100 protein-coding genes, 2 tRNA genes, 2 pseudogenes and 2 riboswitches (1 of these 106 cut by a window edge) are annotated in these 113,830 nt (G+C 70.5%); of the genes and pseudogenes, 46 read left to right on the top strand and 58 right to left on the bottom strand.

Translation table 11 applies throughout. The annotated features are described in order from the left end of the window. From AC1DWP_RS00520 to AC1DWP_RS00510, 3 genes are all read right to left on the bottom strand, one after another. On the bottom strand, positions 1-146 hold the start of the coding sequence (locus AC1DWP_RS00520) for an ion channel (protein ID WP_477612501.1). The gene continues 517 nt to the left of window position 1, outside the view; only the first 146 of its 663 coding nucleotides appear in the window; its start codon is at positions 144-146; the stop codon falls past the left edge of the window. Between the two features lie 81 nt (positions 147-227). Further along, complete coding sequence (locus AC1DWP_RS00515; RefSeq protein WP_477612500.1) at positions 228-1,556, bottom strand: multidrug effflux MFS transporter; 1,329 nt, start codon at positions 1,554-1,556, stop codon at positions 228-230. Between the two features lie 61 nt (positions 1,557-1,617). Next, positions 1,618-4,356, bottom strand: a complete 2,739-nt coding sequence (locus tag AC1DWP_RS00510; RefSeq protein WP_477612499.1) for an FtsK/SpoIIIE family DNA translocase — start codon at positions 4,354-4,356, stop codon at positions 1,618-1,620. 390 nt (positions 4,357-4,746) lie between these two features. After that, a riboswitch (SAM riboswitch) is annotated at positions 4,747-4,859 on the top strand. 40 nt (positions 4,860-4,899) lie between these two features. Here AC1DWP_RS00510 and AC1DWP_RS00505 point away from each other — a divergent pair. After that, positions 4,900-6,309: an aminotransferase class V-fold PLP-dependent enzyme gene (locus tag AC1DWP_RS00505; protein ID WP_477612498.1), complete on the top strand. Its 1,410-nt coding sequence runs from the start codon at positions 4,900-4,902 to the stop codon at positions 6,307-6,309. Positions 6,310-6,433: 124 nt separating this feature from the next. Here AC1DWP_RS00505 and AC1DWP_RS00500 read toward each other — a convergent pair whose 3' ends face one another. Together AC1DWP_RS00500 and dapA are read right to left on the bottom strand one after the other, a co-directional pair. Further along, entirely contained in the window at positions 6,434-8,119 is a 1,686-nt protein-coding gene (locus tag AC1DWP_RS00500; protein ID WP_477612497.1) for a ribonuclease J, read from the bottom strand. Continuing rightward, on the bottom strand, positions 8,116-9,006 hold the full coding sequence (gene dapA / locus AC1DWP_RS00495) for a 4-hydroxy-tetrahydrodipicolinate synthase (RefSeq protein ID WP_477612496.1): 891 nt from the start codon (positions 9,004-9,006) through the stop codon (positions 8,116-8,118). Before dapA ends, AC1DWP_RS00500 begins: the two co-directional genes overlap by 4 nt. Positions 9,007-9,200: 194 nt before the next feature. Between dapA and AC1DWP_RS00490 the strand changes: the two genes are divergently transcribed. From AC1DWP_RS00490 to AC1DWP_RS00470, 5 genes are read left to right on the top strand one after another with little or no spacing between them, the layout of a single operon-like run. Beyond that, complete coding sequence (locus AC1DWP_RS00490; protein ID WP_477612495.1) at positions 9,201-10,010, top strand: thymidylate synthase; 810 nt, start codon at positions 9,201-9,203, stop codon at positions 10,008-10,010. 60 nt (positions 10,011-10,070) lie between these two features. Beyond that, positions 10,071-10,538 (top strand): dihydrofolate reductase, encoded by a 468-nt coding sequence (locus AC1DWP_RS00485; protein WP_477612494.1) that lies wholly within the window; start codon positions 10,071-10,073, stop codon positions 10,536-10,538. A 34-nt stretch (positions 10,539-10,572) separates the two neighbouring features. Beyond that, positions 10,573-11,169: an N-acetyltransferase family protein gene (locus AC1DWP_RS00480; RefSeq protein ID WP_477612493.1), complete on the top strand. Its 597-nt coding sequence runs from the start codon at positions 10,573-10,575 to the stop codon at positions 11,167-11,169. After that, on the top strand, positions 11,166-11,972 hold the full coding sequence (locus AC1DWP_RS00475) for an AzlC family ABC transporter permease (RefSeq protein WP_477612492.1): 807 nt from the start codon (positions 11,166-11,168) through the stop codon (positions 11,970-11,972). Before AC1DWP_RS00480 ends, AC1DWP_RS00475 begins: the two co-directional genes overlap by 4 nt. After that, positions 11,969-12,283, top strand: a complete 315-nt coding sequence (locus AC1DWP_RS00470; RefSeq protein WP_477612491.1) for an AzlD domain-containing protein — start codon at positions 11,969-11,971, stop codon at positions 12,281-12,283. The genes AC1DWP_RS00475 and AC1DWP_RS00470 overlap by 4 nt, the downstream gene beginning before the upstream one ends. A gap of 9 nt (positions 12,284-12,292) precedes the next feature. On the opposite strand, the gene AC1DWP_RS00465 is transcribed toward AC1DWP_RS00470, so the two are convergent. The 5 genes from AC1DWP_RS00465 to AC1DWP_RS00445 all read right to left on the bottom strand — a co-directional run bounded on the left by AC1DWP_RS00465 (position 12,293) and on the right by AC1DWP_RS00445 (position 17,845). Beyond that, on the bottom strand, positions 12,293-12,661 hold the full coding sequence (locus AC1DWP_RS00465) for a VOC family protein (protein ID WP_477612490.1): 369 nt from the start codon (positions 12,659-12,661) through the stop codon (positions 12,293-12,295). 23 nt (positions 12,662-12,684) lie between these two features. After that, the gene (locus AC1DWP_RS00460; protein WP_477612489.1) at positions 12,685-13,032 is read right to left on the bottom strand and encodes a hypothetical protein; all 348 of its coding nucleotides are present in this window, start codon (positions 13,030-13,032) and stop codon (positions 12,685-12,687) included. Next, positions 13,033-13,785, bottom strand: coding sequence for a 4-hydroxy-tetrahydrodipicolinate reductase (gene dapB, locus AC1DWP_RS00455; RefSeq protein ID WP_477612488.1), 753 nt, complete (start codon positions 13,783-13,785; stop codon positions 13,033-13,035). Positions 13,786-13,871: 86 nt separating this feature from the next. Further along, on the bottom strand, positions 13,872-16,415 hold the full coding sequence (locus tag AC1DWP_RS00450) for an ExeM/NucH family extracellular endonuclease (protein WP_477612487.1): 2,544 nt from the start codon (positions 16,413-16,415) through the stop codon (positions 13,872-13,874). Positions 16,416-16,615: 200 nt separating this feature from the next. Continuing rightward, on the bottom strand, positions 16,616-17,845 hold the full coding sequence (locus AC1DWP_RS00445; protein ID WP_477612486.1) for an NAD(P)/FAD-dependent oxidoreductase: 1,230 nt from the start codon (positions 17,843-17,845) through the stop codon (positions 16,616-16,618). Between the two features lie 135 nt (positions 17,846-17,980). On the opposite strand from AC1DWP_RS00445, the gene AC1DWP_RS00440 reads away from it, so the two are divergent. Next, entirely contained in the window at positions 17,981-18,685 is a 705-nt protein-coding gene (locus tag AC1DWP_RS00440) for a helix-turn-helix transcriptional regulator (protein WP_477612485.1), read from the top strand. 100 nt (positions 18,686-18,785) lie between these two features. On the opposite strand, the gene AC1DWP_RS00435 is transcribed toward AC1DWP_RS00440, so the two are convergent. Then, positions 18,786-21,203, bottom strand: coding sequence for a polyribonucleotide nucleotidyltransferase (locus AC1DWP_RS00435; protein WP_477612484.1), 2,418 nt, complete (start codon positions 21,201-21,203; stop codon positions 18,786-18,788). A gap of 131 nt (positions 21,204-21,334) precedes the next feature. Next, positions 21,335-21,604, bottom strand: a complete 270-nt coding sequence (rpsO, locus tag AC1DWP_RS00430) for a 30S ribosomal protein S15 (RefSeq protein WP_140737145.1) — start codon at positions 21,602-21,604, stop codon at positions 21,335-21,337. Positions 21,605-21,822: 218 nt separating this feature from the next. On the opposite strand from rpsO, the gene AC1DWP_RS00425 reads away from it, so the two are divergent. Next, positions 21,823-22,212, top strand: coding sequence for a TfoX/Sxy family protein (locus tag AC1DWP_RS00425; protein ID WP_477612483.1), 390 nt, complete (start codon positions 21,823-21,825; stop codon positions 22,210-22,212). A gap of 5 nt (positions 22,213-22,217) precedes the next feature. On the opposite strand, the gene AC1DWP_RS00420 is transcribed toward AC1DWP_RS00425, so the two are convergent. From AC1DWP_RS00420 to AC1DWP_RS00385, 8 genes are all read right to left on the bottom strand, one after another. Then, complete coding sequence (locus tag AC1DWP_RS00420; protein ID WP_477612482.1) at positions 22,218-23,414, bottom strand: acyltransferase family protein; 1,197 nt, start codon at positions 23,412-23,414, stop codon at positions 22,218-22,220. Continuing rightward, positions 23,372-23,959: a GNAT family N-acetyltransferase gene (locus tag AC1DWP_RS00415; RefSeq protein ID WP_477612481.1), complete on the bottom strand. Its 588-nt coding sequence runs from the start codon at positions 23,957-23,959 to the stop codon at positions 23,372-23,374. The genes AC1DWP_RS00420 and AC1DWP_RS00415 overlap by 43 nt, the downstream gene beginning before the upstream one ends. 62 nt (positions 23,960-24,021) lie before the next feature. Continuing rightward, a complete protein-coding gene (gene lpdA / locus AC1DWP_RS00410) occupies positions 24,022-25,416 on the bottom strand; it encodes a dihydrolipoyl dehydrogenase (protein ID WP_477612480.1) in 1,395 nt (464 codons plus the stop codon). A gap of 48 nt (positions 25,417-25,464) precedes the next feature. Beyond that, positions 25,465-27,483: a penicillin-binding protein 2 gene (gene mrdA / locus AC1DWP_RS00405; protein ID WP_477612479.1), complete on the bottom strand. Its 2,019-nt coding sequence runs from the start codon at positions 27,481-27,483 to the stop codon at positions 25,465-25,467. Between the two features lie 16 nt (positions 27,484-27,499). Next, positions 27,500-27,991, bottom strand: a complete 492-nt coding sequence (locus tag AC1DWP_RS00400; protein ID WP_477612478.1) for a rod shape-determining protein MreD — start codon at positions 27,989-27,991, stop codon at positions 27,500-27,502. Between the two features lie 2 nt (positions 27,992-27,993). Then, on the bottom strand, positions 27,994-28,815 hold the full coding sequence (gene mreC / locus AC1DWP_RS00395; RefSeq protein WP_477612477.1) for a rod shape-determining protein MreC: 822 nt from the start codon (positions 28,813-28,815) through the stop codon (positions 27,994-27,996). A gap of 36 nt (positions 28,816-28,851) precedes the next feature. After that, positions 28,852-29,865, bottom strand: coding sequence for a rod shape-determining protein MreB (gene mreB / locus AC1DWP_RS00390; protein ID WP_477613404.1), 1,014 nt, complete (start codon positions 29,863-29,865; stop codon positions 28,852-28,854). A 250-nt stretch (positions 29,866-30,115) separates the two neighbouring features. Then, positions 30,116-31,375 (bottom strand): MFS transporter, encoded by a 1,260-nt coding sequence (locus tag AC1DWP_RS00385; protein WP_477612476.1) that lies wholly within the window; start codon positions 31,373-31,375, stop codon positions 30,116-30,118. Positions 31,376-31,443: 68 nt separating this feature from the next. On the opposite strand from AC1DWP_RS00385, the gene AC1DWP_RS00380 reads away from it, so the two are divergent. Then, complete coding sequence (locus AC1DWP_RS00380) at positions 31,444-31,971, top strand: MarR family winged helix-turn-helix transcriptional regulator (RefSeq protein ID WP_477612475.1); 528 nt, start codon at positions 31,444-31,446, stop codon at positions 31,969-31,971. A 45-nt stretch (positions 31,972-32,016) separates the two neighbouring features. Here AC1DWP_RS00380 and ndk read toward each other — a convergent pair whose 3' ends face one another. Beyond that, positions 32,017-32,445, bottom strand: coding sequence for a nucleoside-diphosphate kinase (gene ndk, locus AC1DWP_RS00375; RefSeq protein ID WP_477612474.1), 429 nt, complete (start codon positions 32,443-32,445; stop codon positions 32,017-32,019). Positions 32,446-32,488: 43 nt separating this feature from the next. Between ndk and AC1DWP_RS00370 the strand changes: the two genes are divergently transcribed. Next, complete coding sequence (locus tag AC1DWP_RS00370) at positions 32,489-33,208, top strand: DUF998 domain-containing protein (RefSeq protein WP_477612473.1); 720 nt, start codon at positions 32,489-32,491, stop codon at positions 33,206-33,208. Here the strand turns inward: AC1DWP_RS00370 and AC1DWP_RS00365 are convergent. Beyond that, the gene (locus AC1DWP_RS00365; RefSeq protein ID WP_477612472.1) at positions 33,108-33,506 is read right to left on the bottom strand and encodes a DUF4233 domain-containing protein; all 399 of its coding nucleotides are present in this window, start codon (positions 33,504-33,506) and stop codon (positions 33,108-33,110) included. The two genes, AC1DWP_RS00370 and AC1DWP_RS00365, sit on opposite strands and share 101 nt — an antisense overlap. A gap of 188 nt (positions 33,507-33,694) precedes the next feature. On the opposite strand from AC1DWP_RS00365, the gene AC1DWP_RS00360 reads away from it, so the two are divergent. Beyond that, complete coding sequence (locus AC1DWP_RS00360; protein ID WP_255358323.1) at positions 33,695-33,826, top strand: hypothetical protein; 132 nt, start codon at positions 33,695-33,697, stop codon at positions 33,824-33,826. A 30-nt stretch (positions 33,827-33,856) separates the two neighbouring features. On the opposite strand, the gene AC1DWP_RS00355 is transcribed toward AC1DWP_RS00360, so the two are convergent. Together AC1DWP_RS00355 and ileS are read right to left on the bottom strand one after the other, a co-directional pair. After that, positions 33,857-35,242, bottom strand: coding sequence for a bifunctional folylpolyglutamate synthase/dihydrofolate synthase (locus AC1DWP_RS00355; protein ID WP_477612471.1), 1,386 nt, complete (start codon positions 35,240-35,242; stop codon positions 33,857-33,859). Between the two features lie 20 nt (positions 35,243-35,262). Beyond that, positions 35,263-38,571, bottom strand: coding sequence for an isoleucine--tRNA ligase (gene ileS / locus AC1DWP_RS00350; protein ID WP_477612470.1), 3,309 nt, complete (start codon positions 38,569-38,571; stop codon positions 35,263-35,265). 369 nt (positions 38,572-38,940) lie between these two features. After that, positions 38,941-39,067, top strand: a riboswitch (cobalamin riboswitch). Between the two features lie 103 nt (positions 39,068-39,170). Here ileS and AC1DWP_RS00345 point away from each other — a divergent pair. From AC1DWP_RS00345 to AC1DWP_RS00310, 8 genes are all read left to right on the top strand, one after another. Continuing rightward, entirely contained in the window at positions 39,171-40,820 is a 1,650-nt protein-coding gene (locus AC1DWP_RS00345; RefSeq protein WP_477612469.1) for a prenyltransferase/squalene oxidase repeat-containing protein, read from the top strand. Then, positions 40,820-41,692 (top strand): hypothetical protein, encoded by an 873-nt coding sequence (locus tag AC1DWP_RS00340; protein ID WP_477612468.1) that lies wholly within the window; start codon positions 40,820-40,822, stop codon positions 41,690-41,692. Before AC1DWP_RS00345 ends, AC1DWP_RS00340 begins: the two co-directional genes overlap by 1 nt. A gap of 6 nt (positions 41,693-41,698) precedes the next feature. Beyond that, positions 41,699-42,790 (top strand): energy-coupling factor transporter transmembrane component T, encoded by a 1,092-nt coding sequence (locus tag AC1DWP_RS00335; RefSeq protein ID WP_477612467.1) that lies wholly within the window; start codon positions 41,699-41,701, stop codon positions 42,788-42,790. Next, positions 42,787-44,475, top strand: coding sequence for an ABC transporter ATP-binding protein (locus AC1DWP_RS00330; RefSeq protein WP_477612466.1), 1,689 nt, complete (start codon positions 42,787-42,789; stop codon positions 44,473-44,475). Before AC1DWP_RS00335 ends, AC1DWP_RS00330 begins: the two co-directional genes overlap by 4 nt. Continuing rightward, entirely contained in the window at positions 44,475-45,317 is an 843-nt protein-coding gene (locus AC1DWP_RS00325) for an ECF transporter S component (protein WP_477612465.1), read from the top strand. Before AC1DWP_RS00330 ends, AC1DWP_RS00325 begins: the two co-directional genes overlap by 1 nt. Further along, a complete protein-coding gene (locus AC1DWP_RS00320) occupies positions 45,314-46,669 on the top strand; it encodes an FAD-binding oxidoreductase (RefSeq protein ID WP_477612464.1) in 1,356 nt (451 codons plus the stop codon). The genes AC1DWP_RS00325 and AC1DWP_RS00320 overlap by 4 nt, the downstream gene beginning before the upstream one ends. Before the next feature lie 89 nt (positions 46,670-46,758). Beyond that, a complete protein-coding gene (locus AC1DWP_RS00315; protein ID WP_477612463.1) occupies positions 46,759-47,295 on the top strand; it encodes an NUDIX hydrolase family protein in 537 nt (178 codons plus the stop codon). Between the two features lie 185 nt (positions 47,296-47,480). Continuing rightward, positions 47,481-49,022: a hypothetical protein gene (locus tag AC1DWP_RS00310; RefSeq protein ID WP_477612462.1), complete on the top strand. Its 1,542-nt coding sequence runs from the start codon at positions 47,481-47,483 to the stop codon at positions 49,020-49,022. A gap of 38 nt (positions 49,023-49,060) precedes the next feature. Here AC1DWP_RS00310 and AC1DWP_RS00305 read toward each other — a convergent pair whose 3' ends face one another. Then, positions 49,061-49,804 carry a lysophospholipid acyltransferase family protein gene (locus tag AC1DWP_RS00305; RefSeq protein ID WP_477612461.1) on the bottom strand — a complete coding sequence of 248 codons (744 nt, stop codon included), beginning with the start codon at positions 49,802-49,804 and terminating at the stop codon, positions 49,061-49,063. 142 nt (positions 49,805-49,946) lie between these two features. On the opposite strand from AC1DWP_RS00305, the gene valS reads away from it, so the two are divergent. Continuing rightward, complete coding sequence (gene valS, locus AC1DWP_RS00300; protein WP_477612460.1) at positions 49,947-52,568, top strand: valine--tRNA ligase; 2,622 nt, start codon at positions 49,947-49,949, stop codon at positions 52,566-52,568. Here the strand turns inward: valS and AC1DWP_RS00295 are convergent. The 3 genes from AC1DWP_RS00295 to AC1DWP_RS00285 form a co-directional block, all read right to left on the bottom strand. Next, entirely contained in the window at positions 52,499-53,200 is a 702-nt protein-coding gene (locus tag AC1DWP_RS00295) for a hypothetical protein (RefSeq protein ID WP_477612459.1), read from the bottom strand. The two genes, valS and AC1DWP_RS00295, sit on opposite strands and share 70 nt — an antisense overlap. A gap of 120 nt (positions 53,201-53,320) precedes the next feature. Then, a complete protein-coding gene (locus tag AC1DWP_RS00290; protein WP_477612458.1) occupies positions 53,321-53,944 on the bottom strand; it encodes a TIGR03086 family metal-binding protein in 624 nt (207 codons plus the stop codon). After that, complete coding sequence (locus tag AC1DWP_RS00285) at positions 53,941-54,948, bottom strand: sigma-70 family RNA polymerase sigma factor (protein ID WP_477612457.1); 1,008 nt, start codon at positions 54,946-54,948, stop codon at positions 53,941-53,943. Before AC1DWP_RS00285 ends, AC1DWP_RS00290 begins: the two co-directional genes overlap by 4 nt. A gap of 212 nt (positions 54,949-55,160) precedes the next feature. Here AC1DWP_RS00285 and AC1DWP_RS00280 point away from each other — a divergent pair, with 212 nt between their 5' ends. Genes AC1DWP_RS00280 through AC1DWP_RS00260 form a run of 5 tightly spaced genes read left to right on the top strand, consistent with a single transcriptional unit; the run spans position 55,161 to position 59,291 of the window. Beyond that, positions 55,161-55,889, top strand: coding sequence for a DUF4129 domain-containing protein (locus AC1DWP_RS00280; protein ID WP_477612456.1), 729 nt, complete (start codon positions 55,161-55,163; stop codon positions 55,887-55,889). 17 nt (positions 55,890-55,906) lie between these two features. Continuing rightward, positions 55,907-56,404: a hypothetical protein gene (locus AC1DWP_RS00275; RefSeq protein ID WP_477612455.1), complete on the top strand. Its 498-nt coding sequence runs from the start codon at positions 55,907-55,909 to the stop codon at positions 56,402-56,404. 6 nt (positions 56,405-56,410) lie between these two features. Next, positions 56,411-57,394, top strand: coding sequence for an AAA family ATPase (locus AC1DWP_RS00270; RefSeq protein ID WP_477613403.1), 984 nt, complete (start codon positions 56,411-56,413; stop codon positions 57,392-57,394). Between the two features lie 38 nt (positions 57,395-57,432). Further along, positions 57,433-58,770, top strand: a complete 1,338-nt coding sequence (locus AC1DWP_RS00265; protein ID WP_477612454.1) for a DUF58 domain-containing protein — start codon at positions 57,433-57,435, stop codon at positions 58,768-58,770. After that, positions 58,770-59,291: a hypothetical protein gene (locus AC1DWP_RS00260; protein ID WP_477612453.1), complete on the top strand. Its 522-nt coding sequence runs from the start codon at positions 58,770-58,772 to the stop codon at positions 59,289-59,291. The genes AC1DWP_RS00265 and AC1DWP_RS00260 overlap by 1 nt, the downstream gene beginning before the upstream one ends. Positions 59,292-59,399: 108 nt before the next feature. Here AC1DWP_RS00260 and clpX read toward each other — a convergent pair whose 3' ends face one another. From clpX to AC1DWP_RS00235, 5 genes are all read right to left on the bottom strand, one after another. After that, positions 59,400-60,674, bottom strand: a complete 1,275-nt coding sequence (gene clpX / locus AC1DWP_RS00255) for an ATP-dependent Clp protease ATP-binding subunit ClpX (protein WP_477612452.1) — start codon at positions 60,672-60,674, stop codon at positions 59,400-59,402. A gap of 196 nt (positions 60,675-60,870) precedes the next feature. Beyond that, positions 60,871-61,557, bottom strand: a complete 687-nt coding sequence (locus AC1DWP_RS00250; protein ID WP_477612451.1) for a hypothetical protein — start codon at positions 61,555-61,557, stop codon at positions 60,871-60,873. 42 nt (positions 61,558-61,599) lie between these two features. Next, entirely contained in the window at positions 61,600-62,277 is a 678-nt protein-coding gene (locus AC1DWP_RS00245; RefSeq protein WP_477612450.1) for an ATP-dependent Clp protease proteolytic subunit, read from the bottom strand. 11 nt (positions 62,278-62,288) lie between these two features. After that, positions 62,289-62,924, bottom strand: a complete 636-nt coding sequence (locus AC1DWP_RS00240) for an ATP-dependent Clp protease proteolytic subunit (protein ID WP_477612449.1) — start codon at positions 62,922-62,924, stop codon at positions 62,289-62,291. A 100-nt stretch (positions 62,925-63,024) separates the two neighbouring features. Further along, positions 63,025-64,323 carry an MFS transporter gene (locus AC1DWP_RS00235; RefSeq protein ID WP_477612448.1) on the bottom strand — a complete coding sequence of 433 codons (1,299 nt, stop codon included), beginning with the start codon at positions 64,321-64,323 and terminating at the stop codon, positions 63,025-63,027. 72 nt (positions 64,324-64,395) lie between these two features. Here AC1DWP_RS00235 and AC1DWP_RS00230 point away from each other — a divergent pair, with 72 nt between their 5' ends. Next, positions 64,396-65,490: a LacI family DNA-binding transcriptional regulator gene (locus tag AC1DWP_RS00230; protein ID WP_477612447.1), complete on the top strand. Its 1,095-nt coding sequence runs from the start codon at positions 64,396-64,398 to the stop codon at positions 65,488-65,490. A 96-nt stretch (positions 65,491-65,586) separates the two neighbouring features. On the opposite strand, the gene AC1DWP_RS00225 is transcribed toward AC1DWP_RS00230, so the two are convergent. Together AC1DWP_RS00225 and tig are read right to left on the bottom strand one after the other, a co-directional pair. Continuing rightward, positions 65,587-66,051 carry a hypothetical protein gene (locus AC1DWP_RS00225; RefSeq protein WP_477612446.1) on the bottom strand — a complete coding sequence of 155 codons (465 nt, stop codon included), beginning with the start codon at positions 66,049-66,051 and terminating at the stop codon, positions 65,587-65,589. Positions 66,052-66,168: 117 nt separating this feature from the next. Beyond that, a complete protein-coding gene (gene tig / locus AC1DWP_RS00220; RefSeq protein ID WP_477612445.1) occupies positions 66,169-67,515 on the bottom strand; it encodes a trigger factor in 1,347 nt (448 codons plus the stop codon). A gap of 459 nt (positions 67,516-67,974) precedes the next feature. On the opposite strand from tig, the gene AC1DWP_RS00215 reads away from it, so the two are divergent. The 3 genes from AC1DWP_RS00215 (at position 67,975) to AC1DWP_RS00205 (ending at position 71,846) form a co-directional block, all read left to right on the top strand. After that, entirely contained in the window at positions 67,975-69,171 is a 1,197-nt protein-coding gene (locus tag AC1DWP_RS00215) for a S53 family peptidase (RefSeq protein WP_477612444.1), read from the top strand. A gap of 111 nt (positions 69,172-69,282) precedes the next feature. After that, positions 69,283-70,731, top strand: a complete 1,449-nt coding sequence (locus AC1DWP_RS00210) for a dihydrolipoyl dehydrogenase family protein (protein ID WP_477612443.1) — start codon at positions 69,283-69,285, stop codon at positions 70,729-70,731. A gap of 140 nt (positions 70,732-70,871) precedes the next feature. Beyond that, positions 70,872-71,846 (top strand): zinc metalloprotease, encoded by a 975-nt coding sequence (locus tag AC1DWP_RS00205; protein ID WP_477612442.1) that lies wholly within the window; start codon positions 70,872-70,874, stop codon positions 71,844-71,846. An 83-nt stretch (positions 71,847-71,929) separates the two neighbouring features. Here AC1DWP_RS00205 and AC1DWP_RS00200 read toward each other — a convergent pair. Further along, a tRNA-Pro gene (locus AC1DWP_RS00200) sits at positions 71,930-72,003 on the bottom strand. A gap of 85 nt (positions 72,004-72,088) precedes the next feature. On the opposite strand from AC1DWP_RS00200, the gene AC1DWP_RS00195 reads away from it, so the two are divergent. Beyond that, positions 72,089-72,159 (top strand) — tRNA-Gly (locus AC1DWP_RS00195). Positions 72,160-72,253: 94 nt separating this feature from the next. Here AC1DWP_RS00195 and trmB read toward each other — a convergent pair. Continuing rightward, on the bottom strand, positions 72,254-72,937 hold the full coding sequence (gene trmB, locus AC1DWP_RS00190) for a tRNA (guanine(46)-N(7))-methyltransferase TrmB (protein ID WP_477612441.1): 684 nt from the start codon (positions 72,935-72,937) through the stop codon (positions 72,254-72,256). A gap of 99 nt (positions 72,938-73,036) precedes the next feature. On the opposite strand from trmB, the gene AC1DWP_RS00185 reads away from it, so the two are divergent. After that, the gene (locus AC1DWP_RS00185) at positions 73,037-73,543 is read left to right on the top strand and encodes a DUF4395 domain-containing protein (protein ID WP_477612440.1); all 507 of its coding nucleotides are present in this window, start codon (positions 73,037-73,039) and stop codon (positions 73,541-73,543) included. A gap of 27 nt (positions 73,544-73,570) precedes the next feature. On the opposite strand, the gene AC1DWP_RS00180 is transcribed toward AC1DWP_RS00185, so the two are convergent. From AC1DWP_RS00180 to AC1DWP_RS00170, 3 genes are all read right to left on the bottom strand, one after another. After that, positions 73,571-74,668, bottom strand: coding sequence for a PP2C family protein-serine/threonine phosphatase (locus AC1DWP_RS00180; RefSeq protein ID WP_477612439.1), 1,098 nt, complete (start codon positions 74,666-74,668; stop codon positions 73,571-73,573). A 126-nt stretch (positions 74,669-74,794) separates the two neighbouring features. Continuing rightward, positions 74,795-75,262 (bottom strand): ribose-5-phosphate isomerase, encoded by a 468-nt coding sequence (locus AC1DWP_RS00175; protein ID WP_477612438.1) that lies wholly within the window; start codon positions 75,260-75,262, stop codon positions 74,795-74,797. A gap of 10 nt (positions 75,263-75,272) precedes the next feature. Beyond that, positions 75,273-75,824 carry a mycothiol-dependent nitroreductase Rv2466c family protein gene (locus AC1DWP_RS00170; protein WP_477613402.1) on the bottom strand — a complete coding sequence of 184 codons (552 nt, stop codon included), beginning with the start codon at positions 75,822-75,824 and terminating at the stop codon, positions 75,273-75,275. Between the two features lie 231 nt (positions 75,825-76,055). Between AC1DWP_RS00170 and pepN the strand changes: the two genes are divergently transcribed. The 5 genes from pepN to AC1DWP_RS00145 all read left to right on the top strand — a co-directional run bounded on the left by pepN (position 76,056) and on the right by AC1DWP_RS00145 (position 82,729). Then, on the top strand, positions 76,056-78,605 hold the full coding sequence (gene pepN / locus AC1DWP_RS00165) for an aminopeptidase N (protein WP_477612437.1): 2,550 nt from the start codon (positions 76,056-76,058) through the stop codon (positions 78,603-78,605). After that, entirely contained in the window at positions 78,598-79,533 is a 936-nt protein-coding gene (locus tag AC1DWP_RS00160; protein ID WP_477612436.1) for a mechanosensitive ion channel family protein, read from the top strand. Before pepN ends, AC1DWP_RS00160 begins: the two co-directional genes overlap by 8 nt. After that, positions 79,530-79,946 carry a globin gene (locus AC1DWP_RS00155; RefSeq protein WP_477612435.1) on the top strand — a complete coding sequence of 139 codons (417 nt, stop codon included), beginning with the start codon at positions 79,530-79,532 and terminating at the stop codon, positions 79,944-79,946. Before AC1DWP_RS00160 ends, AC1DWP_RS00155 begins: the two co-directional genes overlap by 4 nt. Positions 79,947-80,343: 397 nt before the next feature. Beyond that, on the top strand, positions 80,344-82,059 hold the full coding sequence (locus AC1DWP_RS00150) for a glycoside hydrolase family 13 protein (RefSeq protein WP_477612434.1): 1,716 nt from the start codon (positions 80,344-80,346) through the stop codon (positions 82,057-82,059). A gap of 286 nt (positions 82,060-82,345) precedes the next feature. Then, entirely contained in the window at positions 82,346-82,729 is a 384-nt protein-coding gene (locus AC1DWP_RS00145) for a hypothetical protein (protein ID WP_477612433.1), read from the top strand. 37 nt (positions 82,730-82,766) lie between these two features. Here the strand turns inward: AC1DWP_RS00145 and AC1DWP_RS00140 are convergent, their stop codons facing one another. Further along, positions 82,767-83,468 (bottom strand): GAF and ANTAR domain-containing protein, encoded by a 702-nt coding sequence (locus AC1DWP_RS00140; RefSeq protein WP_477612432.1) that lies wholly within the window; start codon positions 83,466-83,468, stop codon positions 82,767-82,769. A gap of 178 nt (positions 83,469-83,646) precedes the next feature. On the opposite strand from AC1DWP_RS00140, the gene AC1DWP_RS00135 reads away from it, so the two are divergent. Both AC1DWP_RS00135 and AC1DWP_RS00130 read left to right on the top strand, forming a co-directional pair. Beyond that, positions 83,647-84,441, top strand: a complete 795-nt coding sequence (locus tag AC1DWP_RS00135; RefSeq protein ID WP_477612431.1) for a glycerophosphodiester phosphodiesterase family protein — start codon at positions 83,647-83,649, stop codon at positions 84,439-84,441. Beyond that, positions 84,438-85,895 carry an MFS transporter gene (locus AC1DWP_RS00130; protein WP_477612430.1) on the top strand — a complete coding sequence of 486 codons (1,458 nt, stop codon included), beginning with the start codon at positions 84,438-84,440 and terminating at the stop codon, positions 85,893-85,895. The genes AC1DWP_RS00135 and AC1DWP_RS00130 overlap by 4 nt, the downstream gene beginning before the upstream one ends. Here the strand turns inward: AC1DWP_RS00130 and AC1DWP_RS00125 are convergent. Continuing rightward, on the bottom strand, positions 85,877-86,536 hold the full coding sequence (locus tag AC1DWP_RS00125; RefSeq protein WP_477612429.1) for a DUF8185 domain-containing protein: 660 nt from the start codon (positions 86,534-86,536) through the stop codon (positions 85,877-85,879). The two genes, AC1DWP_RS00130 and AC1DWP_RS00125, sit on opposite strands and share 19 nt — an antisense overlap. Then, a complete protein-coding gene (locus tag AC1DWP_RS00120; protein WP_477612428.1) occupies positions 86,536-87,069 on the bottom strand; it encodes an acyl-CoA thioesterase in 534 nt (177 codons plus the stop codon). Before AC1DWP_RS00120 ends, AC1DWP_RS00125 begins: the two co-directional genes overlap by 1 nt. A 48-nt stretch (positions 87,070-87,117) precedes the next feature. Between AC1DWP_RS00120 and AC1DWP_RS00115 the strand changes: the two genes are divergently transcribed. Beyond that, positions 87,118-89,271 (top strand): RecQ family ATP-dependent DNA helicase, encoded by a 2,154-nt coding sequence (locus tag AC1DWP_RS00115; protein WP_477612427.1) that lies wholly within the window; start codon positions 87,118-87,120, stop codon positions 89,269-89,271. Positions 89,272-89,391: 120 nt separating this feature from the next. Here the strand turns inward: AC1DWP_RS00115 and yczE are convergent. Beyond that, a pseudogene (gene yczE, locus AC1DWP_RS00110) lies at positions 89,392-89,919 on the bottom strand (membrane protein YczE); the annotation flags it as partial. Between the two features lie 86 nt (positions 89,920-90,005). On the opposite strand from yczE, the gene yczR reads away from it, so the two are divergent. Together yczR and AC1DWP_RS00100 are read left to right on the top strand one after the other, a co-directional pair. Next, on the top strand, positions 90,006-91,457 hold the full coding sequence (yczR, locus tag AC1DWP_RS00105; protein ID WP_477612426.1) for a MocR-like transcription factor YczR: 1,452 nt from the start codon (positions 90,006-90,008) through the stop codon (positions 91,455-91,457). A gap of 166 nt (positions 91,458-91,623) precedes the next feature. Further along, on the top strand, positions 91,624-92,577 hold the full coding sequence (locus AC1DWP_RS00100) for an acyl-CoA thioesterase (RefSeq protein ID WP_477612425.1): 954 nt from the start codon (positions 91,624-91,626) through the stop codon (positions 92,575-92,577). 31 nt (positions 92,578-92,608) lie between these two features. Here the strand turns inward: AC1DWP_RS00100 and treZ are convergent, their stop codons facing one another. Genes treZ through glgX form a run of 3 tightly spaced genes read right to left on the bottom strand, consistent with a single transcriptional unit; the run spans position 92,609 to position 99,179 of the window. Next, the gene (gene treZ, locus AC1DWP_RS00095; protein ID WP_477612424.1) at positions 92,609-94,513 is read right to left on the bottom strand and encodes a malto-oligosyltrehalose trehalohydrolase; all 1,905 of its coding nucleotides are present in this window, start codon (positions 94,511-94,513) and stop codon (positions 92,609-92,611) included. Beyond that, the gene (gene treY / locus AC1DWP_RS00090; protein ID WP_477612423.1) at positions 94,510-96,996 is read right to left on the bottom strand and encodes a malto-oligosyltrehalose synthase; all 2,487 of its coding nucleotides are present in this window, start codon (positions 96,994-96,996) and stop codon (positions 94,510-94,512) included. Before treY ends, treZ begins: the two co-directional genes overlap by 4 nt. Before the next feature lie 17 nt (positions 96,997-97,013). Next, positions 97,014-99,179 carry a glycogen debranching protein GlgX gene (gene glgX, locus AC1DWP_RS00085; RefSeq protein ID WP_477612422.1) on the bottom strand — a complete coding sequence of 722 codons (2,166 nt, stop codon included), beginning with the start codon at positions 99,177-99,179 and terminating at the stop codon, positions 97,014-97,016. 187 nt (positions 99,180-99,366) lie between these two features. Here glgX and fabG point away from each other — a divergent pair, with 187 nt between their 5' ends. After that, a complete protein-coding gene (fabG, locus tag AC1DWP_RS00080) occupies positions 99,367-100,122 on the top strand; it encodes a 3-oxoacyl-ACP reductase FabG (RefSeq protein WP_477612421.1) in 756 nt (251 codons plus the stop codon). Here the strand turns inward: fabG and AC1DWP_RS00075 are convergent. Next, a complete protein-coding gene (locus tag AC1DWP_RS00075) occupies positions 100,095-100,619 on the bottom strand; it encodes a nitroreductase family deazaflavin-dependent oxidoreductase (RefSeq protein WP_477612420.1) in 525 nt (174 codons plus the stop codon). The two genes, fabG and AC1DWP_RS00075, sit on opposite strands and share 28 nt — an antisense overlap. A gap of 100 nt (positions 100,620-100,719) precedes the next feature. Between AC1DWP_RS00075 and AC1DWP_RS00070 the strand changes: the two genes are divergently transcribed. Both AC1DWP_RS00070 and AC1DWP_RS00065 read left to right on the top strand, forming a co-directional pair. Next, complete coding sequence (locus AC1DWP_RS00070; protein ID WP_477612419.1) at positions 100,720-101,103, top strand: ArsR/SmtB family transcription factor; 384 nt, start codon at positions 100,720-100,722, stop codon at positions 101,101-101,103. Next, positions 101,100-101,594, top strand: a complete 495-nt coding sequence (locus AC1DWP_RS00065; RefSeq protein ID WP_477612418.1) for an SRPBCC family protein — start codon at positions 101,100-101,102, stop codon at positions 101,592-101,594. The genes AC1DWP_RS00070 and AC1DWP_RS00065 overlap by 4 nt, the downstream gene beginning before the upstream one ends. Positions 101,595-101,618: 24 nt before the next feature. Here the strand turns inward: AC1DWP_RS00065 and AC1DWP_RS00060 are convergent, their stop codons facing one another. The 4 genes from AC1DWP_RS00060 to AC1DWP_RS00045 form a co-directional block, all read right to left on the bottom strand. Further along, positions 101,619-102,605: an NADPH:quinone oxidoreductase family protein gene (locus tag AC1DWP_RS00060; RefSeq protein WP_477612417.1), complete on the bottom strand. Its 987-nt coding sequence runs from the start codon at positions 102,603-102,605 to the stop codon at positions 101,619-101,621. A gap of 75 nt (positions 102,606-102,680) precedes the next feature. Then, positions 102,681-103,472 carry an SDR family oxidoreductase gene (locus tag AC1DWP_RS00055; RefSeq protein WP_477612416.1) on the bottom strand — a complete coding sequence of 264 codons (792 nt, stop codon included), beginning with the start codon at positions 103,470-103,472 and terminating at the stop codon, positions 102,681-102,683. Then, positions 103,469-104,257 (bottom strand): SDR family oxidoreductase, encoded by a 789-nt coding sequence (locus tag AC1DWP_RS00050; RefSeq protein WP_477612415.1) that lies wholly within the window; start codon positions 104,255-104,257, stop codon positions 103,469-103,471. Before AC1DWP_RS00050 ends, AC1DWP_RS00055 begins: the two co-directional genes overlap by 4 nt. Further along, positions 104,241-105,386 carry an acyl-CoA dehydrogenase family protein gene (locus AC1DWP_RS00045; protein ID WP_477612414.1) on the bottom strand — a complete coding sequence of 382 codons (1,146 nt, stop codon included), beginning with the start codon at positions 105,384-105,386 and terminating at the stop codon, positions 104,241-104,243. Before AC1DWP_RS00045 ends, AC1DWP_RS00050 begins: the two co-directional genes overlap by 17 nt. Before the next feature lie 63 nt (positions 105,387-105,449). Here AC1DWP_RS00045 and AC1DWP_RS00040 point away from each other — a divergent pair, with 63 nt between their 5' ends. Further along, entirely contained in the window at positions 105,450-106,049 is a 600-nt protein-coding gene (locus tag AC1DWP_RS00040) for a TetR/AcrR family transcriptional regulator (RefSeq protein ID WP_477612413.1), read from the top strand. A gap of 22 nt (positions 106,050-106,071) precedes the next feature. Here AC1DWP_RS00040 and ettA read toward each other — a convergent pair whose 3' ends face one another. The 5 genes from ettA to AC1DWP_RS00015 all read right to left on the bottom strand — a co-directional run bounded on the left by ettA (position 106,072) and on the right by AC1DWP_RS00015 (position 112,932). Further along, the gene (ettA, locus tag AC1DWP_RS00035; RefSeq protein WP_477612412.1) at positions 106,072-107,754 is read right to left on the bottom strand and encodes an energy-dependent translational throttle protein EttA; all 1,683 of its coding nucleotides are present in this window, start codon (positions 107,752-107,754) and stop codon (positions 106,072-106,074) included. 43 nt (positions 107,755-107,797) lie between these two features. Beyond that, a complete protein-coding gene (locus AC1DWP_RS00030; RefSeq protein WP_477613401.1) occupies positions 107,798-108,409 on the bottom strand; it encodes a single-stranded DNA-binding protein in 612 nt (203 codons plus the stop codon). Between the two features lie 170 nt (positions 108,410-108,579). Further along, a complete protein-coding gene (locus AC1DWP_RS00025) occupies positions 108,580-110,292 on the bottom strand; it encodes a GTPase (protein ID WP_477612411.1) in 1,713 nt (570 codons plus the stop codon). Continuing rightward, the gene (locus AC1DWP_RS00020; protein WP_477612410.1) at positions 110,289-111,992 is read right to left on the bottom strand and encodes a dynamin family protein; all 1,704 of its coding nucleotides are present in this window, start codon (positions 111,990-111,992) and stop codon (positions 110,289-110,291) included. The genes AC1DWP_RS00025 and AC1DWP_RS00020 overlap by 4 nt, the downstream gene beginning before the upstream one ends. Positions 111,993-112,167: 175 nt before the next feature. After that, positions 112,168-112,932, bottom strand: a complete 765-nt coding sequence (locus AC1DWP_RS00015; RefSeq protein ID WP_477612409.1) for a hypothetical protein — start codon at positions 112,930-112,932, stop codon at positions 112,168-112,170. 60 nt (positions 112,933-112,992) lie between these two features. Between AC1DWP_RS00015 and thpR the strand changes: the two genes are divergently transcribed. Continuing rightward, on the top strand, positions 112,993-113,559 hold the full coding sequence (gene thpR, locus AC1DWP_RS00010; protein ID WP_477612408.1) for an RNA 2',3'-cyclic phosphodiesterase: 567 nt from the start codon (positions 112,993-112,995) through the stop codon (positions 113,557-113,559). Positions 113,560-113,641: 82 nt separating this feature from the next. On the opposite strand, the pseudogene AC1DWP_RS00005 reads toward thpR, so the two are convergent. Further along, positions 113,642-113,830: pseudogene (locus tag AC1DWP_RS00005) on the bottom strand (hypothetical protein); the annotation flags it as partial.

Here is a 113,830-nt window from a genome sequence, read left to right as displayed (position 1 = left end):
GAGAGCACCAGAACGCCGAACACCCCGATGAGCGTGCGCCCCAGCGGCGTGTCCCCCGCAAAGGGGTACGCCAGCACCTCGAGCAGCTGCGCCGCGAGGAGCACCCCACTGGGGTGCCCCTTGACGGCGTTGAACCATTCACGCATGGCGACACCCTAAGGGTGTGCGCCGAGTCCCAAGGGTCTCCGAGTCCCCAGGGTGGGCGCCGAGTCGTCAGGTGGCGTGCTTCAGTTCGTGACGACCCTCACGCGCAGCGTCCGGGCGGCCACCACGGCCGCGAGGCAGGCAGTGACCGCCATGACCAGCGCCATCGGGACGGCTGAGCCCGAACCCATCGCGCCGATGAGGGGGGCGGACACACCACCGATGACGAACTGCGACGCGCCGAGCAGGGCAGCAGCGGTCCCCGCGGCCTCACCGTGCCGGGTCAGGGCCAGTGCGGGGGTGTTCGGCAGGGTGAGACCGCACGCGAACAGGAGGAACCAGAGCGGCACGAGGACCGTGGTCAGCCCACCGACACCCGTGATCGCCGACGCCAGGAGCACCAGTGCGGCGACCGCACCGATCGAGACGCCCGCCCGGACCAGCTGGCGCGGCTGGAACCGCTTGAGCAGGAAGGGGTTCGCCTGCGACCCGGTGAGGAAGCCCAGCGAGTTGAGGCCGAAGGCCAGCCCGAACTGGGTCACGCTCAGTCCGTAGATGTCCTGCAGCACGAACGAGGAGCCGCCGATGTAGGAGAACAGCGTCGCGAACATCAGGCCGCTGATGAGGACGAGCCCGACGAAGGTGCGGTCGCGCAGGAGCATGCCGTAGGTGTTGAGCACCGGGCGGAGGGCCAGCGGCCTGCGTCGCTCCGCAGGAAGCGTCTCGCGCAGGGCGAGACTGGCCAGTGTCACCAGGAGCACACCCGCCACGGCGAGGATGACGAACACCCCGCGCCACGAGGTGAGCCGGAGGATGAAGCCGCCCAAGGTCGGGGCGAGCACCGGCGCGAGACCCATGACGAGCATCAGGCGGGACAGCATCGTCGCGGCAGCCGACCCCGCGAAGAGGTCGCGCACCATCGCCATGGCAACCACGGACACGGCCGCGTTGCCCAGGCCCTGGATCGCCCGGCCGACGGTGAGCAGCTCGATGGTCGGGGCGAACGCACAGAACACCGAGGCCGCGATGTGCAACGCCAGCCCGGCGATGAGTGGTCGGCGGCGTCCGATGGCGTCCGCGAGCGGCCCGACGAGGAGCTGCCCGAGCCCCATGCCCAGCAGGATGCCGGTCAGCGTGCCCTGCACGGCCGACTCCGACGCCGCGAGGTCGCGGGTGATCGAGGGCAGCGCCGGCAGGTAGGTGTCGATGGTCAGCGGACCGATCGCGATCAACGCGCCGAGCACGAGGACGAAGCGGAGGTACGAACGGCCCGTCGGGGCCGCCTGGACACCGGTGCTGGCATGCGGTGACGGCGTGCGCGTGGGGGTCGCGGTCGAAGTCGGGGCGATCGAAGTCGGGGCTGTCGGAGTCGGGGCGGTGGCGTCAGTCAGGGTCTCGGGAGCGGCAGTCACCTCTGCGCAACGACGAAGGGCACGGGTCTATTTCATCCCGCGCCCTTCATCTCGGGTCTGGTCAGTCCCTGCCGGTGAGCTCCCAGGCGTCGAGGGACTCCTCGACTTCCTCGCGACCGGCGAGCCCTCTCGCCACCGGGTCGTTGTCGTAGCGTGAGTCCGGCGCGTAACCGGGCGTGTAGCCGGAACCCGCAAGGGCGACCTCGTCCGTCCGCTCGACACCCGTGTCGTCAGGATCCGCCGCCTGTCCGTCGAACACCGGCTCCATCTCGGGCACCTCGTCCCCACGCATGAGCGCCAAGGTCATGGGCAGGTCGTCGAGCTTGATCAGCACGTCGCGCGCCTTGGAACCCTCGGACGGACCCACCACCCCGCGGGACTCGAGCAGGTCCATGAGCCGACCTGCCTTGGCGAACCCGACGCGCAGCTTGCGCTGGAGCATCGACGTCGAGCCGAACTGGGTCGTCACGACGAGCTCGGTGGCCTGGAGCAGCAGCTCGAGGTCGTCGCCGATGTCGTCGTCCACCTGCTTCTTGGCCGCCACCACCGTGACGTCGTCGCGGTAGCTGGGCTTGAGCTGGCCGGTCACGTGCTTGACGACCTGCTGGATCTCGGACTCGGTGACCCACGCACCCTGGACGCGCATCGTCTTGGAGGAGCCCATCGGCAGGAACAGCGCATCGCCCTGACCGATCAGCTTCTCGGCACCGGGCTGGTCGAGCACGACCCGGCTGTCTGCCAGCGACGAGGTCGCGAACGCCATCCGCGACGGCACGTTGGCCTTGATGAGGCCGGTGACGACGTCGACGGACGGGCGCTGGGTCGCCAGCACTAGGTGGATGCCCGCGGCCCGTGCCAGCTGCGTGATCCGGACTATCGACTCCTCGACGTCCCGGGGCGCGACCATCATCAGGTCGGCGAGCTCGTCGACGATGACCAGCAGGTACGGGTACGGGTGGATGACCCGCTCCGAGCCCGCCAGCGGCTTGACCTTGCCCGCCTTGACCGCCTTGTTGAAGTCGTCGATGTGCTTGAAACCGAACTGCGCGAGGTCGTCGTAGCGCGTGTCCATCTCACGCACCACCCAGGCAAGCGCCTCGGCGGCCTTCTTGGGGTTCGTGATGATCGGCGTGATGAGGTGCGGGATCCCCTCGTATGCCGTGAGCTCCACCCGCTTGGGGTCGACCAGGACCATGCGCACCTCGTCGGGCGTGGCCCGCATGAGGATCGAGGTGATCATCGAGTTGACGAAGCTGGACTTGCCCGCGCCGGTGGCGCCCGCGACGAGCAGGTGCGGCATCTTGGCGAGGTTGGCGATGACGTAGCCGCCCTCGACGTCCTTGCCGACGCCCATCACCATCGGGTGCTCGTTGCCCCGCGCTGCCTGGCTGCGGAGCACGTCGCCGAGGCTGACCTTCTCGCGGTCGGCGTTGGGGATCTCGATGCCGATCGCGGACTTGCCCGGGATCGGCGACAGGATGCGGACGTCGGCCGAGGCCACGGCATACGCGATGTTCTTGGAGAGCGCGGTGACGCGCTCGACCTTGGTGCCACGGCCGAGCTCGACCTCGTAGCGGGTGACCGTCGGTCCACGGCTGAAGCCGGTGACCTGGGCATCGATGTCGAACTGCTCGAGCACCTGGCTCAGCGACTCGACCACGCGGTCGTTCGCGGCACTGCGGGTCTTGTGCGGGGAACCCGGCTCAAGGATGGCGTTGTCGGGCAACGTGTAGGTGATGTCGCCGGCGAGCGCGAGCTGCTCGACTCGCTGTGGCAGCGGGGTCGTCGGGGGCGCCTCAAGGGCGGCCTTGACCTCGATGGCCGGGCCCTTGGCGGGCGAGGTGGTTTCGGCAGTCGCCGAAGGGGCCAGAACGCCGGGCGAGGTGGGGCGCTTCTCGCCGGGGCGGAACCGCCGACCGTCGGGTGCCACGAGAGCGGCCTGCTCGAACGCCTCGTCCCCCTCGAGCGGACCCTCCGGGTCGATCACGCGGCGACGACGCCTGGGCTTGTCCTCGACCGCGTCGGCGAGCGGGTCCTTCCCGGCGTCGACCGTCCCACGGTGGAGGAGGTGGTCGCGCAGCTCGGCGAGGCGGGTGGGGACCATGTGCACGGGCGTCGCGGTCATCACCAGGAGGCCGAAGAAGCCCAGCATCAACAGGATCGGCACGGTGCCGTAGACCGACACCGCGGCCTCGAGCGGGCTGGATGCCAGGAACCCGATGATGCCGCCACCGTCACGCATCCCGTCGGCGCCCTGGGGTGGGGTGGGGATGTCGGCGGCGACGTGGGCCAACCCCGAGGCGGCGAAGGCGAGGGCGCCCAGGCCGACACCGAGGCGGGAGTTGGCCGAGTCCTCTTGCGGCGCGCGCAGGAAGCGGATGCCCAGGAAGAGCAGGGCGAGCGGCACGGCATAGGCGACGCGTCCGAAGGTGCCTGCGACGACGGCGTGCACGACGTCGCCGAGGGCGCCCTCGAAGGCCCACCACTCCCGGGCGGCGACGAGGATCGACACTCCGATGAGGAAGAAGCCGAGCCCGTCACGTCGGTGCTCGGGCTCGAGCTCACGGGCGCTGGTGCCGACCCGGCGCACCGCGCCGCCGGCCACGTGTGCCATGCCCATCCAGGTGCCGCGGACCGCGCGCAGGGGCAGCGGCAGTCCGCCACCGCTGGCCTTGCCACGCGCGGGGGACTTGCGGGGTGTGCTGCTCTTGCGGTTGGCGGGGCGTGTTGCGGTGCCCCGGCTCCCCGACGAGCGCGACCCTGCATTTGATCGTGCTGGTGTGGACGGACGTGTCGCCATGCTCCGCAGGCTACGCGAAGGTCACACGGGACACACGCGTCACACGCGTTCCACCCGCAGGCAATGTGTCCGGATCGCCCTGGCCCGAACGGCCGAGTTGCCCTCCCCGATCGGGTACGAAGGGCAGGTAGCCCTTACCAGGGCGCACGCCCGGTGGGACGCTGGGCCTTGCGTCTGGCGGGGCCTGTGCCGACGACCAGCAGTGGTCGTCGGCACAGGCGCGCACAGGGGGAAGGGTCGCGTGGGGACGGCGATGCCGACCCGCCCCGCCAGATCGCTCGGCCCTGCCTCCGGCCACCTGGCGGTCACGGACTTCCGCCATCTCAGATCGCGGGAACCCACGCCCACGTGCTGGATCCCGCTTGACCCGTGCCGCTACCCTCGACGACAGGTCATGAGTGTCAGCGCACAGCCCCGGCTTGCTGACCAGCAACCCTCCTCCGCGGTGGGGTGCTCCGGGTGACGACCGGGCCGACTGCACCCGCAGCCGGCAAGCGCGGACTCGGGAGCTCTCGGGTCCCACCCGGACCAGGAGCTCTACCCATGTCGATCGCGAGCACCCCGCCACCAGCCTTCCGTCGCAGCGCCCCCCTCGCGCACGCCCGCACCCAGAGCCACCTCCGCCCTGTTCCCGATGCCCGGTCACTGGGCGAGGTCGGCCCGCTGCCCGCGGTCGTGTCGGAGTCGCTGCTCGTGCCGACGCTGGACGGGGCCGTGGACTACGCCAACTTCGACCACGCGGCGTCCACGCCGGCGCTGGTCAGCGTCAAGAAGGCCGTCGACACGGCGGTGCGCACCTACTCCTCGGTCCACCGCGGCAATGGCTGGGCCTCCCGGGTGACCTCGTCCTGGTACGAGCAGGCGCGGGCCGAGGTGCGGTCGTTCGTCGGGGCACGCGAGGGCGACGAGGTCGTCTTCACCCGCAACAGCACCGACTCGTTCAATCTCCTGGCGCGATGTCTGCCGCGCCACACGCAGGTCTTCGTCTTCGAGTCCGAGCACCACGCCGCGCTTCTGCCGTGGCCCCACCAGCGCACCCACCGGCTTCCGGTCCCCGGCAGCATCAGCGACGCGAGGGCGCTCCTGCGGACTGCGCTTCGCGACCACCCCGGCCGCCACCGGTTGGTCGTGCTCGCCGGCGCCTCCAACGTCACGGGAGAGATCTGGCCGGTCCGCGAGCTGGCGGCGATCGCCCGCCAGGCGGGCGCGAGGGTGGTCCTCGACGCCGCGCAGTACGCCCCCCACCGCCGCGTGGACCTGGACGACCTCGGTGTCGACTACGCCGTGCTGTCCGGCCACAAGCTGTACGCACCGTTCGGCACGGGAGTCCTGGCAGGCCGGGCGGACTGGCTGGACGCTGCGGCGCCCTACCTCGCCGGCGGCGGCGCCACCAAGTCCGTGACCGAGCGCGCAGTCGTGTGGCAGAAGGGGGCCGCACGCCACGAGGGCGGCAGTCCCAACGTCATCGGCGCGATCGCCCTCGCTGCCGCGTGCCATGCCCTGCGGGCGCACGCGGACGCGGTGGAGGAGCACGAGCGCACGCTGGGCCAGCGTCTGCTCGACGGTCTGGCCGCCATCGACGGCGTGCAGACCTACTCCCTCTTCAGCCCGGACCACGAGCGCGTTGCCGTGGCGACCTTCACCATCGACGGGGTCGACTCGTCACTGGTGTCCGCGGCCCTGTCGGCCGAGCACGGCATCGGGGTCCGGGACGGCAAGTTCTGTGCGCACCTGTGCGTCGACGCCCTGCTCGACGACCCCCACGCCGTCGGGTCCACGACCGCCGTCCGCGCCAGTGTCGGGCTGGCCACGACCGCTGAGCACGTCGAGCGGTTGCTGTCAGCCGTGGCCGAGCTCGCCGAGCACGGACCCCGCGCCGACTACGTCAACGGACCGCAGGGGTGGTTGCCGGTCGGCGACCCGCGCGCGCTCGACCTCGCGCGCCCCTGGTAGCCGCCCCCGCGGCATACCCGAGCCCCACCTGCCGCACCTTTATCGGGTGACCCGATAAAGGTGCGCTTCACCCGGAAACGGTTCTCGGGTGAAGCGCGCCCTTCTCGGGTGGAGCAGGCGCAGGCTAGGCCTGGATGACGACCGGGATGATCATCGGGCGCCGGCGGATCTTGCCGCCGACCCAGCCACCGATCGCCCGGCGCATGACCTGCTCGAGCTGGTGGGAGTCGGTGACGCCGTTGCCGGTGGCCTCGGCGAGCGCCTGTTCGATCTTGGGCCGCACCTGGCTGAAGATCTCGTCGTCCTCGGCGAAACCCCGGGCCTGGATCTCCGGCCCCGCGGCGATCTTGCCCGTGGCGGAGTCGATCACGACGATGACCGAGATGAACCCCTCGTCACGCAGGATCCGGCGGTCCTTGAGCAGCGCCTCGTCGAACTCACCCACCGAGGACCCGTCGACGTAGACGTAGCCGCACGGGACCGCCCCGACGATGCGCGCGACGCCGTCGACGAGGTCGACGACCACGCCGTCCTCGGCCAGCACGACCTGTTCGCGCGGCACACCGGTCTGGACCGCCAGCTCGGCGTTGGCGACGAGGTGTCGCCACTCGCCGTGCACCGGCATCACGTTGCGGGGCTTGACGATGTTGTAGCAGTAGAGCAGCTCACCGGCGCTGGCGTGGCCGGAGACGTGCACCTTGGCGTTGCCCTTGTGCACGACGTTGACACCGAGCCGCATGAGGCCGTTGATGATGCGGTAGACGGCGTTCTCGTTGCCGGGGATGAGCGACGAGGCCATCAGGACCGTGTCGCCCTCTCCCACGTCGATGCGGTGGTCACGGTTGGCCATCCGCGACAGGGCCGCCATCGGCTCGCCCTGCGACCCCGTGCAGATCAGGACGACCTTGTCGTCGGGGAAGTTGTCGAGCTTCTTGACGTCGACGAGCACGCCGTCGGGCACGTGGAGGTACCCCAGCTCGGCGGCGATCCCCATGTTGCGCACCATCGACCGGCCCACCATGGCGACCTTGCGCCCGGCCGACTCGGCGGCGTTGAGCACCTGCTGGACCCGGTGCACGTGCGAGGAGAAGCAGGCGACGATGATCCGGCGCTCCGCGTCGCGGAAGACCTTGTCGATGGCCGGCGCGATGTCCTTCTCCGGCGTCGTGAAGCCGGGGACCTCGGCGTTGGTCGAGTCCGTCATGAACAGGTCGACGCCCTCCTCCCCCAGCCGCGCGAACGCGCGCAGGTCGGTGAGCCGGTTGTCGAGCGGCAGCTGGTCCATCTTGAAGTCACCGGTGTGCAGGATCGTGCCGCCGGGTGTCCGGACGAACACCGCGAGCGCGTCGGGGATCGAGTGGTTGACCGCCACGAACTCGCAGTCGAAGACGCCGAGCTTCTCGCGCATCCCCTCCTTGACCCCGAGGGTGTACGGCGTGATCCGGTGTTCCTTGAGCTTGGCCTCGATGAGCGCCAGTGTCAGCATCGAACCCACGATCGGGATGTCGCGCTTCAGCTTGAGCAGGTAGGGCACCGCGCCGATGTGGTCCTCGTGGCCATGGGTCAGCACGATCGCCTGGATGTCGTCGAGCCGGTCCTCGAGGTACTCGAAGTCGGGGAGGATCAGGTCGACGCCGGGGTGGTGGTCCTCAGGGAACAACACGCCGCAGTCGATGACGAGCAGCTGGCCGTCGTGCTCGATGACCGCCATGTTGCGGCCGACCTCGCCGAGACCGCCGAGCGCGATGATGCGCACGCCGTTCTTCGCGAGCGGCCGGGGCAGGTTCAGCTCGGGGTGGGGATGACTCACAGCAGGCCAGACTCCTTGAGACCGGCGCGCAGGATGTCCAGGTGCTCCGGTGGTGACTCGACGAGCGGCAAGCGCACCGTCGCGTGGTCGATGACGCCGAGCTCGACGAGCGCGGCCTTGGCCATGATCGCACCCTGGGAGGTGCTCATGATGGCGTCGACGGCGGGGACCAGCCGTCGGTGGATGTCTCGGGCGCCGTCGAGGTCGCCGCCGTCGACGGCTGCGACCATCGCGGCATAGTCCTTGCCTGCGACGTGGCCGACGACGCTGACCACCCCTATGGCACCGAGGGCGAGCCAGGGCAGGTTCGCGGCGTCGTCGCCGGAGAAGTAGAGCAGGTCGGTCGCGGCCATGACCTTGGTCGAGGCCCACCCGTCGCCCTTGGCGTCCTTGACCGCGACGACCCGGTCGTGGGCGGCGAGCTCGAGGAGCGTGGCGGTGTCGAACGGGATGCCGGTGCGGCCCGGGATGTCGTAGAGCATGACCGGCAGGTCGGTCACGTCGGCCACCGCGTGGCAGTGCGCGACGAGCCCGCGCTGGGTCGGCTTGTTGTAGTAGGGCGAGACGAGCAGGAGCCCGGTGGCGCCGGCCTCCGCCGCACGACCGGCCATCTCGACGCTGTGTGCGGTGGCGTTGGAGCCGACCCCGGCGACGACCGCCGCGCGACCGTCGACGGCCTCGGCGACGAGGCGCACCATCTCGATGGACTCGTCGTCGCTCAGGGTGGCGGACTCACCGGTGGTGCCGTTGACGACGATGCCGTCGTGGCCGCTGTCGAGCAGGTGGGCGACCAGTCGGCGGGCGCCCTCGAGGTCGAGGCTTCCGTCGGGCTTCATCGGGCTGACCATGGCGGTCAGGACGCGGCCGAACGGGGACGAGGTGCTCATGCCTGCAGGCTATCGCCCCGCAGAGCACGCCCCGCGCGGCGGACACCGACCGGGACGCAATTTGGCGGGAAGGTGACGCCGAGCTGGCGGCATCGACGCGACACCGAGGTATGCCGCGGTGCCGGCCACGCGGCATACGCTGCGGTTTTGGTCTGCTTCGGTGCCCTGTCGCCGCCCGGCGTTACGCTGCGTCCGTGCAGCAGTATCTCGACCTCCTCGACCACGTCATGACGACCGGGACGGACAAGTCCGACCGCACCGGCACCGGCACCCGCTCCGTGTTCGGCTACCAGATGCGGTTCGACCTGTCCGAGGGCTTCCCGGTGCTCACGACCAAGAAGCTCCACCTCAAGTCGATCATCGGCGAGCTGCTCTGGTTCCTGCGCGGCGACTCCAACGTGCGGTGGCTCCAGGAACGCGGCATCACCATCTGGGACGAGTGGGCGGACGAGAACGGCGACCTGGGGCCGGTCTACGGCTACCAGTGGCGGTCCTGGCCGACCCCAGACGGCGGCCACGTCGACCAGATCGCCAAGGTCATCGAGTCGATCCGCACCAACCCTGACAGCCGTCGGCACATCGTGTCGGCCTGGAACGTCGCGGACGTCGACTCGATGGCGCTCCCGCCGTGCCACACGATGTTCCAGTTCTACGTGTCCCCCGCGGTGGACGGGCACCGGCCCAAGCTCTCCTGCCAGCTCTACCAGCGTTCGGCCGACATCTTCCTCGGCGTCCCGTTCAACATCGCCTCCTACGCGCTGCTCACCATGATGGTGGCGCAGGTCTGCGACCTCGAGCCCGGTGACTTCGTGCACACCCTCGGCGACGCCCACCTGTACTCCAACCACGTCGAACAGGCCACCCTCCAGCTGACCCGAGAGCCCCTCCCCCTGCCGCAGATGAAGATCGCGTCCGGCAAGGAGATCGACCAGTTCGACCTCGGCGACTTCGAGCTGGTCGGCTACCAGGCGCACCCCTCGATCAAGGCGCCCATCGCGGTCTGAGTCAGGCCGCGGACCGTGCGGGCCCGGCGGTGACCTCCGCGTGGTCGCTACCCTGTGCCCATGACCAACGTGACGCTCATTGCCGCGGTCGGCCGCAACGGCGTCATCGGGGCCGACAACGACATGCCGTGGCACCTGCCCGAGGACTTCGCCTACTTCAAGCGGACGACCATGGGCCATCCGATGGTCATGGGACGCAAGACCTTCGACTCGATCGGCCGGGTGCTGCCGGGTCGCCGGACCATCGTCGTGACCCGCCAGCCCGACTGGAGCCACCCCGACGTGGAGACGGCCCACTCGCTCAGCGAGGCGTTGTCGCTGGCCGGTCCCGCGGCCGAGGTGTTCGTCTGCGGCGGTGGGCAGGTCTACACCGAGGCGATGCCGTGGGCGCACCGGTTGCTGATCACCGAGGTGGACCAGTCGCCCCAGGGTGATGTGCGCTTTCCCGACATCGACGCGAGCCACTGGCACGAGGTCCGGCGCGAGCGGCGCGACGGCTTCAGCTGGGTGACGTACGAGCGCGCCTGACGAGGTTCGAAACACCGATGGCAGGATGCAGGCCATGGCTCACCAGCACGACCACGTCGGTCACACCTCCTCCCCCGGACCACTCGCCGACGCCAGCGTCAGGGTGGCGCGCGAGACCGACACCCCCGCCGTCGGGCTCGTCCAGGCCACCGTGTGGCGCGAGGCGTATGCCGCGGTGCTGCCGGCGGAGGTGCTGGAGACCTTCGAGCCACAAGCCTTCGCGGCCGTCTGGCGCCAGTCCCTTGCCGCGCCTCCCCCAGGGGTCTACCGGCTGCTCGCGGCCTGTGCGGGCGACCAGGTCGTGGGGTTCGCGGCCATCGGCCCGAGCCAGGACCCCGATGCGTCCCCGGGCACCGGTGAGCTGTCTGCGCTCGCGGTCCACCCGCAGGCGCGTCGGGTCGGCCACGGGTCACGGCTGCTGAACGCGGCCGTCGACACCCTGCGCGGCGCCGGCGCCGACCGGTTGCACACCTGGGTGCTGGCCGGCGACGAAGCCACTCGGGCGTTCCTCCTCGATGCAGGGCTGAACCCGGACGGCGCGTTCCGCGACCGGGTGGTCTCTCCCGACGGTGGGACCGCGCGCGAGGTCCGCCTGGTCGCCGACATCACGCCGGAACCTCCGGGCCCGTGAGCTCGACCCTGACCCCGGAGCGACGTTCCCAGGTCGTGCGCCAAGCCCTGTCGGTAGCGGTGGCAACAGGAACCTACGGCGTCAGCTTCGGCGCCCTGTCGGTGGCTGCGGGTCTGTCGATCCTCCAGACGCAGGTGCTGTCGCTGCTGCTGTTCTCGGGGGGTTCGCAGTTCGCGTTCGTGGGGGTCATGGCCGCCGGGGCGGCCGGGGGGCCCGCCGCCATCGCCACCTCCACGCTCCTCGGCGTCCGCAACGGCCTGTACGGGCTGCAGGTCGCGCGGATGCTGGACGTCCGGGGACTCCGGAAGGTCTTCGCAGCCCAGTTGACGATCGACGAGTCGACAGCGGTCAGTGTCGCGCAGCCCGAGACGGTCGCCGCGCGACTCGGCTTCTGGGTGACGGGCGCAGGGGTCTTCGTGCTCTGGAACGCGACGACGCTGGTCGGCTCGCTCGTGGGCGATGCCATGGGCGACCCCCGCCGCTATGGACTCGACGCCGCCGCGGCCGCAGCCTTCTGCGCCCTGCTGTGGCCGCGGCTGAAGTCGAGGGATGCCGTCGCCATCGCAGTGCTGGCCGCACTGATCGCCGTGCTCGTCGCGCCGCATGCTCCCGCCGGTGTCCCCGTCCTGGTCGCCGCCTGCACCGCACTCCTGGCGGGCGTGTGGCGACGCGCCCACCACGACCCACCGCCGCCGCACCAGTGGCCCGACGAGGTGTCGCCGCGGACTGGCAACTCCGGGCCGGGGACCGCCAGGCCGGGGGGCGCGAGGCCGGGGGCCGCGAGGCCGGGGGGCACGCCATGAGCACGTGGACCGCGCTGCTCATCGCGTGCGGGCTGGCCTTCCTGCTCAAGTACCTCGGCTACGTCGTGCCGACGTCGTGGCTCGAGGGCGAACGCACGACACGGATCACCTCGGCGTTGCCCATCGCCTTGTTGGCCGCCCTCGTCGGCGTGCAGACGTTGACCTCGAGCTCGGGCGCGATCACCCTCGACTCCCGCGCTGCCGCCGTCGGTGTCGCCATGCTGGCGCTGCTGCTGCGGGCGCCCTTCATCGTCGTGGTGGTGCTGGCCGCCGCGGTCGCGGCTGGGCTGAGGCTGCTCGGTCTGCCCTGACCGCAGCGGTCAGGGCCACTCCCGCGCATCCTCGAGGAACCGGTCGCCGGTCTGGATCCCGACCACACAGAAGATCACCCCACCCGGATCGGCCATGATCACGTAGCGTTCCCGGTCGTCCACGGTGGTCGCGCCCAACGCCGTCAGTCGCGCGACCTCGGCGCGGACGTTGTCCGTCTCGATGTCCAGGTGGACGCGCGGCGGTCCGTCCTCCAATCGCTGGACCTCGAGGTTCAGCGACCCGATCTCGCCGACGCTGGCATAGGGACCGTCCTCGACCGGACGCACACCCTGGGCACCGGCCCAGAAGGCGAGGCCCGCGTCGTAGTGCTCGCCCGGGTGGTCGATGAGGACGATGCCGATGCGCGAACGGTGCATGCCACCACGGTATGCCGGGTGCGTCAGGGACGCGAGGTCCGCCAGGCCCTGACGGCGGCGCGGTAGTGCGCCTGCTCGCCCTTGCGATCCCGGGCGACCCGGCAGGCCTCGGCCTGGTGGAGCTCGTCAGCCCACGCGCCGTGCGCGCCGGACTCCCGGGCTTGGGTCATCATCCGCGATCCGTCGCGGGCGAGCCTGACCAGCGGCACCATCGCCAGCAGGGCGACCACGGGGATGAGGATCACCGCGACGCCGAACAGCACAGCGACCGGACGCCCGTCCCGGACCAGCTCGACCCCTCGCCAGCCGATCGTCGCGGAGTAGAAGCCCAGCACCACGAGCAGGACGACAGCGGTGACCTTCTCGCGCACTCAGGCGTCCAGGCCGAGGTAGTGCTCCAGCCCGACGGTCAGCCCGGGGTGGGCGCCGACCTCCCGCACCCCCGCGAGGACACCGGGCATGAAGGAGGTCCGGTCGAACGAGTCGTGGCGCAGGGTCAGCAGCTCGCCCTCAGCACCGAGCAGCACCTCCTGGTGGGCGACCAGCCCGCGCAGTCGGATCGAGTGCACCGGTATGCCGTCGACCCGCCCTCCGCGTGCCCCGTCGGGGTCCTGGGTGGTGGCGTCCGGGACTGCACCGAGGCCGGCGTCGGCGCGGGCCGCGGCGATGAGGCCGGCCGTGCGGGCTGCGGTGCCCGACGGCGCATCGACCTTGTCGGGGTGGTGCAGCTCGATGACCTCGACCGACTCGTAGAAACGCGCGGCCTGCTGGGCGAAGCGCATCATCAAGATGGCGCCGATCGCGAAGTTCGGGGCGATGAGCACGCCCACTGACGGGTGCTGGGCGAGCTGGTCGCGCACCGTCGCGAGGCGCCCCTCGTCCCATCCCGTCGTGCCCACGACGACGTGCACGCCGCGGTCGACGCAGTGCGCCACGTTCGCCGGGGAAGCGGACGGGACCGAGAACTCCACGACGACACCGGCACCGCCGAGGTCGCCGAGGTCGTCGCCCTGGTCGAACCGCCCCACCAGCTCCAGGTCGGGCGCGTCGGTGACCGCCCGGCACACCTGGCCGCCCATGCGTCCTGCCGCACCGATCACGGCCACCTTGATCGTGTCACTCACGGTGGTCAGCGTAACCACCCGTCCACGACGACGGGCCCGGTCCCCCACTCGGGAGACCGGACCCGTCGCTCGCGGCGCTGGTTCGACTACTTCACGAAGGCCGTGAGGCCGAGGACCACCGGGTCGTGGTCGGACGACCGGTACGGGCCCGGGTCGTGGAAGTCGGTCGAGTGGTAGTTGTACCGGCTGTACTCCATGGCCACCGACTCACCGGAGTTGATGTTCCAGTGGTCGGCCCCGGTCGACATCCGCAGCGCGAAGTCGTTGACGAGGATGTGGTCCAGCGAACCGGAGAGCCCGCTGAAGGAGTACGAGTAGCTGTTCGGGTCGAAGCGGCTGCCCACGTCGGTGTAGCCGGCCTTGTAGAGGACGTCCAGCGGGTCCTCCATGGTGTAGGAGTTGTAGTCACCCGCCATGACGATCCCCTTGGCGCCGTACTCGGCCGCGACGCCGGGCACCCAGTCGCGCAGGGCCTGCGCCTGCAGGATGCGGCTGGTGACCGACGCACCCTGGCCGTCACCGCTGTCAGCGTCACCCGGGAACGGACCAGCCGAACCCTTGGACTTGAAGTGGTTGACGACGAAGAGGAACTTGTCGCCCTTGCCGGTCTTCTTCCTGAACGTCTGGGCGATCGGCTCACGGGCATTGCCGAAGGCCTGGCCGTCCTGGCTCTGGTCGCCCAGGGCGCGCGACCGGTCGACGCGCATGACGTTGGCCGCCTTGTAGATGATGGCGCTGGTGATGAAGTCCTGCTCGTCCGGTGAGGGCAGGTCGGTCGAGGACGGGACGAAGGCCCAGGTGCCCGCTCCCGCCTTCTCGTTCAGCGCGGCGACCAGCGCTGCCAGGGCAGCGTCACGGTCGTGACCGAAACGTGCGGAGTTCTCGATCTCCATCAGCCCGACGACGTCGGCGTCGAGGGCGGTGATCGCCGACACCTCCTTCTCGGTCTGGCGCGCGAGGTCAGCCGCATCCCAGGCACCACGGCGGGTGCAGGGGCTGCCGTCGACGCCGCGGACCGTGTCGCCGTTGTCGTCGCGGTCGTAGAACGCCACGCAGGTCGGGTCGGCGTCACCGAGATCGGTGAAGTAGTTGAGGACGTTGAACGACGCGACCTTGAGGTCGGGTGTGCCGAGCTGGTTGATGTCGGCAGTGTCGGGCGCAGCCGTTCGGGTGTTCTCGAACGCCACCGGCGACGTCGCGTTGTCGGGCCCGACCACCTGGGCCGTCGGCTGGAAGCGCCACAGGTTGAACCGGTAGTCCACGACGACAGGAGCGCTGAAGGTGGCCGCCTCGCCGACCCTGACCGGCTTGGTGTTCGAGACGTACGCAGGCGTCAGGTCGCCGTTGAGCAGGCACGGGATCGGGCGGCCGGCGCACGTCGCCGGGCTGAAGCTGCTCGCCGTGAAGTTGCTGGAGGCACCGTCGTCGAGGGTGACCGCACGCCTGGCGTTGTCGGCCACCACGGCGGCGGCCTCGGGGCTGCCGGGGGCGCCCACCTCGGTGTTCTGCAGCAGCGGGTGGTCACCCACGGCCAGGCCGACCTCGCCGAACTGGTTGGTGCCGAAGGTGTTGGTGACGGTGTAGTCGCCGAGGGGCTGGAAGAGCATTCCCTCGATCGACTCACGCCCTGCATCGGTGGTCGGCCACGGCACGGTCAGCGCCTGGACAGGGCTGAACTCATCGCCGGCGTCGCTGATGTTCGAGGCCGACGCGGTGATCTCGGTCAGGGTCCCCGGGTCGGAGGACGAGCTGCGGAACTCGCTGACGGCACCGGTCACCTGGATGTAGTTGCCGACCTCGACGTCGGGGTCGAGGGGGCTGCCGGAGCCACCCGTCTGGAAGACGAAGAGGCCGTCCGAGGCGCCCGAGGAGCTCGGCTCGGGACCGGTCCCCTGGGTCTGGAGGTAGAAGCCGTGGAACCCACCCGTGGGGTAGGCCGCCGTGACGACGCCCTTGGTGGTCACCGTCTGCCCAGACAGCTGGGTGCTCGGACCCGTGCCCTGGATCTCGGCGATCGTCTTCTCGGCCGGGGCGGGCGGGGTGGTGCAGGTGGTGCCGCAGGCCGTCGGGCTCGGCGCCCCGGCCACGAAGTCGGCAGCATTGTCGGCGGTGTTCTGCGGACCGGCCTTGCGGCTCACCGACACCGTGTTGCTGGGCGCGGCCGTCGGTCCGGTGCCCGCGTAGTCGTTCGCCGTGCCGAAGCCGACGAAGTCGACGACCGAGGGCTGGGCCGAGCACGGGTTGGTGCCGGACTTGGCGGTGCAGGGGTTGGCCGTCCCGCCGAGCGCTGTGACGTTGTTGACCAGCGCCACCTTGCCTGCGCCGCCGGCCATGGCGATGGTTCCCGAAGCGTCGAAGGGGACCTCGGTGGAGCCGCCGGTCCCAGCAGCCTCCCGGACGACGTAGCTGCCGCCCGCCGGCAGGAACCCGGCGAGCCCGGTGACCTGCCACGAGACCCCGGTCGAGCCGGCGTACTGCACCGACCAGCCGTTGAGGTTGACCGTGGACGCGCTGGTGTTGACCAGCTCGATGAAGTCGTTCCGGTACGTCGCGCCGGTGTTGCCGCCGCCTCCGTAGACCTCGTTGATCACTACCGGCGCACCGACCGAGGGCGCTGCCAGCGCACTCATCGGGGCGACGGCAACAACTCCAGCGGTGAGGGCTATGGCGCCCACCGCTCCCAACACGTGCTTGCGGGGTACGCGCACAGCAGTCCTCCACGAACTCAGGATTGACAGCCCTGGGACGGTGGTCCGGGCCGATGGAGCATCACACCACGCCGACGGCGAATGCGAAACGGCTGGGACAGGTCCGGAAGGTAAAGGTCAGGTCAGGGTTTCGCGCCCAGCTCGTCCAGCGGGACCCCAGGGTCTGCCAGCCGGTCAGGCGCGACGACGGCCTTCGACCGGATCAGGCCCTTCACCGCATCACCGACGTCCCACACGTTGACGTTCATCCCGGCGGTCACCCGCCCGTCGCGCAGCCAGAAGGCCACGAACTCCCGCGCCGACAGGTCGCCGCGCACGACGACCTCGTCGTCCGGGCTCCCGAGACCGTGGTACTCCATCCCGAGGTCGTACTGGTCGGTGTAGAAGTAGGGCAGCTCCGCCTCCGGCCCCTCCTGGTCGAGCATGGCCGCTGCCACCAGCGAGGGCTGGTTGAGGGCGTTGGCCCAGTGCTCGACGCGAATCCGCTGCCCGAGGAACGGGTGCTCGACGTTCGCGACGTCACCCACCGCGAAGATGTCCGCGTCGCTCGTGCGCCCCACCGCGTCCGCCGTCACGCCGTTGTCGACGTCCAGGTCCGCAGCCTGCGCGAGCGCGACGTTGGGCGTTGCCCCGATCCCCACGACGACGGCGTCCGCCGGCACGACCGAACCGTCCGCGAGCCGCACCCCCGTCACGGCAGACTCGCCCTCCACGGCCTCGACGGTGACCCCGGTACGCAGGTCCACCCCGTGCGCTCGGTGCAGGTCCGCGAACACCTCGGCGATCGTCGGGCCGAGCACCCGCACCAGGGGCAGGTCGAGCGCCTCCAGCACCGTGACGTCGGCACCGGCCTCGCGCGCCGCAGCCGCCACCTCCAGTCCGATCCAGCCGCCACCGATGAACACGATCCGCCGTCCCGGCACGAGCACCGCACGGATCGCCTGGCTGTCCTCGATGGTGCGCAGCGAGTACACCCCGTCGAGGTCGGCACCGGGGATGGTGAGCCGTCGCGGAGCGCACCCGGTCGCCAGCACCACGCGGTCGTATGCCGTGCGCTCACCTGTGTCGGCCACCACCTCGTGGTCGTCGCGGTCGATGCTGGCCACCGTGGTGCCGGTGCGCACGTCGATGTCGTGACCGGCATACCAGTCCTCGTCGTGGACGAACACGTCCTCGAGCTTCTCCCCCGTCTTGAGGTAGTCCTTCGACAGCGGCGGTCGCTCATAGGGCAGGTGCGGCTCGCCCGCGAAGAGCACCACCCGCCCTTCGAAGCCCCGCCCTCGCAGGGCCTCGGCGGTCTTGGCGCCCGCCAGCCCGCCACCGATCACGACGAAGGTCCGGTCGTCAGTCATGCGTCATCCTCTGGCTCGGCTCTCTGCTCGGCTGTCTGCTGGACTACCCGACTACCTGCTGTACTTTCTAAAACAGTGTTAGATTGACTTTAGGAGCGGCGTCCCCGTTAGTCAACGAGTCGCTCGAGGAGCCTGATGTCGCCGGAAGCGCACGACGTGCACGACAGCATCGGGTCCGTGGGCGCCCTCGCGGAGCCGTCACGACGGGCGTTGTACGACCACGTGTCGCGGCAACGCACGGCGGTCAGTCGTGAGCAGGCGGCCGAGGCCGTGGGGCTGCCACTGCACTCCGTGAAGTTCCACCTCGACCGGCTCGTCGACGAGGGCCTGCTGGAGGTCGAGTTCCGCCGCCTGAGTGGTCGAGCGGGCCCCGGCGCCGGCCGGCCGTCCAAGCTCTACCGGCGCGCCCGTGCCGAGGTGTCGGTGTCGCTCCCGGCTCGGCACTACGACCTGGCCGCCGCGGTCCTCGCCGATGCCGTCGAGCGGGTCGGGCGCGACCGGGTGTCGCTCGACCGGGCGATCGACGACGCGGCCACTGACGCGGGTCGAGCCCTGGCAGCGGGCAGCCCGCTCCCACGCGGCCCGCGCGCTGAGCTGCGCGCCGTGTCAGAGCTGCTCGCCCGGCACGGCTACGAGCCCTCTCCCACGGACGACGAGCGTGAGCTCGAGCTGGCCAACTGTCCGTTCGACCGGCTCGCGCGGGACCACACCGACCTCGTCTGCGGGATCAACCTCGCCCTGGTCACCGGCGCCGTCGAAGCCCTCGGGTGCCGACACGTGCAGACCCGCCTCGAACCTGCCGCAGACCTCTGCTGCGTGCGCGCCCGCCAGGTGCCCTGACGCGCGTGGCGCATCGCCTCCTCGCCCACCGGGGGCAAAGCCAACGGGCCGACACACCCTGAGGTGTGCCGGCCCGCTCGTCAGGCTGGTGTGCGTCGGCTCAGCCGGCCGCGTCCTCCGAGGTGGCCGGAGCCGCGCTCTCGGGCGCGTCGCCGCCACGGTCCTCGCCACCGCGCTCGCCACGGCCGCCACGACGGCGGTTGCGACTGCGACCACCCTCACGACGCTCGCCACGGTCGTCGGTGGACTCGCCGGCCTCGGCCTCGGGGGCGTCGCCCTCGGTGCTGCTGGCCTCAGGCGCGTCACCCTCGGCGGCGGGAGCGTCGCCGCCCTCGCCCTCCGCGAGCACCGCCGCCAGCGACAGCTTGCCGCGCGGGTCGATCTCCTTGAGCTCGACCTGGACCTTCTGGCCCACGGCCAGGACGTCCTCGACGGCTTCGATCCGCTTGCCACCGACGAGCTTGCGCACCTCGGAGATGTGCAGCAGGCCGTCCTTGCCCGGCAGCAGGGAGATGAACGCACCGAAGGTCGTGGTCTTGACCACGGTGCCCAGGAAGCGCTCGCCGATCTCCGGCATCTGCGGGTTCGCGATGGCGTTGATCTGCGCCCGGGCGGCCTCGGCCGAGGGGCCGTCGGTCGCACCGATGTAGATCGTGCCGTCGTCCTCGATCGAGATCTGCGCGCCGGTCTCGTCCTGGATCTGGTTGATCATCTTGCCCTTCGGCCCGATGACCTCGCCGATCTTGTCGATCGGGACCTGCACCGAGATGACGCGAGGAGCGAAGGGGCTCATCTCGTCGGGTGCGTCGATCGCCTCGTTCATGACGTCGAGGATGTGCAGGCGCGCGTCGCGAGCCTGGGTCAGCGCGCCGCCGAGCACCGAGGCGGGGATGCCGTCGAGCTTGGTGTCGAGCTGGATGGCCGTGACGAACTCGCGGGTTCCGGCGACCTTGAAGTCCATGTCACCGAAGGCGTCCTCCGCACCGAGGATGTCGGTCAGCGCGGCGTACTGCGTCTCACCGTCGACCTCCTCGGAGATGAGGCCCATCGCGATGCCGGCGACCGGGGCGCGCAGCGGCACACCGGCGTTGAGCATCGACAGGGTGGACGCGCAGACCGAGCCCATCGACGTCGAGCCGTTGGAGCCGAGAGCCTCGGACACCTGGCGGATCGCGTAGGGGAACTCCTCGCGGGTCGGCAGCACTGGCATCAGGGCACGCTCGGCGAGCGCTCCGTGACCGATCTCGCGACGCTTCGGCGAACCCACCCGACCGGTCTCACCGGTGGAGTAGGGCGGGAAGTTGTAGTTGTGCATGTAGCGCTTGCGCGTCACCGGCGACAAGGTGTCGAGCTGCTGCTCCATGCGGAGCATGTTCAGCGTGGTGACGCCCATGATCTGGGTCTCGCCACGCTCGAAGATGGCCGAGCCGTGCACGCGCGGCAGCACCTCGACCTCGGCGCCCAGGGCGCGGATGTCGGCGAGGCCACGGCCGTCGATGCGGACCTTGTCGCGCAGGATGCGCTGACGGATCAGCTTCTTCTGCACGGACTTGTAGGCCGCGGACAGCTCCTTCTCGCGGCCCTCGAACTCACCGGCGAGCTTCTCCTTCATGGAGTCCTTGAGCTCGTCGATGCGGTCCTCGCGCTCCTGCTTGCCGGCGATGGTGAGCGCCTGCGCCAGGTCGTCCGAGGTCGCAGCCTCGACGGCGGCATACGCGTCGCCCTCGTAGTCGAGGAAGATCGGGAACTCCTGGACCGGCTTGGCGGCCTTGCTCGCCAGGTCGGCCTGGGCCTCGCACAGGACCTTGATGAACTTCTTCGAGGCCTCGAGGCCCTCGGCGACGACCTCTTCGGTCGGAGCCTGCTTGCCCTCGTTCTTGACGAGGTTCCAGGTCGACTCGGTGGACTCGGCCTCGACCATCATGATCGCGACGTCATCGCCCGCGATGCGGCCGGCGACGACCATGTCGAAGGTCGAGCGCTCGATGTCCGAGAAGTTGGGGAAGGCAACCCACTGGCCGTCGATCAGGGAGACGCGGACGCCACCGATCGGACCGGAGAACGGCAGACCCGAGATCTGCGTGGAGGCGCTGGCCGCGTTGATGGCGAGCACGTCGTACTGGTGGTCGGGGTTGAGCGCGAGCACCGTGATGACGACCTGGACCTCGTTGCGCAGACCCTTGGTGAAGGTCGGGCGCAGGGGGCGGTCGATCAGCCGGCAGGTGAGGATCGCGTCGGTGGACGGGCGACCCTCGCGGCGGAAGAACGAGCCGGGGATCTTGCCCGCGGCATACATCCGCTCCTCGACGTCGACCGTCAGGGGGAAGAAGTCGAAACCTTCGCGGGGGTGCTTCCCGGCGGTGGTGGTGGAGAGGAGCATCGTGTCCTCATCCAGGTAGGCGGCAACTGCGCCACCGGCCTGCTTGGCCAGGCGTCCGGTCTCGAACCGGACCGTGCGGGTGCCGAACGAACCATTGTCGATGGTCGCTTCGGCGAAGTGGATCTCTGGACCCTCCATTGGGCCCTCCTTTTTTATCTGTAGTCCCGGTGCATCGTCGTTGTGCACTGGTTTCTGTCGTGCTGGGCGGCATCAGTGCCGGCCCCATGCGAGAGGGACGGCCCTCATGGAGGACCGTCCCTGTCGAATGCTTAGCGGCGCAGACCGAGGCGCTTGATCAGCGAGCGGTAACGCTCGACGTCGACGCTCTCGAGGTAGCGCAGGAGCCGGCGACGCTGGCCGACCAGGAGGAGCAGGCCGCGGCGGCTGTGGTGGTCGTGCTTGTGCTGGCGCGAGTGCTCGGTGAGGTCGAGGATGCGCTGCGTCAGCATCGCCACCTGAACCTCGGGGGAACCGGTGTCGCCCTCGTGCGTGGCGTACTCGGACATGATCTTCTTCTTGACGTCGAGGCTCAACGGCATGAGTCGGCACTGCTCCTTTGTGTGATCGTTGCGCGGTGCGCCAGGGCTGGTTCACCTGGGCTCTCTGGATCCGCGGCCGGTCTACGGCGGTTGCAAGGTTACCAGCGGGCGGGTTGGGCCCCTAATCGCCGCCGATGCACCGCCGATGCACCGCCGGTGCACCGCGCGTGCGCCGCTGCAGGCTCCCCCAGCCGGCGCAAGCAGTGTTGGATGGGGACATGCAGATGCCCAAGCACAGTGACGAGGCCAAGACCCGCTTCCGCAGCCTGATCAGCGACGCGCCGGGCGTTGAGGTCAAGCCGATGTTCGGCAGTGTCGGCGCGTTCGTCAACGGCAACATGTACGCCGGGTTGTTCGGTGAGGACGTCGGGGTCAAGCTCGACCCCGCGGGGCTGGAGGAGCTGCAGGCCCTCCCCGGCAGCGGCCCGTTCGGACCCGCCGAGCGCCCCATGAACGGATGGCTGTCGCTGCCCTCCGACCTGTCCGACGAGGAGACGTCCACCTGGACGGACCGGGCGCGGGACCACATCGCCACCCTGCCGCCCAAGGCCAAGAAGGCAACCGCCAAGAAGGCAACCGCCAAGCGGGCAACCGAGCCCACGACGTAGGCCGCTCAGCCGCGGGCGCCCACGAGTTCGGGCTCACGTTCGGTCTGGGCTTCGGGCGCCGGGCGGGTCGCGGACAGCGAACGCGCGTGCAAGAGCGTGCGCGCCGGGCGTTCGACCACGACGTGCATCAGCCAGGCGGCGCCCCCGAGGACGAGCACCACGGCCACAACTGCCAGACCCGCCGTCCACCACGCGTCGTCGCCCCACTCGCGCAGCCCAGTGACGACAGGACGCATCAGGTAGTGCGTCATGTAGAGGCAGTACGACACCTCCCCCGCGGCCACCATGAGCGGCGTGGACAGCCAGCGCCCGACCGAGCCGCCGGCCGTCGCCACGACCGCCACGACCAGCCCCATCACCGGGGCCATCCAGTAGTCCCCTGAGGCGACCGCCGGGACCAGGGCCACCACGAGCACGACGGACGGCAGCAGCGGAGCCAGTCGTCCGAGGGCCACACCGCCACGCACCCAGGCGAGGCAGAGGAAGATCCCTGCGACGAACTCCCCCATGATGCGGACGTAGAACATGTGCTCGAGGTTGCCGTTGGGCAGGGCGAACGCCGCGAAGACGGTGAGCATCACGGCATACGACAGGGCGGCGAGCAGCAGGGAGCTGCGCGCCCTGACCACGCGCGCCGCGAGCACGAAGAGCGCCGGTGCCACGAGGTAGGCGAACCACTCGGAGCCGATCGACCACGCCGGACCGTTGAAGCTCGGGCGGTCGTTGAACCAGTTCTGCACCATGAGCACGTTCTGCCCGTATGCCGCGGGCGTGCGCCGCTGCCCGCCCTCGCCGATCCCGAGGGTGCCCATGGCGACAGCCATGCCCAGGTCGATGTTGAGCGCCACGAAGTGCACCGGCCAGACGCGCGCGAACCGGCTGCGGATGAACGACACGGTCGACTGCCCGGAGAAGGCCCGCATGGAGTCGGCGTAGTTGTAGGCCAAGATGAAACCGCTCAAGGGGAAGAACAAGTCCACGCCGAGGTACCCCGCACGCATCAGGGTGTCGGCAGGCACCGTCCACGGAGCGAGCGCCTCGAGGTCGGGCCGGTAGTGGAACAGCACGACCCACGCCGCGGCCAGGACGCGCAGTCCGGTCAGCGCGGGCAGCGGCGAGCGGCGCTCCGAGCTCGGCGTCGGAGTCGCCCTCGGGGAAGTCAGGAGCCGGCCCCAGCACCCTCTGTCGCCCGGCCCGACCACTCGTCGGCGCGGAGCGCATAGATCGCCAGGTCGGTCCACTGCTCCTTGAACCAGGAGGCCCTCTCGAACAGTGCCTCGCGTCGCATGCCCAGCCGTTCGCAGATGCGCGACGACGCGGTGTTGACAGGCTCGAGCTGGGCCCACACGCGGTGGACCCCGACCTCTCGGAACGCGGCCTCGGTGATGGCACGGGCCGCCTCGGTGGCGTACCCCTGACCCGCCACGTCGGGGGCGAACACCCAGCCGATCTCGGCCTGCCGTCCGTCGTGGCCGTCGAGTCCGTCGAGGTGGATGAGCACGTCGCCGATGACGCGCCCGTGCAGCTCCACCGCGAGGGTGAGGATCGGCGACTTCTCGTCGAGCCGGCCGGCCGTGGCCCGCTCGGCCACCAGGTCCGCCACCTGCTCGCGGGTCTTGGGCTCGCCCGGGATGTACCTCACGACCGACGCCACCGACCGGTAGGTGAAGACGTCGTCCTCGTCACCGGGACGGAAGCTGCGCAGGACGAGCCTCTCGGTCGTGATCGGCAGGCTCACGCGCGGCATACCGGGAACTCCGAACTGTCCGTGAGCGGACGGCGAGACGACAAGGATCGGCGAGGTGGCGATCAGAGGTTGATCATGTGGCCGGCGATGCCCTCGACTGCTTCCTTGACCGCCTCGGAGAGCGTCGGGTGGGCGAAGACGTTGCGGGCGACCTCGTCTGCGGTGAGGTCCCACTTCTGGGCCAGGGTCAGCGCGGGCAACAGCTCGGTCACCTCGGGGCCGATGAGGTGGGCGCCGATGATCTCGTTGTGCTTCGCGTCGGCCACGACCTTGACGAAGCCGACGGCGTCGCCGAGTCCCATCGCCTTGCCGTTGGCCGAGAAGGGGAACTTCGCGACCTTGACGTCGAAGCCCTTGCCCCGGGCCTGCTCCTCGGTGTAGCCGAACGAGGCGATCTGCGGCTGGCAGAACGTCGCCCGGGGGATGAAGTCGTACTCGACCGGCATGGTCTCGGCCCCGGCCATGGTCTCGGCCGCGACGACACCCTGCGCCTCGGCCGTGTGGGCCAGCATGAGCTTGCCGGTCACGTCGCCGATCGCATAGACGTTGTCGACGTTGGTGCGGCAGTGGTCGTCGATGACGATGGCTCCGCGTTCCGTGGCCACGCCGAGGGACTCGAGGCCGTAACCCTCGAGGCGCGGGGCGAAGCCGATGGCCTGCAGCACCTTGTCCGTCTCGATGACCGTCGACTCACCACCTGCGGCGGGCGACACCGTGACCTTGACCTTCTCGCCGCTGTCGTCGATCGACTCGACCTTGGTCGACAGCAGGACCGTGACCCCGAGCTTCTTGTAGTGCCTGAGCAGCTCCTTGGACACCTCGGCGTCCTCGGTCGGCACCATCCGGTCGAGGAACTCCACGATGGTCACGTCGACCCCGAAGTTCTTCATGACGTAGGCGAACTCGACGCCGATCGCACCGGACCCGGCGATGACGATCGACTGGGGCAGCTGGTCGGTGAGGATCTGCTCCTCGTAGGTCACGACCCGGTCCGAGAGGGACGTACCGGGGATGAGCCGGGTCGTGGCACCGGTGGCGATGATGAGCTTGTCGAAGGTGACCGTCTGCTTCTCGCCGGAGCTGAGTGCGACGTCCATCGAGGTCGGGCTGGTCAGCGTGCCCCAGCCGTCGATCTCGGTGATCTTGTTCTTCTTCATCAGGAAGTGGACGCCCTTGACGATGCCGGCGGACACCGCGCGCGAGCGGGCGTGGGCCGGGCCGAACGCCATCGTTGCGTCGCCCTCGATCCCGAACTTGTCCTTCTCGTGCGTCAGGATGTGGGACAGCTCGGCGTTGCGCAGGAGCGCCTTGGACGGGATGCACCCGACATTGAGGCAGACCCCGCCCCAGTACTTGGACTCGACCACCGCGGCCTTGAGACCGAGCTGGGAGGCGCGGATCGCCGCGACGTACCCGCCAGGACCAGCACCGAGAACTACGACATCGAAGTCAGCCATGGCGGTCAGCCTACTGACTGTCCTGCCATCGCCCCACTTCGCCCATCCCTACCTCAGGGTGCGCAGGACCTCGTGGATCCGCCGGGCAACGGGTGCGGCCCCCTCGCCTCCGGTGCCCCCCTGCGAGACCACCACCGCCACGGCATACCGAGGTCTGGTGGCCGGTGCGTAGGACACGAACCAGGCGGTGTCCTGCTTGCCGAACGCCTCTGCGGTCCCGGTTTTCCCCGCCACTGGCCACTGGTCGAGCGGGAAGCCGGCGAACGCTCCCCTGGCGGTGCCCGAGGTCACGACCCCCACGAGCGCGCCCCGGAGGAAGGACAGCGTGCCGGCGGGGAAGGGCACGGTCCCCGTCCTGACGGGAGCGACCCGCTCGGTGGCCCCGCCCGTTGACCCCCCAGGAGCGACGAAGGCGCGCGCGACCTCCGGCTTCCAGAGCGTTCCACCGTTGGCGATGGCTGCATAGACCTGAGCCATCTGCAGGGGCGTGACCGTGATGTCACCCTGCCCGATCGCGAAGTTGGCCGCGTCCCCGGCACGGAACTGGAAGCCGCTCTGGCAGTTCTCGACGGCAAGCCCCTTGAGGTATGCCGCGCGGCTCGGGTCGGTGGCCAGCAGTTCCGGGTAACCGGACTTGGCGTGCCTGCAGGTCTCGGTGCGGGTCTGGTCCCACTGCCGCTGCTTCCACGTACGGCCGGGGATCCGCCCGGCCTGTTCGCCGGGCAGGTCGATGCCCGTGGCCCGTCCGAGGCCGAACGCGTCGGCCATCGCGACGAAAGGGTCCCTGGCATCGGACTTCGCCGCGAGCCCGCCCTGCGCCAACCAGGACCGGTAGGCGAAGTCGTAGAAGATCGTGTCGCAGGAGACCTCCACCGCCTTGCGCAGGGAGATCCGCCCATAGGCGCGGGACTCGAAGTTGGCGAACCTGCGGTTCCCGATCGTGTAGCCGGACGTGCAATTGTAGGTCCCGTCGAGCGAGTTCCCGGCCCTGACAGCGGCAGGCAGGCTGACCACCTTGAAGGTCGAGGCGGGCGAGAACGCCGCCGAGGTCACGCGGGAGACGAGCGGGGTCCCGGCTGACGCGTCGGTGAGTCGCGCGAGCTCGGCCGGGGTCACGCCCCCCGTCCAGACATCCGGGTCGTAGGACGGGTAGCTCGCTGCCGCGACGACACCACCATTGGTGACGTCCAGGACCACCGCCGCCGCGGAGTCAGCCCGGTGACCGTGCTTGCGCGCCGAGGCGACGGCCGACGCCAGGGCAGCCTCCGCGGCGGCCTGCACCCTGGCGTCGAGGTTGGTGACGACGTCCCGACCGGGAACGGGGTCGGTCTGCCCGAGCGTCCGGGTGACGATGCCGCGGGGGTCGACTGCGACCGTGCTGGTCCCAGGGGTGCCGCGGAGCTGGGTGTCGTACTGCTGCTCCAGCCCGGACCGACCCACCAGGTCGAGGTCGCCGATCGCGCCCCTCGACGCCGCCACGTCCTCGGCGTCCGATCGAGCGAGGTAGCCGAGCACGTGAGCCGCGTTGACGGTCCGCTGGGCGGGGTAGTCCCGCACTGGCTGAGCCGAGACCCCCACTCCCGGAAAGAGATCCGGACGTTCGAGGAGACTCAGTGCCCTGCGGGGATCGACGCCGCTTGCCAACGGGATCGGCACGTAGGCGGATCCGGCCCAGCAGACCGGCGCCGGTGGCGCGCCCTGCACCCCGCAGAGCTGGGTGCGCCCCCACAGCTGGTCGAAGTCCGCCCCCAGCACACGGGCCACGCGATGGACGAGGTCGCGCCCACCGTCCTCTGACTCGACGAGCTGTCCCCGGTCGACGGTGACCACGGTCTCGGTCGTGTTGTCCACGAGGGGCAGACCGGTGCGGTCGAGGATGCGGCCCCTGACGGCAGGTTCGGTCACCGTGCGGGTGTTGAGGGTGGCCGCTGCCCGCTGGTAATCCTCGTGGCCCACGATCTGGACCTGCCCCAACCGACCGAGGAGCGTGCCCATGAAGCACAGCACCACGAGTCCGAGGACCCACACCCGAGGCGAGTGGTCCCGCGCGATGCGCGAGCGCCTCACGCTCGCCACCCGCGCTTCATCGTCGTCCTCGGGCCAGTCGCCGCTCGAGGTTGACGAGCACGGGCACGAACATCGCGCAGAGCAGCGCGGTGAGCACTAGGCGCAGCCCGACGACGTGCCAGTCGACAGCCGCCCCCGACAGCATCGCGACCACGAGCCGTCCGGTCGCGACGAGTGCGGCGCTACCCAGTCCCACGACGGCGACCCAGCCGAACGGCGTCTCTCCCTCGCGCCTTCCGGCCCCGGCGAGGAGCCCGGCCGCGGCATACACCAGGGCTGCGGTGCCGAGCACCGCCGAACCTGGTGGCATCAGGTCGACCAGCCAGCCACCCGCCAGGCCGAGCAGCGCACCGCGGGCGGCGCCGGTGCGCAGGGCGCCGGCCACCACGACGGGGAGGACCAGGTCGGGCAGGACCAGCTGCGAGCGGGCAGCCAGGGTCACCGTGGCCACGGCGGCGACCAGCAGCAGGAGGCCACGAAGGGTGAGGGCGAGGCTGGGCACGGGCACGGTCAGCCCCCACCCGTGACGGCCGGCCTCGGCGTGGAGCGCGGACCGGTGCGCAGGATGCCGACCACTCCAAGGGTGGTCACGTCGGTCGCGGGGCGGACGGAGGCCGTGGGCGTGAGGTCGCCGGGGGCGTCGTCGACGCGCTCCACGGTGCCCACCCTCAGCCCCGGGGGGAAGGGCGATCCTCCGACGCTGCCCAACGTGGTCACCGCGTCACCCGTCCGCACCAGACCGCGCTCGACGACGGTGAGGTTGAGCTCGCCCGCAGGACGACGGTGTGCGCCCTGGGCCCCGCTGCCCACCGCGCCCAGGGTGCCGGCCGCTCCGACCCGCACGCCCACGAGGAGGTCAGCGCTGCCGACGAGCAGCACGTCGCAGGTCCACGGGGAGACCGTCACCACGCGCCCGACCAGACCGTCGACGCCGACCACGGACAGGTCGGTCCGCACACCGTCGCGCGACCCGGCGTCGAGCGTCACCCGCTCGGGTCCCGCTGCCCCCTCGCGGCCGACGGCGACGACCCGCGCGGGGACGAACGCGCCCCCGGCCAGGTCGGGCGAGTCCAGGAGCCCCTGGAGCTGTTGCCCTGTCACGGACTTCTGCGAAGCCTGGGCGCGCAGGACCTCGTCGCGCGGGACGCGGGCATCCACGATTTCCTGAAGGTCGTGGGGGTCCTGAGGGTCCCGGGTGCCCTGGGGGTCCCGGGCTGACAGGAGGCGTTCGAGCGGCCCGAGCACCGTTCCACCCGCCGACCGCAGCGGTGCCACACCCCGGCCACCGGACACGTCGACGCAGAGGGCGACGACGGTCAAGACCACCAGCACCACCAGGAGCCTGAGTCGGGAGGGGGCACGCATCGGTCAGAAACGGCGGGTGTCGATGAGGACCCGCTGGAGGGTCGAGAACTCCTCGATGCATCGTCCCGAGCCGCGCACGACGGCCCGCAACGGGTCGTCGGCCACCCGCACCGGGACGCCGAGCTCGTGCCGGAGTCGCTCGTCGAGTCCGCGCAACAGCGCTCCCCCGCCCGTCAGCGTGATCCCGTTGTCGAGGATGTCGCCTGCCAGCTCCGGTGGGCAGACGTCGAGCGTCGCCCGCACGAGCTCGACGATCTGCAGCACCGGCCCCTCGATCGCTCGGCGGACCTCCTGGCTGGAGATGGTGACGGTCTTGGGCAGGCCGCTGACCAGGTCGCGGCCCCGGACGCGGGTACTCGTCTCCTGACTGAGGGGAAAGGCTGATCCCGCCGCGACCTTGATGTCCTCGGCGCTGCGCTCCCCCAGCAGCAAGGAGTACTCGCTCTTGACGTGCGCGATCACCGCCTCATCGATCTCGTCGCCACCGACGCGGACCGAACGGGCCGTCACGATCCCTCCGAGGCTGATGACGGCGACGTCGGTCGTGCCACCGCCGATGTCGACCACCATCGAGGCCGAGGTCTCGTTGACCGGCAGGTCCGCCCCGATGGCGGCAGCCATGGGCTCCTCGATGACGTAGACCCGGCGAGCGCCCGAGCGCACCGCGGCGTCCTCGAGGGCACGGCGCTCGACTCCCGTGACCTCACTCGGGACGCAGACGACCATCCGGGGACGGACCAGTCGGGAGGGACGCACCTGGTCGACGAAGTACCGCAGCATCTGTTCGGTCACGTCGGCGTCGGAGATGACCCCGTCGGCCAGCGGCCGCACCGCTCGGACGTGGCCCGGCGTGCGACCGAGCATCTCCTTGGCCCGCGCGCCTGCGGCGATCAGCTTGCCCGTGGCTGCCTCGACGGCCACGACCGAGGGTTCGTCGAGGACCACGCCGCGACCCCGCTCGTAGACCAGGGTGTTGGCGGTGCCCAGGTCGATCGCCAGGTCTCGACCCCACGTCATCCAGCCGCCCGCACCGCCTCTCACGCCCGCGATGCTAGGTCGGCTCCCCACCGCGATCCGGGAGCCGCGCCCGAGCCGTCCCGATAGTGGTACTGGTGTGACAGATGTGACCTACCCCTGCGGCAAAACGGCCGTTGCGACGCGAAACGGGAGTTGCAACTCCCGGGTTTCNNNNATACGGGAGTTGCAACTCCCGGGTTGCGTCGCAACGGCCGTTTTGCGGGTGGCAAGGTGAGGTATGCCGCGTGGATCAGGCTGCCAGCTCGGCCTCGACGCGGCGCGGCACGGCCGACCGCCGTGGGCGCATCGCCACACGCAGCCGCCAAGCCCCGAACACGGCGAGCAGGCTGATCGCCACGTGCAGGCCGATGAACAGGCCTCCGAAGCCCGCCCCGAGCACCACCCCAGCCACCAGCGGGCCGGCGGCCGAGAAACCGGTCTGCAGCGCAGTGAACAGGCCGAGCGTGGTGCCGACGAGGCCGGACGGAGCCAGGCTGGCGGTCAGCGGGTTGAGCACGGGAGCATACATCGTCTCGCCGACCGCGAAGATCCCGAACGTCGTGACGAACAGGGCCGCGGACAGCTCAGGGGCGAGCGAGGAGGCGGCGAGCACCAGCCAGGACAGCGTCCAGATGGCGCCCACACCCATCAGCAGGGTCGCCCCGCTGCGCTTGGCCGTCAGCCTGACGACCAGCATCTGCAGCGCGATGATGACGACGCAGTTGACGGCGGCAGCCAGGCCGATGGTGGTCTCCTCCACGTGCAGGACCGTGAGGGCGTAGGCAGGGAGCCCCGACTCGAACTGGGCGTAGAAGCCCAGGGCCAGCGTGACCGTGACCAGCGCCGTCCAGCGCAGGGCCGGAATGGCCCAGATGGCGCGCAGTGCCTCTCGCGGGCCGGCCGAGCCGACCCCCTCGGAGGCAAGGCCGGGCTCGTCGAGCGAGCCCACCGGCATACCCCATCGCCTGGCACCTGCGGCCAGCAGGAGGAGGCCGGAGACGAGGAAGCCGGCAGCCGCGCCGGCGAAGGCGGGCCACATGCCGGAAGCGCGGTCGAGGTCGACGACGTAACCGGCGCCGAACGCCCCGACGGCCATGCCGAGGGCCTGGCCGGTGAACTGCCACGCGAAGACCCGGCGGCGGTCGGAGCCGCCCACCCAGCGCAGCACGAGCACGGACTGGGCGGGACCCGCGGCGGTGATCCCGAGGCCGAACACGAACATGCCGACGAGGAACGACACCGGGCCGTCCGCCCAGATGAGGGAGGCGGCACCAGCCGCGGCGACCACCTTGGCGCCCACCGCGACCATGACGGGCGACATGCGGTCTGCGAGGCGGCCAGCCACGGGAGCGGCCAGGAGCGCGCCCACCGAAAACAGGCTCGATGCTGCCGCCGCAACCAGCGACCCCCAGCCGCGCGTCGTCGCGGCGTAGGCGTACTGGTAGGGCAGGACAGTGCCCCAGCCGAGCATGGCTACGGCAGAGGCGAGGATCAACAGACGGGCGCGCATGGTCACTTCAACAGTTCTTCGAGTTCGAATATTTCGATATCGAAATCTTAGCATGCGAAGATGACGGCATGCCCCCGAGGTCCAAGAACGTGAAAGGCGCCCAGAGCGCCCAGGAGCAGTACCGGGAAGCCGTGGCGACCTACGTCGCGGCAGGCGGCGACGAGTCCGTGCAGCGCGTGATCACGGCGGTGAACTCCCTGGGCCGCAAGCTCGAGCAGTGGTACACGCGCCAGCTCGTGGACCTCGACCTCTCCCACGGCGAGTGGTCGGTGGTGGCACAGCTGGCCACGGCGGACGGCACGCTGACGCCGAGCCGGCTGGCCGACGCGACGAACGTGGCCGCGTCCTCGATGACGCACCGGCTGGACCGGATGACCGAACGCGGTGTGGTGCGCCGCTCCCCCGATCCGGAGAACCGCACCCGAGTCCTCGTCGAGCTCACCGAGCAGGGCTGGGAGCTGTTCGAGGCGGCGGTGCGCGAGGCCAACGTCGTCGAGTCCGACATCCTCGCCGGCCTGACCCGCGAGGAGCGCGACCAGCTGGCGGCGCTCCTCGAAGTGGTGATCAGCGGTCTCGACGACCTCGAGACGTCCTAGCCCTCAGTGCTTCCAGGGCTTTGAGGCTTGTCCGGGCCCCAGCGACTACAGGTTCGGGAACCAGATCGCGATCTCGCGGGCAGCCGACTCCGCGGAGTCCGAGCCGTGCACGATGTTCTCCTGGACCTTCTTGCCCCAGTCACGGCCGAGGTCACCACGGATGGTGCCGGGCAGCGCGGCCGTCGGGTCGGTGGCTCCGGCGAGCGCACGGAACCCCTCGATGCAGCGGTTGCCCTCGATGACGACGGCGGTCACCTGACCGCTGGACATGAACTCGACGAGCGGCTCGTAGAACGGCTTGCCCTCGTGCTCGGCGTAGTGCTCGGCGAGCTGCTCGCGGGTGGGGGTGGTCACCGCGAGCGCGGCGAGGGTGTAACCCTTCGCCTCGATGCGGCGAAGCACCTCGCCACTGAGGCCGCGGGCGAAGCCGTCGGGCTTGACCAGGACAAGGGAGCGTTCGGTCTGAGTCGTCACGGCCGCCAGCCTACCGAGCAACGGCAGGGACTAGCGTCGCGGTGTGCAAGAGGTGGCGGGGACGAGCAAGGACGTCAGGTATGCCGCGTGGCTGGTCCAGCCTGCCTACCTCGTCATCGAGGTTGCGCTGGCTCTCCTCGCGGGCGTGCAGTACTCGCTGGCCGACGACACGATCAGCGCCCTCGGCACGTCCTGCTCGCCCCACGAGGTCGGGTGCTCGTCCGCCCCGGTGCTGATGGACCTCACGTTCATCCTCTTCGGGATCCTCCAGGCACTGGGCGCCCTCCCGCTGCTCAGGGCGCACGGACGACCCGCCTTGGTCGGCTGGCTGTGGGTCGTGGCCGGGCTGGGTTCGGTCGGCGTCGGGCTCCTGCCCGTGGACACCCACCCCCTGGCCCACTCCCTCGTGGCGCTCCCGGTCTTCGTGGCGCAGCCGCTCGCCCTGCTGCTGCACGCGCGGTTGTCGACGCCTGGCCGACTGCGCAGCGCTGGCCTGGTCCTCGCCGGCGTGGCCCTCGCTGGCGTCGTCACCTTCGCGGGACTGCTCGGCGCCGACCACTGGTCGGGGCTGGCCGAGCGCGCCGCCATCTGGCCGGCGAAGCTGTGGCTCCCGCTGGCCCTCCTGGCAGCTGCTCCTGCGACCGGTGCTGCGACCGGTGCTGCTACTGCTGCTGGGCGACGTCGGCCCGCTGCCGCGCCGCCACCTGCTCCTCCACCCGGTGACACAGGACCAGCGAGCCCACCCACAACGCCAGGAAGATGAGCCCGACACCGAGCATCGCGGGCACCACCACCGCGCTGGCGAAGGTCAGCACCTGGATGAGCCACCCCAGCGTCACCCCCCACGGCCGACGCATCATCCCGGCGGCGAGCCAGCACAGCACTGCGAGACCGACACCGGTCCACAACCAGGCATGGCTGCGGTCGTCACCCTCGGCGCTGGCCAGGCCACGGGCCACCAGCGCGCCGAGGAACACCACGACCCCCTGGCTGCCGAGCACGGTCGCGAGCATCCGCCAGGTGAACTTGCCGAGCGCGCCGTAGAAGACGATGCCCTTCATCGACCGCCCCGGTGGGAGTCACGGAACCTGGTGAGCAGCCAGAAGGCCACGGCGACCACGATGGCGAGGACGATCAGCTTCCCGAACATGCTCCGAGCGTATGCCGTGTGGCCGGGCCGAGAGCGCCGGACCTGGCGTACTGTCACAGAACGGAGTCATTCAGGCTTCCTAGCGCTGGGAGCACCACCATGGCCGACAAGTCACCTCGACAACACCTGGCCAAGAAGGCCGGCAAGTCCATCAAGGAGAAGCGCGCCGAGAAGCACGCCAAGGCCGACGCAAAGACCCACCTCGACGTGGGGCAGATCGGCAAGAAGTAGCCGTACCCACACGCTGTCGGCGCGACCGGCTCAGACGTCGGTCGCGCCGAGCAGCATCCGCACCTCGGCGGCAGTGGTGACCGAGCCCGTCGCCAGCACACCGCCCCCGACGCCGCCCTCGTCGGCGAGTCCCGCCGCGACGTCCAGGGCGTCGGGCAGGTCCTGGACCACCGTGACCCGGTCCTCGCCGAAGATGTCCACGGCCAGCTCACCCAGGTCGTCAGGCCTCATGGCGCGGGGCGAGGTCGTGCGCGAGACCACCACGTGGTCGAGCACCGGCTCGAGGATCTCGAGCATCTCGGTGGCGTCCTTGTCCTTGAGGATGGCGATGACTCCCACGATCTTCGCGAAGTTGAACGAGTCCTCCAGGGCGTCCCGCAGTGCCATCGCGCCAGCGGGGTTGTGCGCTGCGTCCACGATGACGGTCGGTGAACGCCGCACGATCTCGAGGCGACCCGGCGAGGCGACCCGGGCGAGGCCCGCCCGGACGATGTCGGGATCCAGCCGCTGCTCTCCCCCACCGAAGAACGCCTCCACGGCGACCAGGGCCTGCGTGGCGTTGTGCGCCTGGTGCGCGCCGTGGAGGGGCAGGAACAGGTCTTCGTAGTCGCCACCCAGACCACGGATGGCGATCTGCTGCCCGCCGACACCCACGTCCCTTGTCAGCAAGCCGAAGTCGTTGCCCTCGAACGCGATCCGGGCGCCGACCTCGGCCGCACGGTCGGCGAGGATCTGGGCGACGTCCGGCTCCTGGACACCGATGACCGCCACGGAGTCGGGCTTGATGATGCCGGACTTCTCGGTGGCGATGTCGACGACGTCGTTGCCGAGGAAGTGCTGGTGGTCCAGCGCGATGGGAGTGACGACGGCGACCGAACCGTCAGCCACGTTGGTGGCGTCCCAGCTGCCGCCCAAGCCCACCTCCACGATGGCGACGTCGACGGGGGCGTCGGCGAACGCGGCATACGCAACGGCCACGAGGACCTCGAAGTAGGTCATCCGCGGCCCCCCGTCGGCGACCGACCGGGCATCGACGATCTCGATGATGGGCAGCACGTCGTCGTAGGCCTCGAGGAACTTCTCGGCGCTGATCGGCTCGCCGGAGAAAGCGATCCGCTCGCGCACGCTGTGCAGGTGGGGTGAGGTGAACCGCCCCGTCTTCAGGCCCATCTCACGCAGCAGCGAGTCGATGATCCGGGTCGTCGACGTCTTGCCGTTGGTCCCCGTGAGGTGGATGACCGGGTAGGTGCGCTGGGGGTCGCCGAGGAGCTCCATGACCGCGGCGATCCGGTCCAGGCTCGGTTGCAGGTCGTGCTCGGGGGCGCGGGCGAGGATGGCCTCCTCGGCCTCTCGCATCGCCTTGATGACCTCGAGGTTGTGCGCGGCCTCGCGCTGGGCGGCATCAGGGGCAGGCATGGGTTTCAGTCTTCCTTCCGTCAGAGCTTCATGACCTTGATGCGCACCGGCTCGCCGTCGCCGACCGTGGCCTCCGCGACGTCCTCGCGCTGGGGCAGCGCGTCGAGCTGGGGGGCACTGCCGAACTGGGTCGCCAGGGTCTCCTCGACGATCAGGGCCTGGTGGGCCACAGTCGCCTCCCAGACGGCCGGGGACCCCGTGACGGTCAGCGAGATCCGGTCCGACACGTCGAGACCGGCCTCACGGCGGGCCTGCTGGACAGCCCGCACGACGTCACGTGCGAGACCTTCCTGGGCCAGCTCGGCGGTGACCTCGGTGTCGAGCACCACGAAGCCGCCACCGGGCAGCATCGCCGTGGCCTTGGCCCCGCCCTGCTGCTCCGAGTCGACCACCATCTCGAGGGTGTACTCCCCCTCGACGAGGTCCAGCCCCCCAGCAGTCACCGTGCCATCGGGCGCCACGGACCAGTCGCCGGACTTGCTGCCCTTGATGGCCTGCTGGACGTCACGCCCGAGCCGCGGACCGGCTGCCCGGGCATTGACGGTGAGCCGCTGCGTGATGCCGAAGTCGGCCTCGCTGGCGTCGCCGAGGTCGCGGAGGGTGACAGTGCGCACGTTGACCTCGTCGGCGATGATCCCGCCGAAGTCCTTGAGCGACAACGCGTCTGACGTCACGACGGTGAGGTCCTGGAGTGGCAGTCGCACCCGCAGACCACCTGCCTTGCGCAGGGACGACGCCACGGAGCAGACCTCGCGGGCCCGGTCCATGGCCGAGACCAGGGCGTGGTCTGCCGGCAGGTCGGTGTGGTCCGGCCAGTCGGTGAGGTGCACCGAACGGCCGCCTGTCAGTCCTCGCCAGATCTCCTCGGTGGTGAGAGGAAGCAGGGGCGCCGCCACGCGGCAGACGACCTCGAGGGCGGTGTAGAGGGTGTCGAACGCCTGCTCCGCACCGCGGCCTTCCGAACCCGAGCCCGTGCCCGTCCCGGTGTCCCAGAAGCGCTCGCGCGAGCGGCGGACGTACCAGTTGGTCACCACGTCGAGGAAGCCACGGGTCGTCTCGCAGGCGTTGGCGACCTCGTAGCCGTCCAGCTGCTCCTGCATGGTGCGGACGTACTCGCCGAGCTTGGCCAGCAGGTAGCGGTCGAGCGGGTCGGTGGAGGCCGTCGACCACTTCGCCTCGTAGCCCTGTCCGCCACCAGCAGCGTTGGCGTACAAGGAGAAGAAGTACCAGGTGTTCCACAGCGGGATGAGCACCTGGCGCACGCCGTCACGGATGCCCTGCTCGGTCACGACCAGGTTGCCGCCCCGGAGGATGGGGCTCGACATGAGGAACCACCGCATGGCGTCGGCGCCGTCGCGGTCGAAGACCTCACGCACGTCGGGGTAGTTGCGCAGGGACTTCGACATCTTCTGGCCGTCCGAGCCGAGCACGATGCCGTGGCTCACGCAGGACGAGAAGGCAGGTCGGTCGAACAGCGCCGTCGCCAGGACGTGCAGGGTGTAGAACCACCCCCGCGTCTGGCCGATGTACTCGACGATGAAGTCACCCGGGAAGTGGTGCTCGAACCACTCGGCGTTCTCGAACGGGTAGTGCACCTGCGCGAACGACATCGACCCCGAGTCGAACCAGACGTCGAGGACGTCCTCGACCCGGCGCATGGTGGACTGCCCGGTCGGGTCATCGGGGTTCGGCCGCGTGAGGTTGTCGATGAACGGCCGGTGCAGGTCCGTGACCTCCACGCCGAAGTCGGCCTGCAGCTCGGCGAACGAGCCGTAGACGTCAAGGCGTGGGTACTCCGGGTTGTCCGACTTCCACACCGGGATGGGGCTGCCCCAGAAGCGATTTCGTGAGATCGACCAGTCGCGGGCGTTCTCGAGCCACTTGCCGAACTGGCCGTGCTTGACGTGCTCGGGCACCCAGGTGATCTGCTCGTTGAGCTCGAGCATCCGGTCCTTGAACTTGGTGACCTCGACGAACCAGCTCGAGACAGCCATGTAGATCAGCGGCTGCCGGCAGCGCCAGCAGTGCGGGTAGGAGTGGTCGTAGGTCTCCCGGCGCAGCAGGACGGTGCCCTCGGTGACCGAACCAGTCTCGCCCTCACCGCGCGTCCGAGCCTTCAGGTGGTCGATGATCATCGCGTTGGCGTCGAAGACCTGGACACCCTCGTAGTCGGTCACCGGGTAGGTGAAGCAGCCGTCGGGACCGACGGGGATGACCGGCTCGATGCCGGCGGCATCGGTGACGATCTTGTCCTCCTCACCGAAGGCGCCGGCCGTGTGGACCAGCCCGGTGCCGTCCTCGGTGGTGACGAACTCCGCCGGGAAGACCCTGTGCGCACGCTCGTGGCCCAGGTAGTAGGAGAAGGGCGGGGTGAACGACCGGCCGACGAGGTCGCTGCCCTTGAGCCGCTCCACGACGCGCGACTGCGGGTCGACCGGGTCGGTGCCGTCGGAGGTGTCTGCGCCGAACAGGTCCTTGGCGTAGGCCGCGAGGCGCGCCTCACCGATGAGGTAGCGCTCGGTGGTGCCGGTGACGTCGGACTCGACCACGACGTAGTCGATGTCGGGGCCGACCATGATGCCGAGGTTCGCGGGCAGGGTCCACGGCGTCGTCGTCCAGACCAGCGCGAGCTCGCCGGTCTCCAGGCGCAGGCCCACGGTGACAGCCGGGTCCTGGCGGTTCTGGTAGACGTCGTCGTCCATGCGCAGCTCGTGGTTGGACAGCGGGGTCTGGTCGTTCCAGCAGTAGGGCAGCACGCGGAAGCCCTCGTAGACGTAGCCCTTGTCGTACAACGCCTTGAAGGCCCAGATGACCGACTCCATGTAGTCGGGGTTGAGGGTCTTGTAGTCGTTGTCGAAGTCCACCCAGCGCGCCTGACGGGTGACGTAGTCGCGCCACTCCCCCGTGTACTTCAGCACGGACTCGCGGCACTTGGCGTTGAACTTCTCCAGCCCGAGCTCGAGGATCTCGTCCTTGGTCTTGATGCCGAGCTGGCTCATCGCCTCGAGCTCCGCGGGGAGCCCGTGGGTGTCCCACCCGAACCGTCGCTCGACCCGGCGTCCGCGCATCGTCTGGTAGCGCGGGATGAGGTCCTTGACGTAGCCGGTCAGCAGGTGGCCGTAGTGCGGCAGCCCGTTGGCGAACGGCGGCCCGTCGTAGAAGACGAACTCGTTGTCACCGTTCGTGCCCGCCGACCGGTTCTCCACCGACGCGACGAAGGTGCCGTCCTCGTCCCAGTACCTGAGGATCCGCTCCTCGATCTCGGGAAATCGGGGCGAGGCGGGCACGCCAGAGGGCTCGGTGTGGCTGGAGACCTTCGGATAGGTCATGGTGTCGGCGGTCCTCACATCACTCGTGTTCTTCACACGAGGACGACATCGCCGGGATTCCCGGCGGCACCGCGGTACCACCTCGCTTGCCGCACCCACGCGCCCGAGGAGGCCCGCGGCATACGACCGCTCTTGCTCGAGGTTGTGACGGACCCACCCGTCCGGTTCTAGTGAGCCACCACCCCGCGCGTATGCCGCGTGGCGCCGTGACCGTTCTTCCGGAGGCTCCCCGGTGATGGCCGGTTCAGTGCCTGTGCACCCAAGTCTAGCGGGCCGTGACGAAGGGCACGTCCGCGCGGCGGAAGGGCACCGTGCTGCGGTGTAGTCTGAGCGGCGTTGCCCCAGGGCAACACCACGACGCGACACCAGGGGAAGCCGGTCCAACTCCGGCGCTGACCCGCAACCGTAGGCCGCAGTGAAACGCGGCGAGCCGGAACACCTGGATCGCGAAGCGGCTCCATTTCCGTCGAGGTACGCGGGGCGGAGCCCGGACACCAGGTCCGAGGCCGCCCCCCGATGTCGCTCCAGCGACGCCGGGGGTCTTTCACGTTCTGGTGCCGGTGCACCCGTCGCGACACCGTTCGCAGTGAAGAGGCACCATGCACCGCACCCTCCGCAGCGCCCGTCCGGCCGCTGCACTGGCCCTGACACTGGGGGCAGCCCTGGTCCTGCCCGGCGCGGCGTTCGCCGGGACGACCGAGCCCACCCCGGTCAGCACCACGAGCACGACGAGCACCGGGACCACGAGCACCGGGACCGGCAGCGCCACGAGCGAGCCCACCGGCTCGACCTCGGCCACCACCACGACCCCGCCCCCCAGCGACACCTCGACGACCACGTCCGCCACAGGCTCGACCACCACCGGGACGAGCACCCTTCCCAGCACCACGACCGCCACCACCGGGTTGACCAAGTCGAGCGCCGCCAAGACCACCTCCCCCACCCTCGGACTGGTCCCCGGCGGCCGGGCGGGCCGGTATGGGCTGAACGCTGCCGCCGTCCTCCCCGAGACCTCCACCGACCCGGCCCTGGTCGCCGCCGGCTACCTCGTCAGGGAGCTTGCCGCAGGCCAGCACCACTTCTCCACCGTGGTCCCCGGCTTCGGCACGTTCGCCGACTACGGCGTCACCGCGGACGCCGTGCTGGCGCTCGCGGCAGCGGGGGCCGGGCAGGATGAGGCCGCCCTGACCACCGCGTACCTCGCCAACCACGTCCTCGACTACGTCGGCTTCGGCGATCCCAATGAGATCGCGGCGGGCGCGGTCGCGAAGCTCCTCAACGTCGCCATCGCGCAAGGTGTGGACCCGACCGCTTTCGGGGGTCAGAACCTCGTCGCGACCCTGCAGGCGCGAGAGGCACAGAACGGCCGGTTCTCGGACCAGTCGCAGTACGGCGACTTCTCGAACACGTTCGGCCAGTCACTCGCCCTCATCGGACTGCACCGGGCCGCCGTCACCACGAGCGCCCCATCGCGGGCGTACCTGCTGACCCAGCAGTGCTCGAACGGTGGCTTCCTGCTGTTCATGACCGATGCCGGCTGCACCGATCCTGCCTCCGCGGACCCGGATGCCACGGCCATGGCCGTCCAGGCCCTGATCGCGATCGGCGGCGCGACGGCTCAGGTCAGCGCAGGCCTCGACTACCTCGCCACGCGCCAGGCAGCGTCGGGGGGTGTCGGAGGCGGCGGACCCCAGACAGGACTCAACGCCAACACCACCGGTCTCGCCGGACAGGCCTTCCTGGCAGGTGGACGCAGCGCCAATGCTCGTCGCGCCGCATCGTTCGTCGCCGCACTGCAGTACGGCTGCACGTTCCCGGCAGGCGTTCGCGGTGGCATCGCCTACGACCAGACCGCCTACGACGACCAGGCAGACGCCGGAACCGCCGCAGCCCCTGTGGACCAGGACCGTCGTTCGACGTCGCAGGCCGCCCTCGCACTCGCCGGCACGCCGCTGTACGCAGTGTCGGCCGTCGGCGCCGACGCCACGGCGCCCGAACTCGACTGCCCCGCGGTCACGACCTCCACCACGACCTCCTCGACCAGCTCGACGAGCTCGAACAGTGCCGGCACCAGCACCACCGCGGCCGCGCCGGCGCCGGCCGACCCCTCCGACCCCGGATCGGCCGTGCCCGGCAACCTGGCCTTCACCGGTGCCGATGTGGCGGCGGCGACCCTCCTCGGAGCGCTGCTGCTGCTCACCGGAGCAGGGGCCATCGTGCTGGCACGGCGCAAGGGCGTGCACGCCTGATGCGGCTGCTCGCGCGCCTCGTCGCCGTCGCCGGACTCGTCGTCGCCGGCGGCCTCGCCCTCCCGGGCGGGGCCGCCCAGGCGGCGGCGTGCTCGGGCACGTCCGGGGTCACCGTCGTCATCGACTACGGATCCAGCTCGTCAACGTCCTGCGCGCCTGGCGATCCGGCGTCGGCCATGTCCGCCCTCAAGGCCGTGGCCACGGTGGTGAGCCCCCAGCGCTACCCCGGCACCGTCGTGTGCCGGATCAACGGGACACCGGCCAGCGACCCGTGCGTCCAGATGCCGCCGGCCAACGCCTACTGGGCGTTCTTCCATGCCTCGCGCGGTGGATCGTGGACCTACAGCAGCTCGGGGGTGGCCAGCTACAACCCCGCCCCGGGCACCGTGATCGGGTTCGCGTTCGGGTCCGGCGGCGCCCCCAGCAGCCCGCCTCCGGCTGCCAGCCCGAGCACGCCCAAGCCGTCGCCCAAGCCGAGCGCCTCCAGCTCGTCGAGCAAGCCACCCGCACCCAAACCCGCGGGCACCACCCCGGCCCGGCCCAGCAGCTCCAGCACCTCCGGCTCGACCCCCGCGGCCGGCGCCGGTGCCGGCACAGGCGCTGGCGCCGGCACCCGGCCGGGATCGCCGAGCAGCGCGACTCCGGGCGCCAAGCCGTCGACCACCACGACCTCGCCAGGCACCACCACGACCTCCGCGACGTCATCGGGCACCACCTCCGCCGGCTCCACCGGCAGCGGTGAGTCGGACAACGCAGCATCGGCCACGCCCGACTCCGGTTCGCCGCTGACCCTGCTCGCTGGCCTCGGTCTGGTGGGGCTGGTCGGTGCCGGCGCGGCATACCTCGCAGTGCGTCGTCGAGGAACCGCGTAGCCGCTCGTGCGCGCCGCCGGCACACCGCTGTCCCGTCACCTGCACCCCGTCGCCTGGTGGGTGTGGGCGATCGGGCTGGCGGTGGCCTGCTCGCGCACGAACAACCCGCTCCTGCTGCTGCTGGCCGTGAGCGTGGCCAGCCTGGTCGTCGCGGCCAGGCGCGGCAGCTCGCCGTGGTCGCGTGCGTTCCGGCTCTACCTCGTGCTCGGCGGGTTCATCATCGTGCTCAGGGTGGTGCTGCACGTGCTGGTGGGCTTCAAGTTCGGCACCACGCGGCTCTACTGGCTGCCGAGCGTCGAGCTCCCCGGCATCACGGTGCTGGGCCCGCTCTACCTCGAGGGCGTCCTCGCTGCCGCCGCCGAGGGGCTGCGCCTCGCGAGCCTGATCGCGTGCATCGGGGCCGCCAACGCGCTGGCCAACCCCAAACGGCTGCTTCGCGCCCTGCCCAGCGCCCTGCACGAGATCGGCACCGCCGTCGTCATCTCCGTGACCGTGGCCCCGCAGCTCGCCGAGAGTGTCCAACGCGTGCGTCGCGCCAGGGTGCTGCGCGGCGAGGGCGGTGGCGGGATCAGGTCGGCCGGCCGGGTCGCCCTGCCCGTGCTGCAGGACACCCTCGACCGGTCGTTGTCCCTCGCCTCGGCGATGGACTCGCGCGGCTACGGCCGACGCTCCGAGCAGTCGGCCGCCACCCGCCGCCTCACCGGGGCGCTGACCCTCTCCGGGCTGATGGGCGCCGGGGTCGGCATGTACGGGTTGCTCGACGGCACCGCACCGGCAGTGATCGGGATGCCGATGCTTGCCCTGGGGCTGGCCCTGTCCGCCATCGGCGTGCGCGTCGGTGGCGCAAGCGTGCAGCGCAGCGTCTACCGGCCCGACCCGTGGGCCCTCCCGGAGTGGCTGGTCGCCGGGGCCGGGGTGGCGGCCGCTGCACTCATGGTGGTCCAGGCCGGGCGAGCACCCGACGCCCTCGCCCTGCCGATCCAGCCGTTGGCGGCACCGGCGCTGCCACTCCTCGCCGTGCTGGGGATCCTGCTGGCCGCCGTGCCCGCCCTCGTGGCTCCGGCCCCTCCGGCAGCCCGAAGGAGTGGTGGTCGATGAGCACCGACCCCAGGGCGCCGGTCGTGTTCGACGCCGTGACCATCCGGTATGCCGGCAGCCCCCGCCCCGCCCTCCGCGAGGCGTCGTTCGTGCTCGAGGAGGGGGAGCTCGTCGTCGTCACCGGCCGCACGGGCTCGGGGAAGACCACCCTCCTCGGCGCCGTCAACGGAACCGTCCCGCACTTCACCGGTGGCCACCTCTCCGGACGGGTCACCGTCTGCGGTCGGGACACCCGCACGCACCGTCCGAGGGACCTCGCCGGCATCGTGGGGGTGGTGCGGCAGGACCCGCTGGCCGGCTTCGTGACCGACACGGTGGAGGAGGAGCTGGCCTACACGCTCGAACAGCTCGCCCTCGATCCCCCGGCGATGCGACGCCGCGTCGAGGAGGTGCTCGACCTGCTCGGGATCGCGGACCTGCGGGATGCGCCCTTGCGCGACCTGTCCGGTGGCCAGCAGCAGCGCGTCGCCATCGGCTCGGTCCTCACCGCGAGCCCCCGGTTGCTGGTCCTCGACGAGCCCACGTCGGCGCTCGACCCGACGGGAGCCGAGGAGGTCCTCGCGACGCTGTCGCGCCTGGTCCACGACCTGGGCCTGACAGTGCTGCTGTCCGAACACCGGCTCGAGCGCATCGTCGGCACCGCGGACCGCGTGATCCTGGTGGCGGACGACGGCACGGTCAGCGACGGCCTCCCGCGGGACGTCATGGCCACCGCTCCGCTCGCCCCACCGGTCGTCCACCTCGGTCGATGGGCCGGCTGGCAACCGCTGCCCTTGACGGTCCGTGACGCCAGGCGGGCCGCGACCACCCTTCGACGGGACCTGACCCGCGCCGCAGACGCTGCCGCCGACGGGTCCCCCACCGCTCCCGCGCCTGTCACCTCAACCACGGGTGGCCACGATCGGGTTGCAGCCGTGGGCGTGGACGTCAGGCACGGGAGCGTGGCCGCCGTGCGCTCGGTCGACCTCTCCCTGCACGATGGAGAGGTCGCTGTCCTCATGGGTCGCAACGGCTCCGGCAAGTCCTCGCTCCTGTGGGCCCTGCACGGCACGGGCAGCCGCAGCGCGGGCGAGGTCACCGTCCTCACCGCCACGGGTGGCCGGGTCGACCCCGCCACCGAGTCCCCCAAGGTCCGGCGCAGCCACATCGGGCTGGTGCCCCAGAGTGCGCCAGACCTGCTCTACCTCGACTCGGTGGGAGCCGAGTGCCGCCAGGCCGACCACGAGGCGGCAGCGGAGCCCGGCTCGACGCGGGCCACCCTCGACAGGCTCGCACCCGGCATACCCGACGACCACCATCCACGCGACCTCTCCGAGGGGCAGCAGCTCGCCCTCGTTCTCGCGATCCAGCTCGCTGCCGCACCGGGCGCGTTGCTGCTCGACGAGCCCACACGCGGTCTGGACTACCCCGCCAAGGCGGTCCTCGGCGACCTGTTGCGCGACCTCGCGGCCAGCGGCCGCGCCCTCGTGGTGGCGACCCACGACGTGGAGTTCGCCGCGAACGTCGCCGACCGCGTGGTCGTGATGTCGGAAGGCAGGGTCGTCGCTGACGGCCCGGCGGCGAACATCCTGTGTGACTCCCCCGCGTTCGCGCCTCAGGTCGCCAAGGTCCTCGCGCCGACCCGGCTCCTCCGGCTCGACCAGGTGCAGGCCGCGGTCACGGCGACGGCGGGAGGGGTGCGCTGATGGCCTCACCGATCAGGGTGATCGCGCTTCGTCCTCGCTCCACCGTGGCGCTCGTCCTCGTGTCGGTCGCCGGGCTGCTCGCGTTCGGCTGGCCGTTGTTCGCCACCGCGGACTCCCGCCTCGGCCACAGCGCCGACGCGCCGCTCCTGTTCGCCCTGCTCCTGCCGCTGCTGATGGCGGTGGTGCTGTTCGAGATCAGCGAGGGAGGGCTCGACGTCAAGGCGGTGGCGATGCTCGGCGTTCTGTCGGCCGTGGGTGCCGCGCTGCGCCCGCTCGGCGCCGGCACCGCCGGTCTGGAGACGGTCTTCTTCCTGCTCGTCCTCGGGGGCCGGGTGTTCGGTCCAGGCTTCGGGTTCGTCCTGGGGTCCACGACGCTCTTCGCGTCCGCGCTCATCACCGGCGGTGTCGGGCCCTGGCTGCCCTATCAGATGCTGGGCGCCGCCTGGGTCGGCCTCGGCGCAGGCCTGCTGCCCCGCGTGCCGGCGCGCTGGGAGCTCGTCACGCTGGCCGCCTATGGCGCGGTGTCCGGGCTCCTCTACGGCGTGGCCCTCAACTTCTCCTTCTGGCCGTTCGCCAGCGGGCTCGCCAGCGACGTCTCGTTCGTGGCGGGTGCCGCCCCCTGGGAGAACCTGCGCCGGTTCGGGGTCTTCTCACTGGCCACCTCGCTCTGGTGGGACATCGGGCGAGCCCTGACCAACGTCGTCCTCATCGCGGTCACCGGCCGAGCGGTCCTCGGGACCCTGCGGCGGGCCTCCCGCCGAGCCGCCTTCGACGCAGAGGCGGGTTTCGTGGACCGGCGCAGCGGCGAGGAGCCGGCCCCGCGGCATACGCTCCGAGGATGAGCACGGACACCTCGCTGCCCATCCGCGCCGTCACCGACCCCGACGTCAAGGCCACCTACGCCGTGGACGAGTCGGTGGGTGCCACGGCTCCCCACCAGTTCGAGGTCGTGCGGGCCCGAGACCTGGGCGACGTGGTCGAAGTAATGCGGTGGGCCCACGAGACGCGCACGCCGGTCGTGCCCCAAGGTGCCCGCAGCAGCCTCACGGGCAGCTCGGTGGCGATCGAGGGCGGCGTGGTCCTCAACCTGGAGGGGCTCGACCGGATCACCACCATCGACCCGCTCGAGGGCCTGGCGGTGCTAGGCCCCGGGGTCGTGACGAAGGACCTCAAGGACGCCGCCGCGGCGCAGGGCCTGTTCTACCCACCCGATCCCGCGAGCTCGGCGTTCTGCACGATCGGCGGCAACGTCGCGACCAACGCGGGCGGGCTGTGCTGCGTCAAGTACGGCGTCACCGCCGACTACGTGCGCGCCCTGCAGGTTGTGCTGCCCGGGGGCGAGGTGATCCGCACCGGCCACCGCACCGCCAAGGGTGTGGCCGGACTCGACCTGACCGGGCTGTTCGTCGGGTCCGAGGGCACCCTCGGCGTCATCACGGAGGTGACCACCCGGCTCGTGCCTGCGCCCGACCCCGCGCTCACGGTGCTCGCGACGTTCGACTCGCTCGACGCGGCAGGGCGCGCCATCGTCGGCCTGCGGCTCGAACGTCACGTGCCCTCGCTCGTCGAGCTGCTCGACCGAGCCGCCATCGCCGCCGTGCAGTCGCTGGCCGACTACGGCTTCCCGCAGGACTGCGAGGCCGCCCTGCTCGTGCAGTCCGACCGCCCCGACCACACGGCCGAGGACGTGCAACGGTATGCCGCGGTGCTCGCCGACGCGGGTGCCGTGGACGTCGCCGTGGCCGACGACCCCACGGAGGCCGATCTGCTGCTCGCCGGGCGGCGGGCGCTCAGCCCGGCGCTGGAGGCCAAGGGCGCCCGCTACCTGGAGGACGTCTGCGTGCCGGTCGGACGGCTCACCGACCTCATCCGGACCGGGCAGGCCATCGCCGCGCAGCGCGGACTGGAGATCGTCATGGCAGGGCATGCGGGCGACGGAAACCTGCACCCCAGCATCTTCTTCGACCCCGCCGACCCGGCCAGTCGCGAGAGCGCGCACCTGGCCTTCACCGAGATCATCACGGCCGCCCTGCAGATGGGCGGCACCATCACCGGCGAGCACGGTGTGGGCACGCTCAAGGCCCCGTGGCTGGCGCAGGAGCTCGGCGAGCGGGAGCTGGAGCGCCAGCGCGCCGTGAAGGCCCTCTTCGACCCGCGCGGGATCCTCAACCCCGGCCGGGTCTACTGGTCCTGACCCTTCTCCCGCCGTTCCCACCCTTGTCGGGTCCAGGTGTAGTGACCCGATAAAGGTGATGCGGTGGGGTGACTGGTAGAAACAGGGACATGAGCCACCTCGAACTCGGCCGCAGTGAGTCCTGGTTGACCCGCGAGGAGCTCGATGCGGCGCGAGAGCGGTTGCCGATCCTCTATGTCGATGCCGTCCCTGTACGTGTGGACGAGCGGGGGGCGCTCACCGCAGTCGGCCTGCTCCTGCGAGCCTCCGACGGAGCGATCAACCGCGAGCTCGTCTCGGGTCGCGTCCTCTACCACGAACGCGTGCGCGACGCCCTGATCCGGCACATCGAGAAGGACCTCGGGCCGATGGCGTTGCCGCAGATCCCGGCGAGCCCCCTGCCGTTCACGGTCGCCGAGTACTTCCCCACACCGGGCGTCACCCCGTTCCACGACCCGAGGCAGCACGCGGTGTCACTCGCATTCGTCGTCCCGGTCGCGGGCGACTGCCAGCCGCAGCAGGACGCCCTCGACCTGGCCTGGCTCACCCCCGACGAGGCGGTGGCCCCTTCGCTGCTCGAGGAGATGGACGGTGGCCACGGCGCGCTGCTGCGTCAGGCGATGGCCCACCTCGGTCACGCCGTCTGAGCTCGTCGACATCGGACACGCCGTCTCAGCCCGCCGACATCGGACACGCTGCCAGGCGTCATCCGACTCGGTCAGCCCTGTGACCTGCGGCTAAGCACGTCGAGCACCGGATCCACAACTGAAATCGCCAACTCCGGGCCGAACGGCTGAGGCAGACTGACCGTCAACCGGAGGAGAATGGGCGCGTGCCGTGGGAAATCGCCACATACCTCCTCGGCGCCCAGGGGGGCGTCGAGGACGATTTCGCACGACTGTACGCGGCCACCAACCCGGTGCTGATGCGGTACCTGCGCGTCACGACCGACGCTGACCCCGCCGCCCTGTCAGACCTGGCCCTCGGCGCGTGGACCGCGGCACTCCCTCAGCTGATGGCCTGCCCTCCCGATGAGGACGCTTGGCTCGAGCTCATCATCGGCTCGGCTCGGGCCGCCGCGGCAGGCAGCCTGAGGACTGACACCGGGAGCACCGCACCCGAGACCGCCTCGACGACCGGCGACGACGTGGACCACGCCATCGAGACCCTGCGGGCGTGCCCACCCGAGCAGGCGGAGGTGCTCGCGATGGGGCTCGTCGCCAACCTGGATCGCGATGCCACGTCCCGCCTGACCGACCACGAGCCCACTGACGTGCTGGCCCTCGTCCAGAGCAGCGAGCAGCGCCTGACGATGTCGCTCGGGGAGCTGACCGAGGCCCTCCGCGCTCCCGGTCGCGATGGCGAGGTCGCCGACGTGCGGCTCGTCACCCCGCTCATCACAGCAGCCCTCGCTGGTCCGGCACCGACGGCGAAAGGCCCCGCCCACGCTGCGCCCCCCACGACCATCGTGACCGCGGGCGCGGTGGGCGCGGCCATCGGGGCCGAAGCCGGACCGGCCGTGGGCGCTGTCGAGCAGCTCCCCCTGGCCGAGCTACTCGGCCTGGAGGCAGCCGCCACCGGGTCCCCGCCGGCGATCTCCCTGGCTGCCGTCGGGTCTGTGACGGGGGCCCTGAGCCGGCCGGCCCGGGTCGGCGTCGGAGTGGGTGTGTGGGGGCTCGCCGTCGGTGGCGTGGGCATGGCGGCTGCGATGAGCGGTCTCATCACCGTGGCCATCGATGGCCTCTTCGGCGATCACGGAGGGGGTCCGCTCGTCACGGCAGAGGGTCCGGCCCGCCCGGGGTCTCCGTCCTCCGATGGTGACGCCACGACCGAGAACCCACCGGTCGTGCCAGGTCGGCCCGGCACCGACGAGCCACCGGCAACGGGCGGTGGCAGGACACCTCAGACAGTGACCCTGCCGGGACGGTCGAAGGGAACCGAGATCGTGCTGGCGTCCTTCGTCCCCCAGGGCTCGACGCCGTCGACGCCCACCGAGGTCCCGACCACGCCCACCACGCCGAGCACACCGACCACTCCCCCGACCACCCCGCCCAGCACACCGCCGAGCACGCCGCCGGTCGTCCCGCCGCCGAGCGGGCCCGGGGTGTCGGGTGGCAACGGCCACGGCAACGGCCACGCCTCGGCGCGGGAGACCCGCAGGGCCATCCGCCAGGCCAGGGTGAGCGCCAGGGCCAACGACAAGGCCGTCAAAGCCGCCGCCAAAGTCGCCGCAAGGGCCGATTCCAACGCCAACGACAAGGGTCGCGGCAAGGGCAAGGCCCTGGGCCACGGCAAGGCCACGTCGAAGGGGAAGGCGCTGGGCCACGACAAGCCCAAGGCCAACGGCAAGGCAGCCGGACACAACAAGTCCTGAGCACGGGCGCCGACCGTCATCCGGCGCCGCAACGACGGTCAGGTCGTGCGACGGCGGCGGCGGTCGGCAACGTCCATGGCGTCCGCTTCCTCGGGGGTCGGCGCGGTGCCGCCCAGGCGTGCCGGCAGCAGGTGTCGCTCGGAGTCCGGCCACGCCGGATAGACCGCCTGGTCCGTGCGCAGCTGGGCGTCCATGGCTGCCCTCACCCGTGCAGTGGCGGCCACGGCGTTCTCGTCGGCGCCGACCTCGATGGGAGGGCCGACCGTGATGAGCAGCGGGATGCCGTGCCGGCCCATCCGACGGGGCTGCCCCTTGGTCCAGACTCGCTGCGAACCCCAGATCGTGGTCGGCAGCACGGGGACCCCGGCCTCCTGCGCGAGGCGCACGGTGCCGGACTTGAACGCCTTGAGCTCGAAGGACCGAGAGATGGTTGCCTCGGGGAACACCCCGATGATCTCGCCGGCGCGCAGCGCGTCGCGCGCGGCGTCGAACGACCCCAGACCGGCCTCGCGGTCGACCGGGATGTGCTTCATCCCCCGCATCAACGGCCCGGCCACCGGGTTGGACCAGATCGACTTCTTGGCCATGAAGCGCACGTAGCGCCCGACGTCGACACCCGCCAGCCCGGCATACGTGAAGTCGAAGTACCCGGTGTGGTTGATCGCCATCACCGCTCCCCCGTGCCTCGGCAGGTGCTCAGTGCCCTTCAGGGTGATCTTGAGGCCCTGGGCGGCGAACAACGCGCGGGCCAACCCGATGACGGGGGTGTAGACGGGCTCCATGGGGCCACCCTAGGGGTGCAGCAGATCCGCAGGGCGCGCGGAGCGGGCCGGGCAGGCGGACGTGGGCCCTGACGCGGGCCCGGACGCGGCATACCCGCAACCAGTTCGTCACCCAGCGCGGGGGGATGGGAAGATTCACGCCATGACCGATGCACCCACCACGTCCGGCGCCGCCACGATCCCCGACAAGCCCTCGATCGACGGGCTCGAGGACAAGTGGGCGCAGGTATGGCGGGACCAGGGCACCTACGCGTTCGACCGGGTTGCAGCACTCGGGAAGGGTCGCGAGGCGGTCTTCTCGATCGACACCCCGCCCCCGACCGCGAGCGGCAGCCTGCACATGGGGCACGTGTTCTCCTACACCCACACCGACTGCATGGCGCGCTACAAGCGGATGCAGGGCCTCGAGGTGTTCTACCCGATCGGCTGGGACGACAACGGGCTGCCCACCGAGAAGCGAGTGCAGAACTACTACGGCGTGCGCGGCGACGCCTCGCTGCCCTACGCCCCGGACTTCGAGCCGCCGCACCGCGGTGACGCCAAGAGCCTCAAGGCAGCCGACACCCTGCCGATCTCGCGGCAGAACTTCATCGAGCTCTGCGACGAGCTGACGGTCGAGGACGAGAAGGCCTTCGAGTCGCTGTTCCGGAGGATGGGCTTCAGCCTCGACTGGGACATCAGCTACCGCACCATCGACGACCACTCGCGAGCCACTGCGCAGCAGGCGTTCCTGCGCAACCTCGCGCGCGGCGAGGCATACCAGTCCGAGGCGCCAGGGCTGTGGGACGTCACCTTCCAGACCGCAGTCGCCCAGGCCGAGCTGGAGGCGCGTGACTATCCCGGCGCCTACCACCGCGTCGCCTTCCACGGCGAGGACGGTCCGATCTACATCGAGACGACCCGGCCCGAGCTGATCCCGTCCGCCGTGGCCCTGATCGCCCACCCCGACGACGAGCGGTATGCCGGCCTGTTCGGCTCGACGGTCCGCTCACCGCTGTTCGGGGTCGAGATCCCCGTGGTCGCCCACCCGGGCGCCGAGCCCGACAAGGGCGCCGGCATCGCGATGTGCTGCACGTTCGGCGACCTCACCGACGTGCTGTGGTGGCGTGAGCTGCAGCTGCCGACGAGGTCCGTCATCACCCGCTCGGGCCGGATCCAGGCCGAGGTGCCGGAGTGGCTGGTCGGCGGTCCGGGCGAGCAGCTGTTCTCCGAGCACGTCGCGACGAAGACCACCTTCAGCGCACGCGAGGCGATCGTGGCTGCCCTGCGCGAGTCCGGTGACCTCGATGGGGAGCCGAAGCCCACCCAGCGCAAGGCCAACTTCTACGAGCGCGGCGAGAAGCCGCTCGAGATCGTCACGTCCCGGCAGTGGTACATCCGCAACGGCGGGCGCGACGCGGAGCTCAACGCCGAGATGATCGAGCGCGGTCGCCAGGTCTCGTTCCACCCGGCGTTCATGCAGGCCCGATACGAGAACTGGGTGAGCGGCCTGAACGGCGACTGGCTGATCTCGCGCCAGCGATTCTTCGGTGTGCCGATCCCGGTCTGGTACCCGCTCGACGACAACGGCGAGCCGGTCTTCGACAAGCAGCTCGTGCCGGCGGAGGACCAGCTGCCGGTGGATCCCGCGGCCCAGGCTCCCGAAGGCTACGACGAGTCACAGCGCGGTCAGGCCGGCGGCTTCGTCGGCGATCCCGACATCATGGACACGTGGGCGACGTCGTCGCTGACTCCGCAGATCGCCGGTCGCTGGCGCGACGACCCCGAGCTGTTCGCGGGCGTGTTCCCGATGGACGTCCGCCCCCAGGGGCACGACATCATCCGGACCTGGCTGTTCTCGACCGTCGTCCGGTCGCACTTCGAGTTCGGCTCGGTCCCGTGGCGCAACGCCGCCCTGTCAGGGTGGATCCTCGACCCCGACCGCAAGAAGATGAGCAAGTCCAAGGGCAACGTCGTCACCCCAGAGGACGTCGTGAAGGAGCACAGCGCCGACGCCGTGCGCTACTGGGCGGCGAGTGGGCGCCTGGGCGCCGACGCGGCCTACGACACCGGGCAGATGAAGGTCGGTCGTCGCCTGGCGATCAAGATCCTCAACGCCACGAAGTTCGCCCTCTCCTTCGGGGAGGTTGACGGGGAGCTTGAGACGGCCGTCACCAACCCGCTCGACCGCGCCATGCTCGCCCAGCTCGGTGACGTCGTCTCGAAGGCGACCGCAGGGTTCGAGGGCTGGGACCACACGCGCTCGCTCGAGGTGAGCGAGACGTTCTTCTGGACCTTCTGCGACGACTACCTCGAGCTGGTCAAGGACCGCGCATACGGCGGCCAGGGCGAGGCCGAGGCCGCGTCAGCCAGGGCCGCCCTGCGCATCGCCCTCGACGTGCTGCTGCGCCTCTTCGCGCCGATGCTGCCCTACGTGACCGAAGAGGTGTGGTCGTGGTGGCACGAGGGCTCGGTCCACCGTGCCCCTTGGCCGACGACCGCGGACACGGCGGCGGGAGCCGGCGGCGACACGGACGTCCTGACGGCCGTGGGCGAGGCCCTGGCGGGCGTGCGCAAGGCCAAGTCGGAGGCCAAGGTCGGCATGCGTGCCGAGGTGGCCTCGATCGTGCTGGCCGGCTCTGCCGAGTGGGCGGAGCGGGTGCGGCTTGCCGAGGCCGACCTGCGCGCGGCGGGCCGAATCACCGGCACTGTCGACTACGCGGAGGCGGAGATGCCCGAGGTGCGCGACGCCGAACTGATCCCGGTGGAGAAGCCGAAGGCCTGAGCTCGACGAGTTCCGTTGGGCTGCACCGTGATCCACGGAACATCCCAGCCCGCGATCCGCAGCTCACGGCTGGCGAAGCGTCCCTCGTCGAGCAGGGTCACCTGACCGGTCGCCGGGTCGTAGACATCCAGGACGCGGTCACCGTCACCCGGCAGGACGAGGGTGACGTGTCGCGGCAGCAGGCCGTTGCCGATGTAGAGCAGAGCGGGCTCGCCGTCGGCCACGACCTCGACCAGCCGGGCATGGGCCTCCCGGAGTCCCCCCCGCGTGAGCTGCCGCACCGGTCGCAGCTCGTAGTCCGTGCCCCGGCGGGAGGCACCGAACTCGAGCTCCTTGCGGGCGCCCCAGGGTGGCGTGCCCAGTGCGCGCGGCCACGGCAGGTTGAGTCGTCGTCCCCCGGCATACAGGCGGTTGGTGCGCCGCATGACGACGCGCTCGTATGCCGCGAACCGCTCCTGTTCGGTCGCTCCCGCGGGTGCGTCACCGCGCGGGCCCTCACCCGTGGTGATCCAGCGTGCGAAGGCCGGGTTGACGAGCATCCGGGCGACGGTGAGGCAGGCCGACCCACAGGTCACCGGACTCTGCTGGATGGGGCCGATGTCACCGCTGCGCAACCGGAACCCCGAGGACATGGCCCCATCCTCGCGGGTGGGGCCGCAAACTTCTACCGGTCCGGCTCGCGGCAGGGGCGCCAGCACGGGCGCCGGCGGGCTGCCGGCGGGCTGCCGGCGAGGTGCCGGCGGGGGCGAGGCTCAGACCGGTGTGCACCACCGCGCGGACCGGCCAGCGTGGGCCAGCAGGCGCGTCGCGGGCGTCGCCCAGTCCGACACCTCGACCGGCGAACCGAAGCGGAAAGGGCGGTCGGCGGCCGTGATGTGGTCGCGAGCCACCGGCCACAGGTCCATGGCGAGCTCCGGGGGGATGGCCCTGGGCTGGGCGATCGCTTCGGCGACGTCCCATCCGTGGAGGGCGATCTCGAGGGCGCCGACCGCCCCGAGCAGCTCACGGGGCAGGCTGAGCTCGGCCACGTCGATGTCGGCGTCCGCCGCGCCGCCACGCACCGGCTGCCAGTGGCCGAGCAGTCCCCGAGCCCGGATGCAGATGCTGTCGAGGAGGTCGGCGCCCTCGGTCGGTGGCACGGAGGGCACCAGGCTGAGCGAGGTGGCCTGGGCCGCGGCTGCCATCGCCTCGAGCGAGTCGTCCATGTGGCCGAGCAGGTCTCGCAGCAACCACCCGTGACAGGGCGTCGCGCGGTCGAGGTCGGCTTCGGTCACCAGGACCAGGCTGGCACGGGTGTACGCGATGGCCCGTTCGAGCAGCTCCACTGCGCTGGGCGGCCGGCTGTGACCGGTCGCGGCGGGCACCTGCGGCCTCACGAGGGACCGGTGTAGCCGGCCGATAGCGAGGCGGGCAACCCGAACGTGTCGAACAGCGCCGCGTCGAAGAACGCCGCGACGTGACTGACCTTGCCTGTGCGGTCGAGCGTGAGCACCTGGAGGTGGAACGGGGCGAACGACCCGTCGCGCTGACGCATGTAGAGACCGAACGCCGGCTGGCCGTTGGCGCTCGTCGCGACCATGGGCATGTCGTGCTCACCACCGGGGCACTGCGTGTCGATGAGCCGGCCGATGTTCTCTGCCCCGAGGTACCAGCCCGTGAACGGCGGCATCTCCCACACTGCGTCGCGGGTGAGCATCCCGACGATGGCGGTGATGTCCTTGTCCCAGAACGCCTTCACGTAGCGGTCCAACATCTCCTGCTGTTGCGGGTCGAGCTCGGGCTGCACGTCGTCCTGCGTGACGCGAGCCTTTGCGAGCTGGGCGTGGGCGCGCTGCAGCGCACTGTTGACCGCGGCCTCACTCGTCTCGAGCGCCTCGGCGACTTCCGAGGCCTTCCAGCGCAGGACGTCGCGCAGGATGAGAACGGCGCGCTGGCGGGCCGGCAGGTGCTGGAGGGCCGCGACGAAGGCCAACCGGATGCTCTCGCGCTGCGCGACGATGGCGGCCGGGTCGGACGTCTCCCCCGCTACCAGGGGGTCCGGGGCTGGCTCCAGCCAGGACACCTCGGTGGACTCCACCAGCTGGTCGCCGGCACTGCTCGACGGCGTCCCCAGCCCAGCGGGGAGCGGCCGGCGGTCCTTGCCCTCGAGGGCGGTGAGGCAGACGTTGGTGGCGATGCGGTAGAGCCACGTCCGCACGGACGAGCGCCCCTCGAACGCGGCATAGGCCCGCCACGCCCGCAGGTAGGTCTCCTGGACGAGGTCCTCTGCGTCGTGGATCGACCCCGTCATGCGGTAGCAGTGGGCCGTCAGCTCTCGCCTGAAGCCGTCGGTGGCCTCGGGGAAGTCCTCCACGTCAGGCCGCTCGCGCACCTCGGTCATCAGGTCCCCTTTCGTCGTCCCGTCCACAGCCCTCCGAGGAGCTGGTCCGCCCAGCCAGCAGTCCTCCGACCAGCTGGTCCAGCCTAGGCACACCGGTGCCACATGAGGACAGACCCTGCGGGAGTGCAGAACTCATCGCTGCGTAACGAACTGTGCACGGATTGGGGCGATTCGCTCGCCACAGCGGGCCCAGATCCCTAAGGTCGATGACCGTGACGCGACGTGGACTGGGCCTGGGCGTGGGGACGCTGGCAACGCTGTTGCTCGCCGCCTGGGTGTCCGCGGCCGGACCGGTCGGAGTCTTCGCGCGGCAGGATTTCTCCGGCCCCGACTCCAAGGCTCCGGGCGAGGAGTACGGACCCGGCCCCATCGCCTCGGCCACCAACCAGGGCCTGAAGGCCGCACCGGTCCGGACGAGCGACCCCTTGCTGGTCAGCCTGGTCGGCTTCGCGATGAAGCTGGTGCTCGCGGTGGTCGTGATCGTGGTGCTGGTGGCCATCGGACGGGCGCTGCGCGACCGCTGGGCGACGCGCGCCGATGCCGCCGCTCCGCAGGGCACGGTCGACGTCCTCCCCGAGGTCCTGCTCGAGGGCGCCCGCGAGGGCGTGGAGCTCCTCGCCCGGGGCACCCCCGCCAACGCCGTGATCGCCGCCTGGGTGTCGCTCGAGGACGCCGTCCGCAGCGCCGGCGTGAGGGACGACGACTCGCGCACGTCGGCCGAGCTCGTGAGCACGGTGCTGCGCTCGTACCGGGTCGACCGGGCACCGTTGGACACCCTGGCCGCGCTCTACCGCGAGGCTCGGTTCTCCCGTCACCCGATCACCGAGGAGCAGCGCACGACGGCGCGCGTGGCCCTCGTGCAGGTGCAGGCCGAGCTCCAGCGGACCGTCGCCCAGCTCGCGCAGGCCAGGGCTGGCCGAGCCGGGGCGGCCGCACGGTGATCCGCCGCCTCTCCGGCTTGGCACCTGCCCAGCTGATTCTCGTGGTCCTCGGCGTCTCTGTGGCCGTGGGCGCCCTCGCGGTGTCGGTCCCCGTCCTCGGCAACGCGGGGATGCTCCTTGCCGCGCTGGCCATGCTCGCGGCCCTCGCCGTGCTCGCCCAGTGGCTGTGGCAGTCCCGGCAGTCGACGGACTGGGACAACACGTTCACGGAGTCAGCTCCGCCCCGCGGCGCCGACTCGCGGATCAGCCGCCTGGCTGTCGACATCCGTGAAGCCGGTTCGGGCGACTCGGCCTCCGCCGCCCGGCTCCATGCCGCCCTGAGCGGCCTCGCCGTGGAAAGACTGCGGGACCGCCGCGGCCTGACCTTCGCCCAGGGCACGACGCCTGACGACACCACCGCCGACGCCACCGTCGCGCTGGGACCCCAGCTCACGGCATACCTCGCCGGGAGCCCGACCACTCGCGTCACCGCCGCCCAGCTCGCGGCGTTCATCACCACTCTGGAGGAGCTCTAAGTGACCCTGACCCTCGACCAGGTCGCGTCCCGCGCGACCGCCATCCTCGCCGAGGTCGAACGCGCTGTCGTCGGCAAGCGGCAGAGCCTGGAGATCGTCCTGTCCGGCATCCTGGCCGGTGGTCACGTGCTCATGGAGGACTTCCCCGGGCTGGGCAAGACCCTCGCGGCGAGGTCCTTCGCGCAGGCACTGGGACTGGACTTCGCACGCGCCCAGTTCACCCCGGACCTGCTCCCCAGCGACCTGACCGGGTCGTTCCTCTATGACCAGCGCACCCACGACTTCTCCTTCCGCAAGGGACCCCTGTTCACCGGGCTGCTCCTCGCCGACGAGATCAACCGCACGCCGCCGAAGACCCAGTCGGCCCTGCTCGAGGCCATGCAGGAGGGGCAGGTGACGGTCGAGGGCGAGACGTTCGCGCTCCCGAAGCCGTTCCACGTGCTCGCCACGGCGAACCCCGTCGAGTACGAAGGCACCTATCCGCTGCCGGAGGCGCAGCTCGACCGGTTCCTGTTGAGGGTGAGCTTCGGCTACCCCAACGCGGCCGACGAGTGGGAGGTGCTGCAGCGACGGATGGCGCGCCAGCAGGAGGCGCAGGAAGTCGGCGCCGTCACCGACGGGCCCGGGCTGATCGAGATGCAGCAGGCGGTCGAGACGGTCACCGTCGACGAGGGCGTCGGTCAGTACTGCGTGCGGCTGGTCGCCGCCACGCGCACCCACCAGAACCTCCTCATGGGCGCCTCCCCGCGCGCCTCGCTCGCGCTGCTCCTGACCTCCCGGGCGTATGCCGTGCTGCGCGGCCGCGACTACGTCACCCCCGAGGACGTCAAAGCCGTGGCCCACGCCTGCCTCGACCACCGCGTCACCGTGCGCCCCGAGCTGTGGATGAACGACGTGTCCGCCGCCAGCGTCGTCGACAGCGTGCTCACCTCGGTGCCCACGCCCACCGCCACCGCAGCCGGCCCGCGGACCGGTTTCGAGCGTCCGTGACGGCGGTACCCGGACGCCGGCTGGAAGCGCGCTGGCGGGTGACGTCGGCACACATCCGGGCCCTGTTCCTCGGGCTGCTGCTCGTCGGCGCGGGCGTCGTGCTGCGCCGCCCCGACGCCCTCGTGCTCGGGACCCCGTTGCTCCTCGTGGGGCTGTGGGCGACCGCGGTCCGACCGGCGGGGTCGCCCGCAGCGCACGCGGCCGTGGCCCATCCGTTGCTGCGCGAGGGCCAGGCCACCAAGTGGGTCGCCACCATCGCGCCCGGCCCCGGCGTCGAGGAGGCAGGCCTGGTCCTGCTGCCGACGCCCCACACGACGTTCAGCCCCGGATTCCGTGCCGCTGCAACGGCGTTCGGCGCCGACACCGCTGCACCGAAGTCCCTCGAAGTCGTCTGCCAGAGCACTCGCTGGGGCCATCGTCCGCTGGGACCGGCGACCGTGGCCGTGAGCGGGGCGTTCGGCGCCTTCCGGTGGGAGCCCGAGGCCGTCTCCCTCCCGGCGATCCCGACGGTGCCACTGCCCGACACGTTCACGGCCCGCGTGCCCGTCCCACGGCCTGATGGCCTCGTCGGGCAGAACCGCTCGCACCACCCGGGTGACGGCGGCGAGCTCGACCAGATCCGCCCGTTCCGCTTCGGGGACCGGCTGCGCCGCGTGCACTGGCCGGTGTCGGTGCGCACCGGGGAGCTGCACGTCACCGCGACCCACGCCGACCAGGACAGCGAGATCCTGCTGCTCGTCGACGCCATGAACGACATCGGCCGCAGCGAAGGAGTCGGCGGGTCGAGCAGCAGCCTGGACAACGCCGTTCGCGCAGCCGGGGCCATCGCCGAGCACTACCTGCGGACCGGGGACCGGGTCGGGCTGCTCGTGCTGGGCGCCAAGGACCTGCCGCACGTCAAGGCTGCCGCCGGGAGCCACCACCTGCGCCGCCTGCTCGACGTCCTTGCCTGGGTCCGGGTCGCCGACAGCACGGTGAGCGACGAGAAGAGGTTGCGCTCGCAGCTTCGCCACCACGTGTCGGCCGGGACCCTCGCGGTCATCCTCACCCCCGCCATCTCCCCCGCGATCCTGGCCCACGCCGTCTCTCTGTCGCGGCGTGGGATCTCGGTGGTCACCGTCGACACTCTGCCGGCCGACCTCGCCCGACCGGACATCCCCGAGGCCTCGCTGGCCCAGCTGTCCCCAGCCGCCGCCGACCAGCCCACCGAGACCCGGCTGGCGTGGCGGCTTCGCCTCCTCGAACGCAGCCACGAGATGAGCCGGGCCCGTCAGACCGGTGTGCCGATCGTCCCCTGGGCAGGCCCCGGGACCCTCGACCTCGTGCTGCGCGACCTCGGCCGCCGCTCCCGGGCGCCCCGGGTGGTGAGTCGCTGATGTCGCGTTCCCAGCTCGTGCTCCGTGGGGTGCTCGTCAGCGCCTCGCTGGCCCTCCTCGGGCTGACCCTGGCGGCCTCGCCGCACCCGATCATCGTGGCCGCGGTGGTCCTCGTCGCGCTCACCGTCTACGCGGCGGTCGAGCCGGACTCCGGGCTCGTGACGGTCCTGCTCGGTGGCCACGCCCTGCACTGGCTCGCCGCCGTACCCGTCCCGGGCAGCACGACTGCCTGGGCGACCCTTCTCGCCGCGGCCTGGGCGGGCCTGGTCCTGCACCTCACCGCGAGCCTCGCCGCCAGCCTGCCGGGGGCCGTGCCCGTCCCGCGGCTCAGCCTGCGGCGGTGGGCCCGTCGCGGCGCCGTGGTCGCGGCCGCGACGGTCCCCTTCTGGGCGGTGGCGATGCTGTCCGGCCAGCAGGGGGTGAAGGGCGAGGTGTCGCTCACGTATGCCGCGATCGCAGCCGTGGCGCTGCTCACCTTCAGCGTCTGGCTGCTGAGCCGCGACGACAGCCCCCACCACTGACCGGTCTCACCCGACCTGTTGCCACCTGCACGTCACCAGACCCCCCGAACGGGCGGTTGGTGACCACCGGCGAGCATCACGTCGTCGGGCGACGCCGCGGCCAGGGTGTCAGGCGGAGCGCTTGCGGGTGCGCTTGGGTTCCTCGTCGCGCCGAACGATCGTCGGCAGCACGTTGTCGAGGACGACCTCGCGGCTGACGACGACGCGGGAGATGCCCTCGTCGCTCGGGACGTCGAACATCACCGGCATGAGCACCTCCTCCATGATCGCGCGCAGGCCGCGGGCACCAGTGCCGCGCTTGAGGGCCTGATCGGCGATGGCCTCGAGGGCGTCGTCGGTGAACTCGAGCTCGACGTTGTCGATCTCGAACATCTTCTTGTACTGCTTGACCAGCGCGTTGCGCGGCTTGGACAGGATCGTCACGAGCGACTCCTGGTCCAGCGGACTGACCGTGGTGATGACCGGGAGGCGGCCGATGAACTCGGGGATGAGCCCGAACTTCATCAGGTCCTCGGGCATCACCTCGTGGATCGAGTCGGCCAGGTCCTTGGGGTTGTGCAGCTCGGAGCCGAAGCCCAGACCCTTCTTGCCGTTGCGCGACTCGATGAGCTTCTCGAGACCGGCGAACGCGCCACCCACGATGAACAGCACGTTGGTCGTGTCGATCTGGATGAACTCCTGGTGGGGGTGCTTGCGACCGCCCTGCGGCGGGACCGACGCAGTCGTGCCCTCGAGGATCTTCAGGAGGGCCTGCTGCACGCCCTCGCCGGAGACGTCGCGGGTGATGGACGGGTTCTCGCTCTTGCGGGCGATCTTGTCGACCTCGTCGATGTAGATGATGCCCGTCTCGGCCTTCTTGACGTCGTAGTCCGCGGCCTGGATGAGCTTGAGGAGGATGTTCTCGACGTCCTCGCCGACATAGCCGGCCTCGGTCAGGGCGGTCGCGTCCGCGATGGCGAACGGGACGTTGAGCATCTTGGCCAGCGTCTGCGCGAGGTAGGTCTTGCCACACCCCGTGGGGCCGATGAGCAGGATGTTGGACTTGGCGATGTCGACCGACTCGGCGTCCTTCTTGCCGCCCGCCTCGCCAGCCTGGATCCGCTTGTAGTGGTTGTAGACCGCGACAGCCAGGGACCGCTTGGCCACGTCCTGGCCGACCACGTAGTTCTCGAGGAACTCGAAGATCTCGCGCGGCTTGGGCAGCTCGTCGAGGCCCAGCTCGGAGGACTCGGCGAGCTCCTCCTCGATGATCTCGTTGCACAGGTCGATGCACTCGTCGCAGATGTAGACGCCCGGACCGGCGATGAGCTTCTTGACCTGCTTCTGGCTCTTGCCGCAGAACGAGCACTTCAACAGGTCGCCGCTTTCTCCCATGCGTGCCACGCGAAGTCCTCCGGTCTGTCTGACGAGCTGTCTGACGAATGTGCCTGACGGTGCACCCCTCCCCTTCGGACGGGCAACGCTCCGACGCTACAGCGCGAAGTACCGCCTTCGCTCCATTGAAACCGCCGAGTCGGGTGTTCGTCGCCCTTGTCCGCTGAGGGCGGACAAGGCGCCGCCAGGCCGATCGGCCGCCCTCTCAGGCGCGTCGGCGACCCCGGCGCAGCACCACGACCAGCGCACCGACGAGCACCAGGGCGAGCACGCCACCGCCGACCAGGGGCACCAGCCAGGCACCCTCGGGGGCTGCCGAGACGGCGCCAGGGGGCCGCGCTGCCTCGTCGACGAGACCGGGTCGCACGGCTTCGTGGCCCGGGCCGGTGACCTCCCGCACGTCCGCGACCAGCCCGCTGGCCGCCCTGGCTGTTCCGCCGCACAGGCCGGCCCAGAGCGTGTCGCCGCGGGTCTGGGCGAAGACCACGTACTCACGCCCCGGCTGCAGGCCCTCCAGTCCGCACGACGCCCCAGAGGCACTGGAGCTCACGTAGGTCGTCTCCATGGCCTCACCGCGAAACACCTCCGAGACGGCGAACCGGTACGTCACGCTGGGATCGCTCGGCTGCAGCACTGCCGGCCCCGACGGCTTGTCCACGTCCTCGAGGGTGCCCCGCAGCACGACGTCGGACCGATCCACCCACTGCACCGGTGTCGCGGAGGCGCACGAGCACGCCCACGCGGGAGCCGACGGCAGCACCAGCAGGGCGGCGAACATCAGCGGGACGACGAGCAGCGCACGCTTCATGGCGGTCGGACGCACCCCACCAGTGTGCCGTTCCGAGACGCCCACACGCCGGTATGCCGCCCGCTCGAGGTGAGCGGGCGGCATACCGGATGGTGCGCGGTCGGGGACGAAGGCCCCCGGTGAGGGTCAGCCCTCGAGGGTGCCCTTGCGGGACGCGAGGACCTCGTCGATGAGGCCGTACTCCTTGGCTTCCTCGGCAGACAGGATCTTGTCGCGCTCGATGTCGTTGCGGACCTGCTCCACCGTGCGCCCGGAGTGCTTGGCCCACGTCTCCTCGAGCCAGGTGCGCATGCGGAGCACCTCGTTGGCCTGGATCTCGATGTCGGAGGCCTGGCCACCCATGCCGCCCTCGAGGGCCGGCTGGTGGATGAGGATCCGCGCGTTGGGCAGGGCGAACCGCTTGCCCTTGGCGCCGGCCGACAGGAGCACCGCGGCGGCCGAGGCGGCCTGTCCGATGACGAACGTCTGCACGTCGGGACGGATGTACTGCATCGTGTCGTAGATCGCGGCCATCGCGGTGAACGAGCCACCGGGGCTGTTGATGTACATCAGGATGTCGCGGTCGGGGTCCTGGGACTCCAGGACGATCAGCTGGGCGATGACGTCGTCCGCGGACGCGTCGTCGACCTGCACGCCGAGGAAGATGATGCGGTCCTCGAAGAGCTTGGTGTAGGGGTCCAGCCGCTTCATGCCGTAGGAGGTGCGCTCCTCGAAGGACGGCAGGATGTAGCGGCTCGACGGTCCGGGCACCTGCAGACCGCCCTGGCGTCCGCCGTGCATGGAGGGGTTGATGTTGGCGTTCATGTGTCGATCCCTCACTTGTCCCGGGTGACCGGGTTGTCGTCGCTGCCGCCACGGCCACCGGCCTGGGCGGCACTGCTGAACACGTGGTCGACGAAGCCGTACTCCTTGGCCTCCTCGGCGCTGAACCAGCGGTCGCGGTCGGAGTCCTTCTCGATCTGTTCCTTGGTCTGACCGGTGTGCTCGGCGATCAGCTCGGCCATCTGGCGCTTGACGTAGAGCATCTGCTCGGCCTGGATCTTGATGTCGGAGGCGGTGCCCCCGATGCCACCGGACGGCTGGTGCATCATCACGCGGGCGTGCGGCGTGGCGTAGCGCTTGCCGTGGGTGCCGGCGGAGAGCAGGAACTGCCCCATCGAGGCGGCCATGCCCATCGCGACCGTGGCCACGTCGTTGGGGATCCACTTCATCGTGTCGTAGATCGCCATGCCCGCGGAGATGGAGCCGCCGGGGCTGTTGATGTAGAGCCAGATGTCCTTGCCCGGGTCCTCCGCTGCGAGCAGCAGCAGCTGCGCGCAGATCGCGTTCGCGTTGTCGTCGCGCACGTCGGAGCCGAGGAAGATGATCCGCTCCTTGAGCAGACGGTTGTAGATGTGGTCGTCCAGACCACCCTGCGGGCCCTCGCCCGCGGCGACAATCTCGTTCACCATGTCTCCATCACTTGAGGTCCTTGCCTGTCAGTGACCCTAACGCGGTCGTGGTGGGCAGAAGTCCCCGATCCGCTCCATGTTCGCCCTGAGCGCACAGCACTCAAGCTGAGGGAGGGCTCACCGGCTCGGACGCGCGGACGCGCGCCAGCTCGCGGGTGGCCGGGATGACGAGCATGGCGAGCGCGACCATGCCCGTGACGGCGATCAGGGCGCGGAGCACCGTGAAGTGGTCGCCGAGGAAGCCGAGCATGGGCGGTCCGGCGATGAAGGCGGTGTAGCCGATCGTCGCGACAACCGACATGCGGGCAGCGGCGCGGGCGGGGTCGTCCGCCGAGGCGCTCATCCCCACGGGGAAGCCCAGCGACGCGCCGACGCCCCACACGGCGGTACCGGCGTAGGCCATCCAGGCCGGCCCGAAGATCACCATGAGTGAACCGACCGCAGCCAGGGCGAAGGTGACGCGCAGCACCGGGACGCGACCGTAGGTGTCGAGCAACCGCGTCCCGACCAGCCGGCCGAGGGTCATGAAGGCCAGGAACGAGGCGAAGGCGAGCACGCCCGCCCAGGCCGGGACGCCGTGACCCTCGACGAAGGCGACCGAGATCCAGTCGTTGGCGGTGCCTTCGGTGAACGCAGCCGCCAGGACCACGAGACCGATCATCAGGGTGCGCGGCTCGAGCCACGCCGAACGGGGCCGGGCCTTGGCAGGCGATGCGTCCGTCGACTGGTCCGGGTCCGAGACCTCGGCCTCGCGGGGCAGGAAGGAACGCAGGGCCCAGATCCCGAGAACCGCGGACAGGGCGATGGCGCCGACGAAGTGCACGAGCAGGGGGACATGGCCCCACGACATCCCTGCGCCGACCAGTGCACTCAGGACGGTGCCCCCGGAGAACGCGGCATGGAAGTGCGGCATGACGGTCCTGCCGAGCAGCCGTTCGACCGCCGCACCCTCGAGGTTCATCGCGACGTCCCAGACCCCGACGCCCATGCCGAGCAGGTAGAGGCCGACGGCCATGACCCAGCGCGACTCGAACAGGTCGACGGCTGCGGCGATCACGACCAGACCGGCAAAACCGAAGACCATGCCCAGCTGGATGGTCCGGGACGCACCCAACCTGCCCGCGATGCGACCCGCCGAGGGCAGCGCCGCGAGCGAGCCTGCGGACGCCGCGAACAGGGTCAGCCCCAGCTCACCGGCGGTGAGCCCCAGCTGGACCTTGCTGTCCGCGATCCGCGACGCGAAGGTCGCGAAGGCGATGCCGGCCAACGCAAAGACCACGAAGACGGCGTTGCGGGCCTGGATGGCCCGGGCCGTGGTTGAGGTGGTCGAAGCGGTGGTCGAAGCGGTGGTCGACGGGGTGGCCCCACGGGCGGTGTCGGGGGCGGTCGGCTGGGTCACTGCATGCTCTTTCGGGATGGTTTCGGAGCGATCGAATCGATTCGGTCGAATCGATTCGATAGTGTCTACCCCATGAGTCGCGCCCGTCAACTTCGACCGACCCTGCGCGCCGTCGCGCAGGCTGCCGGGGTTTCGACGTCGACAGCCTCCCTCGCCTTCAGCGGCAAGGGCCCGGTGGCACCCGGCACGGTGGCGCGCGTTCTCGCCGCAGCGGAGCAGCTCGGGTATGCCGGGCCGGACCCCCTCGCGTCGTCGCTGCGTCAGGGCCGGTCCGGGGTCGTGGGCGTGGTCGTCGAGGGTCGGCTGCTGCACGCGTTCCGCGACCCGTTCGCCGTCAGCGTGCTCGACGGCCTCTCCCAGGTGCTCGACGAGATCCCGGCTGGGATGCTCCTGATCGCCCAGCCCGCAGGCACCCCCGAACGCGCGATCACCCAGCTGTCCGCGACGGCCCTCGATGCCGTCGTCTTCTCGTTGTGCGGCCCCGACAGCAACCCTGCGGTGGACCACCTGGCGGCACGCGGCATACCCATGCTGGGGGACGGGTCTCCCGCCGACCCACGCGTCGCCCAGCTCTCCCTGGACAACCGCGGCGCCACGGCGGCGCTGGGGCGTCACCTGACCGACCTGGGGCACCGGCGCGTGGCGCACCTGATGATGCCGCTGCGGCATGACTCCCCCACCGGTCCCGCTTCGTGGGACGACGTGGCCACGGCGGGGTTCGCTGACACGAGGGACCGCGCACTCGGTTTCCTGGACGTCTTCGGGGCGGACAGCACCGACACCCCCGCGACGCCGCGCCTCGCGCAGACTGCCATCCCCGACGTGGAGCAGGGCGCGATAGCGGCACGGCTGCTCCTGGACCTCCCCCCAGCGCAGCGTCCCACGGCGATCGTGGCCCAGTCGGACCTGCTCGCGATGGGTGTCGTGCGCGCCGCGGGAGAGCTCGGCCTGAGCGTTCCCGGCGACCTCAGCGTGACCGGGTTCGACGGGGTCGAGCTGCCGTGGTTCGCGGGCACGCTCACCACCATCGACCAGCACGGCCTCGCCAAGGGTCGGCTGATGGGCGAGATGTTGCGTCAGCTGCTCGACGGCCAGCGCCCCGACGACGCGGTGCAACCGACCGACCTGCGGATCGGGACGACGACCGCTCCGCCTGCGTCCCGCTGAGCCGGCTCGGTCGCCGGCGGCTCGGTCGCGGGCTGCTCGGTCGCGGGCTGCTCGGTCGCCGGCTGCTCGGTCGCCGGCTGCTCGGTCGCCGGCTGCTCAGCCGCGGGCGGGCTCTGACTCGGCGCCGACCGGCGCCGCTGCCTCGTCGGCGGCCCGGCGGGCCACGATGGCGTCCATGGTCGTGGCAGACGGCTCTGCCACCACGTGGACCGTGATGAAGTGGCCACTGTCGTCCACGGTGACCGCCCCCTCGAACTCCATGAGGCTGTCGGTGCACCCGATCGTGTGGGCCTCCCACGGCACGTCGGTGGCCACGGACAGCCAGAGCCGCTCGACCCCCATGCCCGCCTCCCACGGCAGCACGTCGTCGGCGCAGCGGCAGACCCCGATCACCAGCTGGGTCGGGTCCTCGGTGTGCCCGAACTCGACCTCGTCGAACAACCCGCTCGCATTGAGGGCTGCGTGCAGCGCGTGGCGAAGCCTGGTGGTCGCGAGCTGGTCCGCCGGGTGGGCGTTCTCCTGCACCGCGGTCCGCAGCTTGTGGAAGGAGTTGATGTCCATGCCTCATGGTCCGGTGTGGCGGCGCTGATGCGGGTCACCCAAATGACGTATGCCGCTCACCCTATGAAGGGCTGAGCGGCATACGTTATGGGTTGTTATGACCCCGTTCTGACTCGATCAGGCGTGGTCGTGACCCTCGTGGTCGCCGTGGTCGTGGCCCTCGTGGTCACCCTCGAACAGCTGCGAGGCGACGTCGGTGGCCGTGACCTCGTTGAGGTCCACCGGCTGGCCGGCCGTGTCGACGACCGTGGCCTGCTCGAGGACGGCGGCGAGCGCCTTGCGACGAGCGACCTCGGCCACCATCGCGGGCACCTGACCCTGCTGGTCGATGGCCTGGGCGAACTGGTTCGGGTCCATGCCGTACTGCTGGGCGGACATGACGAGGTACTCGATGAGCTCGGGCTGCTCGACCTTGACCTCGGTCTTCTCCGCGATCGCGTCGAGGAGGAACTGGGCCTTGAGCGCCTTGCGGGTGTTGGCGTCGACCTCGGCACGGTGCTCGGCGTCCTCGAGGCGGTTCTCGCCCTCGAGGTGCTGGTTGACCTCGGCCTCCACGACGCCGTCCGGCACCGGGATGTCGATGGTGTCGAGGAGGTGCTCGAGCACCTTGTCGCGGGCCTGGACGCCCTGCTCGAACCTGGCGGCCTGGTCGGCCTGCTTGGTGACGTCCTCGCGCAGCTCCTTGAGGGTGTCGAACTCCGACGCCAACTGGGCGAAGTCGTCGTCGAGCGGAGGCAGCTCGCGGACCTTGACCGACTGCACGGTCACGACCACGTCGGCGTCCTCGCCCTCGCGGTCGCCACCGGCGAGGGGCGCCGTGAAGGACTTGGTCTCCTCGGCTGCCATCCCGGTCAGCGCCTCGTCGAGCCCGTCGAGCATGTTGCCCGAGCCGACCTCGTAGGAGATGCCGGTCACGGAGTCGATCTCGTCCTCGCCGATCGTGGCCTTGAGGTCGATGGAGACGAAGTCACCGTTCTCGACGGGGCGCTCGACACCCTTGAGGGTGCCGAACCGCTCCTGCAGCGCGATGAGCCGGGCCTCGACGTCCTCATTGGACGCCTTGGCCTCGTCGACCTCGACGGTGATCCCGCTGAAGTCGTCGGGGAGCTGCACCTCGGGACGCACGTCGACCTCGACGGTGAACTTGAGCTCCTGGCCGTCCTCGGCCGGCACCTCGGTCACGTCGACCTCGGGCTGCCCGATCGGACGGACCTTGTTCTCCTCGACGGCCTGGCCGTAGAACTGCGGCAGCGCCTCGTTGACGGCCTCCTGCAGGACCGCGCCGCGACCGACCCGCTGGTCGATGATGCGCGAGGGAACCTTGCCCTTGCGGAATCCGGGCACCTGGATCTGCGAGCCGATGGTGGCGTAGGCGGCGTCGAGGCTCGGCTTGAGCTCCTCGAACGGCACCTCGACGGTCAGCTTGACCCGGGTCGGGTTGAGGGTCTCGACGGCACTCTTCACTGCGGGATACTCCAAGGTCGTGGGGGGCGTGATGCGTACGTGTTGGGCGTGGGTGCTTCTGCGCTGGTGCTGGGCGTGCCCCTGGTGCGGGGCACTGCCCGTCACCTCACGGTGGGGCAATGCGAAGGCCCGCTGCGCCGGCTGTGACAGGCGGCGACCGGGCCAACGCCTCATCGTAGCCGCTGCGCGCCCACGCTCCGAACCGGCGGCACACCAGCCTCAGGAGTATGCCGCGTGGGCTCGCGGCCACACCGCTCGCCCGGGCGCCCATGACATCCGTCACGACTTTGCGTCAAGGATCTCCCTGCGGCATCCCACTGCCGTCCCACCGTCATCCCATTTCTTCCCCTGCAACCGCTTTGGCCGCAAACATCCATTGCCAGACCAGGCCTTCGCCGTGAGTCTTTCGACGCGTGGGGCGGTAGTGGCCGCCCCCTTCCATGTCAGGAGACACCTCGTATGCGTACGCAGATCCTCTCTGTCGCGTTGGCGGCCTCGGCATCCCTGGGGCTCGTCACGACCGCGGTCACCGCCGCTTCGGCAGCCCCCTCCCCCAGCGCCCACGCCCAACGCGTGTGCGCGACCCCCAGCTCGCCCACGGTCGCGGCGTGCCACGCACTCAAGCTGGTCGACGCCAGCGGTCGGGCGGTCAGCACCGCGGGCGCGGTGGTCACGCCTCATGCGATCTCGGGCAAGACCCCCACCGACATCCAGAGCGCCTACAAGGTGACCGGGCTGCCCGCCGGCGGTCGGACGGTCGCGATCGTCGACGCCTACGGCTACCCGAACGCGGAGCGCGACCTCGGCGTCTACCGCGCCCAGTGGGGCCTGTCCGCCTGCACCACCGCCAACGGCTGTCTGCGCATCATCAACCAGACGGGCGGGACGTCCTTGCCCCGCTTCAACGTCGGCTGGGCCGGCGAGCAGGCACTCGACCTCGACGCCGTGTCGGCGACCTGCCCGGGCTGCAAGATCGTCCTGGTCCAGGCCAACAGCGCCAGCCTCACCGACCTCGGGGCGGCCGTGAACACCGCGGCCCAGCAGCCCGGCGTCGCAGCCATCTCGAACAGCTACGGCGGAGGTGACCTTCCCGACAGCTCGTACGGCGCGGCATACAACCACCCCGGCATCGCCGTGACCGCGTCGACCGGTGACAACGGGTACCAGGGCGGCAGCTTCCCCGCGTCCTCGCACTACGTGACGGCCATCGGGGGGACCTCCCTGGTCAAGGACTCCAGCGCCCGCGGGTGGTCGGAGTCGGCGTGGAACGGAGCCGGCTCGGGCTGCACCACCCTCAACGCCGCACCGGCCGGTCAGACCTCGGCGATGACCAGCTGCAGCGGTCGTGCCATCGCGGACGTCTCTGCCGTGGCCGACCCGGCGACCGGACTGGCCACGTACGCCCCGACGTCGAGGACCTCGTCCTCGTGGGCCCAGTACGGCGGCACCAGCCTGTCGGCGCCGATCGTCGCCTCGGTCTACGCGCTGAGCGGCAACACCGCCGGTTCTGCGAACACGCTGCCGTACGCCAACCCGGCGGGCCTGTTCGACGTGACCTCGGGATCCAACGGGACGTGCGCCTCCTGGTGCACCGCCAAGGCCGGCTGGGACGGCCCCACCGGTCTGGGCACCCCGAACGGCACCTCAGCGTTCTGACCCTGACCAGTCACGCCGACGGCCCCGGGGGACCATCCCCCGGGGCCGTCGCGGCCGGGGCCCACATCCCGCCGCCGAGCACTCCTCGGACTCGCCGTCTACGTTGAGGACATGCCAGATCAGAGCGTGTCCGACGCGCCGCAGGAGTGGGACGTCATCGTCGTCGGGGCCGGCGCCGTGGGCGAGAACGCTGCCGACCGCGCTCACAAGGCCGGACTGACGGTTGCGATCATCGAGAAGCACCTCGTGGGCGGTGAGTGCAGCTTCTACGCCTGCTCCCCCAGCAAGGCACTGCTGCGGCCGATCCACGCCACCCGGGCCTCGCAGCGGGTGCAGGGCTCCGAGGGCGCCCACCTCGACCCGCAAGGAGTGCTCGCCCGCCGGGACTCGTGGGTCAACAGGGTGGGCACCAGCGACACCTTCGACGACAGCGGTCAGGTCGGCTGGCTCGACCACGTGGGCATCACCCTCCTGCGCGGTGAGGGCCGCCTGGTCGCCGAGCGCACCGTGGAGGTCGACGGCCGCACCATCCGGGCCCGTCACGCGGTGATCCTGGCCACCGGCACGGCTCCCACCGTCCCGCCGATCCCGGGCCTTCGTGAGTCGAGACCGTGGACCAACCGGGAAGCCACGACGAGTCGGCGCATCCCCGAGCGGCTCGCGGTGCTCGGCGGGGGTGTGGTCGCCTGCGAGCTCGCCCAGGTCTACGCCGCACTCGGTTCGACCGTGACCATGATCGAGATCAACGACGGACTGCTGGGCGGCAACGAAGCCTTCGCGGGCCAGGCGGTCGCCGAAGCCCTCGAGCGTGACGGCGTCGACCTCCGGCTCGGGACCAAGGCGGAGTCCGTCTCCCGACTCGGACCGACCGGCGAGATCACCGTGGAGCTGTCCAGTGGCACGAGCGTCATCGCCGACGAGCTCCTCGTGGCCGTCGGCCGGACCCCCGCGACCGAGTCCCTCGGCGTCGAGGCGGTCGGCGGCCAGCTCGACGACGAGGGATACGTCCAGGTCACGGAGCAGATGGAGGTCGAGGGCGTCCCCGGCGACCAGCCGTGGCTGTATGCCGTGGGCGACGTCAACGGTCAGGTCCTCCTCACACACATGGGGAAGTACCAGGCCCGCGCGGTCGGCGACCTCGTCGGCGCCCGTGCGGCCGGGCGCGAGCCCGACCCCACCCGGACCACGCCGTGGGCAGTGGCTGTGGGGTCACCCCAGGTGGTCTTCACCGACCCGGAGGTGGCCTCCGTGGGTCTCACCGAGGAGCAGGCGCGGGAACGCGGGCTACGAGTCCGGGTCGTGGACCTGCCGATGGACTCGGCCGCAGGTCCGGGGCTGCAGGCGGAGGGCTACCAGGGCCAGGCGCGGATCGTGGTCGACGAGGACGGCGGCGTCCTCGTCGGGGCCACGTTCGTCGGGCAGGACGTCGCCGACCTCGTCCACGCGGCCACCGTGGCGATCGTCGGGAAGGTGCCGCTCACGTCCCTGTGGCACGCGGTGCCCTCGTATCCCACCATGAGCGAGATCTGGTTGCGCCTGCTGGAGGAGTACGGCCTGTGACCGTCGTGCGGCACCGTTCGCCTCCCGCGTCGAAGGAAATTCTCCGTCATCGGTACGTCCCGCCGGGACATTTCGCCGGGTAACGTCCACAAAACCCCACGTCACCGCACGACGGGGCTCATCTGTCGAAGGGAACATCCATGCGTATCCGCACCCCGTTCCGCCTGGCCGTACTGACCGCCGCCGGCGCGCTCGCCCTCCTGGGCGGTGGCACGGCTGCCAGCGTGAACGCAGCCGCTGTCACCTCACCCGGTGTCGCCGCCTGCCTGCCCGGTTCAGCCGACGCCGGAGCCAGCGGCGCGAGGGTCAAGCCCGGCTCCACCGCCGCCGAGCCCGCGCTCTACCCCAAGAACGAGGCCAACGCCTACGGAGTCCTCAATGACCTGCCCACCCTGGCCGACGGCAGTGTGCGCATCGACACCGTCTTCCACATGGTCGACAAGGATGCCTTCACCGCGGCGGAGAAGGCGCGCTGGCAGAAGCTCATTGCCGCCCAGATGAAGGTGCTCAACGACTCGTACTCCGGCGCGACGGCCTCCGACGCAGCCGACACCCCCTTCCGCTTCCGGCTGGTCGACACGACCTGGACGACCAACCCGGCGTGGTACGCGGCAGTCCCCGGCAGCGGTGCTGAGCGCGACATGAAGAGGGCGCTGTACACCGGTGACGCCACGACCCTGAACGTCTACGGGACCCAGGGTGGCGGCCTGCTCGGCTGGGCGTACTTCCCCAAGGGCTACAACAACGGCCGCGACTACATCGACGGCGTGGTCATGATGGCCGAGTCGATGCCTGGCGGGACAGGACTGGGCTACACGAAGTACACCGGGGGCGACACCCTCACCCACGAGTCCGGCCACTGGCTGATGCTCGAGCACACCTTCGCCCACGGATGCGCCGCGAACGGCGACTGGGTGGCTGACACAGCGCCCGAGGCGATCCCGCAGTTCGACTGCCCAGTGGGCGCCGACACCTGCACCGCGCCGGGGGTCGACCCGATCCACAACTTCATGGACTACTCGCAGGACTCCTGCATGAACATGTTCACGCAGGGCCAGGCCGACCGGATGAGCGATGCCTGGCAGCAGTTCCGCGCTGGAGGCGGCAAGGGCTGATCGGTCAGTGGGGTCCCTGGCTCCCTGACCCGGCCCCCTGATCCGGCTCCCCCGGCAGCAGCCTGCGCAGGCTTGGCTGTTTGTCGGGGTAGCCGGATTTGAACCGGCGGCCTTCCGCTCCCAAAGCGGACGCGCTACCAACCTGCGCCATACCCCGTCGACGGCGAGCCGATTTCTGGCCACACGATCGCGGGCATTAGGCTAACGCCTCGGACCTGACGCCCCGACGGCGGCCGGTCCACGCGGGCGTAGCTCAATGGTAGAGCCCTAGTCTTCCAAACTAGCTACGCGAGTTCGATTCTCGTCGCCCGCTCAGTCAGGCCCTCGTGTCCCGGGATCCACCCCGGGGCGCGAGGGCCTTCCCGTGCCAACGGGTCGTGCTCTTCCCCAGTTCAGCGTCCCGGGTGTCAACGCGGGGTCGCGCGGAACTCGCTCACCCGTCGTCCGGCTTCCAGCCCCTTGGCCTCGAAGCCGTCGGTCGGCCGCCACGGCGGTCGCTCACCCTCGGTCACCTCGAACCCGCCCCGCGCCGCGAACACCGACCGCACGTGCGCGGCATACCCGTCGTGGTCGGTGGCCACGAGCAGGCTGCCACCGGGGGCCAGCCGCGAAGCGATGAGGTCCAGCGTCTCGCGGGAGATGAAGCGCCTCCTGGCGTGCTTGGCCTTGGGCCACGGGTCGGGGAAGAAGACGTGGATCCCGGCCAGCGACGCGACGCCAACCCGCTGCGCCAGCAGCTCCACGGCGTCACCGCGGTGCATCCACAGGTTGGTCAGGCCGCGTCGGTCCGCCTCGGCCAGCATCCGTGCCAGGGCCGGGGTGAAGACGTCGACCGCGAGCAGGTCGTGCGCCGGGTGGGTGGCGGCGTAGGCGAGCGCCGCTGCTCCGTGGCCGCAGCCGATCTCCAGCACGACCGGGGCGACCCGACCGAAGGCCTCCTGGGCGACCAGGGGCCCGTCCGCCGCGATCGAGTGACGGGGGCCGAGGACTGCCATGCGTTCGAGGGTGAGCGCCGAGAGGCGACCCCGGCGCGCGTTGTAGGAACGCACCCGTCCGTCGCCCTTCACGTCACCCTCCACGACACCGTCCACTGCACCAGCCTAGGCAGCCTGGGACGCGGCGGCAGCGCCGCGTCTTGACCTGCGACACAGCGATGGATAACCAGCACTTATGTAACCCATAATGTCTACATGCGTATCTCCCGGTTCCCCAACATCGTCGACGACGTCACCGTGCGCCTCATCGCGGCCGTCGTCCTCGTGCTGGGTGTCGTCGCCCTCGCCGCGCATCAGTGGTGGCTGTATGCCGTGCTCGCGGTGGACTTCGTGCTCCGCACCGGCTGGGGGCCGTCGGCCAGCCCCGTGGCGATCCTCGTGAACCGCTGGGTCCGGCCAAGGGTGTCCGCCACGCCGCGGTACACCGCCGGACCACCCAAGCGGTTCGCCGCGGCCGTGGGCGCGGCGTTCACCTCGGCAGCCACCATCCTGTGGCTCGCCGGCACGAGCGTTCCGGTGGTGCTGATCGGCGTCGTGATGGTGGTCTTCCCCGCGTTGGAGGCCCTTGCCGGGGTGTGTGTGGGGTGCATCGTGTTCGGCTGGTTGATGCGGCTGGGTGTGATTCCCGAGTCGGTCTGCATCGAGTGCGCCGACATCACCCGCCGCGCCGCCCAGCGCCAGGCAGCCACCGCGGCGGGGTGAGGGTCGGGCCGTGACCCGCCTGGTTGTTCAGCGTCTCCAGACGAGCACGGCAGCCCGGTCGTCGGTCTCGCCCGCACGGGCGGCTGCGCACATCTTGGCCGCCATGCCTTCGAAGCCCTTGCCGATCATCCGCTCAGCGGTCCCGAGCATCCGGTCGATCCCGTCGCGCAGGTCACGGTTGCGGACCTCGATGACTCCGTCGGTGTAGAGCAGCAGCGCGTCACCACGGCCCAGGTGGCCCTGGATCCGCGGAAAGGCCGGGCCTTCGGTGACGCCTAGGACGGGACCCTCCTCGACCTCGAGCACCTCCCACCGGCCCGAGCCGGCTGAGAACCGCACCCCCGGCGGGTGCCCGGCGGAGCCGAGGCTGAACTCACCGGTGGTCAGGTTGATCATGGCGTGCGCCGCGGTGGCGAACCCCTCCTCCCAGTCCTGGCGCAGCAGGTAGGAGTTCGCCGCCGGGAGGAACCGGTCGTAGGGCATCGACCCGAGCAGGCCGCCGAACGCGCCGGACAGCAACAGCGACCGGGTGCCGGCTGCGATTCCCTTGCCCGAGACGTCGACGAGCACGACCTCGAGGACGTCGTCGGACCTGCTCGTGACGAGGAAGTCCCCGGAGAAGGAGTCGCCGTAGGCCGACAGGACCGACAGCTCGGCTCCCCATCCGGCGGGCAGCTCGGGGAGCTCGCCCTGGGTCCGCAGGCGGTCGCGAAGGTCGACCAGCATCGACTCGCCGAGGTTTCCCTGCACGCCGAGCCTGGCCCGCGACGTGGCGACCGAGAACATGATGATCATGACGAGGGTCAGGACGGCATAGGCGCCCAACAGGGCCGGCTGGGTGATCTCCCTCTCCCAGATCGTGTAGCCACCTGCGATGAGGATGGCGCCGTCGACGACAGCCAGCACCCTCGGGGTGAGGAACAGTCCGGCGAGGACGGCCAGCGGGACGTAGGTCGAGAACGGGACGTAGTTCGTCCACCGCACCATGGCCCAGCACAGGCCCGCGGTGACGACGACGATGCCGATGGCGGTGACGGCCTGCCCCCAGCGCACGAACCTGACCCGGCCGCGCTGGACGCGGGACATCACGGAGCGGCGAGCTAGCACCGTCCTGTCGATGTCCACGGTGAGATCCTTCGGCAAGGCAGGTGCGGGGGCACCCTTGACGTCTGCGGGCGGGCCGGCCCCTGTTCCAGCCCATCCGTCAACAGTAGTCGGAGCTCACCCCGTCGCGCGCATCATCCACGCAGATCAGGGCTGCGGGGGCAGCGTGCCGTCGTGCTCGTAGGCGCTGACCATGTCGATCCGCCGTTGGTGCCGTGGAGCGCCGGAGAACGGGGTGGCGAGGAAGGCAGCGACCATCGCCTTGGCCTCCTCGACCGTGTTCATCCGACCGCCGATCGAGATGACCTGGGCGTTGTTGTGCTCACGGGCGAGGGTGGCAAGCTCGGCGTTGTAGCACAGGGCCGCACGGATGCCCTTGACCTTGTTGGCGGCCATCTGCTCACCGTTTCCGGAGCCTCCGAGCACGACACCGAGCGACTCGGGGTCGGCCGCGACGGCCTCGGCAGCCCGGAGCACGAAGACGGGGTAGTCGTCCTCGGCATCCAGGGTGTGGGGCCCGTGGTTGGTCACCTCGTGACCCTCGGCCTCGAGGAAGGTGACCAGCTCGCCGAGCAGGTCGTATGCCGCGTGGTCGCCGCCGATGTGTACGCGCATGGTGTGCTCCTCAGTCGAAGATGGGGCCGACGTTGCGGGACCGCTTGAGCTCGAAGAACCCGGGAGTCGAGGCGACCAGGACGCAACCGTCCCAGAGGCGTCCGGCGTCCTCACCCTTGGGCGCCGGGCTCACGACAGGGCCGAAGAAGGCCTGGCCGTCGACCGCGATCACCGGGGTGCCGACCTCGTCGCCCACCAGGTCGATGGCGCGCTGGTGGCTGGCGCGCAGCTCGTCGTCCACGAGGTCGCTGTCGGCGAAGTCAGCGAGCTCGGGCGGCAGGCCCACCTCTTCGAGTGCCGGGACGATCACCTTGGCGTAGTCGCGCTCGCCCTCAAGGTGGATCCGGGTGCCCATGGCGTCGTAGAGCGGCTTGATCACCTTGTCACCGTGCTCGCGGGCCGCGGCGATGATCACGCGCACCGGGCCCCAACCGCGGTCCATCATCTCGCGGTAGCCGTCGGGCAGGTCTCGGTCCTCGTTGAGCACGGACAGGCTCATCACCGACCAGGTGATGTCGACGGGGCGGACCCGCTCGACCTCCATGCCCCAGCGAGAGGTCATCCACGCCCACGGGCACAACGGGTCGAACCAGAACTCGGCAGACGTCAGGGTGTCGGCGTTCTCGGCGGTGTCGGCGTTCTCGGCAGTCTCGGCAGTCTCGGCTACGGTCACGCCCGCAATCCTGCCATTGGCCCCCGACGGCCGCGCAAGCGGTGGTCCCGCGCCGTCCCGGCCGTGCGAGGATGGCCGCCGAGCACTTCGAACACACCCCGAACCTCCGCAGGAGCACCGTTGCCTGGCAAGAACCTGACCCGCGACGAGGCCACCGCCCGCGCCGCCGTCATCGCCGTCGACCACTACGACGTCGTCCTCGACCTCACGACCTCGGACACCACGTTCCGCAGCACGACCACCGTGACGTTCACGAGCTCCGAGGCCGGGGCAGCGACCTTCGTCGACCTCATCGCACCGTCGGTCGAGGCGATCACCCTCAACGGTGAGGCGCTCGACCCCGCTACGCACTTCGACGGGTTCCGCGTCCAGCTGCCGACCACGGCGGAGCGCAACATGCTCACGGTCGACGCCACCGCGGCATACATGAACACCGGCGAGGGGCTGCACCGCTTCACCGACCCGGTCGACGGCGAGGTCTACCTCTACTCCCAGTTCGAGGTGGCCGACTGCCGGCGGATGTTTGCCGTCTTCGAGCAGCCCGACCTCAAGGCGACCTTCGGGTTCACCGTCACGGCGCCGGACCACTGGCAGGTGGTGTCCAACTCCCCCACTCCCGAACCGACCCCGGCCGGCGAGGGTGCGGCCACCTGGGCGTTCGGCACGACGCCTCGGATGTCCTGCTACATCACCGCCCTGATCGCCGGGCCGTACGCCGTGGTTCGCGACGAGGTCGAGACGCGGCGCGGCACCGTGCCGCTCGGTATCTTCTGCCGCCAGTCGCTGCTGGAGCACCTGGACGCCGACAACATCTTCGACTGCACCAAGCGGGGCTTCGCCTTCTTCGAGGACGAGTTCGACTGCGAGTACCCGTTCGAGAAGTACGACCAGCTCTTCACGCCCGAGTACAACATGGGTGCGATGGAGAACGCCGGGGCCGTGACCATCAGCGAGGTCTACGTCTTCCGCTCCAAGGTCACCGAGGCGATCGTCGAGCGCCGGGCGCTGACGATCCTCCACGAGCTCGCCCACATGTGGTTCGGCAACCTGGTCACGATGAAGTGGTGGAACGACCTGTGGCTCAACGAGTCCTTCGCCGAGTGGGCGTCGACCACCTGCCAGGCCGAGGTCACCCAGTGGGCAAGCGCCTGGACGACGTTCGGCACCTCCGAGAAGGCCTGGGCCTACCGCCAGGACCAGCTGTCCTCCACCCACCCGATCGTGGCCCCGATCCACGACCTCGAGGACGTCGAGGTCAACTTCGACGGCATCACCTACGCCAAGGGCGCCTCGGTCCTCAAGCAGCTCGTCGCCTACGTCGGGCGTGAGCCGTTCACCGCCGGGCTGCGCGCGTACTTCGCCAAGCACGCCTGGGGCAACACCACCCTCGCCGACCTGCTGCACGAGCTCGAGGAGACCTCGGGTCGCGACCTCGGCACGTGGTCCAAGCTGTGGCTCGAGACCGCCGGCGTCAACACGCTTCGCCCCGAGATCGAGACCGACGACCAGGGCCTGATCTCCTCTGCCGCGATCGCCCAGACCCACGCGCCGGACTACCCGACGCTGCGCCCGCACCGTCTAGCGGTCGGCCTCTACTCCGTCGAAGGTGACGCGCTCGTGCGCACCGACCGACTGGAGCTCGATGTGGACGGAGAGTCGACCGACCTGCCCGAGCTGATCGGTCGTCCCGCGCCCGACCTGCTGCTCGTCAACGACGACGACCTGGCCTACGCCAAGATCCGCCTCGACCCTCGCTCCCTCGCGACTGCCCTGGCGCACCCCCGTGGGTTCACCGACAGCCTGCCCCGCGCCCTGGTGCTAGGGGCCGCATGGGACATGACCCGCGACGCGGAGATGGGCGCCCGCGACTTCGTCTCCCTCGTGCTGGCCTCCCTGCCGGGCGAGTCGGACTCCACGCTGCTGCGGACCCTGCTCGGCCAGCTGTCGACCACCCTGCGCCTCTACGTCGCGCCCGAGCACAGGAAGCCGACGCTCGCCGCGGCGGCGGCGGCCCTGCGCGAGCTGGCCCTGTCGGCCGCGCCCGGCAGCGACGCCCAGCTCCAGCTGGTGGGCGCGTATGCCGCGCACCAGGGCGGTGGTGACGACGCGGCATACCTGCGCGGTCTGGTCGACGGCACGCAGGTCCTGGACGGGCTCGCGGTCGACACCGACATGCGGTGGGCGCTGCTCACCTCGCTCGCCGCCTGCGGTGAGGCCACGACCGACGACATCGACGCCGAGCTGCAGCGCGACAACACCGCCACCGGTCGCGAGCGCGCCGAGCAGGCGCGCGCCGCCCTTCCCACCGCCGAGGCCAAGGCAACTGCCTGGCATCGCGGCGTCGAGGAGGACGGCCTGCCCAACTCGGTGCTCGAGGCCGTGGCCGCCGGCTTCGGCAACGTCCACGACACCCGTCTGCTGGAGCCCTACGTCGAGAAGTACGTCGCGATGCTCGACACCGTCGAGACCAAGACGTCGCACGCGATCGTCGAGATCCTCGTCCGCGGTTTCTACCCGATGGCGCTCGCCGATGCGCGCCTCCACGAGGCGACGGAGGCGTGGCTGACCGGTCACCAGGATGCCCCCGCGGCCCTGCGTCGCCTGGTGGTCGAGAACCGCGACCCGATCGCCCGCGCCCTTCGCGCCCAGCAGCGGGATGCCGATGCCTGAGGCAGTCGCATTCCTCAAGGCACTCAGCGAGGTCACCCCCCACGAAGTCTGGGACTGGTTCACCGGCAAGCCGTTGAACATCGTCATCACCGTGCTCGCGGCCGTCATCCTGCGATGGCTGGCGCTGCGGTCCATCGGTCGGGTGGTCGCCGCGACCATCGCGAAGTCCGACGCGCGGCGCAGCCGCGAGACCACTCGCGCCAGCCGCGTCCTGGCCCACGCCACCGGGGCGGCCCACGAGCGGCACCGTCAGCGCACCCTGACGATGGGTTCCCTGCTGCGAAGCATGGTCACCTTCGTCGTCGTCCTGATCACGATCCTCACGATCATGACCACGGTCGGCATCCAGCTCGGACCAGTGCTCGCCACGGCCGGCGTCGGCGGGGTGGCGCTCGGTTTCGGCGCCCAGAGCCTGGTCAAGGACTTCCTGTCAGGGATCTTCATGATCCTCGAGGACCAGTACGGCGTCGGAGACGTCATCGACACGGGCGAGGCCACCGGCACGGTCGAGGAGGTCAGCCTGCGGGTCACCCGGCTGCGCGACGGTTCGGGCGTGGTCTGGTACATCCGCAACGGCGAGATCATCCGTATCGGGAACAAGAGCCAGGGCTGGTCGACAGCGCTCGTGGACATCCCCGTGGCGTACTCCGAGAACCTCGACAAGGTGATCCCCCTCATCCGCACCGTGGTGCACGACCTCGACCAGAACCCCGACTGGCAGGACAAGCTCCTCGACGAACCACAGGTGGTGGGTGTCGAGTCCATCACCGGGTCGGTCGTGACGATCCGCGTGATCGCCAAGACCGCACCTGAGGAGCAGTACGGCGTCTCGCGTGAGATCCGTGAGCGGGTCAAGGAGGCCTTCGACGCGAACGGCGTCACGGCGCCGGTCATGACGCCGTTCGGTCCGGCAGGCGGCACACCGTGAGCACCCAGCTCCCCCAGACGCCCGGAGGCGACCAGTCCGGCAGCTTCTACGACCAGGTCGGCGGTCACGAGACCTTTCGCAAGCTGGTCCACGAGTTCTACCGCGGCGTGGCGCAGGACGAACCGCTGCGGGCGCTCTACCCCGAGGTCGACCTAGGCCCCGCGGAGGAGCGGCTCCGCATGTTCCTCGAGCAGTACTGGGGCGGACCGGGCACCTACTCCGAGCAGCGTGGCCACCCGCGGCTGCGCATGCGCCACCACCCCTTCAAGGTGACCCCCGCGCAGCGTGACCGCTGGCTCCTGCACATGATGGCCGCCGTGGACACCCTCGACCTCCCTCCGGCCAACGACCTGCTGCTGCGCGACTACCTCGAACGCGCCGCGCACTCGATGGTCAACACCCTCGAGGACTGACGGACCAGCCACGGTTCGGTATGCCACGCGGCCCAGCCACGCGGCATACCGGCTGATCACTCCCCGCGACCTGTTGCTCGCACGTCGTCATGAGGCGCCGATTCAGACCGCCCGTGACCAGAGCCGCGCAACAAGTCGCCCCGCACCCCGACCTGTTGCTCGCACGTCGTCATGAGGCGCCGATTCAGACCGCCCGTGACCAGAGCCGAGCAACAAGTCGCCCCGCCCCGAAGCCACGGCAATCCGGACGAATCGAGGTCACGTTCTCGATGGCGGTCACGCCCTGGCCTTCGGCGGCGGCATGCCGTCGGTCGTCGTCGACAACGTCGGTTTCGCAGTGCAAGACGGTGGAGGGCTGGTTTCCCCGAACGCCTTCTATGCGTCAGCATGGTTGACCGTGACGACGACCCTCTCCTCTGAATCCACCCGACCCGCACCCATCCACCCCGCTGCCTCGGCCGACGCGGCCTGGTGGCGCCATGCCGTGATCTACCAGATCTACCCGCGGTCCTGGGCCGACGCCGACGGCGACGGCATCGGCGACCTGCCCGGCGTGACCGCCCGGCTCGACTACCTCAAGGCGCTCGGCGTCGACGCGGTCTGGTTCAGCCCCTTCTACAAGTCCCCCCAGGCCGACGCCGGCTACGACGTGGCCGACTACCGCGACATCGACGGCTTGTTCGGCACCCTCGCGGACTCCGACGCCATGGTCGCGAAGGCCCACGAGCTCGGCCTCAAGGTGATCGTCGACCTCGTGCCCAACCACACCTCCGACGAGCACGAGTGGTTCAAGGCCGCCCTCGCCGCGGGTCCGGGCAGCCCCGAGCGCGACCGCTACATCTTCCGCGACGGACTGGGCGCCGACTGCAGCACTCCCCCGAACGACTGGCACTCCGTCTTCGGTGGCGACGGCTGGACCCGCATCACCGAGGCCGACGGCCAGCCCGGCCAGTGGTACCTCCACCTCTTCGACGTCAAGCAGCCCGACCTCAACTGGGACAACCCCGAGATCGGCGACGAGTTCGAGTCGATCCTGCGCTTCTGGCTCGACCGTGGCATCGACGGCTTCCGGGTCGACGTGGCGCACGGCCTCATCAAGGAGGAGGGCCTGCCCAACTACGACGCCGAGCTGCACATCCTCGACGGCGAGGTGAAGCCCGGCGCCCCGATGCCGCCCATGTGGGACCAGGACGCGGTCCACGACGTCTACCGTCGCTGGCACAAGGTGCTGGCCGAGTACGGCGAGCCCGACCGCATCCTCGTCGCCGAGGCCTGGGTCCGACCGCAGGAGCGCGCGGTGCGCTACGTCCGCCCGGACGAGATGCACCAGGCGTTCAACTTCGACTTCCTGCAGTCCCAGTGGCGCGCCGCGGACCTGCGTGAAGTCATCGAGTCCTCCCTCGCAGCAGCCGATTCCGTCGGTGCGCCCAGCACCTGGGTGCTGTCCAACCACGACGTGGTGCGGCACGCCTCGCGGCTCGGCCTGCCCGTCGGCAAGCGGCGTCCCAATGGCATCGGCGCCGAGGATCCGCAGCCCGACCGTGCGCTCGGCCTGAAGCGCGCCCGTGCCGCAACCCAGCTGATGCTGGCGCTGCCCGGCGGCGCCTACCTCTACCAGGCCGAGGAGCTCGGCCTGCCCGACTCGACCGACATGCCCGGGGCGTCGCGGCAGGACCCGACCTACCTGCGCTCTGGCGGCAAGGAGCTGGGTCGCGACGGATGCCGCGTGCCGATCCCCTGGGTGAAGGACGCTCCGTCCTTCGGCTTCGGGCCCTCCGACCAGACGTGGCTGCCGCAGCCGGAGATCTACGGCGAGTACGCCGTGGACCAGCAGGACGGCGTCGAGGGCTCGACCCTCGAGCTCTACCGGTCACTGCTGCGGACCCGCCGGGAGCGCGACCTCGGCACCGGCGGACTGGTCTTCGCCGAGGGTTTCGACGACGACGTGGTCGCCCTCGTCAACACCGGTCAGGGTGAGGACACCCTCGTGGTGGCCAACCTCGGCACCGAACCAGTAGCCCTCCCCGACGGCGCGTCGGTCCTCGTGGCCTCGGGTCCCCTCACCGACGACGGCCTGGTGCCCACGGACACCACGGTCTGGGCGGCGCTCTAGCAGCACGCTCCAGGAGGGGTATGCCGCGTGGTCACCACGCGGCATACCCCTCCTCCGCGTCCCGGTGCTGGTGCTGGTGCTGGTGCTGGTGGTGCTGGTGCTGGTGCTGGTGCTGGTGGTGATGGTGCAGTGCTGTCCCAATTGCGGTTTTTTGTCCCCAAAGGGTGCGCAGCCGCGCAGGTCAGCCTATGATCGGGAGGTCGTCGCCCGGGGCGGGGGACGACGAGACCACGACTGCTCTGGACCGCACGGCAGTGCCCTGTAGGCACGCCATGCGGAGGTAGCCGTGACCCAGCAGCTCGAGAACCACACCCAGTCCCAGGCCTCGTCCCAGGCCGACTCCGAGTCCGAGTCCCCGACCGACTCCCGGGCGCAGTCCCACACCGCACAGACCGAGCCCCAGCGCTCGCCCGCCCCGATACCGCCGGCCCGCCACCTGCCGTCCGAGACGGTGCGGGCGCTCGTCGCCCAGCTGACGGAGGCGGAGGACGTCCTGCGCAACCTGGAGCCGTTCGTGCCCCGAAACGGGCGACTCGTGGTGAACCCGGCGCGACAGCCCTGGATCGCGCGGGAGCGCGCGCTGGTCGCGGAGCTGAGGTCCCGGCGGACCGCCTGGCGGCGCGGCGACCTGCCGGGCCTGGTCATGACGCCCGGCAGCTCCAACAACTGATCAGCCCCTCGGACCAGAACCGCCGGGCTCGCTCGGGTCAGGGCCTCAGGCCGTCCTCGACCACCTGCGCCGCCACGGCGTGCAGCGGGGTGTTGTGGTTGCGCGCCCAGACGCGGATCCGCTGGAACGCCTCGTCCACGCTGACATGCGCCGCCTCGGCGAGCACGCCCTTGGCCTGCTCCAGCACGACCCGCGAGGTCAAGGCGCGGGAGAGCTGTTCCGACAGGTCCACCTGCTGCTGCAGCCGCGACGCGTTGGCGAGGTAGGCCGTGGCCATGTCAGCCATCGCCTGGGCCGCGGCGAGATCCTCGACGGACCAGTCACGTACATCGGCCGCGTAGAGATTCAGGGCACCGATTCCCTTGCCCTTCAACGTCATCGGGATCCCTGCCACGGCCTGGACCCCCAGGCCGAGGGCGACCTGGGCATAGTCGCCCCAGCGGTCCTCCGCGTCCCTGACGTCACCCATCGCGACCACGACCCCCGAGTAGCAGGAGTCGACGCAGGGCCCCCGCTGGAGCGACTCCTGCAGGCGCTCGAGCTTCGCTACGGGACCGGTCACGGCCGACACGAAGGACAACCGCCCGTCGACGTCGAGGGAGACGCCGCTGCCAGCCAGCCCCAGGACCTCGGTGACCCGCTCGGCGAGGTTCTGGAGCATGTCCTCCATGTCGTACTCGCTGACGAGGTCTGCAGTGAAGGCGGAGAGCGTCCGTAGGAGGTCGAGCTGGTCGTGCATGGTCAAATCCCCCCTCCGCCGTGCCCCGTCAGCACTGGCTGACAGCAAGTGTATTCCTGCAGGTCAGAGGCATGTGGGTGAACGCGGTGGGCAATTCCGCGGGCCACATTCACCCCGACGGGGGGCGAGGGTGGCATCCGGCACCACGACGATCACCACGTCCGGGAAGAATGGACCGGTGAGAGCAGCGGACTTTGCCTTCTTCGACGCACCGACGCCCATCGGACTGGCCCACCGCGGTGGCGCCAAGCTCCCGGCGAACCTGCACCTCGAGAACACCATGGCGGCCTTCCGCGAGGCCGTGCGAATGGGCTACCGCTACCTCGAGACCGACGTCCACGCGACGGCCGACGGCGTGCTGCTGGCATTCCACGACCTGCGGCTCGACCGGGTCACGGATCGGCACGGCCGGATCGCCGAACTTCCTTACGCAGCAGTGCAGTCCGCACGGATCAACGGGACCGAGACGATCCCGCTGCTGACCGACCTGCTGGAGGAGTTCCCCTCCGCCCGCCTCAACATCGACGTCAAGGCCCCGGGCGCCATTGAGCCCCTCGCCGAGGTGATCCACGCCCACGGCGCGATCGACCGGGTGTGTGTGGGCTCCTTCTCCGACCGTCGGCTGCGAGCCGTGCGTCGACTGCTCGGGCCCGGGCTCGCGACGGCGACGGGGCCGGCCGAGGTCGCCGCCCTCCGCCTGGCCCCGCAGCGGATCGCGGGCTGGCTGCGCTCCCCCGCCGCCGTCCTTCAGATCCCCACGGGGCACGTGGTCGGTGGTCGCCGACTCGACCTGGTGACCCCCGCGCTGGTCGAACGTGTCCACGCGATGGGCAAGCACGTGCACGTCTGGACCATCGATGACGCGACGGAGATGCACCGGTTGTTCGACCTCGGTGTCGACGGGATCGTGTCCGACCGCATCGACACCCTTGCCGAGGTGCTCGCCGAGCGCGGCGTACCGTTGAGCCGGTGACCAGCCCGACTCCGCACCCGTCGCACGGAGAGCTCGCAAGTGGGGGTGACACCAGGGGCGTTGGCCCGGGGTCGGACCAGGGCGAGCCCCGAGTGGGGGTGTTCCACCCGCGCTACCTGCTGCTGTCCATCTCGCTCCTTGCCCTGATCACCGTCATCGCGTTCGAGGGCATGGCGGTCTCGACCGCCATGCCGGACGCGGCCCGCGAGCTGGACGCCGTCCGGTCCTACGGACTCGCGTTCTCGGTGATGCTGACGACCCAGCTGCTGGGCATCGTCCTCGCCGGGGTGTGGTGCGACCGCTCCGGGCCGCTGCCGTCCCTCTTTGCCGGACAGGTGCTCTTCGCCGCCGGGTGCGCCCTCTGCGGCGGCTCACAGGCCTTCGGACCGTTCCTCGCCGGACGCGGTGTGGCAGGCCTCGGCGCCGGCCTCATCATCGTCGCGGGCTACGTCGTCATCGGGCGCGCCTATCCGGAGTCGTTGCGCCCCAAGGTGTTCAGCGTCATCTCGGCCGCGTGGGTCCTCCCCTCGCTGCTCGGTCCGCCGATCTCTGCGTGGGTCACCACCACGTGGTCGTGGCGCTGGGTGTTCTGGCTCGTGGTGCTCCCGGTCGTCGTGGCCCTCGTCATGGTCTTCGCCCGCCGAGGGCAGATCGCCAGCGCCAGCGAGGGGATCGACGGCTCCAGCCGCGACCGGCGAGAGCATGCGCGGGCAGCCTGGCTCGGGGTGCTGATAGCGGCCTCCGCAGGGGCCCTGCAATGGGGCACCCACGACCTCGACCTCAGCTGGTCGCCCAAGACCGTGGTCGCTCTCGTCGGCGTCCTCGGCATCGCCGGCATCGCGCCGCTGCTGCTCCCCGGGGGCACCTGGTTGATGCGTCGAGGACTGCCGTCGGTGATGCTGGCCCGGTTCCTCCTCACCTGCTCGTTCTTCGGCACCATCACGTACATCCCGCTGATGCTCGTCAACGAGCGCGGGCAGACCCTCGCCACTGCCGGCACGATCCTCGCCGTCGGCTCACTCGGCTGGTCCGCAGGGTCATGGGTCCAGGGCCGCGACCGCTGGGCCGGGCGCCGCCACGAGCTCGTGGTCGCCGGAGGTCTGCTGCTGACCGTGGGACTGCTCGGAGTCGTGGCCGTCACCCAGTTCGACTGGCACCCGTGGTTGGTCGCCCTGGCCCTGGTCGCGTGCGGACTCGGGATGGGCCTGGGCACCGCGAGCCTGTCCGTGCTCTCCCTCACGCTGACACCGGCGTCCGAACACGGCTCGACCTCCTCGTCGCTCCAGCTCGCCGACGTCCTGGGCTCGGTGCTCGGCATCGCTGCGGCCGGCGCGGTGTTCGCGGCCCGCCACACCGCCGCCGGCCAGGACGTACCGGTGTTCGTGACGATGTGGCTGGGACTCAGCGTCGTCGCGAGCCTCGTGGCGGTGGCCGGTCAGCGGATCAGGACGTGACCTGCGGGCGTCGACAGCCGCGTCCAGCGGCCCTGCGCCCACACCGTCACCTCTGAGTCCGGCGCCGCGGCATGAGCTGGCACCGGACCCTGGCTCGGCGCGACGAAGCCCAGCACGTATGCCGCGAACGCACCACCTGCGGGCACCGGCGGGGTCGTGCTCGTGAGCCGGCCCCACACCTGCTTGCGGAGGGCTGTCACCGCCGCTCCACCCGCGTCGGCGGGCGCACCGGAGGCGACCTCCTCTATGCCGTGGCGCGCCACGGCATACACCTCGTCGGCGGTGAGGGCACCCACGCGCTCCCAGCCGCCACGCGGTGGCGCCATCGCCGCCCAGGCGACGTTGACCGTCATGGGCGGGAGGGGCAGCGTCGTGCCGGATCCCCGTGCCAGCCGGTCACTGATCGCACTGAGGGCGACGGTGACGTCGACGTCGGCGGGCGCGGCCAGCGGCATGGCCCTCAGACCGATCACCACACCCTCGGCCATCAGGCCGCTGCCCGGCAGCACGCCGACGTAGGCAGCGAGGGTCTGGCCCTGGGCCTGCAGTCGGATCGCACCGTCTTCGTCGGCCGTCTTGGCGCGCGCGACATAGGTGCGCAGGTCGTCGATCCCCTGGAGGTCCGGGAAGGTCAGCTCCATCAGCGTCGTCGCCAGCGGAACGGGACGGGGCTGCCCGAGTGCTCCTCGAGCATGGCGCGCAGGGTCTGGTCCATCCTCCGCGGCGTGCTCGTCGTGAAGTCATAGAGGACGAGGGTGGTCTCGGCGCGCGCATAGATGATGTCGCCGTCCCCACCCTCGGTCGCGGCGCGGCCGTCGCGCACCTCGTAGGCCAGGTCGAAACCGGCACCGCCGATCTTGGTGGCCCACATCTCGACGACGATCGGGGGCACGCGGAAGAGGAGCGGTGCGAGGTACTCGATCTCGTGACGGGCCACGAGGATGCCCTCGTCGAGCACCGAGCGGTCCTGCCCGAACCAGTCCTCGAAGCCGATCACGCGGGCGTCCTCGAGCAACCGGAGGAACTGCACGTTGTTGACGTGGCCGTAGGCGTCCATGTCGCTCCAGCGCAACGGCACGTTGACCCGGTAGCGCGATGCCCGGGCGATGGTCTGTGCCGGCGCGTCGTCGGTGGCCTGCTGCGTGCCCTGGTGGGTGTCGTGGTCGGGGGCCATGTGGACATCCTCGCAGGGGTGTCAGGTCCGCGGCATACGGTGGTCGCCATGGAGACCACTGCAGACCTCGACCGGCGCGCTGAGCTCGGCGAGGACCCGGGCGCCGACCTGCGGGACTCCGCCACGAGCGTCCTGCGCCGGCTGGTGGGGCGCGACGACGCGCAGTTCCGCGACGGCCAGCTCGACGCGGTCGAGGCGCTGGTGGGCGGTCGGAGGCGCGTGCTCGTCGTGCAGCGGACGGGCTGGGGCAAGTCGGCGGTCTACTTCGTCTCCACGGCCCTGCGTCGGGCCGCCGGTGCCGGCCCGACCGTGATCGTCTCGCCCCTGCTCGCGCTGATGCGTGACCAGGTCGCGGCGGCCGGCCGGGCGGGGATCCGTGCGGTCACCATGAACTCTGCCAACGCCGAGGAGTGGGGGCAGGTCTCCGCGGCCCTCGCGGCCGACGAGGTGGACGTCCTCCTGGTCAGCCCCGAGCGACTCAACAACCCGCGGTTCCGCGACGAGCAGCTGCCCGACCTCGCCCGCCGCTGTGGCCTGCTCGTCGTCGACGAGGCACACTGCGTCTCCGACTGGGGCCACGACTTCCGTCCCGACTACCGCCGCATCCGCGACCTGCTCACCACCCTCCCGGCCGACACCCCCGTGCTCGCCACGACGGCCACCGCCAACGCCCGCGTCGTCACCGACGTCGTCGAGCAACTCGGGGCAGGCGGCCACGACGTGCTGACGCTGCGGGGCGGGCTCGCCCGCGACTCGCTGCGGCTCGGTGTCATGGCGCTGACCTCTCCCGAGCAGAGACTCGCCTGGCTCCTGGCCCACCTCGACTCTCTGCCCGGCAGCGGGATCGTCTACACCCTGACCGTCTCGGCCGCCGAGGACATCGCCGTGGCGCTGCGCGAGGCCGGCCACGAGGTTCGCGCCTACACCGGGCGCACCGACCCGGCCGACCGCGAGCGGCTCGAGGCGAGCCTGCGCGACAACCAGGTCAAGGCGCTCGTCGCGACGTCCGCACTGGGCATGGGCTTCGACAAGCCGGACCTCGGGTTCGTGCTCCACCTCGGTGCGCCGTCGTCACCGGTGGCCTACTACCAGCAGGTCGGTCGTGCCGGCCGCGCGACCGAGCGTGCCGACGTCCTGCTGCTGCCGGGCCCGGAGGACAAGGACATCTGGGCCTACTTCGCCTCGGCCTCGATGCCCCGCCAGGAGCAGGCCGACGCGGTGCTGACTGCCTTGGCCGAGTCGAGCAAGGCGCTGTCGACCGTGGCCCTCGAGTCGATCGTCGACATCCGTCGCACCCGGCTCGAGCTGCTGCTCAAGGTGCTCGACGTCGACGGCGCGGTCCAGCGGGTGCCCGGCGGGTGGACCTCGACCGGTCAGCCGTGGAGCTACGACGCCGAGCGCTATCAGCGAGTCACCGCCGCTCGTGTCCGGGAGCAGGACCTGATGGTGACCTACGAGCAGACAGCGGAGTGCCGGATGGCCTTCCTCCAGGAGTCGCTGGACGACGACTCCGCTGCGAGCTGCGGCCGCTGCGACTCGTGTGCCGGGGTCTGGTTCCCGACCGACATCCCGCAGACTGCGGTCACGACCGCCCGTGGGCGGCTGGAGCGTGCAGGCGTGGAGCTGGAGTCCCGCGCCCAGTGGCCGTCGGGAATGGACCGTCTCGGCGTGCCCGTCCGCGGCAAGATCAAGGCCGACGAGGCCATGGAGACCGGGCGCGCGGTGGCGCGGCTGACCGACCTCGGCTGGGGACAGCAGCTGCGCAGCCTGCTGAGGGCCCCCGATGCCGAGGTGCCGCCCGAGCTCTTGCGTGCCTGCGTGCCGATCCTGCGCGACTGGGGGTGGACACAGCGTCCCGTGGCCGTCGCCATGGTGCCCTCACGCACCAGGCCACAGCTCGTGGAGTCGCTGGCCAGGGGCATCGCCGAGCTGGGCCGCATGCAGTGGCTCGGCGCCCTCGACCCGGTGGACGGTGGTCCGGTCGGCGAAGCGGGTGGCAACAGCGCGTTCCGGCTCGCCGGTGTCTGGGGCCGTCTGGAGGTCGGCCCCGAGCAGGCGTCAGCGCTGCGCGGGCTCGACGGCCCCGTCCTGCTCGTCGACGACGTCGCCAACTCGCGCTGGACCCTCACCGTCGCCGCTGCCGCCCTGCGTCGCGCCGGCGCCGCTGGCGTGCTGCCCTTCGTTCTGGCCCTCGACGCCTGAGCCGGCGCTGCCACCCGGCAGCCGGCCGGTGCGCGGCGAGTCCAACGGCACGGTGAAGATCGGCAGGAACACCTGCACCACGGGTCCGATCAACACGGCATACAGGATCGTGCCGAGGCCGACGACACCGCCCATGAGCCAGCCCACGACCAGCACGGTGACCTCGATGCTGGTGCGCACCAACCTGAAACTGCGTCCGGTGCGTCGCACCAAGCCCGTCATCAGGCCGTCCCGCGGGCCGGGACCGAACTGGCTGCCGATGTACAGCGCGCCCGCCAGGCCGTTGGACACGATCCCCCCGAGCAGCAGCGCCACCCGGACAGGCATGGCGCGACGCGCATCGAGCAGAGCGAGCGTGGCGTCGGTCGCCAGGCCGATCACGATGACGTTGGCCACCGTGCCGAGGCCCGGCCACTGGCGAAGCGGGATCCACAACAGCAACACGGCCACGCCCACGATGATCGTCACGGTGCCGAAGCTGACGGGCAGGTGCTGGGCGATCCCGTAGTGGAAGACGTCCCACGGGTCGAGCCCCAGCCCTGACCGGACCATCATGCCCATCGAGACCCCGTAGAGCGTCAGGCCGACGGCGAGCTGGAGTAGTCGCCGGGTGGTCCGCCCGGCGCGCAGCTGCTCCACCGGTGTCATCGAGGCCAGGCTGGTTCGGGTCATGCACCCAAGATTGGACTTGATTGGTCTGTTCTTCCATATCCAATTGTGCAAAAGTGGTCTGCATGGTGGCACGAAGCATCTCAGCGTCCCGGCTGGTCCCCATGCTCGGCGCAGCTCTGGAGACGACCCCGGCCTACCGCGGCCTCGCCGACGCCGTCCGGCTGCTCGTCGCCGATGGTCGAGTCCCGGTCGGGACCCGGCTACCCAGCGAGCGCGACCTCACCAGCGCCCTCGGCGTGAGCCGCACCACCGTCAGCCGTGCGTATGCCGAGCTGCGCGACCGCGGCTACCTGGCCTCCCGCCAGGGCTCCGGGAGCGTCGCGGCCCTACCGGGGGAGACGTCTGGCCGGCGCCAGGGCACCGCACTGCACCCCACCTCGGACCAGCTCGTCGGTGATGTCGTCGACCTGACCTGCGCCTCCATGAGCGCCCCGGGCGGGACGGTGGCGGCCTACGAGCGCGCCATGCTCGAACTGCCTCGCTACCTCGCCGGCACGGGATACCACCCGCTGGGCCTGACCAGCCTGCGTGAAGCCCTGGCCGACCGCTTCACGGAGCGGGGGCTGGCAACCACCCCCGACCAGATCATGGTGACCAGCGGAGCGCTGGCCGGTCTGGCAGTTGCCGCCCGGGCCCTGCTCTCGCCCGGCGACCGGGTGCTGTTGGAGAGCCCGACCTACCCCAACGCCATCGACACGCTGCGTCGCTCGGGCGCACGTCCCGTTGCCCTGCCGCTCGATCGTGACGGCTGGGACGTGGATGCGGCCGATGCCGCGTTGCGGCAGACCGCTCCCCGGGCGGCCTACCTGATCCCCGACTTCCACAACCCCACCGGCGCCCTCATGCCTGATGCGCAGCGAGCCGACCTGGCCGGCGCGCTGGCCAGCACGCACACGGTCGGCATCGTCGACGAGACGCTCGTCGACCTGGCCCACGACCCCAGCCTGGTCATGCCACGGCCGCTCGCGGCACACCACCCACGCACGGTCACGCTGGGCGGCGCGAGCAAGTCCTTCTGGGGTGGCCTGCGCGTCGGCTGGATCCGCGCGCCGCGTGAGCTGATGGCGACCCTGGTGAGCGCGAGGTTGACCCTCGACCTGGGGGCCCCGGTTCTCGAACAGCTGGTGCTGACCGACCTGTTGGCCCACCGTGAGCAGATCATCACCGAGCGGCGCGCTGCCATTGTGTCCAGTCGGGACGCGCTCGTGGACGCACTGCGAAATCGCCTGCCGCAGTGGCGTTTCCGCATGCCGGAGGGAGGGCTGTGCCTGTGGGTGGAACTGCCGGATGCACTGTCCACTCCCCTGTGTGCTGCGGCCGACCAGCGCGGCGTCGTCCTGGCACCGGGCGCTCAGTTCGCCGTCGAGGGCGGCATGGAACGCTTCGTCCGACTGCCTTTCACCGGGCACTCGCCCGAGGTCGTCGACGAGGCCGTCGAACGCCTCGCACTGGCCTGGGCGGACGCCCAGTCAGCCCGTCCCTCGCGTCACGGCCGGTCACCGCTGGTTGCCTGAGCGGTCACCGCTCGTCGCGTGAGCGGTCACCGCTGGTTGCCTGAGCGGTCACCGCTGGTTGCCTGAGCGGTCACCGCTCGTCGCGTGAGCGGTCACCGCCGCCGGCATGAGCAGGGGCCTTCGGTCTGCTGAGTGAGCGGGTGGGCGGCCCCGCTAGGGTCGGTGCGTGACCGACGAGAGCTCCCCCGACTTCGACCCGCTGGCTGACCTGCTCGACACCCTCGACCTCGAGGAGCTGGGTACCGCCCGGATCACCGTCGAAGGGGTCGGGGACCGGGCCGACTTCGGCGAGTCAGGTGCCACGGTCTTCCTCGGGCGCAGCCAGAGGATGCCGCACGGCCGGGTGTTCGGCGGGCAGGTGCTCGCGCAGTGCGTCATGGCCGCCGGTCGGACGATGCAGGACATCGACGACGGCGACGGGGCGCGGCGGATCCACTCGTTGCACGGCTACTTCATGCGCCCGGGCGACGACACCAAGCCGATCCGGTTCGCCGTCGAGCGGATGCGCGACGGCAACTCGTTCTCCACGCGGCGGGTGCACGCGATCCAGGACGGCCTGCCCATCCTGTCGATGATCACCTCCTTCCAGGAGGAGTCCGGCGGACTGGACCACCAGGACCCGATGCCCGAGGTCCCGGGCCCCGACCAGCTGCGATCCCTGGCCGACGAGTTCGGCGGGATCGACCACCCGGGCGCCCGTCACCTCACCAAGCGCCCCATCGAGCACCGCCACGTCGAGAACAACCTGTTCGTCGCTCCCGGTCCGGAGCAGGTGGCCCACCAGAGTGTCTGGATGAAGGCCCTGGGCAGGCTGCCCGACGACCCACTGGTGCACGCCGCTGTTCTCGCCTACGCCTCCGACTACACCCTGCTGGAGCCGGTCATCCGTCGACACGGACTGACGTGGACCGACCGGCGCCTGCGACCGGCGAGCCTCGACCACGCCATGTGGTTCCACCGTCCGGTGCACGCCGACGAGTGGATCCTCTACAGCCAGGAGTCGCCCTCCGCCTCCGGCGGACGCGGTCTGGGCATCGGGCGGATGTTCGCGGCCGACGGCACCCTCGTGGCCACCGTGGCGCAAGAAGGCATGGTCCGGGTCAAGGAGTCCTCGTCCTGAGAGGTTGGGTGGCCCACGACCTCCCCGTCGGCTAGCCCAAGGTCGGCTGACCCATCCGGACGACCGCCGCGGTGAAGGGCGGCAGGTGCACGCCATCGCCGCGCAACCGGGTCTGCCCAGGCTCCCAGGCGAGCACAACGCTCTCCGGCTCGGCGTCGAGGGGCACCGTCCAGCGCGACTCCCCGAGGTTCACGACGATGCGGAACGCGCCACGCCGCATGACCAGCCACCCGTCGCTCTCGTCGAAGTCGACCTCGACCTCGTCGAGCCGCCCGTTGTTGAGGTCGAACTCCATGCGTCGCAACGAGATCAGGTCGCGATACCACGCAAGCATCCGCGCGTTGTCCTCTCCCCTGAGCTCGGCCCAGCTCAGGTGCGAGCGGCGGAAGGTCTGCTCGTCCTGCGGGTCCGGGACGTCGTCGGCCGCCCACCCGTGGGCCTCGAACTCGCGTCGCCGGCCCTGGGTCACGGCGACCTTCATCGCGGGGTCGTCGAAGTCGGTGAAGAACTGGAACGGCGTCCGCGCCGCCCACTCCTCCCCCATGAAGACCATCGGGGTGAAGGGTCCGGTGAGGTAGAGGGCCGCGCCGATCGCCTGTCGGCCGGGGGTGACGAGGGCGGAGATGCGGTCGCCCAGCGCCCGGTTGCCCACCTGGTCGTGGGTCTGCAGGTAGGCCAGGAACCGCCGCCCGTCCAGTCGTGCGCGGTCGACGGGGGCGCCCCAGTCAGCCTCGCGGAAGCTCGACCAGCTGCCGTCGTGCAGGAAGGCCCTGCTCAAGGTCTTGGCGAGGACCGCGAGCGGCCCCCCGTCGGGCAGCGCCGGACAGTGCCCGGCGAAGTCGGCGTAGTAGCCCTGCGTCTCGCCGGTCAGGGTGACGTGCAGGGCGTGGTGCACGTCGTCGTCCCACTGCGCGTCCATGCCGTGCCCGCCTTCGCCCGTGGGCGTGACGGTCCGGGGGTCGTTGAGGTCGCTCTCGGCGATCAGGTCGAGCGGGCGTCCCAGTCGCGCACTCAGCGCCGCCACCTCGTCGGCGAGCTGCGCGAGGACGTGTCGACCGGAGTCATCGTGCAGCTCGTGCACGGCATCGAGCCGCAGTGCGTCCACGTGGAAGTCGCCGAACCAGCGCAGCGCGTTGTCGACGATCCAGCGCCGAACGTGCAGGCTGTCCGTGCCGTCGAGGTTGAGTCCGTCGCCCCACGGTGTCGGATGGGTGCCGGAGAAGTACGGCCCGAACCGGGACAGGTAGTTCCCCACCGGCCCCAGGTGGTTGTAGACCACGTCGAGGCAGACGCCCAGCCCCAGGCGGTGGCAGGCATCGACGAACCGCTGGAGAGCCGCCGGGCCGCCGTACGCCGCGTCGACGGCCCACGGCCCGACGCCGTCGTAGCCCCAGTTCCAGCGCCCCGGCCACGACGCCACCGGCATCAGCTCGACCACGTCGACACCGAGGTCCACCAGGTGCTGCAGCCGGTGTTGCGCCGCATCGAGGGTGCCCTCGGGGGTGAAGGTCCCCACGTGCAGCTCGTAGACGACCCCGCCGAGCACACCCTCGCCCTGTTGCGGTCCAGCCCAGGTGGCGTCCCGCCAGGTGTGCGCCGTGGCATCGAAGTAGCGGCTCTCTGCGTGCACGCCATGCGGCTGCCATGCGGACCGCGGGTCCGGGGTCACCGGACCGCCGTCGAGCCGGAAGCCATAGTCGAGGACGGGGTATGCCGCCGTCCCCGGCCCCACGGTGGACGGCACCTTCGCTGGCGCCTGCCAGCGCCACCAGCCGTCCCCCTTGGCCTCCATGGCCGAGCGCTCGGCCGCGGCGTCGTCGAGAGCCCACTCCACCTCTACCGTGTGGGCGTGGGGAGCCCAGACCGTGAGCTCGGGCCCTGGCAGGAGCGTCGTGACTGTCTCCGCCGTGTTCATCTCAATGTCAGCCGTCTTCATCGCGGGTCAAGGCTGTCATGCCGTACGAACAAGGCAACCGGAAGGGCACGCAGCACGCCCGCGAGCTCCATCTCGCCGTGCACCGGTCGTCCGGGGCCGTCGGCGTCGAGCAGGTCGACCCAGCTGCCCTCGGGCAGCGTGATCGTCGCCTGGCCCCACCCGCCGTCGGACCGCAGCCGCGCACTGAGTCGGGTCGCCACGGCCACCACCTCCACCCCGTCCGCATCGCCACGACCCACTGCCAGGGCGTGCTCGTTCGACGTGGGGACGGCGGCATACGTGGCCTGACCGCCCGTGAACCACTCGGGGTGGTCACGCCGCAGCCGCAGCGCGCGCGAGGTGACGAGCAGCTTCTCGTCGTCGACGTCGCCCGGGGCCTCGCGGGCGTCGAGCCGGGCGAGCCGGGCGCGACGCGAGGCGTAGTCGACGGGACGACGGTTGTCGGGGTCGACGAGCGAGAGGTCGACGAGCTCGGTGCCCTGGTAGACGTCCGGGACGCCCGGGACGACGAGCTGGAGCAGCTTCTGTCCCAGCGTGGTCGCGCGGGCAGCGTCCGCGGTCAGCTCCACCCACTCCGCGAGGTGGTCGGTGAGAGCCGGCTCCGTCGTCAGTGCCTCGACGAACGCCGCCACGTCTGCCTCGTAGCCGGCGTCGGGCTCGGTCCAGGTCGTGTGCTGCTTGGCCTCGCGCACCGCCTTGGTGGCGTAGGCCTTCAGCCGGTCGGTGCTGATCGGCCACGCGCCCACGGCGGTCTGCCAGAGCAGGTACTCGGTGGGCGCGTCGAGCCGGGATCCTCGGTGGGGAGCGGCCAGGTCACGGGCCGCGCTCACCCACTGGGCCCACTCCTGCGGCACCTCGGAGATGACGGACAGCCTGGCTCGCACGTCTTCGGAACGCTTGGTGTCGTGGGTCGACAACGTCGTCATCGTCGTCGGCCAGGTGGCGAGCTGCCGGGCGGCGAAGGCATGCAGCTCGCCCGGGGCGAGGCCGAGGCGGCCGGGGTCCCCGCCCACCTCGTTGAGCCCCGTGAGGCGGGCGAAGCGGTAGAACGCGGTGTCCTCGATGCCCTTGGCCATCACCGGTCCGCAGGTCTGCTGGAACCGCACGACGAACTCGCGCTGGGCACCGCGGGTGTCGACCTGCGCACCGGGCAGGTGCCCTCCGGACGCGAGCTGGGCCACCATCGCCAACGCGTCGCGGTCCTCCTCCGAGACCAGCTCGGCTGCCCGGGCCTCGGCGTGAGCCAGCACTGCGAGCTGTTCGGGATCCGGCTCGGCCCCGGGGGCGAGGTAGGCCCGATAGCGATCCATCGACACGAGCAGGGCCTCGAGTCCACGTCGCAGGGCAGCCTGGTCCTCACCGACGAGGACCCGGCCGACGAGTCGCATCAGCCGGTTGACCTCTGCCTGCTGCACCTGGGCGACGACCTGTCGCTTCGCGGTGTGGACCACCGCCTCGAGGTCCTGCTGCTCCCCCACGAGCTCGGTGAGCAGGTCGGTCAGTGGCTGCTCGCCCGCAGGGTCGACGAAGACCTGCTGGACGCGCAGCATCGTGTCGTAACCGGTCGTGCCCGCGCAGCGCCAGTCGTCGGGCAGCTGCTCGTGTCCCTCGAGGATCTTTTCGGCGACGACCCAGGCGTCCCCGGTCGCGTCCGCGAGCCGGGCGAGGTAGCCGCCGGGATCTGCCAGCCCGTCGGGGTGGTCGATCCTGAAGCCGTCGATGGTGCCGGCCCGGAACTCTTCGAGCAACAGGCGGTGGGTGTGGTCGAACACGTCTTCGACCTCGACCCGAACGGCAGCCAGGGTCGTCACGTCGAAGAAGCGACGGTAGTTGAGCCGGCTCCCACCCTCGTGCCAGTCGCAGAGTCGATAGCGCTGGGCAGCCACGAGCTCCGGCAGGTCGAGCCCCTCGGTCCCGGTTCGCACGGGGAACTCGTGGTCGAAGTAGCGCAGCACGGTCTCGTTGCCGTGGGGGCCTCCCCCGGACTCGAGGGCGAGCTCGCCCGCGGCGAGGACCGACTCCAGTGGCTGTCCGAGGACCGGAACGAGCACCCGACCGTCTTCGGCCTCCCAGTCCACGTCGAACCAGTGGGCGTGGTCCGACTCGCGGCCGTCGCGGAGCAGGAACCACCACGGATGGTTGAGCGAGGCCGGGGTCGGGGTCGTCATGTGGTTGGGCACCACGTCGACGACGGTCCCCAGCCCCGCCTGCCGGAGGGCGCCCGTCAGCAGGTCGAAGCCCTCCGACCCACCGGCCTCCTCGTTGAGGAACTCGTGACTCACCACGTCATAGCCGTGCGCCGATCCTGGCGCCGGCGCCAGGATCGGCGACAGGTAGGCGTGTGATACCCCCAGTGCCGCAAGGTAGTCGGCCTGGTCGGCAGCATCGCCGAAGGTGAACTCAGGCTGGACCTGCAGCCGGTAGGTCGAGGACGGCACGACCCGCCCGGGTCCCGGTCGGTGCGGCGCGGCACCACTCGGCATACGTGTCTGCCTTTCGTTCATCGGCGGGCGGCGGCCGCTCCCGCGGGCGATCCGGACGGAAGCGGACGAGGGCAGCGCAGCACGATGACACTGCGGCCGTTGGCCTTGACCTTGGCGTCGGGCTTGTACTCCTTGGCCTCGACCTCCTGGGCGGAGGTGTCGAGCTCGGTGACCCAGCGCTCGCCGTACTCCTTGCCCGGGAGGACGAACGGCAGCACCTCGTGGTGGCCGTTGAAGATGACGAGGAAGTGGTCGTCGAGGGTCTGCTGCCCACGCGTGTCGGGCTCCGGGATGGTCTGGCCGTTGAGGAACACCATCATCGAGCGCGCGTAACCGTTGGCCCAGGAGTCCTCGTCCATGTGGTTGCCGCCCGGCTCGAACCACGCGATGTCGCCCACGGCGCTCTCCCCGCCGTGGTCGGCCGACCCGGCGAAGAAGCGACGGCGACGGAAGACCGGGTGGTCGCGGCGCAGCTCGACGAGCCGCTGCGTGAAGGCAATGAGGTCGAGCTGGTCCTGGTCGAGGTCCCAGTCGATCCAGGAGATCTCGTTGTCCTGGCAGTAGCCGTTGTTGTTGCCGCCCTGGGTGCGACCGAGCTCGTCACCGTGCAGCAGCATCGGCACGCCCTGCGAGAGCAGGAGGGTCGCCAGCATGTTGCGCTGCTGCCGCAGCCGGAGCGCGTTGACCTTCTTGTCCTTGGTGGGACCTTCGACGCCGCAGTTCCAGGAGCGGTTGTGGCTCTCGCCGTCGTTGCCGTCCTCGCCGTTGGCGTCGTTGTGCTTCTCGTTGTAGGACACCAGGTCCCGTAGCGTGAAGCCGTCGTGGGCGGTGACGAAGTTGATCGACGCGATGGGCTTGCGACCGCTGTGTTCGTAGAGGTCGCTGGAGCCGGTGAGGCGCGAGGCGAACTCGCCGAGGGTCGCGCTCTCGCCACGCCAGAAGTCGCGGACGGTGTCGCGGTACTTGCCGTTCCACTCGGTCCACAGGGGCGGGAAGTTGCCGACCTGGTAGCCGCCGTCGCCGACGTCCCAGGGCTCCGCGATGAGCTTGACCTGGCTGACCACCGGGTCCTGCTGGACCAAGTCGAAGAACGCCGAGAGCTTGTCGACCTCGTGGAACTGGCGGGCCAGCGTCGCCGCGAGGTCGAACCGGAAGCCGTCGACGTGCATCTCGGTCACCCAGTAGCGCAGCGAGTCCATGATGAGCTGCAGCACGTGGGGGTGCCGCATCAGCAGGCTGTTGCCGGTGCCGGTCGTGTCGTAGTAGTGGGCCTTGTCGTCGTCGACCAGCCGGTAGTAGGCCGCGTTGTCGATCCCGCGGAAGCAGATGGTGGGCCCGAGCTGGTTGCCCTCGGCGGTGTGGTTGTAGACCACGTCGAGGATGACCTCGATGCCCGCCTCGTGGAGCGCCTTGACCATGCCCTTGAACTCCGCCACCTGTTCGCCGCGCGTGCCGTAGGCCGCATAGCCGTTGTGGGGGGCGAGGAACCCGATCGTGTTGTAGCCCCAGTAGTTCGACAGGCCCTTGTCGCGCAGCGTGAAGTCGTTGACGAACTGGTGCACCGGCATCAGCTCGATGGCCGTGATGCCGAGGTTCTTGAGGTGCTCGATGATCACCGGGTGGGCGATCCCCGCATAGGTGCCGCGGATCTCCTCCGGGATGTCGGGATGGGTCTCGGTGAGGCCCTTGACGTGGGCTTCGTAGATGACGGTGTTGTGGTACTCGTGCCGTGGGAGGCGGTCCTGGCCCCAGTCGAAGAAGGGGTTGATGACCACACCCATCATCGTGTGGCCGAGGCTGTCCTCCACGTTGGCCTTGGCCGGGTCCTCGCTCGGCGACCCGAAGTCGTAGGAGAACAGCGACTGGTCGCCGTCCGGCTGGCCATCGATCGCCTTGGCATAGGGGTCGAGCAGCAGCTTCTGGGGGTTGCAGCGGTGACCGTTGGCCGGGTCGTAGGGACCGTGGACGCGGTAGCCGTAGCGCTGCCCGGGCTGGACGCCGGGCAGGTAGGCGTGCCACACGAAGCCGTCCACCTCCGGCAGCGGGACGCGGGTCTCCGCGCCCTCGTCGTCGATGAGGCACAACTCGACCTTGGTGGCCACCTCTGAGAACAACGCGAAGTTCACGCCGGTGCCGTCGAACGTTGCGCCGAGCGGGTAGGACTTGCCGGGCCAGATTTCCATGCATCGCCTTCGTCGTAGAGCAGCCCTCGTCCTGGGGCCGTGGTGAAGAAGGACGTCGACGGCCTCCAGCGACCCCATTGTGCCCGAGCCCACAGCCTTTTCACGCCACCGGTCGCCCCAGGGGTAAGCGCCCGCTTAGTACACTCGCCGAGACACCTCACCCGCCAAGCCCTCTCAGGAGTCCCGCATGAGCACCCAGCGCACCGCGATAGTCACCGGAGCCGCCCGCGGCATCGGCGCAGCAACGGCCAAGCGTCTCGCCGCGGCGGGACACGCCGTGGCCGTGCTCGACCTCGACGAGTCAGCCTGTGCCGACACGGTTTCGGCCATCACCGACGCCGGCGGCCGGGCGCTGGCTGTGGGCGTCGACGTGGCTGATGCCGCCCAGGTCGAGGCCGCCGTCCAGCGCGTCGCGGACGAGCTCGGGGCGCCGACGATCCTGGTGAACAACGCGGGGATCACCCGCGACAACCTGATCTTCAAGATGACCGAGGAGGACTGGGACGCGGTCATCAACGTGCATCTGCGTGGCTCGTTCCTCATGACGCGCGCCGTCCAGGGCTACATGACCAAGGAGAAGTTCGGCCGTATCGTGAACCTCTCCTCCAGCTCTGCGCAGGGCAACCGCGGCCAGGTGAACTACTCGGCGGCCAAGGCGGGCCTGCAGGGCTTCACCAAGACCCTCGCCATCGAGCTCGGGAAGTTCGGCGTGACCGCGAACGCCGTCGCCCCGGGGTTCATCCAGACCGAGATGACCAAGATGACGGCAGAGCGGCTCGGAGTCTCGTTCGAGGACTTCATCGCCCACTCGGCGGCCGCGATCCCCGTCCAGCGGGTCGGCCAGCCCGAGGACATCGCCGCCACGATCGGCTTCCTCTGCTCCGAGGAGGCCGGCTTCGTCTCCGGCCAGGTCATCTACGTCGCGGGCGGCCCGCTCGACTGAACCGGTCGACTCCGGGACGGTCGCAAGGCGACCATCGGGAGCTCGGCGACCATGCGCCGGCGGGCTCCGGTGCTCCCGTCGTAGCGCCAGCCGAGCAACGTGGTCAGCGTCCACCGCACCAGCGGTGCGATGAGCAGGTTGCGCCGCTCATAGGCGGCGTAGACCTCCTGCGCCTCCTCGAGCCCCAGGACCCGGTATGCCGCGGGCCTGGGTCCGCGTCCGAAGTCCACTGCGGCCGGCCCGCCTGCTTCGAGGTTGCGGAACCAGTCGGAGCTCCTGCCGTAGCCGGACACGACGGTCGCCTCACCGGTCGACCTGTCGCGGCGCACCACCTCCACGACAACCGTGAAGCGCTCTCCGCTGTGGCGTCCGGTGTGCGTGAGCTGGAGGAACCGGTGACCGAGGATCCATCCGAACCCGTTGGCGTACAACGCATTCGGAAGGGCAAAGACGGCGCGCAGCCAGGGCTTGAGGTCCTGGCTTCGGGTTCCGGGCACCTTCTCACGCTACGCCGGCGATGCGGCATACCCCTTGACAACCGGGCGTCCTCAGGGCGATAGTTTCCTTAGCAGTTAATAAACCGAATGGTTAAGGACAATGGACCACGATCAGCTCAGCAGCACGTTCGCCGCCCTGGCGGACCCCACGCGGCGCGCCATCCTCGAGCGCCTCGCCGGGGGTGACCTCACGGTCGGGGAGCTCGCAGAGCCGTTCGCCATGACCCTGCCGGCGATCTCCAAGCACCTGTCGGTGCTGGAGCGGGCCGGGCTGATCGCCAAGGACCGTGACGGGCAGCGGCGTCACTGCCGGATCACCGCCACGCCATTGAGGAGCGCCACGTCCTGGCTCGAGGGGTACCGCCGCCACTGGGAGGCCAACCTCGACCACCTGGACGCGTACCTCACCCGCATCCAGGGACCCGCATCCCCCGATGCACACCCCGACACACCCACCACCTCACACCACGAGGAGAAGTCATGAGCAACACAGCTGCCGAAACCAACCAGCGCGCCACCGTCACCCAGCAGGGAAGCGAGCTCGTCATCACCCGAACCTTCGCCGCGCCCGCCGCCCTCATCTACGAGGTCATGACCACGCCGGAGCACATCCGCCAGTGGTGGGGTGCCGGCCACGGCGACGTCACTGTCTGCGAGGTCGACCTCCGTGTCGGTGGTCGCTGGCACTTTGCCCAGGTGACCCCTGGGGGTGACGAGGTGTCGTTCTCCGGCGAGTACCGCGAGCTCGACCCTCCGGGCCGCCTGGTGCACACCGAGGTCTTCGACAACATCCAGAGCCCGCCGTCACTCATCCAGTCGACCTTCACCGAGCAGGACGGCCTGACGACACTTCGGGCCGTGATCACGTACGACTCCCCCGAGACCGTCGAGCTGGTGCTCGCGTCCGGCATGGAGGTCGGGCTCAACGACTCCTACAACGCCCTCGAGAAGGTCGCCCAGGGCCTCGCCGGCTGAGCCGGCGGCTGCCCACAGCTGACGTCAGGCGCCGAGCACCACGATGCGTCCAGTGCTCTCTCCGGCTCCGAGCCGGGTGAGGGCACTGCGCGCGTCCTCGAACGCCACCTCTTGGGAGACAAAGGGCTTGATGGCCCCACTTGACGCCCACTTCCCCAGCTGGAGGTGGGCAGCCTCAGCCACGTCGTGGTCACGCTGGAGGTAGAGCCCCCAGTGCAGTCCCAGGATCGAGTAGTTCTTGACCAGCGCGTGGTTGAGGGCTGGCGTCGGGATGGTCCCGCTGGTGAAGCCCACGACGAGGATCCGCCCCTCGAAGGCCACGACCTTGGTCGACGCCTCGAAGGCGTCGCCACCCACCGGGTCGAACACCACGTCGGCGCCGTCGGGTCCCACTGCCCCCTTGAGGGCGGCCACGAGGTCGCCGGCCGAGCGGTCGACCACGACGTCCGCACCGGCTTGGCGGGCGACGTCCGCCTTGGCGGCATTGCCAACCACGGCGACGACCCGCGCACCGAGGGCCTTGCCGACCTGCACGGCCGCCAAGCCGACACCGCCCGCCGCGGCGTGCACCAACAGCGTCTCGTCGGCGTGAAGGCCGGCCCGACGGACCAGCCCCACGTAGGCCGTCTGGTAGCCGATCGTCAGGGCGCTCGCCTGGGCGTCGGAGAGTGACGGCGGTGCGGCGAAGGCGCCGGTCGCGGGCATGAGGCACAGCTGGGCCAACCCGCCGTGCGGGACGGCCGTGGTGCCCACCACCCGGTCGGCCACCGCGAAGCCTGTGACGCCCTCGCCGAGCTCGAGCACCTCGGCACAGACCTCGACTCCCGGGGTGAAGGGGAGGTCCGGTCGCACCTGGTAGTGGCCGCGGGCCATGAGCACGTCGGGGAAGTTCAGGGCAACGGCCAGGACGCGGACCAACAGGTGGCCCGGCTTGACGCGCGGCTCGCTGCGCTCGGTCAGCCACATCACGTCAGCCGGCTCGCCGTGGGAGGTGACCTGCCAGGCCTTCACGGAGTCTCCGATGTCAGTGTCAGTGTCAGTGCCAGTGTCAGTCGGTGCCCATGGTGTCAGTGGTTGATCACGCTGTCAGCCGGTGCCCATGGTGACCGCCGGGAGGGAGGCCGCCATCCGGCGCATTCCGGCAAGCCAGCGATCCGGGTCGGCGGCCCGGCCGGCATACATCTCGGCGACCTCGGGGTGGGGAAGGACGAGGAACCGTCCGTCGTCCATCGCGGTCATGAGGTCGCGCGCGACGTCATCGGGATCGACCGCGCCCGGCTCCATGAGGGCTCTGCCGGCAGAGCCGGAGTTCCAGAGCATGTCGGTGCGCACCCCCTGCGGGCACACGGCGTGAACCCGAATCCCCTTGTCGCCGTAGGTCATCGACAACCACTCGGCAAAGGCCAGCGCGGCGTGCTTGGTCACGGCGTAGGGAGCCGCGCCCGGGATCGACAGCAGGCCCGCGGCAGAAACGGTCGCGATGAACGTGCCGCTCCCGCGCTTGACCCACTCGGGAACGAGCAGCTTGGCGGCGCGGACGTGGGCCATCACGTTGACGTTCCACGACACCTCCCAGGCCTTCTCGTCGACCGCCTCGGTCCCCCCGCGAGCCACGCCTGCGTTGGCGCAGAACACCTCGACCTCTCCGAGGTGCTCACGAGCCGCCCCGACCAGGGCTGTCACGCCCGCCTCGCTCGAGGCATCACCAGGGACTGCGACGGCCCCGAGCTCGAGCGCGGTGGACTCCGCTGCCTCCGCGTCGAGGTCGTTGACCACGACCCTGGCGCCCACTGCCACGAACGCCCTGGCGTAGGCAGCGCCGATCCCCCTGCCGGCGCCCGTCACGATGACCCCGCGCCCCGTCAGGTCAGGGCTCACAGGCCGCCCCCGAGCGTGACGCCTCCGTCGACGACGAGGGTCTGGCCGGTGACCCAGCCTGCGTCCGGGGACAGCAGGAACGACACGGCTCCGGCGATGTCCTCCGGCGCACCCAGGCGCTTCAACGGGTAGGCCGCCGCCACCTTCTCCTCCCGACCCTCGTAGAGGGCCTGGGCGAACTGGGTCTTCACGATCGCCGGAGCGACGGCGTTGACCCGGATGGCGGGTCCGAGCTGGTAGGCCAGCTCGACGGTGAGGTGGATCAGGGCGGCCTTGCTCACGGCATACCAACCAATCGTGCCGGTGGCGCCGAGCCCGGCGATGGACGCGACGTTCACCACCGCTCCCGGCCGATCGTCTCGGCCCAGCCCTGAGGCGACGGCCTTCTGGATCCACGAGAACGCGGCCAGGACGTTGACGTCCATGATCTTGCGCGCCACGTCGAGCGGCGCGTCGAGCATGGGGCCGTAGGCCGGGTTGATGCCAGTGTTGTTGACGAGGTGGTCGAGGCCTCCGAACCGCTCGTGGGCGACTCGGATGACCTCGTCCTGGTGTGCCTCGTCGGCGGCATTTCCTGCCACACCAATGGCTTTCGACTCGCCGCCGAGGTGCTCCACGGCCGCTGCCAGCGCCTCGGGCTTGCGCGCCGTGATGACGACTCGGGCGCCCTCGGCAACCAGCTTCTCGGCGATACCGAGCCCGATGCCCCGCGAGGCTCCGGTGACGATGGCGACCGTTCCCCCGTGGACCCCCTGCCCGGCGCTCACCTCAGAGTCCGAGGTCACGGCCGATGAGCTCCTTCATGATCTCGTTCGACCCTGCCCAGATCTTCGAGACCCGGGCGTCGCGCCAGGCGCGAGCGACGCGGTACTCGTTCATGAAGCCGTAGCCACCGTAGAGCTGGACGCACTCGTCGAGGACGTCGTTCTGGACCTGGGCGGACCACCACTTGGCCTTGGCTGCGTCGACGGCACTGAGCTTCTGCTCGGCGTGCGCCGCGATGCAGTCGTCGACGTACGCCTGGGTGACCTCGAGCTTGGTCTGCAGCTCGGCCATCTTGAACTTGTTGTGCTGGAACGAGCCCACGGGCTGGCCGAACGCCTTGCGCTCCTTGGTGTACTCGACCGTCTCGCGGAAGATCTGGAAGGCGTGGGCGGTGTTGGCCACCGCCGCGCCGACCCGCTCCTGGGGCAGGCGCTGCATCATCGAGATGAAGCCGAGACCCTCGGCCCCGAGCCGGTTGGCGTCGGGGACGCGCACGGCCTCGAAGAAGAGCTCGGAGGTGTCAGCCTCCTCCTGCCCGACCTTGTCGAGCTTGCGACCACGGCTGAAACCCTCCATGCCCGCCTCGACCATGAACAGGGTGATGCCCTTGGCGCCCTTGGAAGGGTCGGTCCGGGCGGCCACGATGACCAGGTCGGCCTGGTAGCCGTTGGTGATGAACGTCTTGGAGCCGTTGAGCACCCAGTCGTCGCCGTCGCGGACGGCGGTGGTCTTGAGGGCAGCGAGGTCGGAACCACCCGACGGCTCGGTCATCGCGATGGCGCAGATCAGGTCACCGTTGGCCATGCCCGGGAGCCAGCGCTCCTTCTGCTCCTGCGTGCCGAGGTCGACGATGTAGGGCGGGCAGACGTCGGAGTGGATCCCGAAGCAGGACGACACGGCGAAGTTGAAGCCGGCGATCTCCTCGGCCGCGATCGCGTTGAAGCGGTAGTCATCGGCGCCGGCACCGCCGAACTCCTCGGGGATGTCGAGACCGAACAGGCCCTGCTTGCCGGCTTCCTTCCAGATGTCGCGGTCGACCGACTTCACCTCGAGCATCTGCTCGGCACGCGGCTTGAGCGTGCGTTCGACGAACTCGCGGACCGAGCTGCGGAAGGACTCGTGGTCGGGACCGTACACATTGCGGGGCATGACATTCCTCCAAGGTGACTAAGCGCTTGCTTAGTCTGCGATGGCTGAGGCATGCTGTCAACCATGTCCAGTCCCGTACGCACCGTGGACTCCGTCACAGACGCGCCCCACCGACTTCTCGAAGCAGCGGCCGAGGCGTTCGCCGACCGGGGCTTCCACGCGACCACCACGCGAGACATCGCGTCGCGGGCCGGGCTGTCCCCGGCGGGCGTCTACGTCCACTTCTCCTCCAAGGAGGAGCTGCTCTACCAGCTCAGCCGTGAGGGCCACGAGGTCGCCCGCGACATGCTGTTGGCTGCCGCGAGCAGCGCCAGCTCCCCCACCGAGGCGCTGCGGGCGATCATGGGCCGGTTCGCCACCTGGCACGCGGAGCACTTCCGGGTGGCTCGCATCGTGCAGTACGAGTTCGCGAACCTCACTCCCGAGCACCGCGACGCCGTCCTGACGCTGCGCAAGCAGATCGACGCCGTCGTGCGCGACGTCGTGACCGCCGGTGTCGCGAGCGGTGAGTTCACCGTCGACGACGTGCCCGACACGACCCTGGCGCTCATGTCGATGGCGGTCGACGTCGCCCGCTGGTACGACCCAGTGATCAAGCGCTCCCCCGAAGCCATCGGCGCGGCCTACGCCGAACTCGGCCTGCGCCTCGTCCGCGCCGGCTAGCTCGTCCGCGCCGGCGTGACGCTCAGTCTCGGGTGAGCTTGCGGTAGGTGACGCGGTGCGGCCGCGCCGCGTCGGCCCCGAGGCGCTCGACCTTGTTGGCCTCGTAGGACTCGAAGTTGCCCTCGAACCAGTACCACTTGGCCGGGTCCTCGTCGTCACCCTCGAAGGCGAGGATGTGGGTCGCCACCCGGTCGAGGAACCACCGGTCGTGGCTGATGACCACTGCGCAGCCGGGGAAGTCGAGCAGGGCGTTCTCGAGCGAACCGAGGGTCTCGACGTCGAGGTCGTTGGTCGGCTCGTCAAGGAGCAGCAGGTTGCCGCCCTCCTTGAGGGTGAGCGCCAGGTTGAGGCGGTTGCGCTCGCCACCCGAGAGGACGCCGGTCTTCTTCTGCTGGTCAGGGCCCTTGAACCCGAACTGCGACACGTAAGCGCGGGACGGGATCTCGACGTGGCCCACGTTGATGTAGTCGTGGCCGCCGGAGACGGTCTCCCAGAGGTTCTTGTTCGGGTCCAGGCCGCCTCGGCTCTGGTCGACGTAGGAGATCTTGACCGTCTCGCCCACCTTGACCGAGCCACTGTCCGCCTCCTCGAGACCGACGATGGTCTTGAAGAGGGTGGTCTTGCCGACGCCGTTGGGGCCGATGACCCCGACGATGCCGTTGCGCGGCAGGGTGAAGGACAGGTTGTCGATGAGGACGCGGTCACCGAAGCCCTTCTTGAGGTTCTTGACCTCGATGACGGTCGAGCCCAGCCGCGGCCCCGGCGGGATGGCGATCTCGTCGAAGTCGAGCTTGCGTGTCCGGTCGGCCTCGGCCGCCATCTCCTCGTAGCGCGCCAGACGCGCCTTGGACTTCACCTGACGGGCCTTGGCGTTGGAACGGACCCACTCCAGCTCCTCCTTGAGGCGCTTGGAGAGCTTGGCGTCCTTCTTGCCCTGCACCTGCAGGCGCGCCTGCTTCTTCTCGAGGTAGGTCGAGTAGTTGCCCTCGTAGGGGTAGGCGCGACCGCGGTCCAGCTCGAGGATCCACTGGGCGACGTTGTCCATGAAGTAGCGGTCGTGGGTCACGGCGACGACGGCGCCGTGGTAGGCCGCGAGGTGCTGCTCGAGCCACAGGACCGACTCGGCGTCCAGGTGGTTGGTGGGCTCGTCCAGCAGGAGCAGGTCCGGCTTCTGGAGAAGCAGCTTGCACAGCGCGACGCGGCGGCGCTCCCCACCCGAGAGCACGGTGACGTCCGCATCCGGCGGCGGGCAGCGCAGGGCGTCCATGGCCTGTTCGAGCTGGGAGTCGAGGTCCCAGGCGTCGGCGGAGTCGATGGCCTCCTGGAGCTTGCCCATCTCCTCCATCAAGGCGTCGAAGTCGGCGTCCGGCTCAGCCATCTCCGCGGAGATCGCGTTGTAGCGGTCGAGCTTGGCCTTGATCTCGCCGGCCCCCTCCTCGACGTTGCCGAGGACCGTCTTCTCCTCGTTGAGCTCGGGCTCCTGCATGAGGATCCCGACCGTGAAGCCGGGCGTGAGGCGGGCTTCACCGTTGGAAGGGTGGTCCAGCCCGGCCATGATCTTCAGGACCGAGGACTTGCCGGCTCCGTTGGGCCCCACCACGCCGATCTTGGCGCCGGGGTAGAAGGAGATGGTCACGTCATCGAGGATGACCTTGTCGCCGTGGGCCTTGCGGGCCTTCGACATGACGTAGATGAACTCGGGCATGGGGGCAAGGCTATCGGCCGGGGCCCCCACGCCCGAATCCGCGTCAGACCGTCGAGAGCTCGCGCTCGCCCTCTCCGCGAGGCACCAGGCCCGTCGGCTCCTGGGCCACCACGTAGTCGTCCGTCTCGGGATCACCGGTGTCCTGCTCGTCCCCTGTGCTGCGTCGAGCGGCCAGGTCGCCGGGGTCGTAGGAGCCGAAGTCCTCCTCCTGGGCCGGGAGCTCACCCTCGAGCGCCGCCATCGCACCCTGGACGCCCTCGTCGGCCATCCGGTCGTTGGTGTCCAGCTGGGCGCGGGTCACCCGCGTCAGCGCGGTGGTGCCCCAGCTGAGGTCGTGGCCGACGTTGTAGGCGTCGATCTCGACCGACGTCGCGTGGGTGTTGTCCTGGCGCATCCACTGGTTGACCCGCAGCCGTCCGTAGACCACCACCGGCTCGCCCTTCTTGAGCGAGTGGGCCACGTTGGCGCCGAGCGACCTGAAGGCCGTGACGTTGTAGAAGCTGGTGCCGGCGTCCTCGTACTCGCGCGTCTTCGGGTTCGGCCGTCGCACCGTCGACGCCAGCCGGAAGGCCGCGAAGGGCACTCCGTTGCGTGTCGTGCGCGACTCCGGATCGGCGACCACTCGCCCGGTCACCGTGATGTAGGACTCGTTCATCTCGCTCACCTCATCTGTGTCGTTTCCCTGTGGGTTGGACGCAACAGTGAGGCAACGCGAGGCCGCGGACGAGCGTGCGCCGGAGCGCCTGTGGACGGTGTCAGGGGGCTGGACGTGCCTGTGCACGAACCCCGGCGCATCCGTGCCGCATCGCTGCCGTGTCGGGACGTCTAGCGTCGCGAGCTGGCCGGGGCCAGCCGCACCCCCGCCCGGTCCAACGACTCACGGGTGGCGCGGTGCCGGTCCAGGACCAGCCGCACCGGACCCACGATGCGCTCGCGGGCGACCCCGGCGACCTTGTCGGTCAACATGTTCCGGACTCGCTGTCCACGGCGACGGGCGCCTGCGCGCCCGAGGGTGCGGGCGAGTGCTGCGAGCGCCAGCCCCAGCAGCAGGCCCCCGGCGAACATCAGCAATGGGTAGGGCAGAGGTCCGAGCCGTGGTGGGTCCACGTCGGGAAGCGCCAGCCACCCCATCACCACGAGCGCGGCTAGCCAGAGGAACCCGAGGGCGGCGACGAAGGCAAGAAGTAGCTGGGCGAGCCCGAAGGCCTGCCACCACATCGGGGGGCGCATCTTCAGCGACGTGCCCACGACCGCCTGGTCGAGGGCGTCGGCCAGCTCGGGACCGGGCGGCGTCGCCGCGTCGGCGACCGCTTCGGCCCACCGGTTGGGCAGGCCCTCTGCGGCCTCGTCCCCGACCTTTCGGGTAGCCAGCTCGACGGCCGACCGGGCTGCCGGGGTGGGCGGGGGAAGGGAGGAACGCCCGAGAACGGTTCGGACGTCACCTGCCGTGACGGCGAGCTTCTCCTCCACCGCATCGCGGGTGTTGAGGCGCAGCCGCTTCATCGGGTCGGGGCGCAGGGCGCGCACCCAGCGGGTGAACGGCCACCCGGTGCGACCCCAGGCCTGGTTGCGGTAGTCCCTCTCGACGGCCGCCACGACCGTCGGGATCCCGGCAGCACGGGCGAGCGCGTCGACGAGCTCGGCGTCCACGGTGTCGGACAGCGTCGGCTCGGTCAGGGCCACCCCGCCGCGCAGGGTGGTCGCGCTGGCCGAGACGTCGGCAAGGAGCCGGTGCTGGGCCGCGTTCTGGGCAGCGACAGCCGTCGCAAGGCGGAGCCGGAGGTCGTCGATCCCCGTGCCAGCAGTGGCCGAGGTCGAGATCACCTGGACCCCCGGAATGCCGTCCTCCGCCGCCAGCCGCGCGAGGTCGCGACGGATCTGGCCCATCGCGTCCGAGGAGAGGCGGTCGGCCTGGTTCAGCACCACGACCGTCACGGCGTGATGGGTCGACAAGGTGCGGAGATAGTCGTCGTGAAGGCGAGCATCGGCGTACTTCTGCGGGTCGGTGACCCACACGAACACGTCGACGAGCTCGAGCACTCGCTCTGACTCGGCGCGGTGCGCCTCGACCCGCGAGTCGAAGTCGGGCAGGTCCAGCAGCACCAGCCCGTCGAGGTTCCAGGGGCTGTCGGGGCCGCCGGTCGGGTCCGTCGTCAGCGGGTCCACGTGGTGGCGTTGGGCCACGGACAACCAGTCGAGCAGGTCCGTGGCGTCGTCGTCGCCCCACACCGCAGCCACAGGGCGCGACGTCGTGGGCCTGCGGGCCCCGACCATGGCCACGGTTGAACCGACCAGGGCATTGAACAGGCTGGACTTGCCGGAACCCGTTGCTCCCGCGAGGGCGACGACGGTGTGGTTGCCGGTCTTGGAGATTCGTCCGGCGATCTTGTCGACCACCGCTCGAGCGGACGCCACCGCGGCCGGGTCGAGCTGGTTCCCCCCTGCGGCCACCGCCTGCTCGAGGGCACGGGTGCGCGCGGTCAGCTCCTCGACACTCACGGACTTGACCTGCTTGCTGCCCATCTTCAACGGGCTCATCGAACCGCCTTCACCGCTGCCGCCGCGTCGGCCAGGCGTTCGGCCTGGCCTTCTGTCGTCTCCACCCCGTCGAGGGCACCGTCGTAGCGACGTCGCTCCACGGCATACAGCTCCTGCACGTGCTCGAGCAGGCGCTTGCGCGCCTTGGCCGCCATGTCGCGCACCGCCTGGTCGCCGAAGATCGCCTCGAGCACCTTCTGGGCGAGCACCGCGGTGCCACCGGCGATGCCGACCTCGGCCCCGATCAGGCCCCCCGTGTGGGCGAACGCCACGAGCATCAGGATCACTCCGATGCCGTTGAGGCCGTAGGCCGCGATGCGTGCCGTGGTGCGGCGGTCCTTGCCCTCGCCACGCACCAGCTCGAGCACCTCGACCTGCCAGTCGCGGACGAGCCGCTCGACCTGTGGCGCCAGGTCGGTCGACGCCTTGGACAGCTCCGGTGTCTGCTCGAGCAGCCGATCTCCGCCGGGGAGCTGGCGCCACGTGCGCGCGACGGTTGCGGCGGCACCCTGCCCCTGGGCGTTGATGAGGGCGGCGACCCCGGTCTGGAGCGCCTCCCCCAGGTCGCCCGCGGGCGGGGCCTGACCCTTCAGCGCCGCCGTGATCCGGTCACGCACCTTCGAGATGGTCGACTCGACCTGCTTGAAGAACTCGCCAGTGCCGACGTACTCCTGCCAGCGGGCCAGCACCTCGCCGCGCAGCAGCGTGCCGTCGGTCATGCCGTGTTCGACGTTGGCCAGCGCCTCGCGGTATGCCGCCTCGGCGGCGTCGTGCAGGGCGTCCACCGCCTGGGCCTGCTGCCGGGAGGCCGTGACGAGGACGCCCGCGCGGTGGTCGAGGCTGCCGAGGGCGCCGTCGAGAGTCTGCTTGACGATGACCGAGCGGGCGCGGGCGTCGCTGGCGAGCGCGGTCAACCACGAACGGAGGCGGGCGACGTCGGGCTCGGGGAGCCGTCCCTCGTCGGTCAGGTCGGCTTCCGGGATCCCGAAGATGGGCGCGGTGGACAGACCCTGCTCACGCAGCATCGAGGCGAGGTGGCTGCGGATGTCGGCCATCGCCTCGGGCGGCACCCGGTCCAGCACGATGGCGATGGCGGTGCCGTGCTCGGACGCCTGGCGCAGCAGGTCCCACGGGACGGCGTCGGCATACCGGGCGGCCGTGGTGACGAAGAGCCAGAGGTCGGCTGCCGCGAGCAGCTGGGTCGCGAGTGCCCGGTTCGCACTCACCACGGAGTCGATGTCGGGAGCATCCAGCAGGGCCATGCCGGGGGGCAGCGAGCTCGACACGACGAGGCGCAGGGCGTTGACCCCGGCGCTGGCCGCAGCCCCGGTCACCCGGCTCAGCCCCGGCAGCACGCGGTCGTCGGAGAACCACCGCGCGTCCTGGGGGTGGTGGACCAGGACAGGGGTGGTCGTCGTCGGGCGGAGCACCCCTGAGCGGCTCACCTCGGCATCCACGATGGAGTTGACCAGGGTGGACTTGCCGGCCCCCGTCGAGCCACCGACCACCGCGAGCAGGGGCGCGTCGAGCGAGCGCAGCCGCGGGATGACGTAGTCGTCGAGCTGCTTGATGAGGGCATCGCGGGTGGCCCGTCCGACCACGACGTCGGGGATGTCGAGGGGCAGACCAGCCTGCTCGACCTGTTCACGGAGGGTCGTCACGGCGCCCAACATCGACATGGCGTCGTCCCTGGAAATCACACCGCAAGCCTAACGAATCGGACGCTGTGCGCCGTGCGCGACAGACCCGGTCGAAGCACCCGTTCGATAAAGATCCTGCCTCCTCGGGACCGAGGGCGGACGCGGGTGACGGGGTTCGCCCGACCGGGTCCGGTTTCGGGCCGGTTTCGGGGCCGGGACGCGAGGAGCTCAGGACCTAGAAGCGTCGGAAGTAGTCGTCGTAGCCGCTCGCCGTCGACCCGTCGCCGCTGCTGGTGCGTGGGTGGAGGCGTTCGACGGGTTCGATCAGCTCGACACCGTCGAGGGTGAGGTCGTCGATGTTGGCGTCCTGGGCCGGCGCCGGACGCCAGCGGCGGGGCTCTCGGACGGGTTGTTCGTCGTCCGGCTCGTCGAACTCCGCCGGAAGCCGCAGCCACCAGATCGCGACCAGTGCCAGCAGCAAGAGGCAGACGACAGGCATGGCGAGACCGTTGAGCAGCTGCTCGGTCGTGCTGGGCCCGGGATCGTAGGTGACGGTTTCGCTGTCCGCAGAGGGTGCGTTGGGGTCACCGCGGACCAGTCCCACTGCCGTGGACACCACGAAGACCAGGTTCAGCAGGACCGCGGCCACCCAGACGGCGAAGGTCTCCCAGCGCAGGAGTCCGGCGTGGCTGACCGGCTGCGCAAAGTGGAGCATGCCGAGGACTGCCAGCAGCAGCAGCGATCCGATGAGCATCCCTGTCGGAGACTGACCGAAGCCGAACCCGTACATCGCGAACACGAACAGCCTGTCGAGGAACGGTGTCGCCTCCGTGCGCGGCTCCCCGTCTGCCCCGTAGCTCTGCCCCGTCGACTGGAAGACCAGCCAGCTCTGGTAGGCGGTCGCGACGACTGCCACCGCGGCGGCCACCTCGAGCAGTCGAGCGGACACGAACCACGTGCGCGGCAGGGTCCAGTCCTGCCGCAACGACGTCAGCTGCATGGTTGGCCCCTTCCTCCCGGCGTCCAATCTAATCGAGGGGAGCGCCGCCACAATGGCCTGATGCGCATCTTTGCGGCCGTCGTGCCGACCGAGACCGCCCTGGAGGACCTCGCCGAGTTCCTCGACCCCCGCCGTGACGCCGGCCCGGACCTGCGGTGGACCGACTCCAGCCTCTGGCACGTCACCACCGCCTTCATGGCCGACGTGCCGAGCCGGCTGGTCGAGTCCCTGGTCGACGGGATCGCCGAGGCCGTGGGCGAACGTCCACCCATGTCGCTGCGCCTCAAGGGTGGCGGCGCCTTTCCCAATCCCTATGAGGCCAGAGTCACCTGGATGGGCGTCGACGGGGACCCGGAGTCCCTGGAGTCCCTTGCCGGCCTGGCGCGTGCCGTCCGCCGCGCCTGCAGCCATGTCGGCGCCAGCCCCGAGGGCGGGCCGTTCACGCCGCACCTCACGGTGGCCCGCTCACGCCACCCCTTCGAGGCCACGCGCTGGCTGCGCGTGCTCGATGCGTATGCCGGCCCGGCGTGGACGGCGGACGAGGTCACCCTTTTCGCGTCGCACCGTGGCGAAGGCCAGGGGCGCCCCCACTACGAGCCGATCGCCGTGGTCGAGCTGGCCGGCTGAACCGGTTGGCCGTGAGCGCCCCTGTAGGCATTCGGCTGATGGTTGACGGTTTTACGTCGGTTGATCCTTGACACTCCTTACGTCAGTTTGTCCTGCGGGTCTTGGTCAGTGCACCTCCCAAGGGTCGTTTGTTGCGGACGGGGCCGGTGCTGTCGCGTCGCACGGTGCGCAGCAGCTCGTTGCCGATCCAGAACTGGAGGGTGTCGGGGCCGACGTGGACGTCGCAGCGTTCACCGGCCCGGTGGCGTCCGACGGAGACCTGTTGCCAGGA

It is taken from the genome of Pedococcus sp. P2_F6 (assembly GCF_056403675.1).
The sequence above is the reverse complement of the archived record's forward strand: the minus strand, read 5'-3'. Positions and strand labels throughout refer to the sequence as shown.

Bases quoted from the DNA above. Each gene is read 5' to 3' on its own strand.
- AC1DWP_RS00315 (WP_477612463.1), top strand. From the start codon at position 46,759: ATGAGCCACCTCGAACTCGGCCGCAGTGAGTCCTGGTTGACCCGCGAG.
- AC1DWP_RS00365 (WP_477612472.1), bottom strand. From the start codon at position 33,506: ATGAAGGGCATCGTCTTCTACGGCGCGCTCGGCAAGTTCACCTGGCGG.
- fabG (WP_477612421.1), top strand. From the start codon at position 99,367: ATGAGCACCCAGCGCACCGCGATAGTCACCGGAGCCGCCCGCGGCATC.
- AC1DWP_RS00115 (WP_477612427.1), top strand. From the start codon at position 87,118: ATGGAGACCACTGCAGACCTCGACCGGCGCGCTGAGCTCGGCGAGGAC.
- AC1DWP_RS00505 (WP_477612498.1), top strand. From the start codon at position 4,900: ATGTCGATCGCGAGCACCCCGCCACCAGCCTTCCGTCGCAGCGCCCCC.
- lpdA (WP_477612480.1), bottom strand. From the start codon at position 25,416: ATGGCTGACTTCGATGTCGTAGTTCTCGGTGCTGGTCCTGGCGGGTAC.
- AC1DWP_RS00425 (WP_477612483.1), top strand. From the start codon at position 21,823: ATGCAGATGCCCAAGCACAGTGACGAGGCCAAGACCCGCTTCCGCAGC.
- AC1DWP_RS00320 (WP_477612464.1), top strand. From the start codon at position 45,314: ATGAGCACGGACACCTCGCTGCCCATCCGCGCCGTCACCGACCCCGAC.
- AC1DWP_RS00260 (WP_477612453.1), top strand. From the start codon at position 58,770: ATGTCGCGTTCCCAGCTCGTGCTCCGTGGGGTGCTCGTCAGCGCCTCG.
- AC1DWP_RS00230 (WP_477612447.1), top strand. From the start codon at position 64,396: ATGAGTCGCGCCCGTCAACTTCGACCGACCCTGCGCGCCGTCGCGCAG.
- AC1DWP_RS00465 (WP_477612490.1), bottom strand. From the start codon at position 12,661: ATGCACCGTTCGCGCATCGGCATCGTCCTCATCGACCACCCGGGCGAG.
- AC1DWP_RS00175 (WP_477612438.1), bottom strand. From the start codon at position 75,262: ATGCGCGTACACATCGGCGGCGACCACGCGGCATACGACCTGCTCGGC.
- AC1DWP_RS00470 (WP_477612491.1), top strand. From the start codon at position 11,969: ATGAGCACGTGGACCGCGCTGCTCATCGCGTGCGGGCTGGCCTTCCTG.
- AC1DWP_RS00355 (WP_477612471.1), bottom strand. From the start codon at position 35,242: ATGCCTGCCCCTGATGCCGCCCAGCGCGAGGCCGCGCACAACCTCGAG.
- dapA (WP_477612496.1), bottom strand. From the start codon at position 9,006: ATGAGCACCTCGTCCCCGTTCGGCCGCGTCCTGACCGCCATGGTCAGC.
- AC1DWP_RS00415 (WP_477612481.1), bottom strand. From the start codon at position 23,959: ATGCCGCGCGTGAGCCTGCCGATCACGACCGAGAGGCTCGTCCTGCGC.
- AC1DWP_RS00240 (WP_477612449.1), bottom strand. From the start codon at position 62,924: ATGGTGAACGAGATTGTCGCCGCGGGCGAGGGCCCGCAGGGTGGTCTG.
- AC1DWP_RS00435 (WP_477612484.1), bottom strand. From the start codon at position 21,203: ATGGAGGGTCCAGAGATCCACTTCGCCGAAGCGACCATCGACAATGGT.
- AC1DWP_RS00215 (WP_477612444.1), top strand. From the start codon at position 67,975: ATGCGTACGCAGATCCTCTCTGTCGCGTTGGCGGCCTCGGCATCCCTG.
- AC1DWP_RS00380 (WP_477612475.1), top strand. From the start codon at position 31,444: ATGCCCCCGAGGTCCAAGAACGTGAAAGGCGCCCAGAGCGCCCAGGAG.
- AC1DWP_RS00125 (WP_477612429.1), bottom strand. From the start codon at position 86,536: ATGGAGCTGACCTTCCCGGACCTCCAGGGGATCGACGACCTGCGCACC.
- AC1DWP_RS00485 (WP_477612494.1), top strand. From the start codon at position 10,071: ATGACCAACGTGACGCTCATTGCCGCGGTCGGCCGCAACGGCGTCATC.
- AC1DWP_RS00450 (WP_477612487.1), bottom strand. From the start codon at position 16,415: ATGAGTGCGCTGGCAGCGCCCTCGGTCGGTGCGCCGGTAGTGATCAAC.
- AC1DWP_RS00305 (WP_477612461.1), bottom strand. From the start codon at position 49,804: ATGGAGCCCGTCTACACCCCCGTCATCGGGTTGGCCCGCGCGTTGTTC.
- AC1DWP_RS00325 (WP_477612465.1), top strand. From the start codon at position 44,475: ATGGCCTCACCGATCAGGGTGATCGCGCTTCGTCCTCGCTCCACCGTG.
- AC1DWP_RS00045 (WP_477612414.1), bottom strand. From the start codon at position 105,386: ATGCCCCGCAATGTGTACGGTCCCGACCACGAGTCCTTCCGCAGCTCG.
- AC1DWP_RS00445 (WP_477612486.1), bottom strand. From the start codon at position 17,845: ATGACTGACGACCGGACCTTCGTCGTGATCGGTGGCGGGCTGGCGGGC.
- AC1DWP_RS00160 (WP_477612436.1), top strand. From the start codon at position 78,598: ATGCCTGAGGCAGTCGCATTCCTCAAGGCACTCAGCGAGGTCACCCCC.
- AC1DWP_RS00345 (WP_477612469.1), top strand. From the start codon at position 39,171: ATGCACCGCACCCTCCGCAGCGCCCGTCCGGCCGCTGCACTGGCCCTG.
- rpsO (WP_140737145.1), bottom strand. From the start codon at position 21,604: ATGCCGTTGAGCCTCGACGTCAAGAAGAAGATCATGTCCGAGTACGCC.
- AC1DWP_RS00340 (WP_477612468.1), top strand. From the start codon at position 40,820: ATGCGGCTGCTCGCGCGCCTCGTCGCCGTCGCCGGACTCGTCGTCGCC.
- AC1DWP_RS00225 (WP_477612446.1), bottom strand. From the start codon at position 66,051: ATGGACATCAACTCCTTCCACAAGCTGCGGACCGCGGTGCAGGAGAAC.
- ileS (WP_477612470.1), bottom strand. From the start codon at position 38,571: ATGACCTATCCGAAGGTCTCCAGCCACACCGAGCCCTCTGGCGTGCCC.
- AC1DWP_RS00385 (WP_477612476.1), bottom strand. From the start codon at position 31,375: ATGCGCGCCCGTCTGTTGATCCTCGCCTCTGCCGTAGCCATGCTCGGC.
- thpR (WP_477612408.1), top strand. From the start codon at position 112,993: ATGCGCATCTTTGCGGCCGTCGTGCCGACCGAGACCGCCCTGGAGGAC.
- ettA (WP_477612412.1), bottom strand. From the start codon at position 107,754: ATGCCCGAGTTCATCTACGTCATGTCGAAGGCCCGCAAGGCCCACGGC.
- AC1DWP_RS00210 (WP_477612443.1), top strand. From the start codon at position 69,283: ATGCCAGATCAGAGCGTGTCCGACGCGCCGCAGGAGTGGGACGTCATC.
- AC1DWP_RS00205 (WP_477612442.1), top strand. From the start codon at position 70,872: ATGCGTATCCGCACCCCGTTCCGCCTGGCCGTACTGACCGCCGCCGGC.
- AC1DWP_RS00040 (WP_477612413.1), top strand. From the start codon at position 105,450: ATGTCCAGTCCCGTACGCACCGTGGACTCCGTCACAGACGCGCCCCAC.
- AC1DWP_RS00250 (WP_477612451.1), bottom strand. From the start codon at position 61,557: ATGCCGCCCGCTCACCTCGAGCGGGCGGCATACCGGCGTGTGGGCGTC.
- AC1DWP_RS00140 (WP_477612432.1), bottom strand. From the start codon at position 83,468: ATGCACGACCAGCTCGACCTCCTACGGACGCTCTCCGCCTTCACTGCA.
- AC1DWP_RS00170 (WP_477613402.1), bottom strand. From the start codon at position 75,824: ATGACCTCTCGCTGGGGCATGGAGGTCGAGCGGGTCCGCCCCGTCGAC.
- AC1DWP_RS00070 (WP_477612419.1), top strand. From the start codon at position 100,720: ATGGACCACGATCAGCTCAGCAGCACGTTCGCCGCCCTGGCGGACCCC.
- treY (WP_477612423.1), bottom strand. From the start codon at position 96,996: ATGCCGAGTGGTGCCGCGCCGCACCGACCGGGACCCGGGCGGGTCGTG.
- mreB (WP_477613404.1), bottom strand. From the start codon at position 29,865: ATGACGTGGGGTCGAGACCTGGCGATCGACCTGGGCACCGCCAACACC.
- AC1DWP_RS00120 (WP_477612428.1), bottom strand. From the start codon at position 87,069: ATGGCCCCCGACCACGACACCCACCAGGGCACGCAGCAGGCCACCGAC.
- AC1DWP_RS00510 (WP_477612499.1), bottom strand. From the start codon at position 4,356: ATGGCGACACGTCCGTCCACACCAGCACGATCAAATGCAGGGTCGCGC.
- AC1DWP_RS00030 (WP_477613401.1), bottom strand. From the start codon at position 108,409: ATGAACGAGTCCTACATCACGGTGACCGGGCGAGTGGTCGCCGATCCG.
- AC1DWP_RS00285 (WP_477612457.1), bottom strand. From the start codon at position 54,948: ATGACCGAGGTGCGCGAGCGGCCTGACGTGGAGGACTTCCCCGAGGCC.
- AC1DWP_RS00440 (WP_477612485.1), top strand. From the start codon at position 17,981: ATGTCGCCGGAAGCGCACGACGTGCACGACAGCATCGGGTCCGTGGGC.
- AC1DWP_RS00025 (WP_477612411.1), bottom strand. From the start codon at position 110,292: ATGAGCCCGTTGAAGATGGGCAGCAAGCAGGTCAAGTCCGTGAGTGTC.
- AC1DWP_RS00065 (WP_477612418.1), top strand. From the start codon at position 101,100: ATGAGCAACACAGCTGCCGAAACCAACCAGCGCGCCACCGTCACCCAG.
- AC1DWP_RS00360 (WP_255358323.1), top strand. From the start codon at position 33,695: ATGGCCGACAAGTCACCTCGACAACACCTGGCCAAGAAGGCCGGCAAG.
- AC1DWP_RS00015 (WP_477612409.1), bottom strand. From the start codon at position 112,932: ATGCAGCTGACGTCGTTGCGGCAGGACTGGACCCTGCCGCGCACGTGG.
- valS (WP_477612460.1), top strand. From the start codon at position 49,947: ATGACCGATGCACCCACCACGTCCGGCGCCGCCACGATCCCCGACAAG.
- AC1DWP_RS00245 (WP_477612450.1), bottom strand. From the start codon at position 62,277: ATGAACGCCAACATCAACCCCTCCATGCACGGCGGACGCCAGGGCGGT.
- AC1DWP_RS00330 (WP_477612466.1), top strand. From the start codon at position 42,787: ATGAGCACCGACCCCAGGGCGCCGGTCGTGTTCGACGCCGTGACCATC.
- AC1DWP_RS00480 (WP_477612493.1), top strand. From the start codon at position 10,573: ATGGCTCACCAGCACGACCACGTCGGTCACACCTCCTCCCCCGGACCA.
- glgX (WP_477612422.1), bottom strand. From the start codon at position 99,179: ATGGAAATCTGGCCCGGCAAGTCCTACCCGCTCGGCGCAACGTTCGAC.
- AC1DWP_RS00185 (WP_477612440.1), top strand. From the start codon at position 73,037: ATGCGTATCTCCCGGTTCCCCAACATCGTCGACGACGTCACCGTGCGC.
- yczR (WP_477612426.1), top strand. From the start codon at position 90,006: ATGGTGGCACGAAGCATCTCAGCGTCCCGGCTGGTCCCCATGCTCGGC.
- AC1DWP_RS00295 (WP_477612459.1), bottom strand. From the start codon at position 53,200: ATGTCCTCGGGGTTCCGGTTGCGCAGCGGTGACATCGGCCCCATCCAG.
- treZ (WP_477612424.1), bottom strand. From the start codon at position 94,513: ATGAAGACGGCTGACATTGAGATGAACACGGCGGAGACAGTCACGACG.